This is a genomic window from Methylobacter sp. Wu1 (assembly GCF_036553575.1).
Classification (GTDB): Bacteria; Pseudomonadota; Gammaproteobacteria; order Methylococcales; family Methylomonadaceae; genus Methylobacter.
This window is the reverse complement of sequence record NZ_JAZHOC010000049.1, coordinates 1-93,323: the sequence shown is the minus strand read 5'-3', so window position 1 is coordinate 93,323 and position 93,323 is coordinate 1. Positions and strand designations below refer to the sequence as shown.

The 93,323-nt window shown below is 51.6% G+C and carries 92 protein-coding genes and 4 tRNA genes; 46 read left to right on the top strand and 50 right to left on the bottom strand.

Annotation, left to right across the window (positions count from 1 at the left end; translation table 11 throughout):
- Positions 1 to 279: 279 nt before the first annotated feature.
- From V2P20_RS08805 to V2P20_RS08790, 4 genes are read left to right on the top strand one after another with little or no spacing between them, the layout of a single operon-like run.
- A complete protein-coding gene (locus tag V2P20_RS08805; protein ID WP_331817832.1) occupies positions 280 to 798 on the top strand; it encodes an O-acetyl-ADP-ribose deacetylase in 519 nt (172 codons plus the stop codon).
- A complete protein-coding gene (gene msrB, locus V2P20_RS08800; RefSeq protein WP_194969266.1) occupies positions 791 to 1,186 on the top strand; it encodes a peptide-methionine (R)-S-oxide reductase MsrB in 396 nt (131 codons plus the stop codon). The genes V2P20_RS08805 and msrB overlap by 8 nt, the downstream gene beginning before the upstream one ends.
- The gene (locus tag V2P20_RS08795; RefSeq protein WP_331817831.1) at positions 1,183 to 2,481 is read left to right on the top strand and encodes a M18 family aminopeptidase; all 1,299 of its coding nucleotides are present in this window, start codon (positions 1,183 to 1,185) and stop codon (positions 2,479 to 2,481) included. Before msrB ends, V2P20_RS08795 begins: the two co-directional genes overlap by 4 nt.
- 3 nt (positions 2,482 to 2,484) lie before the next feature.
- Complete coding sequence (locus tag V2P20_RS08790) at positions 2,485 to 3,111, top strand: alpha-ketoglutarate-dependent dioxygenase AlkB (protein ID WP_331817830.1); 627 nt, start codon at positions 2,485 to 2,487, stop codon at positions 3,109 to 3,111.
- A 150-nt stretch (positions 3,112 to 3,261) separates the two neighbouring features.
- Here the strand turns inward: V2P20_RS08790 and purD are convergent, their stop codons facing one another.
- The 15 genes from purD to cutA all read right to left on the bottom strand — a co-directional run bounded on the left by purD (position 3,262) and on the right by cutA (position 17,012).
- Positions 3,262 to 4,536, bottom strand: coding sequence for a phosphoribosylamine--glycine ligase (gene purD / locus V2P20_RS08785; protein ID WP_331817829.1), 1,275 nt, complete (start codon positions 4,534 to 4,536; stop codon positions 3,262 to 3,264).
- A gap of 87 nt (positions 4,537 to 4,623) precedes the next feature.
- Positions 4,624 to 6,183, bottom strand: coding sequence for a bifunctional phosphoribosylaminoimidazolecarboxamide formyltransferase/IMP cyclohydrolase (gene purH, locus V2P20_RS08780; protein WP_331817828.1), 1,560 nt, complete (start codon positions 6,181 to 6,183; stop codon positions 4,624 to 4,626).
- Positions 6,184 to 6,240: 57 nt separating this feature from the next.
- On the bottom strand, positions 6,241 to 6,525 hold the full coding sequence (locus V2P20_RS08775) for a helix-turn-helix domain-containing protein (protein ID WP_331817827.1): 285 nt from the start codon (positions 6,523 to 6,525) through the stop codon (positions 6,241 to 6,243).
- A gap of 1 nt (position 6,526) precedes the next feature.
- Positions 6,527 to 7,510 (bottom strand): tRNA dihydrouridine synthase DusB, encoded by a 984-nt coding sequence (gene dusB / locus V2P20_RS08770; RefSeq protein WP_331817826.1) that lies wholly within the window; start codon positions 7,508 to 7,510, stop codon positions 6,527 to 6,529.
- 379 nt (positions 7,511 to 7,889) lie between these two features.
- Positions 7,890 to 8,486, bottom strand: a complete 597-nt coding sequence (locus tag V2P20_RS08765) for a hypothetical protein (RefSeq protein WP_331817825.1) — start codon at positions 8,484 to 8,486, stop codon at positions 7,890 to 7,892.
- The gene (locus V2P20_RS08760) at positions 8,483 to 8,683 is read right to left on the bottom strand and encodes a metal-binding protein (protein ID WP_331817824.1); all 201 of its coding nucleotides are present in this window, start codon (positions 8,681 to 8,683) and stop codon (positions 8,483 to 8,485) included. The genes V2P20_RS08765 and V2P20_RS08760 overlap by 4 nt, the downstream gene beginning before the upstream one ends.
- A gap of 17 nt (positions 8,684 to 8,700) precedes the next feature.
- Positions 8,701 to 9,894, bottom strand: coding sequence for a class I SAM-dependent rRNA methyltransferase (locus V2P20_RS08755; protein WP_331817823.1), 1,194 nt, complete (start codon positions 9,892 to 9,894; stop codon positions 8,701 to 8,703).
- A gap of 3 nt (positions 9,895 to 9,897) precedes the next feature.
- Positions 9,898 to 10,554 (bottom strand): zinc-ribbon and DUF3426 domain-containing protein, encoded by a 657-nt coding sequence (locus tag V2P20_RS08750; RefSeq protein WP_331817822.1) that lies wholly within the window; start codon positions 10,552 to 10,554, stop codon positions 9,898 to 9,900.
- 5 nt (positions 10,555 to 10,559) lie between these two features.
- The gene (gene prmA, locus V2P20_RS08745; protein ID WP_331817821.1) at positions 10,560 to 11,438 is read right to left on the bottom strand and encodes a 50S ribosomal protein L11 methyltransferase; all 879 of its coding nucleotides are present in this window, start codon (positions 11,436 to 11,438) and stop codon (positions 10,560 to 10,562) included.
- Between the two features lie 67 nt (positions 11,439 to 11,505).
- Positions 11,506 to 12,849 carry an acetyl-CoA carboxylase biotin carboxylase subunit gene (accC, locus tag V2P20_RS08740; protein WP_331817820.1) on the bottom strand — a complete coding sequence of 448 codons (1,344 nt, stop codon included), beginning with the start codon at positions 12,847 to 12,849 and terminating at the stop codon, positions 11,506 to 11,508.
- A 20-nt stretch (positions 12,850 to 12,869) separates the two neighbouring features.
- A complete protein-coding gene (accB, locus tag V2P20_RS08735) occupies positions 12,870 to 13,310 on the bottom strand; it encodes an acetyl-CoA carboxylase biotin carboxyl carrier protein (RefSeq protein WP_331817819.1) in 441 nt (146 codons plus the stop codon).
- Positions 13,311 to 13,314: 4 nt separating this feature from the next.
- On the bottom strand, positions 13,315 to 13,761 hold the full coding sequence (gene aroQ / locus V2P20_RS08730) for a type II 3-dehydroquinate dehydratase (protein WP_331817818.1): 447 nt from the start codon (positions 13,759 to 13,761) through the stop codon (positions 13,315 to 13,317).
- Positions 13,762 to 13,954: 193 nt separating this feature from the next.
- Positions 13,955 to 14,479, bottom strand: a complete 525-nt coding sequence (locus tag V2P20_RS08725; RefSeq protein ID WP_331817817.1) for a TlpA disulfide reductase family protein — start codon at positions 14,477 to 14,479, stop codon at positions 13,955 to 13,957.
- On the bottom strand, positions 14,479 to 16,725 hold the full coding sequence (gene dsbD, locus V2P20_RS08720) for a protein-disulfide reductase DsbD (protein ID WP_331817816.1): 2,247 nt from the start codon (positions 16,723 to 16,725) through the stop codon (positions 14,479 to 14,481). Before dsbD ends, V2P20_RS08725 begins: the two co-directional genes overlap by 1 nt.
- Complete coding sequence (cutA, locus tag V2P20_RS08715; protein WP_331817815.1) at positions 16,707 to 17,012, bottom strand: divalent-cation tolerance protein CutA; 306 nt, start codon at positions 17,010 to 17,012, stop codon at positions 16,707 to 16,709. Before cutA ends, dsbD begins: the two co-directional genes overlap by 19 nt.
- 294 nt (positions 17,013 to 17,306) lie before the next feature.
- Here cutA and V2P20_RS08710 point away from each other — a divergent pair, with 294 nt between their 5' ends.
- Positions 17,307 to 17,744 carry an FxsA family protein gene (locus V2P20_RS08710; protein WP_331817814.1) on the top strand — a complete coding sequence of 146 codons (438 nt, stop codon included), beginning with the start codon at positions 17,307 to 17,309 and terminating at the stop codon, positions 17,742 to 17,744.
- On the opposite strand, the gene V2P20_RS08705 is transcribed toward V2P20_RS08710, so the two are convergent.
- A complete protein-coding gene (locus V2P20_RS08705) occupies positions 17,741 to 19,045 on the bottom strand; it encodes a DUF3422 domain-containing protein (protein ID WP_331817813.1) in 1,305 nt (434 codons plus the stop codon). The two genes, V2P20_RS08710 and V2P20_RS08705, sit on opposite strands and share 4 nt — an antisense overlap.
- Before the next feature lie 256 nt (positions 19,046 to 19,301).
- A complete protein-coding gene (locus tag V2P20_RS08700) occupies positions 19,302 to 19,547 on the bottom strand; it encodes a DUF2892 domain-containing protein (protein WP_331817812.1) in 246 nt (81 codons plus the stop codon).
- Positions 19,548 to 19,659: 112 nt separating this feature from the next.
- Between V2P20_RS08700 and uvrD the strand changes: the two genes are divergently transcribed.
- Positions 19,660 to 21,825, top strand: a complete 2,166-nt coding sequence (uvrD, locus tag V2P20_RS08695) for a DNA helicase II (protein ID WP_331817811.1) — start codon at positions 19,660 to 19,662, stop codon at positions 21,823 to 21,825.
- Between the two features lie 128 nt (positions 21,826 to 21,953).
- On the opposite strand, the gene fbaA is transcribed toward uvrD, so the two are convergent.
- Positions 21,954 to 23,033: a class II fructose-bisphosphate aldolase gene (gene fbaA / locus V2P20_RS08690; RefSeq protein WP_331817810.1), complete on the bottom strand. Its 1,080-nt coding sequence runs from the start codon at positions 23,031 to 23,033 to the stop codon at positions 21,954 to 21,956.
- A 253-nt stretch (positions 23,034 to 23,286) separates the two neighbouring features.
- Between fbaA and V2P20_RS08685 the strand changes: the two genes are divergently transcribed.
- Positions 23,287 to 24,192: a LysR family transcriptional regulator gene (locus V2P20_RS08685; RefSeq protein ID WP_194969243.1), complete on the top strand. Its 906-nt coding sequence runs from the start codon at positions 23,287 to 23,289 to the stop codon at positions 24,190 to 24,192.
- A 40-nt stretch (positions 24,193 to 24,232) separates the two neighbouring features.
- Here the strand turns inward: V2P20_RS08685 and pyk are convergent, their stop codons facing one another.
- The 3 genes from pyk to argH form a co-directional block, all read right to left on the bottom strand.
- Positions 24,233 to 25,672, bottom strand: a complete 1,440-nt coding sequence (gene pyk / locus V2P20_RS08680) for a pyruvate kinase (RefSeq protein ID WP_194969242.1) — start codon at positions 25,670 to 25,672, stop codon at positions 24,233 to 24,235.
- A 4-nt stretch (positions 25,673 to 25,676) separates the two neighbouring features.
- Positions 25,677 to 26,690 (bottom strand): type I glyceraldehyde-3-phosphate dehydrogenase, encoded by a 1,014-nt coding sequence (gene gap / locus V2P20_RS08675; RefSeq protein ID WP_331817809.1) that lies wholly within the window; start codon positions 26,688 to 26,690, stop codon positions 25,677 to 25,679.
- A 565-nt stretch (positions 26,691 to 27,255) separates the two neighbouring features.
- A complete protein-coding gene (gene argH / locus V2P20_RS08670; RefSeq protein ID WP_331817808.1) occupies positions 27,256 to 28,650 on the bottom strand; it encodes an argininosuccinate lyase in 1,395 nt (464 codons plus the stop codon).
- A gap of 58 nt (positions 28,651 to 28,708) precedes the next feature.
- Between argH and V2P20_RS08665 the strand changes: the two genes are divergently transcribed.
- The 6 genes from V2P20_RS08665 to V2P20_RS08640 all read left to right on the top strand — a co-directional run bounded on the left by V2P20_RS08665 (position 28,709) and on the right by V2P20_RS08640 (position 34,752).
- A complete protein-coding gene (locus V2P20_RS08665; RefSeq protein WP_194969239.1) occupies positions 28,709 to 29,761 on the top strand; it encodes a histidine kinase in 1,053 nt (350 codons plus the stop codon).
- On the top strand, positions 29,758 to 30,519 hold the full coding sequence (locus V2P20_RS08660; RefSeq protein WP_331817807.1) for a LytTR family DNA-binding domain-containing protein: 762 nt from the start codon (positions 29,758 to 29,760) through the stop codon (positions 30,517 to 30,519). Before V2P20_RS08665 ends, V2P20_RS08660 begins: the two co-directional genes overlap by 4 nt.
- 46 nt (positions 30,520 to 30,565) lie before the next feature.
- Positions 30,566 to 31,492: a hydroxymethylbilane synthase gene (hemC, locus tag V2P20_RS08655; RefSeq protein WP_331817806.1), complete on the top strand. Its 927-nt coding sequence runs from the start codon at positions 30,566 to 30,568 to the stop codon at positions 31,490 to 31,492.
- 68 nt (positions 31,493 to 31,560) lie between these two features.
- Positions 31,561 to 32,262 carry a uroporphyrinogen-III synthase gene (locus V2P20_RS08650; protein ID WP_331817805.1) on the top strand — a complete coding sequence of 234 codons (702 nt, stop codon included), beginning with the start codon at positions 31,561 to 31,563 and terminating at the stop codon, positions 32,260 to 32,262.
- Between the two features lies 1 nt (position 32,263).
- Positions 32,264 to 33,505, top strand: a complete 1,242-nt coding sequence (locus V2P20_RS08645) for a uroporphyrinogen-III C-methyltransferase (RefSeq protein ID WP_331817804.1) — start codon at positions 32,264 to 32,266, stop codon at positions 33,503 to 33,505.
- A 14-nt stretch (positions 33,506 to 33,519) separates the two neighbouring features.
- Positions 33,520 to 34,752: a heme biosynthesis HemY N-terminal domain-containing protein gene (locus V2P20_RS08640; RefSeq protein ID WP_194969234.1), complete on the top strand. Its 1,233-nt coding sequence runs from the start codon at positions 33,520 to 33,522 to the stop codon at positions 34,750 to 34,752.
- Positions 34,753 to 34,897: 145 nt separating this feature from the next.
- Here the strand turns inward: V2P20_RS08640 and ubiD are convergent, their stop codons facing one another.
- The 4 genes from ubiD to V2P20_RS08620 form a co-directional block, all read right to left on the bottom strand.
- Positions 34,898 to 36,358 carry a 4-hydroxy-3-polyprenylbenzoate decarboxylase gene (gene ubiD / locus V2P20_RS08635; RefSeq protein WP_331817803.1) on the bottom strand — a complete coding sequence of 487 codons (1,461 nt, stop codon included), beginning with the start codon at positions 36,356 to 36,358 and terminating at the stop codon, positions 34,898 to 34,900.
- A complete protein-coding gene (gene prlC / locus V2P20_RS08630; protein WP_331817802.1) occupies positions 36,355 to 38,394 on the bottom strand; it encodes an oligopeptidase A in 2,040 nt (679 codons plus the stop codon). The genes ubiD and prlC overlap by 4 nt, the downstream gene beginning before the upstream one ends.
- A gap of 340 nt (positions 38,395 to 38,734) precedes the next feature.
- Entirely contained in the window at positions 38,735 to 39,205 is a 471-nt protein-coding gene (locus V2P20_RS08625) for an RDD family protein (protein ID WP_194969231.1), read from the bottom strand.
- Complete coding sequence (locus tag V2P20_RS08620; protein WP_228778958.1) at positions 39,206 to 39,385, bottom strand: hypothetical protein; 180 nt, start codon at positions 39,383 to 39,385, stop codon at positions 39,206 to 39,208.
- 263 nt (positions 39,386 to 39,648) lie between these two features.
- On the opposite strand from V2P20_RS08620, the gene pcnB reads away from it, so the two are divergent.
- From pcnB to pmbA, 13 genes are all read left to right on the top strand, one after another.
- Positions 39,649 to 41,007: a polynucleotide adenylyltransferase PcnB gene (pcnB, locus tag V2P20_RS08615; protein WP_331817836.1), complete on the top strand. Its 1,359-nt coding sequence runs from the start codon at positions 39,649 to 39,651 to the stop codon at positions 41,005 to 41,007.
- Positions 41,008 to 41,033: 26 nt separating this feature from the next.
- Positions 41,034 to 41,537, top strand: a complete 504-nt coding sequence (gene folK, locus V2P20_RS08610) for a 2-amino-4-hydroxy-6-hydroxymethyldihydropteridine diphosphokinase (protein ID WP_331817801.1) — start codon at positions 41,034 to 41,036, stop codon at positions 41,535 to 41,537.
- Between the two features lies 1 nt (position 41,538).
- Complete coding sequence (gene panB / locus V2P20_RS08605) at positions 41,539 to 42,354, top strand: 3-methyl-2-oxobutanoate hydroxymethyltransferase (RefSeq protein ID WP_331817800.1); 816 nt, start codon at positions 41,539 to 41,541, stop codon at positions 42,352 to 42,354.
- 3 nt (positions 42,355 to 42,357) lie between these two features.
- Positions 42,358 to 43,200 carry a pantoate--beta-alanine ligase gene (gene panC / locus V2P20_RS08600; RefSeq protein ID WP_331817799.1) on the top strand — a complete coding sequence of 281 codons (843 nt, stop codon included), beginning with the start codon at positions 42,358 to 42,360 and terminating at the stop codon, positions 43,198 to 43,200.
- Positions 43,201 to 43,392: 192 nt separating this feature from the next.
- The gene (panD, locus tag V2P20_RS08595; protein ID WP_331817798.1) at positions 43,393 to 43,773 is read left to right on the top strand and encodes an aspartate 1-decarboxylase; all 381 of its coding nucleotides are present in this window, start codon (positions 43,393 to 43,395) and stop codon (positions 43,771 to 43,773) included.
- A gap of 583 nt (positions 43,774 to 44,356) precedes the next feature.
- Complete coding sequence (rlmH, locus tag V2P20_RS08590) at positions 44,357 to 44,824, top strand: 23S rRNA (pseudouridine(1915)-N(3))-methyltransferase RlmH (protein ID WP_331817835.1); 468 nt, start codon at positions 44,357 to 44,359, stop codon at positions 44,822 to 44,824.
- On the top strand, positions 44,824 to 45,399 hold the full coding sequence (locus tag V2P20_RS08585; RefSeq protein WP_331817797.1) for a Maf family protein: 576 nt from the start codon (positions 44,824 to 44,826) through the stop codon (positions 45,397 to 45,399). Before rlmH ends, V2P20_RS08585 begins: the two co-directional genes overlap by 1 nt.
- Positions 45,396 to 46,850 carry a ribonuclease G gene (gene rng, locus V2P20_RS08580; protein ID WP_194969225.1) on the top strand — a complete coding sequence of 485 codons (1,455 nt, stop codon included), beginning with the start codon at positions 45,396 to 45,398 and terminating at the stop codon, positions 46,848 to 46,850. Before V2P20_RS08585 ends, rng begins: the two co-directional genes overlap by 4 nt.
- 80 nt (positions 46,851 to 46,930) lie before the next feature.
- Positions 46,931 to 50,794 carry a YhdP family protein gene (locus V2P20_RS08575; protein ID WP_331817796.1) on the top strand — a complete coding sequence of 1,288 codons (3,864 nt, stop codon included), beginning with the start codon at positions 46,931 to 46,933 and terminating at the stop codon, positions 50,792 to 50,794.
- The gene (locus V2P20_RS08570; RefSeq protein WP_331817795.1) at positions 50,787 to 51,599 is read left to right on the top strand and encodes a carbon-nitrogen hydrolase family protein; all 813 of its coding nucleotides are present in this window, start codon (positions 50,787 to 50,789) and stop codon (positions 51,597 to 51,599) included. Before V2P20_RS08575 ends, V2P20_RS08570 begins: the two co-directional genes overlap by 8 nt.
- Positions 51,600 to 51,611: 12 nt before the next feature.
- Complete coding sequence (gene bamC / locus V2P20_RS08565; RefSeq protein WP_331817794.1) at positions 51,612 to 52,217, top strand: outer membrane protein assembly factor BamC; 606 nt, start codon at positions 51,612 to 51,614, stop codon at positions 52,215 to 52,217.
- A gap of 47 nt (positions 52,218 to 52,264) precedes the next feature.
- Positions 52,265 to 53,704, top strand: a complete 1,440-nt coding sequence (gene tldD / locus V2P20_RS08560) for a metalloprotease TldD (RefSeq protein WP_331817793.1) — start codon at positions 52,265 to 52,267, stop codon at positions 53,702 to 53,704.
- Positions 53,705 to 53,822: 118 nt separating this feature from the next.
- Positions 53,823 to 55,157 (top strand): metalloprotease PmbA, encoded by a 1,335-nt coding sequence (gene pmbA, locus V2P20_RS08555; protein ID WP_331817792.1) that lies wholly within the window; start codon positions 53,823 to 53,825, stop codon positions 55,155 to 55,157.
- Positions 55,158 to 55,200: 43 nt separating this feature from the next.
- Here pmbA and V2P20_RS08550 read toward each other — a convergent pair whose 3' ends face one another.
- Together V2P20_RS08550 and thiO are read right to left on the bottom strand one after the other, a co-directional pair.
- Entirely contained in the window at positions 55,201 to 56,214 is a 1,014-nt protein-coding gene (locus V2P20_RS08550; protein ID WP_331817791.1) for a quinone-dependent dihydroorotate dehydrogenase, read from the bottom strand.
- Between the two features lie 60 nt (positions 56,215 to 56,274).
- Positions 56,275 to 57,372 (bottom strand): glycine oxidase ThiO, encoded by a 1,098-nt coding sequence (gene thiO, locus V2P20_RS08545; protein ID WP_331817790.1) that lies wholly within the window; start codon positions 57,370 to 57,372, stop codon positions 56,275 to 56,277.
- Positions 57,373 to 57,701: 329 nt separating this feature from the next.
- Between thiO and V2P20_RS08540 the strand changes: the two genes are divergently transcribed.
- From V2P20_RS08540 to V2P20_RS08530, 3 genes are all read left to right on the top strand, one after another.
- Complete coding sequence (locus tag V2P20_RS08540; RefSeq protein WP_331817789.1) at positions 57,702 to 58,598, top strand: porin family protein; 897 nt, start codon at positions 57,702 to 57,704, stop codon at positions 58,596 to 58,598.
- A 178-nt stretch (positions 58,599 to 58,776) separates the two neighbouring features.
- Positions 58,777 to 59,748, top strand: coding sequence for a prolyl aminopeptidase (pip, locus tag V2P20_RS08535; protein ID WP_331817788.1), 972 nt, complete (start codon positions 58,777 to 58,779; stop codon positions 59,746 to 59,748).
- Complete coding sequence (locus tag V2P20_RS08530; RefSeq protein WP_331817787.1) at positions 59,741 to 60,313, top strand: UbiX family flavin prenyltransferase; 573 nt, start codon at positions 59,741 to 59,743, stop codon at positions 60,311 to 60,313. The genes pip and V2P20_RS08530 overlap by 8 nt, the downstream gene beginning before the upstream one ends.
- An 82-nt stretch (positions 60,314 to 60,395) precedes the next feature.
- On the opposite strand, the gene pqqE is transcribed toward V2P20_RS08530, so the two are convergent.
- The 5 genes from pqqE to pqqA all read right to left on the bottom strand — a co-directional run bounded on the left by pqqE (position 60,396) and on the right by pqqA (position 63,759).
- The gene (gene pqqE / locus V2P20_RS08525) at positions 60,396 to 61,523 is read right to left on the bottom strand and encodes a pyrroloquinoline quinone biosynthesis protein PqqE (RefSeq protein WP_331817786.1); all 1,128 of its coding nucleotides are present in this window, start codon (positions 61,521 to 61,523) and stop codon (positions 60,396 to 60,398) included.
- The gene (gene pqqD / locus V2P20_RS08520; RefSeq protein ID WP_331817785.1) at positions 61,501 to 61,773 is read right to left on the bottom strand and encodes a pyrroloquinoline quinone biosynthesis peptide chaperone PqqD; all 273 of its coding nucleotides are present in this window, start codon (positions 61,771 to 61,773) and stop codon (positions 61,501 to 61,503) included. Before pqqD ends, pqqE begins: the two co-directional genes overlap by 23 nt.
- 143 nt (positions 61,774 to 61,916) lie before the next feature.
- A complete protein-coding gene (gene pqqC, locus V2P20_RS08515) occupies positions 61,917 to 62,648 on the bottom strand; it encodes a pyrroloquinoline-quinone synthase PqqC (RefSeq protein ID WP_331817784.1) in 732 nt (243 codons plus the stop codon).
- Between the two features lie 10 nt (positions 62,649 to 62,658).
- A complete protein-coding gene (pqqB, locus tag V2P20_RS08510; RefSeq protein WP_194969212.1) occupies positions 62,659 to 63,570 on the bottom strand; it encodes a pyrroloquinoline quinone biosynthesis protein PqqB in 912 nt (303 codons plus the stop codon).
- A gap of 114 nt (positions 63,571 to 63,684) precedes the next feature.
- Positions 63,685 to 63,759, bottom strand: coding sequence for a pyrroloquinoline quinone precursor peptide PqqA (gene pqqA, locus V2P20_RS08505; RefSeq protein ID WP_006892363.1), 75 nt, complete (start codon positions 63,757 to 63,759; stop codon positions 63,685 to 63,687).
- Positions 63,760 to 64,029: 270 nt separating this feature from the next.
- Here pqqA and V2P20_RS08500 point away from each other — a divergent pair, with 270 nt between their 5' ends.
- Positions 64,030 to 64,236, top strand: coding sequence for a hypothetical protein (locus V2P20_RS08500; RefSeq protein ID WP_331817783.1), 207 nt, complete (start codon positions 64,030 to 64,032; stop codon positions 64,234 to 64,236).
- Between the two features lie 64 nt (positions 64,237 to 64,300).
- Here V2P20_RS08500 and V2P20_RS08495 read toward each other — a convergent pair whose 3' ends face one another.
- A complete protein-coding gene (locus V2P20_RS08495) occupies positions 64,301 to 65,047 on the bottom strand; it encodes a molybdopterin-synthase adenylyltransferase MoeB (protein WP_331817834.1) in 747 nt (248 codons plus the stop codon).
- A gap of 142 nt (positions 65,048 to 65,189) precedes the next feature.
- Between V2P20_RS08495 and groES the strand changes: the two genes are divergently transcribed.
- On the top strand, positions 65,190 to 65,477 hold the full coding sequence (gene groES, locus V2P20_RS08490) for a co-chaperone GroES (RefSeq protein ID WP_268118373.1): 288 nt from the start codon (positions 65,190 to 65,192) through the stop codon (positions 65,475 to 65,477).
- A 55-nt stretch (positions 65,478 to 65,532) separates the two neighbouring features.
- Positions 65,533 to 67,182 carry a chaperonin GroEL gene (gene groL, locus V2P20_RS08485; RefSeq protein WP_194969209.1) on the top strand — a complete coding sequence of 550 codons (1,650 nt, stop codon included), beginning with the start codon at positions 65,533 to 65,535 and terminating at the stop codon, positions 67,180 to 67,182.
- A 70-nt stretch (positions 67,183 to 67,252) separates the two neighbouring features.
- Here the strand turns inward: groL and V2P20_RS08480 are convergent, their stop codons facing one another.
- The 13 genes from V2P20_RS08480 to V2P20_RS08420 all read right to left on the bottom strand — a co-directional run bounded on the left by V2P20_RS08480 (position 67,253) and on the right by V2P20_RS08420 (position 79,882).
- The gene (locus V2P20_RS08480) at positions 67,253 to 68,149 is read right to left on the bottom strand and encodes an alpha/beta fold hydrolase (RefSeq protein ID WP_331817782.1); all 897 of its coding nucleotides are present in this window, start codon (positions 68,147 to 68,149) and stop codon (positions 67,253 to 67,255) included.
- A 382-nt stretch (positions 68,150 to 68,531) separates the two neighbouring features.
- On the bottom strand, positions 68,532 to 69,503 hold the full coding sequence (lipA, locus tag V2P20_RS08475) for a lipoyl synthase (RefSeq protein WP_331817781.1): 972 nt from the start codon (positions 69,501 to 69,503) through the stop codon (positions 68,532 to 68,534).
- A complete protein-coding gene (lipB, locus tag V2P20_RS08470) occupies positions 69,500 to 70,108 on the bottom strand; it encodes a lipoyl(octanoyl) transferase LipB (protein ID WP_331817780.1) in 609 nt (202 codons plus the stop codon). Before lipB ends, lipA begins: the two co-directional genes overlap by 4 nt.
- Positions 70,109 to 70,246: 138 nt before the next feature.
- On the bottom strand, positions 70,247 to 70,513 hold the full coding sequence (locus V2P20_RS08465; protein ID WP_331817779.1) for a DUF493 domain-containing protein: 267 nt from the start codon (positions 70,511 to 70,513) through the stop codon (positions 70,247 to 70,249).
- A complete protein-coding gene (locus V2P20_RS08460; RefSeq protein ID WP_331817778.1) occupies positions 70,510 to 71,355 on the bottom strand; it encodes a D-amino acid aminotransferase in 846 nt (281 codons plus the stop codon). Before V2P20_RS08460 ends, V2P20_RS08465 begins: the two co-directional genes overlap by 4 nt.
- Positions 71,355 to 72,521, bottom strand: coding sequence for a D-alanyl-D-alanine carboxypeptidase family protein (locus V2P20_RS08455; protein ID WP_331817777.1), 1,167 nt, complete (start codon positions 72,519 to 72,521; stop codon positions 71,355 to 71,357). Before V2P20_RS08455 ends, V2P20_RS08460 begins: the two co-directional genes overlap by 1 nt.
- A 259-nt stretch (positions 72,522 to 72,780) precedes the next feature.
- Positions 72,781 to 73,365, bottom strand: a complete 585-nt coding sequence (locus tag V2P20_RS08450; protein ID WP_331817776.1) for a septal ring lytic transglycosylase RlpA family protein — start codon at positions 73,363 to 73,365, stop codon at positions 72,781 to 72,783.
- Positions 73,283 to 74,353 carry a lytic murein transglycosylase B gene (gene mltB / locus V2P20_RS08445; RefSeq protein WP_331817775.1) on the bottom strand — a complete coding sequence of 357 codons (1,071 nt, stop codon included), beginning with the start codon at positions 74,351 to 74,353 and terminating at the stop codon, positions 73,283 to 73,285. Before mltB ends, V2P20_RS08450 begins: the two co-directional genes overlap by 83 nt.
- Positions 74,353 to 75,483, bottom strand: coding sequence for a rod shape-determining protein RodA (gene rodA / locus V2P20_RS08440; protein ID WP_331817774.1), 1,131 nt, complete (start codon positions 75,481 to 75,483; stop codon positions 74,353 to 74,355). The genes mltB and rodA overlap by 1 nt, the downstream gene beginning before the upstream one ends.
- On the bottom strand, positions 75,473 to 77,317 hold the full coding sequence (mrdA, locus tag V2P20_RS08435; protein WP_331817773.1) for a penicillin-binding protein 2: 1,845 nt from the start codon (positions 77,315 to 77,317) through the stop codon (positions 75,473 to 75,475). Before mrdA ends, rodA begins: the two co-directional genes overlap by 11 nt.
- A 17-nt stretch (positions 77,318 to 77,334) precedes the next feature.
- Positions 77,335 to 77,817, bottom strand: a complete 483-nt coding sequence (mreD, locus tag V2P20_RS08430) for a rod shape-determining protein MreD (RefSeq protein WP_194969198.1) — start codon at positions 77,815 to 77,817, stop codon at positions 77,335 to 77,337.
- Complete coding sequence (gene mreC, locus V2P20_RS08425) at positions 77,810 to 78,697, bottom strand: rod shape-determining protein MreC (protein ID WP_194969268.1); 888 nt, start codon at positions 78,695 to 78,697, stop codon at positions 77,810 to 77,812. Before mreC ends, mreD begins: the two co-directional genes overlap by 8 nt.
- A gap of 138 nt (positions 78,698 to 78,835) precedes the next feature.
- Positions 78,836 to 79,882: a rod shape-determining protein gene (locus tag V2P20_RS08420; RefSeq protein ID WP_194969197.1), complete on the bottom strand. Its 1,047-nt coding sequence runs from the start codon at positions 79,880 to 79,882 to the stop codon at positions 78,836 to 78,838.
- Between the two features lie 126 nt (positions 79,883 to 80,008).
- On the opposite strand from V2P20_RS08420, the gene gatC reads away from it, so the two are divergent.
- The 3 genes from gatC to gatB are packed head-to-tail and all read left to right on the top strand — an operon-like array spanning position 80,009 to position 83,197.
- A complete protein-coding gene (gene gatC, locus V2P20_RS08415; protein WP_331817772.1) occupies positions 80,009 to 80,296 on the top strand; it encodes an Asp-tRNA(Asn)/Glu-tRNA(Gln) amidotransferase subunit GatC in 288 nt (95 codons plus the stop codon).
- A 10-nt stretch (positions 80,297 to 80,306) separates the two neighbouring features.
- Positions 80,307 to 81,755: an Asp-tRNA(Asn)/Glu-tRNA(Gln) amidotransferase subunit GatA gene (gene gatA, locus V2P20_RS08410; protein WP_331817771.1), complete on the top strand. Its 1,449-nt coding sequence runs from the start codon at positions 80,307 to 80,309 to the stop codon at positions 81,753 to 81,755.
- Positions 81,756 to 81,766: 11 nt separating this feature from the next.
- Complete coding sequence (gene gatB, locus V2P20_RS08405; protein ID WP_331817770.1) at positions 81,767 to 83,197, top strand: Asp-tRNA(Asn)/Glu-tRNA(Gln) amidotransferase subunit GatB; 1,431 nt, start codon at positions 81,767 to 81,769, stop codon at positions 83,195 to 83,197.
- A 167-nt stretch (positions 83,198 to 83,364) separates the two neighbouring features.
- On the opposite strand, the gene V2P20_RS08400 is transcribed toward gatB, so the two are convergent.
- From V2P20_RS08400 to hemA, 4 genes are read right to left on the bottom strand one after another with little or no spacing between them, the layout of a single operon-like run.
- On the bottom strand, positions 83,365 to 83,784 hold the full coding sequence (locus tag V2P20_RS08400; RefSeq protein ID WP_331817769.1) for a M67 family metallopeptidase: 420 nt from the start codon (positions 83,782 to 83,784) through the stop codon (positions 83,365 to 83,367).
- A gap of 34 nt (positions 83,785 to 83,818) precedes the next feature.
- Positions 83,819 to 84,661, bottom strand: coding sequence for a peptide chain release factor N(5)-glutamine methyltransferase (prmC, locus tag V2P20_RS08395; protein ID WP_331817768.1), 843 nt, complete (start codon positions 84,659 to 84,661; stop codon positions 83,819 to 83,821).
- A gap of 5 nt (positions 84,662 to 84,666) precedes the next feature.
- On the bottom strand, positions 84,667 to 85,752 hold the full coding sequence (gene prfA, locus V2P20_RS08390) for a peptide chain release factor 1 (protein WP_331817767.1): 1,086 nt from the start codon (positions 85,750 to 85,752) through the stop codon (positions 84,667 to 84,669).
- On the bottom strand, positions 85,749 to 87,008 hold the full coding sequence (hemA, locus tag V2P20_RS08385; protein ID WP_331817766.1) for a glutamyl-tRNA reductase: 1,260 nt from the start codon (positions 87,006 to 87,008) through the stop codon (positions 85,749 to 85,751). Before hemA ends, prfA begins: the two co-directional genes overlap by 4 nt.
- A gap of 298 nt (positions 87,009 to 87,306) precedes the next feature.
- Between hemA and V2P20_RS08380 the strand changes: the two genes are divergently transcribed.
- The 11 genes from V2P20_RS08380 to V2P20_RS08330 all read left to right on the top strand — a co-directional run.
- Positions 87,307 to 89,052, top strand: coding sequence for a tetratricopeptide repeat protein (locus V2P20_RS08380; RefSeq protein ID WP_331817765.1), 1,746 nt, complete (start codon positions 87,307 to 87,309; stop codon positions 89,050 to 89,052).
- 2 nt (positions 89,053 to 89,054) lie between these two features.
- Positions 89,055 to 89,648 (top strand): lipoprotein insertase outer membrane protein LolB, encoded by a 594-nt coding sequence (gene lolB, locus V2P20_RS08375; protein ID WP_194969188.1) that lies wholly within the window; start codon positions 89,055 to 89,057, stop codon positions 89,646 to 89,648.
- The gene (gene ispE / locus V2P20_RS08370) at positions 89,629 to 90,510 is read left to right on the top strand and encodes a 4-(cytidine 5'-diphospho)-2-C-methyl-D-erythritol kinase (protein ID WP_331817764.1); all 882 of its coding nucleotides are present in this window, start codon (positions 89,629 to 89,631) and stop codon (positions 90,508 to 90,510) included. The genes lolB and ispE overlap by 20 nt, the downstream gene beginning before the upstream one ends.
- A gap of 4 nt (positions 90,511 to 90,514) precedes the next feature.
- A tRNA-Gln gene (locus V2P20_RS08365) sits at positions 90,515 to 90,589 on the top strand.
- 55 nt (positions 90,590 to 90,644) lie between these two features.
- The gene (locus tag V2P20_RS08360; protein ID WP_348532246.1) at positions 90,645 to 91,583 is read left to right on the top strand and encodes a ribose-phosphate diphosphokinase; all 939 of its coding nucleotides are present in this window, start codon (positions 90,645 to 90,647) and stop codon (positions 91,581 to 91,583) included.
- Between the two features lie 45 nt (positions 91,584 to 91,628).
- Positions 91,629 to 92,234 (top strand): 50S ribosomal protein L25/general stress protein Ctc, encoded by a 606-nt coding sequence (locus tag V2P20_RS08355; protein WP_331817763.1) that lies wholly within the window; start codon positions 91,629 to 91,631, stop codon positions 92,232 to 92,234.
- A 9-nt stretch (positions 92,235 to 92,243) separates the two neighbouring features.
- Complete coding sequence (gene pth, locus V2P20_RS08350; RefSeq protein WP_331817762.1) at positions 92,244 to 92,810, top strand: aminoacyl-tRNA hydrolase; 567 nt, start codon at positions 92,244 to 92,246, stop codon at positions 92,808 to 92,810.
- 93 nt (positions 92,811 to 92,903) lie between these two features.
- Positions 92,904 to 92,988: transfer RNA gene (locus V2P20_RS08345), tRNA-Tyr, on the top strand.
- 20 nt (positions 92,989 to 93,008) lie between these two features.
- Positions 93,009 to 93,082 (top strand) — tRNA-Gly (locus tag V2P20_RS08340).
- 15 nt (positions 93,083 to 93,097) lie between these two features.
- Positions 93,098 to 93,173: transfer RNA gene (locus V2P20_RS08335), tRNA-Thr, on the top strand.
- A gap of 31 nt (positions 93,174 to 93,204) precedes the next feature.
- The coding region (locus V2P20_RS08330; protein WP_331817833.1) for a GTP-binding protein at positions 93,205 to 93,323 on the top strand (119 nt) is incomplete at its 3' end.

Here is a 93,323-nt window from a genome sequence, read left to right as displayed (position 1 = left end):
TCGGCAGCATGTCGTCGATGCGCAGGCGCGTGGCCAGCAGCGATTGGTGGGCGTCGCGCAGGACGACTTCGGTGATGCCTAACGGCTTAGGATTGTTGTTTTGTGCCATGCTTTAACCTGTTTGGGTTCAATTCGCGGACCTTTGGGGTCGGTTTTAAGTTGATGGAAAATCGGGCGCACGCAAGTTCCGTCCTTCCGTTAAAATTTTTGAAACTCGACATTGTATCATAGGCCTAAACAGGACAAATCGGCTTCTAATCACGCAAACAAGGCACGATTATGGCAAAAATCGAGATTATTGAGTCAGATATCACAAAGCTGGACGTTGACGCGATCGTCAATGCGGCCAATCCCTCATTGTTGGGCGGAGGCGGCGTCGATGGCGCGATCCACAGGGCGGCAGGACCTGAATTGCTGGCCGAATGCAGAACCTTGGGCGGCTGTGAGACGGGGCAGGCAAAAATCACCAAGGGCTATAACCTGCCCGCGCGCCATGTGATCCATACGGTGGGGCCGATCTGGTCCGACGGCAGACACGACGAGCCGGATCTGCTGGCCTCTTGTTACCGGGAATGCATGGCGCTGGCCAAGGTCTATCAACTTAAATCGATTGCCTTTCCGGCCATTTCCTGCGGCGTTTACGGGTTTCCGATTTCTCAGGCGGCGCATATCGCGATCAGGACCATCGACGAATGCCTGAAAGCCAATCCCTACCTGCAAAAAGTCTATTTAGTCTGCTTTGGCGATGCTGTTTTGAAAGCGTACAATGAGCAGTTTTACCAACTGATGCATGGCTGACAACATTATGAATGAAGAACAATGGCGTGAAAAACTGACGCCCGAACAATTCAATATCTGCCGTCATAAAGCCACCGAGCCGCCTTTTACCGGTAAATATACCGATTGTAAGAAAGACGGCATCTATCATTGCGTGTGCTGCGGCAATCCTCTGTTCGACTCCGAAACCAAATACAATTCAGGCTCGGGCTGGCCGAGCTTCTGGGATGTCATCTCCGAAGACAGCGTGGCTCGCCATACCGATTCCAGCCACGGCATGCGCCGAGTTGAAATAACCTGTAAAGCCTGCGATGCGCATCTGGGCCATGTGTTCGAAGACGGCCCGCCGCCGACCGGCCTGCGCTACTGCATCAATTCCGCAGCATTAGACTTGAAAGAACGATCATGAGCGCTCAGATACAGGTTCAAGACTTGCTGGATTTCATCGATGCCAGCCCCAGCCCCTGGCATGCTGTCAATAGCATGGTCGGCCGATTGGATGCAACCGGCTTTTCGAAGCTTGACGAAACCGAAAAATGGGCGCTGAAGCCCGGCGGGCGCTATTACGTCGTGCGCGGCGATTCGTCCATCATCGCGTTCGTGCACGGGCAAAAGCCGCTGGTTGAGACGGGTTTTAAAATCATCGGCGCCCATACCGACTCGCCGGGCCTGCGGATCAAGCCCAATGCGGCCGGCTGGGTCGATGGTCTGGTCAGGCTGGGCGTCGAAGTCTATGGCGGGCCGATATTGGCGACTTTTACCGATCGGGATTTGAGCCTGGCTGGCCGCATCGGCTATAAGGACGATCAGGGCCGGATTGCAAGCCGGCTGGTTAAATTCGATCAGGCCTTGCTGCGCCTGCCTAATCTGGCCATCCATATGAATCGCGGTGTCAACGAGGAAGGCTTGAAGCTGCACAAACAGCTGGAGTTGCCGCTGATCCTATCGGCCATCGCGCAGGAGCAGCTGCCGCAACCGTTTTTCCTGTCGCTGCTGGCGCAGGCCGCAAACATCGAAGCCGGGCGCATCCTGTCCTGGGACCTGAATGTCTACGATACGCAGAAAGGCGTAATCTGGGGCGCACAGCAGGAGTTTTACGCCGACAGCCAGCTCGACAATCTGGCATCGTGCCATGCCGGTTTGTCGGCCCTGCTTGATGAGGCTGTGTTGCAGGCCGACAGCACGTTGGTCTGCGCATTCTTCGATCACGAGGAAATCGGCAGCGAAAGCCACAAAGGCGCCGACGGCAGTTTCCTGCCCGATGTGCTGCAACGCATCGCCGCGGCCGCCGACCGGGATGATTATCAGCGGGCGCTGGCACGCAGTTTCATGGTCAGCGCCGACATGGCGCATGCCTATCAGCCCAATTTCCCGAACGCCTATGAACCTGACCATAAAGTCATAGTCAACAAGGGGCCGGTGATCAAGGTCAACGCCAATCAGCGCTACAGTACCGAGAGTGTTTCGGAGGCGATGTTCGCAGGCTGGTGCGAGCAGGCCGGCGTCCCGTATCAGAAATATTCGCATCGGACCGATCTGCCCTGCGGCAGCACGATAGGTCCTATGACATCAGCGCGGCTGGGCATTCGCACGGTCGATGTCGGCAATCCGATGTGGGCCATGCACAGCATCAGGGAGAGCGCCGGCGTATTCGACCATGACGCCATGATCCGCGTCATGAAGCGCTTTTTCCTCGACAGCTGAGCGATGGATACCGAAGCCGATGCATTGCGCGATAATGCTGTCGGCTTCGGCGGCAATCTGCTGCCGTTCGACGGCGAGCTGTATCTGATCCGGCAGTTTTACCGGCCGCCCGAGTCCGATCGGTTATTCACTATATTGATGGAAAAATTGACCTGGCAGGAAGAGGACATCTTCATTTTCGGCAAGTGGGTCAAAGTGCCGCGCCTAATGTGCTGGTACGGCGATGCCGATGCGCATTACCGTTATTCGGGCGTCGACCATGCGCCGTTGCCCTGGACGGCCGAACTGCAGGTTATCAGGGAAAAAGTGGAGCGGCAATGTCGGTTGCGCTTCAATAGCGTTCTGGCCAATCTGTACCGCGACGGCCGGGATTCGATGGGCTGTCATGCCGATAATGAAAAGGAGTTGGGGGCCAATCCGGTCATTGCTTCGTTAAGCTTGGGCGATGAGCGATTGTTCAAACTGCATCATAAGAAAAAGCGCGAGGCTTCGCTGGATATCATGCTGGGCCACGGCGACCTGCTGCTGATGGCGGGCGCGATGCAGCATTACTGGCTGCATGCGCTGCCGAAAACGAAGCAAGTGAAGAAGGAGCGGATCAATCTGACGTTCCGCAGGATTATCGTCTAAAAATATGTGGGGCGACTTTAGTCGCCCAGGTAGCAAAAGGGCGACTAAAGTCGCCCCCACAGGCTCATTACACAAGCTTTGTAGGGTACGCATCGCGTACCATTTTCAAGCCCAAAAGGTACGCAGTGCGTACCCTACTTCGAAATAACGCTATTTTATTGCCTTGAAACCAATATCGGTACGGTAGTAAACGTTATCCCAATCGATACCGCGAGTTAATTCATAAGCCTTGCTTTGCGCTTCCTGAATATCGCGGCCCAGGGCGCAGGCGCACAATACGCGGCCGCCGGCCGTGACGATCTTGCCATCAACCTGTTGCGTGCCGGCATGGAACACCTTGCGGTCTTCGCTTTCCTGAGCGGGCAGGCCCGAAATCACGTCGCCTTTGCGGTAGGCATCGGGGTAGCCGCCGGCCGCCAGCACGACGCCCAATGCCGCGCGCTCGTCCCAGTCCGTCTCCACTTTGTTCAATTCCCCAGCCAATGCAGCTTCACACAGCTCCACCAGGTCGCTTTTCAGGCGCATCATGATAGGCTGCGTTTCAGGATCGCCGAAGCGGCAGTTATATTCCAGCACTTTAACGGAACCGTCATGGCCAATCATCAGGCCGGCATACAGGAAGCCTGTATAAGGCTGCCCATCGGCTGTCATGCCTTTCAAGGTCGGCTCGATAACTTCGCGCATGACGCGCGCATGAATCTCGGACGTTACGACCGGCGCAGGCGAATAAGCGCCCATGCCGCCGGTATTGGGGCCTTTGTCGCCGTTGTCGCGGGCCTTGTGATCCTGAGAGGTTGCCATCGGTAGCGCGTGCTTGCCGTCGGCGATCACGATGAAGCTGGCTTCCTCGCCGGCCAGAAATTCTTCGATAACCACGCGATGGCCGGCCTCGCCGAAGACATTGCCGGACAGCATGTCTTCAACGGCTGCATTCGCTTCCTCTACCGTCTGGGCAACGATTACGCCTTTGCCGGCGGCCAGACCGTCGGCCTTGACCACGATGGGCGCGCCTTTTTCCTGAATGTAGGCCAGCGCCTGCGCCTTATCGGTAAAAGTCTGGTATTCGGCCGTCGGGATGCGGTGACGGGCCATGAAATCCTTACAGAACGATTTGGAGCCTTCCAGTTGCGCAGCCTTGGCCGTAGGGCCGAAGCATTTCAGGCCGGCTTCCTGAAAACGGTCCACAATGCCGGCTACGAGCGGCACTTCAGGTCCGATAATGGTCAGCCCGACCGCTTCTTTTTGGGCGAAATCAAGCAGGGCGGCAATATCGTCGACGGCGATCGCTATGTTCTCAATGCCCGGTTCCAGTGCTGTGCCGGCATTGCCCGGCGCGACAAAAACTTGCTCGACTTTGGTCGACTGTTTGGCTTTCCAGGCCAGCGCGTGTTCACGGCCGCCGCTGCCGACAATCAGTATCTTCATGGTGATTCTCGTATGTTTTGTGGGGGCGACTTCAGTCGCCGGTGTTTTAAAGGGCGGCTGAAGCCGCCCCCACCGTATGTCTCTTAATTAATGCCTGAAATGACGCATGCCGGTAAAAACCATGGCAATGTTGTGTTCATCGGCCGCCTCGATGACTTCCCCGTCGCGCATTGAGCCGCCCGGGTGGATGATGGCGGTGATGCCGGCTTCGGCGGCCGCATCGACAGTGTCGCGGAACGGGAAGAAGGCATCGGAGGCCATGACCGAGCCGGACACGACCAGCCCTTCGTCAGCGGCTTTGATGCCGGCGATGCGGGCCGAATAGACGCGGCTCATCTGTCCTGCGCCGACGCCGATCGTGCGGCCGTTCTTGCAGTAGACGATGGCGTTGGATTTGACGAATTTGGCGACTTTCCAGGCGAACAGCAAATCGGCCAGTTCCTGTTCCGTCGGCGCACGCTTGCTGACGACTTTCAGGTCGGCGGCGGTGATTTTGCCGGAGTCTCTGTCCTGAACCAGGAGGCCGCCGGCCACGCGCTTGAAATCCAGCGCGGCTTCATCTGCATGGGTCCAGCTGCCGCATTCCAGGGCGCGCACGTTTTGTTTCGCAGCCAGTACCGTCTGGGCATCGGCGCCGATGGATGGCGCGATGATGACTTCGACGAACTGGCGGCCGATGATTTCAGCGGCGGTCTGTTTATCGAGTTCGCGGTTAAACGCGATAATGCCGCCAAAAGCCGAGGTCGGGTCGGTGGCGTAGGCCAGTTCATAGGCGGCCAACAATGTGTCGGCTTCGGCGACGCCGCAGGGGTTGGCATGCTTGACGATTACGCAGGCGGGTTTGTCGGTGAATGACTTGACGCATTCGAGCGCGGCATCGGCATCGGCAATGTTGTTGTAGGACAGTTCCTTGCCCTGCAGTTGTCTCGCTGCGGCGATGGTGCCCGAGGCCGGCGCTTTCTCGCGGTAGAAAGCGGCCTGCTGATGCGGGTTTTCGCCGTAGCGCATGGACTGGCTTTTGTAAAACTGCAGGTTCAGCGTGTCCGGAAAGCGCTCGCCGTTCAGGTTGCCTAGATAGGCTGAGATGGCCGTGTCGTAGCGGGCGGTATGTTCGAAGCTTTTTAGCGCCAAATTGAAGCGGGTTTTGGCCGACAGGCTGCTGCCGCTGTTTTTCAGTTCGGCAAGGATGCCGGCATAATCGGCCGGATTGACGACGACCGCAACGTCGGCATGATTCTTGGCGGCCGCGCGGATCATGGTCGGGCCGCCGATATCGATGTTTTCGATCGCGGTTTCAAAATCGCAGTCCGGTCTGGCGATGGTTTGCTCGAACGGATACAGGTTGACGACCACCATGTCGATCGGCTTGATGCCGTTCTCGGCCATGACCGCATCGTCCACGCCGCGGCGGCCCAAGATGCCGCCATGCACCTTCGGGTGCAGGGTTTTGACGCGGCCGTCCATCATTTCCGGAAAGCCTGTGTAATCGGAGACTTCCGTAGCGGGAATCTGGTTGTCGGCCAGGGTTTTGGCCGTGCCGCCGGTGGACAGGATTTCTATGCCCAACTGGCTCAGTTCCCGGCAAAAATCGACGATGCCGGCTTTATCCGAAACGCTGACTAAAGCGCGGGTGATTTTTTTGTTCATGCAGACCTCTGATGCAAGAGTAGATTAGATAAATGAGGTTAGCCGGGCAGCGCGGCCTTAGGATAGTCCGTATTGGTCCAGTTTTTTGCGCAAGGTGCTGCGGCTTAGGCCCAGGGCCTTGGCGGCTTTGGTCTGGTTGTAGCCGGCATGCTCGAGCGCCGCTTCCAGTAAAGGCCGTTCGACTTCGCTGATGACCATCGCGTGCAGGCCGACTGCGTCATGGCCGTTTAATTGCGACAAATAAACCTCTACCGTTTTTTTGACGTAGGCGGATAAAGGGATAGAGGCGTTTTTTGAGCTATCCAAATCAATAATTTCAGCGCTTTTTTGAGATGCTTTCATATTATGCAGCATGATCGATAGTTAAAAGATTAAAAGCCGAATTAATCAGCGCTAATTGTTGCGATGGCACTTGAGCTTGATTGATCTTGTCTTGTATGGACGGATGCACCGTTCCGAGCTGCTTGAAGTACCAACCGATGTGTTTCCGCGCTATTCTAACACCGCTTGCATTTCCGTAGAAGCCGTACAGTTGTTCCAGATGACTCAGCATTGTGCTTTGTATATCGGCAACTGTCGGTTTTTCAAGATTTTTTCCATGATCAAGAAAATAATTGATCTGGCTGAACAACCACGGGTTGCCTTGAGCGGCCCGGCCGATCATCAGGCCGTCGGCGCCGGTTGAATGCAGCACGAACGCGGCCTTTTCGGGCGTATCGATATCGCCGTTGGCGATGACCGGAATGCCGACCGATTGCTTAACTTGTTTGATGGTTTCATATTCGGCCTGGCCGTTGAATTTACAGGCCCGGGTTCGCCCGTGCACGGTTAAAGCTGAAACGCCGGCGTTTTCCGCTATTTTCCCGATTTCGACCGCATTGCGGTTGAATATATCCCAACCTGTGCGGATTTTCAGCGTGACCGGCACTTCGACCGCGCTGACGACGGCTTCCAGGATTCGTTTGACCAGCGCTTCATCGCGCAGCAGCGCCGAGCCTGCCGCCACCGAACAGACTTTTTTGGCCGGGCAGCCCATGTTGATGTCAATGATCTGGGCGCCGCGTTCGACGTTGATTTTTGCGGCCTCGGCCATTTGCCTGGGATCGGTGCCCAAAATTTGCACCGCGCGCAGGCCCGTATCGCCGCTATGGTCGGTTTTCAGCAGGGTCCTTTTATGCAGTCTTAACGCCGGGTTTGAGGGGACCATTTCCGATACGGTCAGTGCGGTGCCGTGCTGGCGGCATAACTCCCTGAACGGACGATCACTGACGCCGGCCATGGGTGCGAGTATCAATTTGTTGGCAAGTTGATAAGGGCCGATTTGCATGAGGGGTGTTACATGTACGAAAAAAGGGCGCCTATCATAACCTAAAAAAGCGATTAGGTGAGCATGTCTATGAGCTTTTTTAACAAAAACTCATGGTCGGGAAGCAGATTTTATGGAAAGGGCCCGAAGAAAACCTAGGCTTCGGGCCCTTTTGGGTAAAAACTTACTTAACCTGAATATTTCACCACGAACGACTGCAGGGATGCAGGAGGTAGAGCAATGCAGGAGCAATTGCCGAGGCCACGAAGATCACGAAGGATTTGAAATTCAAATGTGTACCCCTATTTCCGAATGAATTAAGAAAATGACAGTACCTTGCTTTTCTTCGTGTGCTTCGTGTTCTCTGTGGTTTTATGAAATATCCGGGGTAATGACGGAATTAATTGGCCGCTTCGTCCAAGACCGGATCTTCGTGTTTTTCTTTTTCCTTCGAGGGCACGTCTTTGGGCTTTAAATCGGCCTCATCATTCCAGATCGGGTTGTCGCGGTCTTCTTTTTCGAGTTTGCACGTATCTTCCGGATATAAATGCCAGAATGATTTATCGATCATGGCGTTTTTATAACCTTCTTTTTTCTCATGGGTGAACGGACACCACCAGTTCTCGACGATCTTGACCATATAGGCATGCCATTCGAACAGCGCCACGCTGTAAGGGCAGTACCAAGTGCAGTTCAGAATCCAGAACAGTTTGGATTGCGCCATGCTGGTTTTAAAAGTGGGGTTCATCGTGATCTGGCTTTTCAGGTCGTAGCGGTGGCTGGCGCGATCAGGAATGAAGTCGGAATAGGTTTTGATGTTTTTACCGCCGACCATGCGCAAATGATAGTAAGTCAGATAAGCGCTGATAAAGACAAACGGAAAAGTCAAAATAGGCAGATAGATTAAAATCATGCCGATGCCGCGCTGCAGAACGGGGACTTTTCTATGATTCTTGCCGATTTCAACACGGCCGGCACAGGATTCACAAGCTTTCATTTTTTTATATCCTCTTTATTATTAAGCTGGGTGGTAGTTGTTGTTGTAGGTTTTTCTTTATTGACGAGCTGGTAAAGGCTCAGGCAGCCCGCGCAGCAAAAGCGCAGTCTGCCTGTTGCCGTATTCAGTATATAGCCCGGAATTTCTACCGGTTGATCGCAAAGGGTGCAATATTCTTTAGCTTCTGGATGGCTCATACCTAAGGCCTCAGTCATTACAAACTGGAGGATACCGAACAAAAGAATGTTTTTAAATACTCCGTTTCCGACGCGGCCGGATCGATCGGATGATCCGGCCCTTGGCCGCCGCCGGCAATAAAGACCAGGTGGCGATCGATATGGCGGCCCGATGAGCGCAGAATCTCCTGCAGATTGTCGCGGCTCAGATGGTGTGAGCAGGAGGCCGAGACCAGGATGCCGTTTTTGCTCAATACCTGCAGGGCCAGGTGATTCAGTCGGCGGTAGGCTTCATAGCCTTGCTTGAAGTCTTTTTTGCGCTTGATCAGGGCCGGCGGGTCCAGCACGACGATGTCGTAAAGCTGGTTGTCCTGGCGGGCCTGTTTCAGGAATTCAAACACATCGCTGCGGACGAATTGCATGCGCTCATCGACCTGATTGAGCCGGGCGTTTTCCTGGGCCAGCGCCAGCGCGCCTTCCGAAGCGTCAACGCAGGTGACCTCATTGGCGCCGGCCATGGCGGCCGGAACGCCCCAGGCGCCGGTATAGGAAAACAGATCCAGCACGCGCCGGCTTTTTGCCATGCCGGCCAGCAGGGCGCGGCTGCAGCGGTGGTCGTAAAACCAGCCGGTTTTCTGGCCGTCCAGAATATCGACTTTAAACTGCGCGCCGTTTTCCTCGATGATCAGCCGCTCAGGCAGCTTGCCGTAGGCGATTTCCGATTCCAGGCTCAGCCCTTCCAGTTGCCGCTGGCTGTTGTCGTTTTTCAGGACAATCGCTTCAGGGTTCAGCAGTTCAATCAGCGCCGAAAACAAAAATTCTTTGCGCCGCTCGATGCCGGCTGTGGTGATCTGGACCGACAGAACAGCGCCGAATCGGTCGATTACTAAACCGGGCAGGCCGTCGCTTTCGCCGAAAACCAGCCGGTAGTAGGGTTTGTCGAAAAGTTTTTCACGCAGAGCCAACGCCGTAGTCAAGCGTTCTTTAAAGAAATTGGCGCCGCATTTGATGGCTTTTCTGGACAACAGACGCGCGCAGATCAGCGCCTGCGGATTGATATAGGCCGTGCCCAGCGTCTTGCCGTCCTCGCTTTTGACCAGCACCAGATCACCCGGCGAGAACTGCTCGAGCGGCGAGCGCCTAGTGTCGATTTCATTGCTGAAAACCCATAAATGCCCTTTACGCAGGCGTTTGTCTTCGTTTTTCTTTAAATAAATTTCCGGGTGCGACATAACTTATATGAGTTTGAACGTATAACCGCCGACTTTGGTTGCAGGCGCGGCGATGGTAAGACTGATTTCCGTCGTCGCATCAGGGGCAATAACCGCTGTGCCATTGGCTGCGGGCAAATAATCCTGAGGATAAAAAACCCTGTGCGCGAAAGGTTTTTCATTATAATCCAACAGCGTCAGTTTGATAGCCGGATATGCCTGCGGATATTCTGCCTGATTGGTAATGACGGCATAGAAGGCGTAATTGTGGTCAGGCTGCAGCGCAAACGAGCCCTGCAGCACGCTGAAGTCGTCGAGGTTTTTATAAACAGGCAGCCGGCAGCCCAGGTTTGCGCAGATTTTCTCCAGATTGGGGCGGTAGGCCGGATTCTGGCTGAAGGCATAGCCTTCAAAGTACACGATTTGCGCAGCCAGCAGCAACAGGCTTGCGATCAGGCCGGCATGCCAATAAGCACGCCCTGCCGTTTTTGCCGGCTCCCAGGGCAGAGGTTGCGGCGGTTTCTCTCCCTTGGCAATACCGGTTGGCTTTGACTCGCTGATAAATTCCAGTACATCAAACAGGCTCGAGCAATTAGTGCAGCGCATCACGCCCCGGTCGCTGCGCAGCTGCTCCAGAGTCAGTGCATGGACTTTTTGGCAGTCAGGGCATACGGTGTACATGGCTTTCAATATTTGATGCCTTGCAACCGGATCCAGTCCTCCTGTTGTATGGGAGGATCGAAGTCGATATAAGGCTGATACGCCTGCATGACTGACTCGGCCTGTTCGTGCAGAATGCCCGACAGGACCAGCTGCCCGCCCGGCCTGACCAGGCCGGCTATCTGGCCGGCCATGTCGATGAGCGGTTTAGCCAGAATATTGGCCAGAACGACATCGGCCTGAAAAGGCGCAAACTGTTCGGGCAGATAGCTGTGGATATGATTCTGGACCTTGTTTTTCAAGGCGTTGTCCTGGGTTGCCGTGATAGCCTGCGGATCGATGTCGACGGCATGCGCTTCGCTGGCGCCGAGCAGGATTGCAGCAACGGCCAGTATGCCGGAGCCGCAGCCGTAATCGATGACGGTTTTGCCGGCCAAATCATGGCTGGCCAGCCATTCCAGGCATAAGGCCGTCGTCGGATGCGTGCCGGTGCCGAAGGCCAGACCGGGGTCCAGCGTCAGGCAGACTGTGCCGGGTTCGTGCTGTTCCTGGCCGGTCGGACAAACCCAGAGCTTATCGGCGAATTTCATCGGATGATAATAATCCATCCAGGCGCGTTCCCAGGGTTGATCTTCGATCTCTTCAACATGCCAGGCGCGGAGCTGTTCCTGTGGAAATTGCTTGTAGACCAAATCTTTGATCAATGCCGGATCGGCGTCGAGTTCATAGAGCGCAATGACTTGGGTATTGCTCCATATTTTCGTTTCCCCGATCCCCGGTTCGTAAACCGGCTCGTCTTCGGCATCCATGTAGGTGACAGAAACTGCGCCGAGATCGCTGAAGAAGTCGGCAAGCTGGGGGGCGGTGTTTTCGCTTGTGATAACGGAGATTTGATGCCAGGCCATAAAAAATCGGACTTGTGTAACGAGAAAAAAACACAGGGCGGCTGGCCGCCCTGTCATTTAGCCGGACTTAATAAAGGCCCAGCTTCTTTTCCAGATAATGGATATTCTGGCCGCCGGTCTGGAAAGCGCTGTCATTCATGATGTCGTGCTGCAGCGGAATATTGGTCTTGATGCCTTCAATGATGATTTCGCTTAAAGCCGTATTCATGCGTGCGATGGCGCTTTTGCGGTCTTCGCCGTGCGCGATCAGCTTGCCGATCATGGAGTCATAATACGGCGGCACTTTATAACCGTTGTAAATGTGCGTTTCACACCGGATGCCGGGGCCGCCCGGCATGTGGAACTGCTCTATCGTGCCGGGGCTGGGCATGAAGGATTTCGGGTCTTCGGCATTCAAGCGGCACTCGATGGCATGCCCTTGGAGCTTGACCTGATCCTGCGTGATCGACAGTTTTTCACCGGCCGCGATGCGCAGTTGTTCCTTGACGATATCGAAGCCCGTGACCATTTCGGTGACCGGATGTTCGACCTGCACGCGCGTGTTCATTTCGATGAAATAAAACTCGCCTTTCTCATACAGGAACTCGAAGGTGCCGGCGCCCAGGTAGCCGATATCGACGCAGGCTTTCGCGCAGCGCTCGCCGATGAATTTGCGCTGTTCCTCGGTAATGCCGGGGGCTGGCGCTTCTTCAACGACTTTCTGGTGGCGGCGCTGCATGGAGCAGTCGCGCTCGCCCAGGTGAATGGCATTGCCGTGCGAGTCGGCCATGACCTGGAACTCGATGTGGCGCGGGTCTTCGAGAAATTTTTCCATGTACACGGTTGAATTGCCGAAGGCGGTCGCAGCTTCGGCTTTGGTCATGGCGATCGCGTTCAACAGGGCCGCTTCGGTATGCACGGTGCGCATGCCGCGGCCGCCGCCGCCGCCGGCCGCCTTGATGATGACCGGGTAGCCGATTTCCTGGGCCAGCTTCAGATTCTTTTTGGGATCATCGGTCAGCGGGTCGCCATTGCCGGGCACGCATGGAATGCCGGCTTTCAGCATGGCTTTCTTGGCGGAAATCTTGTCGCCCATCAGGCGGATGGTATCGGCGTTGGGGCCGATAAAGACAAAGCCGCTCTGTTTTACTTTTTCGGAAAAATCGGCATTTTCGGCCAGAAAACCGTAGCCCGGATGGATGGCTTCGGCATCGGTCACTTCGGCGGCGCTGATGATGGCCGGGATATTCAAGTAGCTGTCCACGGAAGCGGCAGGGCCGATGCAGACAGATTCATCGGCCAGACGCACGTGCTTTAAATTGCGGTCCGCCTCGGAATGGACGGCTACCACCTTAACGCCTAATTCTCTGCACGCGCGTAGAATGCGCAGTGCGATTTCGCCGCGATTGGCGATCACTATTTTATCGAACATGAGTTTCCCACTTTTTTGTGTTATTCAATGATGAATAAAGGTTGGCCATATTCGACAGGTTGGGCGTTTTCAACCAGGATTTTTGTGACGGTGCCGCTTTTATCAGCTTCGATCTGGTTCAGGATTTTCATCGCCTCAATGATGCAGAGCGTATCGCCGATCTGTACGGACTGGCCGACATCGGTAAAAGGCTTTGAACCGGGCGAGGCGGCGCGATAAAAGGTGCCGACCATAGGCGATTTGACCACATGGCCGGTAACTTTTTCTTCAGCCGGCGCCGCGGCGGGAACTGCAGCCGGCGCCGGTGCGGCTGCAACGGCAGGCGCGGCATACGCTACCGGCGCAGGCGCGGAGGCGTAGCGGTTGATGCGAATCCATTCTTCCCCTTCTTTGATTTCCAGTTCAGCAATTTCGGATTCCTCAATGATCTCGATAAGTTTTTTTATTTTTCTAATATCCATTACTTTATAGTCTCTCGGCTAGTATTTGATGAGCGGCTGTTAAGGCCAGTTCGTACCCAGTTGCTCCCAATCCACAGATCACGCCCTCGGCAATATCTGAGAAATAGGAATGTCTTCTAAAAGGTTCCCGTGCATGAACATTGGATAGATGCACTTCTATAAACGGGATCTTGGTCGCCAGCAGCGCATCGCGAATGGCGACGCTGGTATGCGTAAAGGCTGCCGGATTGATAATGATGAAATCGACGTGGGTTGCATAGGCTTGATGAATCAATTCCACGATTTCATGTTCGGCATTGTTTTGATGAAAGCTAAGTTGATGCCCCAGGCCGGCCGCCGCCTGTTCAAGCGAATTCCGGATGTCGGCGAGCGTTTTGTTACCGTAATGGCCGGGTTCTCGTACGCCCAATAAGTTCAAATTGGGGCCATTTAATACGGTGATGTTCGCCATTAAAGTATTGTTTCAGTCAGGTTAAAAGGGCATTAAGAACCGCTAATTTTGCCCAATTTGCAGGGGTTTGTCTAGGTATTCTATTTTTCGTAACAATTAGCGACAAAAAGCGTAGATTTTGCCGCCATTACTTTCATGATCGGCTATTTTTATTCTGAAAACGGATGCTGGAAACCGGCATCGGTTGTACGCTTTAATTTATTAACGGCGCAATAATTTTCAGCATCTGTTCGTTGGAAAACGGCCCGGGCTGCTGATGAATAATCTGGCCTTCCCGATTGACGACTACCGTGAACGGAACCGCGCTGATGACGTTGCCCATTTGCTGTGACAGGGCGGTGGCGTCAATGCCGCCAATCAATATCGGGTAGTTGATGGCGATCGATTTGAGGTATTCGGCGACCGGTTCGCGCTCTTCTATGGCGATGCCGACAAACTGCACGCCTTTATCGCCGTATTGTTTCTGCATCCTGATGAATTCCGGGATTTCCTCGATACAGGGCGGGCACCAGGTCGCCCAGAAATTGATGATCCGGATCTTGCCTTGCCACTCGGCGCTATGATGGATTTTGCCAGACACATCGGGAAAGCTGAAATCGGGCGCAGGCGATGCGGTCTGACTGGGCTGGACGGTGGGCGACGATAGAAAATGCCGGGCGATGATGCCGCCGCCCAAGGCAACCAGGGCGGCAATGATGATTATAAAGACGGGTCTCATTATTTAATCCGTGTCAGTGTCTTAAGAAAAGTCTCGGCATCCTGATAACCGATGATGCGCAGTGAAGCGTGTTCCTGACCGTCAGCGCCGAAAAAAAGCACGCCGGGCGGGCCTATCAGGTTGAATTTCGCCAGCAGCGCCTTGTCGTCTTCCGAGTTTTGGGTGACATCGGCCTGCAGCAGCACAAAATTGGCCAGCGCCTGTTTCACCTTCGAATCGGTGAAGGTGTAAGCCTCCATTTCCTTGCACGAGGTGCACCAGTCGGCGTAAAAATCCAGCATGACCGGTTGATTGGTGGCCTGGGCCTGCCGGATTCTGGCTTCCAATTCCGTGACCGAGGCCACGCGTTCAAAGGCAATGCCCTCCTGGCTAGCCGCTTGCAATGTGTTCATGCCCAGGCCGTGCAACGGTTGCAGTGGATTGGTGTTGCCGATGCTGAAACCTATCAGAACCAGCACGCCATAGGAGAGCATGATCAGGCCGATTCCCTTCCATAGCTTGCGCCAGCCGCTGGCCTGTTCGGGCAGCGGATCGATGGCGCTCAGATAAATGGCCGGGATGATCAGGAGCATGGCCCAGAGCAGCATGGTGATCGGCGCCGGCAAAATGCGCCCCAGCATCCAGACCGCAACAGCCAGCATGATGACGCCGAATACGGCTTTCGTGGAATTCAGCCAGGCGCCGGCTTTCGGCAGCAGCTTGCCGGCCGAGGCGCCCAGCAGCAGCAACGGCATGCCCATGCCCAGGCCCATGGTGAACAAGGCGCTGCCGCCCAGCACGGCGTCGCCGGTCTGGCCGATATAGATCAAGGCGCCGGCTAACGGCGCGGCCACGCAGGGACCTACGACCAGCGACGACAGCGAGCCCATGATGGCCGCGCCCCAGAGTGAGCCGTCGCGGTGCCGCTCGCTGGAGTTGTGCAGCTTGACCTGTAGAGATTTCGGCAGTTCAAGGTGGTAAAAGTCGAACATTGACAAGGACAGCAGTACGAACACGGCGCTGAACAAAGCAATGATCCACGGCTGCTGGAAGGTCGCTTGCAAATTGCTGCCGAACAGCGCCGCCAGGACGCCGAATACCGTATACGTCGCGGCCGAGGCGATAACGTAGCTGAGCGACAGCAGGAACGCCCGCGTCGTCGTGATGCGGTGGCCGTGACCCACGATAATGCCCGACAGTATCGGAATCATCGGGAACACGCAGGGTGTGAACGCCAGCAGCAGGCCGAAGCCGAAAAAACTCAGCAGCGTCATCGACAAGGTATCCCGGCGCAGCGATTGCACGATGCGATCCTGTTCGGAAAGCACAGGCGCCGCAGCGGAGTAATTGGCCGGCGGAGCGCTCTTGACGAGGGCGGCATCTTGCAGCGCTACGGGCAGGTCAAGGCTGATTTCCTGATTCATGGGCGGATAGCAAACGCCGCGGTCTGCGCATCCTTGAAACTTCGCCCGCAGGGTAATGCCATGCGCCGACGGGTTTGAGCGGATCAGGGGCAGGTCAAAGCCGAGTTCGTTATGGAATATTTCCACCTGGCCGAAAGCCTCATCGTACTCAGGCATGCCCCTGGGGATATCATAAGCGCCCAGCTGGGCGCCGGCTGCGTCGATCAGTTCAAGCTGGATTTTTTCGCGGTAAAGGTAATAGCCGTCCGCGATCCGCCAATCGACGCGCAGTGTCTGGGCATCTTTGACCGAAGCCAGAAACTGGAAGGCCTGCTCGGGCGGCAGTAATTCATCCTGAAACAGGTTCCGTGCGATGTTGGGGTTGCTCTTGACCAGCTGCTGCATCGGATTGGCCTGAACTGCGGGCGCTGCCGCGGGCAATTCGATGTCCAGTATGGATTTCTGCGGCGGATAGCAAACGCCCTTATCCGAGCAGCCCTGATATTGCACCTGCAGTTGAAGGGATGTGGCGCCGTTGGATACGGTCAAGGGCACCGGGATGTTCACGGCGTGTCGATAAATTACCATCTCGCCGAAAAACTCATCATGTTTGGTTTCGCCGCCCGGCAAGGTTGGCGCGGCTGTCTGGATGGCTTCGGTCTTGGATTCGAAACGCATCTTGTCGCGGTACAGGTAGTAACCTTCTGCGATCTCCCACGAAACTTCAACCTGATCGGCAGAGGTTGCCTTGCCTGATAGCTTGAAGGCCTGCTCGGGCGGCAAAAGCTCGTCATTCCCCAGCGCCAGAACGGGCAGGTTGGCCAGCGATAAAAAGCAGAAAAAAATTAGCTTGAAGATAGGCATGAGTCAATCCAATTCAGGTATTCAGGTAAACCGGCTTCGACAGGGACGGCTATGATTTCGGGGATTTCATAGGGATGGTTGTCGCGTATCGCCTTTTCCAGCGATAGATAATGATCCTTGCGCGACTTAATCAGCAGCAGATGTTCCTGCGCTGACTCAACCTGTCCCTGCCAGGTATAAACAGACAAAATGCCGGGCAAAATGTTCACGCAAGCGGCTAGCTGGTCCATTACCAGCAGGCGGGCGATTTTTTCGGCCGTGTCTTTGTCAGGGCACGTGCAGAGCATTATTTGATGGCAAGTCGGCATATCGGCGAGTGACGCTACTGAAGTCGGGATATTGGTCTAATAATTAAAGTATGTATTGTATACGTGGAACCTATCAAGAGGATTTTTGCCGCCATAAAGTCAGCCCTGCTTTTAGCCATCGAAATTATCATCAGAAGGAGCCGGTGCATACGGGCTGTCCTTCGTCGACCGGCGAACGGCGCATTGATTGACGGCATGTCGAGATTATCCTAGAAATTAAGCGGCATTGCCCTTATATTGTAAGGTCAATGATTGTATTTCAAGAGTGTTTAGATGAAAGTTTTCCAAATTGCATTGCTGTTTTTAGTGGTCGTTCCATTTGTAGAAATTTATCTGCTGCTGCAGGTGGGCGGCATCATCGGTGCTGTTCCTACCATTTTTCTTGTGGTGCTGACGGCCGTATTGGGGGCCTGGCTGCTGAAGCAGCAGGGCCTGGCGACACTGCAACGGTTTCAGGCCAGTCTGGCGCAAGGCACGCTTCCGGCCTATGAGATGGTCGAAGGCCCGATACTGCTGGTCGGCGGCGCCTTATTGCTGACGCCGGGCTTTATCACCGATATCATGGGCTTTGCCTGCCTGATTCCACAGCTGCGCCGGAAAATAGCCCAATATGTGATTGAAAATCATCTGATCCAGGCCGGCGGGCCTTTTCAGCCGGCCAGACCTGCCGAGAAAGACGCGCTGGAGGGTGAATATCACAAGGAAGACTAAGTAGTCGTGGTCTTGATCATTCTATGGATGCGCCTGATAGCCAAGATAACGGCGACCATGATGAACGGCAGGGACAAACCGACAGTAAGCTCGGGATTGATCGGCCAGCCTGCGGCATAAACAGCTTTAGCGATGAGGCCGACCAGGCCGGCGCTGTAATAGGTAATGGCGACGACGGAAATGCCCTCGACCGTCTCCTGCAGGCGCAACTGCATTTTCGCGCGCAAATCCATCGAAGCCAGCAAATCCTGGTTCTGTCGCTCAATCATGATGTCCACGCGCGTACGCAGCAGTTGCCCGGCATTGCTGACCCTTTCCGATATTGACGTAAAGCGGTTCGCGGTCGACTGGCAGGTCTTGATGGCCGGCTCCATGCGCCGTCTTATGAATTCGCCCAGGGTCTGGATGCCCTGGATTCTGATTTCGCGCAAATCATCGAGGCGCTGTTCCACAAGCTGATAATAGGCATTGGCCGCGCCGAACCGGAAGTGGCTGCTCGATATGTGGTTTTCGACTTCGGCCGCCAAGTGCGTCAGTTCATCCAGCAGTTCCGCGTCATTGCTGTCCGGCTGCGCCATGGCGTTTGTGATCGTGTACAGCTGCCGGTCGGCTTTCTTCAACTCCGGCGCAAGCCGGCGCGCTATCGGAAACGCCAATAAGGCCATCACGCGATACACTTCAATTTCAAACAACCGTTGCAGCAGGCGGCCGGCCTGTTCGGTTCTGAGATAGTTATCGATGATCAGGAAACGGCTGAAGCCGTCCACATGGATGCGAAAGTCGGTAAACGCGAAAGCGGCACCTCCCGTGACTTCGGAGCCGACTACAGGATTGCCGTCAAAGTATGAGGCCACAATATGCAGGTCGGGTTCCTGATAGGCCTCTTCGTTTGGTTTGATTATGATGGCTGCATGCGCCGCCACCATAACTTTGCCGGGCAGCAGGGCCAGCCAGTCGACCGGCACTTTCGTCAAGGCCGGTTCTGAAAACGGATCCTCGGGGCTGTCCTGCACATAAAACGTATAGGTGCTGAATTCACCGTGCTGCCCCCAGCGAATCTGGAACGTGTCGAACGCCGCGCTGAAATGGTCGGCATCCTGTTTCGGCGGCGTGACGCCAAAACGCTCGCACAGCATAGCCAGGTGCTGGCGTTCCTGTATTTTCTCGGCAGTGGATAATAGCAGCGCCAGATGACTGGCCCTGACCGGCAGATCCAGAACCAGGGAGGCCCGGGCATGGACTTCGTTATGCAGGATGAAGCGTTGAGGATGATTTTCAGGAATAGGGAATAAAGTCGCCACTTGATTCTACCCTCTCATCGAATACTGCCCATACGATAGCAGGACATAGAGCGGGCGTTGGCTTTTTGATGGGTTTTAGAGATATCCCCGGCCGCTCCACGGCCGGTGGGCCGGAAATAACCGGATAACCCTATAGACCGCGATAGATTTGGCGGTCATAATGGCATGATTACTGCGTTTGTTTTTGAACTATGGCTGATGGTTGTGATCAGAGCACCAGCATTGGTAACTACGTCCTTGTAGTCAGGCGAATGAATCAGCCGGCTGCAGCGTCGGGGGTGTTGCTGCCGGTATCGCGGGTATTTCTATGAAAGCCTGAATAGACAGGGCACCAGCCTGAGTAGCCGGTGCCAACCAGCACCAGGCCCAGGACCAATAAAATGATTTTGGCCGTGAAAATTGAGATGAAAAGTAATACGGCGCCGGCCGCCATGCGGTAGTTTTTTTCCTTGTCGCCAATATTATATTCAAACTTAATCATGCGTTTATAATCGAAGCTCATCTTGAAAACCTTCTTTGTGATAGTAATTATTTGTAACAAGGCAATGGTTTTGCCCGTCTGACGAAATCCCAAACAATATACACAGCTCCAAAAAATGTGCAAGCGATAACACATGGATATTACCAGAATTATAGATCCTCTAAATGATGCCCAGCGCCAGGCTGTTTCGGCGCCATCCCAATCCATGCTGGTGCTGGCTGGCGCCGGCAGCGGCAAGACCCGGGTTCTGGTGCACCGCATCGCCTGGCAGATTCAGGTCGAAGGCCTGTCGCCGCACAGCATTCTGGCCGTCACGTTCACGAACAAAGCCGCCCGGGAGATGCGCGGCCGTATCGAAGACTTATTGGGCATATCGACGCACAGCATGTGGATAGGTACTTTTCACGGTCTTGCGCACCGGCTGTTAAGAAGGCACGCGCAGCAGGCCAGACTGCCGGAGACGTTTCAGGTCATGGATTCGTCCGATCAGTTAAGGCTCATCAAGCGCCTTTTGGCGACATTGAATCTCGACGAGAAGAAATGGCCGCCGAAGCAGATACAGTGGTATATCAACGCGCAGAAAGACGAAGGCATCAGGGCGCGGCACATTCTCGAGACCGGCGACCTGTATCAGCGCCAGATGCTGATCATCTACCGCGCCTACGAGGAGATCTGCGAGCGCTCCGGCCTGGTAGACTTTGCCGAACTGCTGCTGCGCGCGCATGAGCTGTTGCGCGACAATCAGGACGTGCTGGAGTTCTACCAGCAACGTTTCAGGCAGGTGCATGTCGACGAGTTTCAGGATACCAACACGATTCAGTATGCCTGGCTGAGATTGCTGACGCAGGATAAGGACAACCTGTTCGTGGTCGGCGACGACGACCAGTCCATCTACGGCTGGCGCGGCGCCAAGATCGAGAATATCTACAATTTCCAGAAGCATCACCCGAATCACCAGGTCATCAAGCTGGAGCAGAATTACCGCTCGACCGGCCATATCCTGAAAGCGGCCAATAAGGTCATCGCCAATAACGACGGCCGCATGGGCAAGGAACTGTGGACCGATACCGGTGACGGCGACCTGATCTCGCTGTACGCGGCCTTCAATGAACAGGACGAGGCTTATTTCGTCGTCGAACGCATCAGAGCCTGGATCAATGAGGGCGGTGCGCGCAGCGATGTAGCCATCCTTTACCGTTCCAACGCCCAATCCCGCCAGTTTGAGGAGCGCCTGATGGCAACCGGCACGCCGTACCGCGTCTATGGCGGCTTGCGGTTCTTCGACCGGGCCGAAATCAAGAACGCGCTGGCCTATCTGCGCCTGACCTCGAACCGGCATGACGATGCGTCGTTCGAGCGTGTCATCAACACGCCGACGCGCGGCATAGGCCCTAAAACGCTGGACGATCTGCGCAGTCTCGCGCGCAATCAGCGCATTTCCCTGTGGGCCGCGGCCGAGGAAATGCTCAGACCGGGGCGGCTGTCCGCGCGCGCTGCAAATGCCCTGGCCGGATTCATGCAGTTGATCGAACAGATGGCGGCGCAGGGCGAGGGCCTGGAGCTGTTTGAGAAAGTCAAGCTGGTGATTGAAAAAAGCGGCCTGATCATGCTGTATCAGAACGATAAGGCCGACAAAGGTGAAGAAAAGGTCGAAAACCTCGAGGAGCTGGTCAACGCGGCGCGCCTGTTCGATTTCGATGCCGGCAATGAGGAAAACCTCGGCGAACTGGATATGTTCCTGGCGCATGCGGCGCTGGAAGCCGGCGAAATGCAGGCCGATGATTTCGAAGACTGCGTGCAGCTGATGACGCTGCATTCGGCCAAAGGGCTGGAGTTCAAATTAGTATTTTTGGTCGGCATGGAGGAAGGATTGTTTCCATCCCTGCAGTCGGTCGACGATGCCGGTCGCCTGGAAGAGGAACGCCGGCTTTGCTATGTGGGCATGACGCGCGCCATGAAGCAGCTTTATCTGACTTATGCCGAATCGCGGCGTTTATACGGCCGTGAATCGTACCCGAGGCCGTCGCGTTTTCTGCGCGAGATTCCGCCCGAATTCATTCAGGAAGTCCGAATGCGCGCCAATGTCAGCCGTCCCGTAACGGCCGTGCAGCCCAAAGTGTCGGCGCCGATCATGGAAGGCAGATACAAACTGGGACAGCGCGTCAGCCATGAGAAATTCGGCGAAGGCGTGGTGCTGCAAATGGAAGGCGAGGGCGCGCATGAGCGCGTGCAGATCAATTTCAGGGCGGTCGGCATCAAATGGCTGATGCTGGCTTACGCCAAGCTGGAGGCTTTGTAGGGTATGCAACGCATACCTTCCAAAATCTGCCCGTTTGTACGAATTTAAAAAGGTACGCAGTGTGTACCCTACGATGTTGCAGGCTTCCGTAGGAGCGACCCAATCGAGTCGCTTCTACGGTTTAAGCATTATAGAGAATTGATAGAGTTCAATTCCTGGAAAGCCTGCTGCAGGCGCGCCGCCATGCTGAGCTGGGCAGCGCGGATCCAGACGCGCGGGTCGTAGTATTTCTTGTTGGGCTTGTCGTCGCCGTCGGGATTGCCGATCTGGCCTTGCAGATAGCCCTCGTTGCTGCGGTAGAATTCCCGGACGCCGCTCCAGTAAGCCCATTGCGTATCCGTGTCGATGTTCATCTTGATCACGCCGTAGCTGATCGATTCCCTGATTTCTTCAGCGGATGAGCCTGAACCGCCGTGGAACACGAAGTTCAAGCTGTTGTGCGGCACGCTGAATTTTTCCGAGACGTATTTTTGCGAGTTAGCCAGAATTTTCGGCGTCAGTTTGACGTTGCCGGGCTTGTAAACGCCGTGCACGTTGCCGAACGAGGCTGCGATGGTAAAATTCGGGCTGATTTTGATCAGCTCTTCATAGGCATAGGCCACATCTTCAGGCTGCGTGTACAGCGCCGAATGATCCATGTCGGTGTTGTCGACGCCGTCTTCCTCGCCGCCGGTGCAGCCCAGTTCGATTTCGAGCGTCATGCCCATCTTGGCCATGCGGGTCAGGTAGCGGGCGCTGATTTCGATGTTTTCTTTCAGGCTTTCTTCGGACAGGTCCAGCATATGGGAGCTGAACAGCGGCTTGCCGGTTTCGGCAAAATGCTTTTCGCCGGCATCGAGCAGGCCGTCGATCCACGGCAGCAGTTTCTTGGCGGCATGGTCGGTATGCAGAATGACCGGCACGCCGTAGTATTCGGCGACCGTATGCACATGTTGGGCGCCGGAAATCGCACCCAGAATGTGGGATTGCTGGCCTTCCAGCTTGAGGCCCTTGCCGGCCACGAACTGGGCGCCGCCGTTCGAGAACTGGATGATGACGGCTGATTTGGCCTGCGCCGCCGCTTCCAGCACCGCATTGATCGAATCTGTGCTGATGACGTTGACAGCCGGCAGCGCGAAGTTGTTTTCCTTGGCGATCGCGAAGATCTTCTGGACATCGGCGCCGGTTACAACGCCGGGTTTCACTACGTCTAAAATTTTCTGTGACATATCTTGATCCTGGTTTGGATTGTTGTTGTATTCCTACGCTGATGCGTGAGGATGATGGAGCCATTTAAGCTTACGGTTCTGCTGAAATGTATATAAACAAAATATTGTCCGGCTTACAAATGATTCTGCAGTTATTCGAATGGGGATTTCCTCAGAAAAAATATGGAGATTAAGATCATTAAGCGTTAAAGCTGGGGTATTATAATGAAAAGCGAGAAAATTCGGCTAAATGCATAAGGTTTAGGAGTAGTTTGTGAACGTAACGCTTAGGCAACTGAAAGTGTTTGAAATGGTGGCTCGGCATTTGAGCTTCACGCGTGCGGCGGAGGAGCTTTTCCTGACGCAGCCGGCGGTATCGATGCAAATCAAACAGTTCGAAGATGCGGCTGGGCTGGCCTTGTTCGAGCGGCTGGGGCGCAAGATCTATTTGACCGAAGCCGGCGAGGAGATGTATCGCCTGAGCAAGGATATCATCGCCAAGATGTCCGAAGCCGATCTGATTCTGGATGAAATCAAGGGCTCAGAAGGCGGCCGCCTGCTGGTTTCTGTCGCCAGTACGGTACAGTATTTTGCGATCCGCCTGCTGGCCGGTTTCTGCAAGCAGTATCCGAAGGTCAACGTCAATCTGAAAGTGACCAACCATAAGGGCCTGATTCAGCTGCTGGAAAATAATGAAACGGATATCGTGCTGATGGGCAAGCCGCCGGAAGGGCTGGATCTGGTGTCCGAGCCTTTGCTGGAAAATCCGCTGGTCGTGATTGCGCCGCCCAATCACCATTTAAAAGATAAAAAAGGCATTTCGCTGGCCGAGTTGAGAAACGAAACTTTTCTGATGCGCGAACAAGGTTCAGGCACCCGAACCTCAACGGAGCGGTTCTTTGCCGAAAACGGCATGAAGATTTCGGCCAATATGGAGCTGAACAATAATGGCGCCATCAAGCTCGGCGTAGAGGAAGGGCTGGGGTTGGGCGTTGTGTCTCAGCATACGATTGACAGCGAAGTCAGGGCAGGGCGGTTGATCATTCTGGACGTGCAGTTCTTTCCGCTGGTCAGAACCTGGTACATGGTGCGCCGCGAAGGCAAGCGGCTGTCGGCCGTCGGCACGGCCTTTGAAAATTTCGTGCGCCAGGAAAAGTTCCGTTTTGTAAGGCTTCCTTAAGGCCGTATTTGTGCCCGGACCTTCCGGGCACAAAGCTATTTTACGGGACCAGGCCCTGTCCGACCGTAACCACTTTCAAGGCGTTGGTACCGCCTTGCACGCCGGTCAGATCGCCTTTGGTAATGATGAACTTGTCGCCATCCTTGACGTTCAGGTATTTTCTCAATTGATCGACGATTTTGCGGTTTACCTCGGCATGATCCTGCGCTTCATGCGTGAAATAAACCGGAAAAACCCCACGGTACAGCGTTACCCGGCCCAGGGTTTTCTGGTAGCCGCTGAAGGCGAAAATAGGAATGCCCGAGCTGATCCTGGACATCCACAATGCCGTAGAGCCGGATTCTGTCAAGGCGGCGATGCCGGAGATCTTGGTATGATTGGCCATATACATGGCGGACATGGCGATCGCTTCATCGACGCGCTCAAACTGGATATTGACCCGGTGATCGGAGACACGGACGACGGGCTGTTTCTCCGCCTCTATGCAGATGCGATGCATCGCCTCGACGGCTTTGACCGGATATTTTCCGGAGGCGGTTTCGGCCGACAGCATGATCGCATCGGTGCCGTCATAAACGGCGTTGGCCACGTCGAAGACCTCGGCGCGCGTCGGGATCGGATTTTCTATCATCGACTCCATCATTTGAGTGGCCGTAATCGCGACGCGGTTCAGTTCCCTTGTGCGTTTGATCATGTGCTTCTGCACGGCGGGCAAATTGGCATCGCCTATTTCGACGCCGAGGTCGCCGCGGGCCACCATGATGGCATCGGAAGCCAGAATGATGGCATCGACTCCCTTCAGTGCTTCGGCGCGTTCGACCTTGGCCACGATGCCGGCTTCGCTGCCGGCTTCGCGCAACAAGCGGCGAGCTTCGTGCAGGTCATCGGCCGAGCGCGGGAACGAGATGGCGACATAGTCGGCACCTATCTCGGCAATCGTTTTGATGTCTTCCTTGTCCTTATCCGTCAAGGCCGCCGCCGAAAGCCCGCCGCCCTGCAGGTTGATGCCCTTGTTGTTGGACAGCACGCCGCCGACGACCACGGTGCAGTTGACGCGCATGTTTTCGACGTTGACCACATCCAGCACAATACGCCCGTCATCGAGCAGCAGCCGGCTGCCGGGCTTGACTTCCCGGGCCAGCGGTTCATAGGTAATGCCGACCTGGGCATGATCGCCCTCATTTTCATCCAGATTGATGTCCAGCGCGAAATTCTGGCCTTCATTCAGGAATACGCTGCGGTTTTTAAAGCGGGCGATGCGGATTTTCGGGCCCTGAAGATCAGCCAGAATGCCTACGAGCCTGCCGGTTCTCTGGCTGAGTTCGCGTACGGCATTGGCCCGGTTGATATGATCCTGAGCCGAGCCGTGCGAGAAGTTCAGGCGCACGACATCGACGCCGGCATGAAACAAGCCTTCCAGAACGCCGGGTTGATCGGTTGCAGGCCCCAGTGTGGCTAAAATCTTGGTTCGTCTCAGCATTTGTTTATTTTGCATTGAATAAAGCAATGGAAGTATCCAGCATGCGGTTTGAGAAGCCCCATTCGTTGTCGTACCAGGACAGAACTTTGACGAAATTGCCGTTCATGACCTTGGTTGAGGGTGCTTCATAAATCGAGGAAGCCGGGTTGTGGTTGAAATCGATCGACACCAGCGGTTTGGTGTTGATTTCCAGAATGCCTTTTAAAGGGCCGGCCGCGGCGGCTCTCAGAATGTCATCGATTTCTTCCTTGCTGGTGTTTCTGGAAGCCAGGAAGGTCAGGTCCACGACGGATACGTTAATGGTCGGCACGCGCATGGCGAAGCCGTCCAGCTTGCCGGCCAGTTCAGGCAGCACCAATCCTACGGCCGCGGCGGCGCCGGTCTTGGTCGGAATCATCGATTGCGTGGCAGAGCGGGCGCGGCGCAGATCGCTATGGTAAACGTCGGTCAGAACCTGGTCATTGGTATAGGAATGAATCGTGGTCATCAAGCCGCTTTGAATGCCTAAGGCATCATGCAAAGGCTTGACCAGCGGTGCCAGGCAGTTGGTGGTGCATGAGGCGTTGGAGATGACGGTATCCGATGCTTTCAGCACGTTATGGTTGACGCCATACACGACTGTGGCATCAACGTCATTACCGCCGGGCGCTGAAATGATGACTTTTTTGGCGCCGGCATTGATATGGGCTGAGGCTTTGGCTTTGCTGGTAAACAAACCGGTGCATTCGTGCACGACATCAATGCCCAGATCGCCCCACGGCAATTTTGACGGATCCCGTTCCGAGAATACTCTGATTTTGTCGCCGTTAATGACGATATAGTCGCCATCGACGGCGACTTCAAATGGAAATTTTCCATGCACCGAGTCGTATTGAGTCAGGTGCGCATTGGTTTCGCTGTCGCCCAAATCATTGATTGCAACAATTTGGATTTCGTCGGTACGGCCTGATTCGTATAAGGCGCGCACGACATTCCGGCCGATACGACCATAACCATTGATTGCGACTTTAATTGGCATAGAATTTCTCCATATAGATGTTTGAAAGGCTAATTGAAACGGATATGCCGAAGCCCCGTAGTTTCAGCGACTATACCAAAAGCCTAGGCGGTTAGTCCATTGATGCCGGTCTTAGGTTGCTGCGGTGTAAGACATCTGCATACCTGTCCGCAATCACTATGCATTAAAATCAGCCATTTAGGATCCGGTTAAAAATAGCTTTCTGATTTGCCGATGAAATCAGCACTTATGTAGAGGCGAATTCATCCGCCTGGGCGACCTTAAGTCCCCCCACTTTTAACTCAGATAATGAACAGTTTTAATTGTTCCAGACTGTCGATATGAAATTCGGAAGTCGGCCGAATCAATACCGATGATGATAAGTTCCAAGGTTTGGTCCGAGGAAAGGGCGTTGATTCAGCAGTCGCTGAAGGCGGACATTAATATGAAGCGCCTTTCAATAAGGATTGCCTCCGGACATCCGGTGAAAGCCGCGGAGAGGTGGGAGACAGGTCCAGGTTCTATATTGAGGCACAGCATAAGGTGTAAAGCCCGATAAGGCTTTACACCTTCGAGACGGACGTTATTAAGCTGCCGGCAGGTTTTGCCGCGCGGTTTGAATAGCCTGTTTGACGGTTTCAGGCGCTGTGCCGCCGATATGCTTGCGGGCCGCGACCGAGCCTTCCAGTGTCAGCACCTTAAACACATCGTCTGTAATCGCCGTTGAAAACTGTTGCAGTTCCGCCAGTGAAAGCTCAGACAGATCGCGGTTGCTGTCAAGGCCCAGCCGTACGGCTTGTCCTACCACTTCATGCGCATCGCGGAAAGCCATGCCTTTGCGGACCAGGTAATCGGCCAGATCGGTGGCCGTGGCAAAGCCGCGTTTGGCCGAATCGTACATGTTCTGCCGTTTGGCGATGATGTGCGGCACCATGTCGGCAAAGGCGCGCAGGCAGTTGATCAAGGTATCGACCGTATCGAACAGCGGTTCCTTGTCTTCCTGGTTGTCCTTGTTGTAAGCCAGCGGCTGGCTCTTCATCAGCATCAGCAGTGACATCAGATGACCGGTCACCCGTCCGGATTTGCCGCGCACCAGTTCGGGCACATCCGGGTTTTTCTTTTGCGGCATGATCGACGAACCGGTGCAGAAGGCATCGGGAATATCGATGAAGTTGAACTGCGCGCTGGACCACAGGATCAGTTCTTCGGAAAAACGCGACAAATGCATCATGATCAGGCTGCCGGCGGCCGTGAATTCGATGGCGAAATCGCGGTCGCTGACCGAATCGAGCGAATTGGCCGACGGACGGCTGAAGCCGAGCAGGTCGGACGTCATCTGCCGGTCGATCGGGTAACTGGTGCCGGCCAATGCGGCGGCGCCCAGGGGCATGATGTTGAGGCGTTTTTTGCAGTCCTGCAGCCTTTCGTAGTCACGGCTCAGCATTTCAAACCAGGCCATCAGGTGATGGCCGAACGTGACCGGCTGGGCGACCTGCAGGTGCGTGAAGCCGGGCATGATCGTGTCGGCTTCTTTTTCGGCCAGGTCGAGAATGGCCGTCTGCAGGCGTTTGAGCTGGCCGCTGATGCTGCCGATCTCGCTGCGCAGATACAGGCGAATATCGGTCGCCACCTGGTCGTTGCGCGAGCGGCCCGTATGCAGTTTCTTGCCGGCGATGCCGATCATGTCGGTCAGCCGCGCTTCGATGTTCATGTGCACATCTTCCTGCTTGATCGACCAGGCAAAATTGCCGTCCCTGATTTCCTGTCCGATTTGGGTCAGGCCGCCGATGATGTCGTCGCGTTCCTGCTCAGTCAGGATGCCGATCTTGCAGAGCATGGTGGCATGCGCGATGGAGCCTTGAATGTCCTGCTCCGCCATGCGCTTGTCAAAATCCACCGAAGCGGTGAATACCTCGACGAAGGCATCGGTCGCTTCGGCAAAGCGGGCACTGGAAAGTTTGTTGGAATTAACTGTGGTCATGGCGATTTTTTAATGCGATTAACGGAAAATCCCGAATTATACAACTAAACTGTGGGTTATGAATTTAAAAGCAGAGAAGATTTTTTTGCCGGATTTTTGCTCAGTCAGGATGCTGCTGGCCGTGTTTTTCCTGGCCGAGTTGCTGGCGTTTTTACTGACATTGGCAGCCGATACATCGGCATTGGGGTTTTTATCCGAATTCGGCATCCGATCGTTGCTCGCGCTGTGGATTGCCTTGATGAGCGCGGCCTGTTTGTGCCTATTAAGGAAAAAGCTGGCGCGCGGCAACGATTTCATCGCGGGATTGGCGGCATTTGGCATTATTCAGCTGATCAGCGTCCTGGTTTGCTGGCTGGTCGTGGAGGCGTTGCCGAATGCGGGCCTTTTATTGCCTTTGGTAGAGCCGGTGCAAAAGGCCGGGTTTTACTGGCGCACGCTAGGCATTAGCAGTCTGATGTCATTGGCGATCCTGCGCTATCTGTTTGTCCTGCATCAATGGCGGCAACAGGTCGAAGCACAGGCTACCGCCAGTCTGGATGCGCTGCAGTCAAGGATGAGGCCGCATTTCCTGTTCAACAGTTTGAACACCATTGCCAGTTTGACCCGGATCGATCCCAAATTGGCCGAGGAACTGGTGGAGGATCTTGCAGAGCTGATTCGCGCCAGCATGCTGGTCGACCATGCCCGTTTGGTGCGGCTGGACGAGGAAATCAAGCTGGTGAATCTGTATCTGGCGATCGAGTTTCATCGGCTGGACGAGCGCCTGAAAGTCAGCTGGGATATTGACGATGTGCCCCAAGACGCCCTGTTGCCGCCGCTGAGCCTGCAGCCGCTGGTTGAGAACGCGATTTATCATGGTGTGGAGCCCGATCCGAATGGCGGTGAAATCGTTATCAAGGGCACCAGAAGCATCGGCGGAATTGTGCTGTCGGTGAGCAACACGCTGCCGCCTGAGGGAAGCCATCGCCAGCGCAAAGGCAACCAGGTTGCGATGGCCAATCTGGCAGCCAGGATAGCAGGCTGTTTCGAGGGCAACGGCCGTCTCGACCGGTATATAAAAGAAGGTAATTATCACGTGGATATAATGATTCCTTATCAGGCCACATCATGAAAGTTTTAATCGCCGATGATGAAAAACTGGCCAGGTTGCGGTTGAAAAGTCTGCTCAATGAACTGAATGAGGATATTCAGATCGTTGCGGAGGCCGAAAACGGCCGTGTAGCCCTGCAAAAATGGCAGCAGACAGGGGCGGATATTTTGCTGCTGGATATCAGAATGCCGGACATGGACGGGCTGGACGTGGCGCGGGAGCTGGCAAGGACGCAATCGCCGCCGGCCATTATTTTCACGACCGCTTATGATGAGCATGCCTTGCAGGCTTTTGACGCGAATGCGGTCGATTATTTGTTGAAGCCGATACGCAAGGAGCGCTTGCTGAATGCGCTCCAAAAAGCGCAGGTGTTCAATCGTGCAAAATGGGACGGCCTGATGCAATGGCTGCCCGAGAGACCTGCACGCTCTCATCTCTGCGTGCAGGTGCAGGCAGATTTGCACCTGATTCCGGTTAAAGACATTGTGTTTTTTCAGGCCGATCAAAAATACGTCATCATCAAAACGCTACAGAAAGCCTATTTGCTCGACGAGTCGTTGAAAGCGCTGGAAGACGAGTTCAGCGGATTGTTTATCCGCATACACCGTAATGCGCTGGTTTCCTTGCTGCATATTGAAGAGCTGGAGAAAAAACCGGACGGGCAATTGCTGGTCAAATGTCAGGGCGCTGACGAGAGATTGGCAGTCAGCCGCAGGCTGGCTGCGAAAGTGCGCACTTGTCTTAAAGAATTTAAGCACAATAAGGCACCATTGCGTTAAATGGAGTTACAATGCGTTTTTTATATTCAAAATAGAAGGGTTTATTTTGGCTGAAAAAATTATTCGTATAGCCACGCGCAGAAGTCCTCTGGCGCTATGGCAGGCAGAACATGTCGCCGAACGCCTGGAGCGGGCTTTTCCTGGCTTGAAAACCGAACTGGTTAAAATGACTACGCGCGGCGATAAAATCCTGGATGCGCCTTTGGCCAAGGTGGGCGGCAAAGGGTTGTTCGTCAAGGAACTGGAACAGGGCATGCTGGAAGGGACGGCCGATATCGCCGTGCATTCGATGAAAGATGTGCCTGTGGAGTTTCCGGAAGGGTTGCATCTGGCCGCCATTTTAACGCGCGAAGATCCAACCGATGCCTTCGTATCGAACCGCTATGCATCATTAGAAGAATTGCCGCCCGATGCCCGGATCGGCACGTCCAGCTTGCGCCGGCAATGCCAGATAAAAGAAAGATTCCCCGAAGCGGAAATCCTGTCGCTGAGAGGCAACGTCAATACGCGATTGGCCAGGCTCGATGCCGATGAATTTGACGCCATTATTTTAGCTTCAGCAGGGCTGAAGCGATTGGGCATGGCCGGGCGTATTACAGAAAGCCTCGATCCCGGCATCAGCCTGCCGGCCATAGGTCAAGGCGCTATCGGCATAGAATGCCGGGTGGATGATGTTGAAGTCAATGCGATGCTGAGCGCCTTGCATGACCAGGCCACCAGTATTTGCGTCAGCGCCGAAAGAGCGATGAACGCGCGCTTGAATGGCGGGTGCCAGGTACCGATTGCCGGCTTTGCGCAATTGCAGGGCAATCAGCTGGTCATGCGCGGATTGGTCGGCAGCCCTGACGGCACGGTGATTTTTCGCACTGCGCAGTCAGGCACTCCTGACCAGGCCGAGGCAATTGGACGCTCGATCGCGGAAGATTTATTGGCCTGTGGCGCAGATAAAATTCTGCAAGCGTTGTTTCATTGAGCAGCGGTTTGAACGGTGCGCGGGTTCTAGTCACGCGGCCGGCGCATCAGGCAGAAAATCTAAGCCGCTTGATTCAGGCGCGCGGCGGCGAGGCCGTTCGGTTTCCCGTGCTCGATATTGTTGCGCGCGACAATATTGACGAGGTTCAGGATGCGCTGAAAAACCTCGACAAATTCCAATGGGTTGTTTTTATTAGCCCAAATGCAGTAAATTTTGCACTGAAAGCGAATAATGGCAAAATAGATCGATTAAAGGCTGTGCGATTTGCCGCAGTGGGGCGAGCAACCGCTCAGGCATTGGAAGCCGCCGGACTGACTGTCGATGCAGTGCCTGAACAGGGTTATACCAGTGAAGCATTGTTGGCCATGCCGCAAATACAACAGATAAAAGGGCAGTCCTGCTTGATCGTGCGAGGGGAAGGCGGACGAGAGGAACTGGCCAATACGCTGCGCAGTCGAGGGGCGGATGTTCAGTATCTGGAAGTGTACAAAAGGACAATTCCCAGCATTGACAACTCGCAAGTAGTCCAATTACTTACCCAGCACCGGTTGGATGTCATTACTGTAACCAGCGGTGAAGCGCTACAAAATTTATTGATCATGCTGGGCGAAGAAAATCATCGGCTGTTATTGCCTATACCCCTGGTGGTGGTGAGCGATAGGATCGGGCAATTAGCTGCCGGGATGGGTTTTAAGCGAATTGCCGTGACGGAAAGTCCTGCTGATACAGCAATTCTTGATACAGTAACAATAGTATGTAATGGGGAATAGTGTGGCCGAATTGAGTGAAAAACAGGAACAGAATGTGGGCGAGAGTAATAAAGTTCACCGGTCTCGTAGCGGGTTCTGGTTTGGCATCATTACTTTGCTCATTATTATCGCATTGGCAGGCGCTGGATTCTTCCTTTTTACCCAATTGCGCGAAGAACAGGCCAGCTTAGACAGTGAAGTCAACAAGGGTGACATGCAGTTGCTCGAATTATCGAAGCAGATCAGCGGTTATCAGTCGCAACTGGCCTCTGTGCAGTCGCAATTGGCCACTCTGGAAGCCAGTATTGCCGGCAAAGACACGCATTTTACCAAAACGCTCGAGGACTTTTCCCGTTTACATAATGAGAAACTCGACAGTACCCGCAAAGAGTTAAACACAGCCATACAGCAGGTGCAGCGGCAGCTCAGCAAGACGCGCGGCGACTGGCTGATTGCCGATGCCGAATATCTGCTCAGTACAGCCAACGAACGTTTGCATCTGATAGGCGATGTAAACACAGCGCGCCAGGCATTGGAGGCGGCTGACCAGCGCTTACGGGAGAGCGGCGATGCGGCAGTATTTAAAGTGCGTGAACAGATCGTCAAGGATATCGCTGCTCTCAACAGAGTCGAGGAGCCTGATATTGTCGGTATGTATTCCGCAATTCAGACGCAGGCCAGCCAGATTGACAATCTGACTTTATTTCTGCCGTATGCCGGAAAGACGCCGACACCGCCAAAAGCCCCTGAAAAGCCGGCGGGTGAATCCCAGGAAGGACTGGATCTGATTGATTCAGCGCTGAGCGGATTGGAAGAATATGTCACGATCCGGCATACCGAGCAGCCGATCAAGGCGACATTAACCCAGGAGGAAGCTCAATTTATTAAAGAGCAGTTGAGACTAAAGCTGGAATCGGCCAAAGTTGCACTGGTTCAGCGTAATGAAACGCTTTATCAGGCAGGTCTGGCGGATGCAAAAAAATGGGCCGAACAACATTTCATGCAGGATGCACAGACGAAAAGCTTTATTGCCGAGCTGGATAGAATGAAGAGTATCCAGATCCATAGCCAGTATCCAGACATCAGTCTGTCTTTGAAGATGCTCAGGGACATTGTCAAACTCAGGCTGGAAACAGATAAAGCCATGCCTTCGCCAGAGCCTGCAGCGGAGCCCAAGTCCAAGCAAGAGCCTCAGCCCAAGCAAGAGTCGGAACCGGCAGTAGCACCGGCTCCGACACCTGAATCTGCACCTGCTGCGCAATAACAAGAGAGTCTGCGATGAAGAAAACCATATTTTTCTTTTTAGGGGCTTTTTTACTTGCGATTGCGGCCGCTTTTTTAGTCAATCAATGGCTGAGCAGCTTTGAAAGTCCCGGTTATGTACTGATTGGCATTGGCCAGTGGTCCGTTGAGACTTCATTGGTTGTTTTTGCAGTCAGCCTGATCATGGGATTTTTTATCTTCTATCTGTTTTTCAGATTCCTGGGATGGCTGCTCAGATTGCCCGAGCAAATCAAAGCGCGCGGAAAAAGCGTTAAATTCAACCGTTCTCAGGAAGCTTTGATTGCAGGATTGGTGGATTCAGCCGAAGGCAATTGGGAAAGAGCCGAAAAAGTGCTGATTAAACACGCATCGCATAGCGGCGCGCCATTGCTGCACTACTTGACAGCTGCGAAGGCCGCTCAATCGCGCGGCGCGATTGATAAAAGAGACGAATACCTTAGAAAAGCTGCGGATCAGGCACCCGGTTCCGATATCGCGATCGGCTTGACTCAAGCGGAGCTGAACCTGTCAGGAAACCAGTTTGACCAAGCCCTGGAAACGCTGACTCGATTGCACTCCATAGATCCGACTCATGCCAGCGTGCTGAAATTACTGCACCAGACTTATCAGCATATCGGCGACTGGGAAGGGATACGAAAGCTGATTCCGTCATTGCACAATAATAAAATTCTGATGGAAGCCGAGATAAAATTGCTGGAAACAGAAGCATTCAGCAAACTGTTAAAGCAGGCGGCCGAAAATGGCAATATCAATGAAATTGAATCGCTCTGGTCGGAAATTCCGGGTTATATAAAAAGCGTGCATGGCGTCTCGGCCATTTATTTTGCCGCGATGATCGGGGCCGGTGTCGGCGCCAAGGTTGAAGATGAGCTGGCTAAGACTTTATCGGCAAACTGGGATCAGACTCTTTTGGTCCTGTTTGGCAGTATACAGTCGGCCGATCCCGCCAGGCAGCTTGAAACGGCTGAGCAATGGCTCACTTCGCATGCCGGCGATGCAGTGCTGCTGTCAATCATAGGTAAATTAAGCCTGAAATGCGGCGATGCCGGAAAAGCCGAAAGATATTTCAACCACAGCATTAGTGTCGAGCCGACTGTGCTGGCTTATCAGTTGCTGGGTGATTTGCTGTCTGCACGCGGCGATAAGGATAAAGCCAGTGAGTGCTATAAATCCGGACTGGAGCTGGCCTCCAGCGAAATCGTCAGCCGGATCGATACCATATCCTAATAAAAACATGGCAATCCGGGCGCCCATAATTCAGGAGCGCCGGATTGCCAATTCTTTCTCGGGAAAAGGCATTCTTCACCGCTAATTGCGGGCGCATTTTTTTACACTTCCAAGCTCTTTATCCGTTGAGCCAATGTCTACGGCTTTAAAACAAAGAGTCCCAGATCTTATCCACTTTTTTAATGATTTCCTCGGACATGGCGATAGGCCGGCCCCATTCCCTGTTGGTTTCCCCTGGCCACTTGTTGGTCGCATCAAATCCGACCTTGGAGCCTAGCCCTGAAACCGGCGAGGCGAAGTCAAGATAATCGATAGGCGTATTTTCCAGTATCGTCAGGTCTCGGGCCGGGTCCATGCGCGTGGTCATGGCCCAGATTACATCCTGCCAATTGCGCACGTCCACATCGTCATCGACGACGATGACGAACTTCGTGTACATGAACTGGCGCAGGAATGACCAGGTGCCGAGCATGACGCGTTTGGCATGGCCGGCATATTGTTTTTTCATGCTGATCACGGCCATGCGGTAGGAGCAACCTTCCGGCGGCAGGTAAAAGTCAACAATCTCCGGAAACTGCTTTTGCAGGATCGGCACGAAGACTTCATTCAGGGCCACGCCCAGGATGGCGGGCTCATCAGGCGGGCGGCCCGTATAGGTGCTGTGATAGATAGGCGCCTGGCGCTGGGTGATGCGTTCTATTGTGAATACCGGGAATTCATCGACCTCATTGTAATAACCGGTATGATCGCCGAACGGGCCTTCAGGCGCCGTTTCTCCGGGATAGATAAAGCCTTCCAGGACGATTTCGGCGCTGGCCGGAACCTGCAGGTCGTTACTCAGGCATTTCGCCACTTCCGTCTTGCTGCCTCGCAGCAGGCCTGCAAAAGCATATTCGGATAATGTATCGGGAATCGGCGTGACGGCGGCCAGAATTGTAGCCGGGTCTGCGCCCAAGGCTACGGCAACGGGGAAAGGCTTGCCAGGATGGGCCTGCTGCCATTCCCTGAAATCCAGGGCGCCGCCGCGATGCGCCAGCCAGCGCATGATGACCTTGTTTTTGCCGATGACCTGTTGTCGGTAAATGCCCAGGTTCTGCCGTTCTTTATTCGGGCCTTTGGTGATGACCAAAGGCCAGGTGATCAAAGGCCCCGCATCGTCAGGCCAGCAGGTTTGAATCGGATAATCGCCCAGATCGATTTCGTCGCCTTCGCGCACCAGTTCCTGGCAGGGCGGTTCCTTGATCAGCTTGGGCGCCATATTCAGCACCTGCTTGAAAACCGGAATTTTTTCCATGGCGTCTTTCATGCCTTTGGGCGGTTCCGGTTCTTTCAGATAGGCCAGCAATTCGCCGATGCCGCGCAGTTCCGTGACCGATTCGGCGCCCATGCCCATGGCGACGCGGCGCGGCGTGCCGAACAGGTTAGCCAGGACCGGGATGTTGGAGCCTGCCGGATATTCGAACAGTAGCGCTGGACCGCCTTGCTTCAAGGTGCGGTCGCAGATTTCGGTCATTTCCAGATAGGGATCGACAGGGATCTTGATCCGCTTCAGCTCGCCCTGTTTTTCCAGTTGCTTGATAAAGTCGCGCAGGTCCCTGTATTTCATGCCGCTATGCCGTTGTGCCGCAGTAACGCATCGATGGTCGGTTTGCGGCCGCGGAAGCGGACGAACAAGTCCATGGCATTTTCACTGCCGCCTTTTTCAAGAATGTTGGCCAGGAATGAGCGACCGGTTTCCTGATCAAAAATGCCTTTTTCTTCAAACAGAGAGAAGGCGTCGCTGGACAGCACCTCGGCCCATTTATAGCTGTAATAGCCGGCGGCATAACCGCCTGCGAAAATATGCGAGAAGCTGTGCGCAAACCGGTTGAATTTGGGCGGCTTGATGACGGCGACCATATCTCTGATCTGCTCCAGCGTCTGGTAAATGCGGTCGCCTTTTTTAGGATCGTAATCCCGGTGGATTCTGAAATCGAACAGGCTGAATTCGAGCTGTCTGACCATCATCATGCCGGACTGGAAATTTCTGGCTGCCAGCATTTTATTGAACAGTTCTTCGGGCAGCGGTTCCCTGGTTTGATAATGGCCGGAGATCAGCGCCAACGCTTCTTTTTCCCAGCACCAGTTTTCCATGAACTGGCTGGGCAGTTCAACAGCGTCCCACTCGACGCCGTTGATGCCCGATACGCCCAAATGATCGACCTGCGTGAGCATGTGGTGCAGGCCATGGCCGAATTCATGAAATAGCGTCGTGACTTCGTCATGGGTCAATAACGCCGGATCATTGCCGGCAGGCGGCGTAAAGTTGCAGGTTAAATACGCGACCGGCGTTTGAATGCGATCGCCGGATTTCTTGCGGCTTACGCAATCATCCATCCAGGCCCCGCCGCGTTTTTTCGGACGCGCATACAGATCGGTATAAAACTGGCCGCGCAGTTGGCCGTGCTGGTCGTGGATCTCGAAGAAGCGCACATCAGGATGCCAACTGTCGAAGCCGGTAATTTCGCTGATATTCAGGCCGAAAAGTTTTTCAACGACGGCAAACAGGCCCGGCAAGACGCGTGTGATGGGGAAGTAGGCTTTGACTTCTTCCTGGGACAGTTGGTAATAGTGCTGGCGCATTTTTTCCGAGTAATAGCCGATATCCCAAGGCTGCAGGTCACCGATGCCGTAGTGCTGCTTGGCGAACTGGCGCAATTCCACTAAATCCTTGCGCGCCTGGCGCCAGGATCGGTCGGCCAGGTCTTCCAGGAAGCCGATCACGTCGTCGGGTTTTTCGGCCATTTTCCTGGCCAGCGACAATTCGGCATAATTGTTAAAACCCAGCAATAGCGCTTTCTCATGACGCAAGGCCAGGGTTTTTTTCATGATTTCGCCGTTGTCGTAAAGGCCGGCATGCGGTCCCTGGTCCGAGGCGCGCGTAGCAAAGGCTTCATAGTGTTCACGGCGCAATTCCCGGTTGTCGGCATAAGTCATGACCGCGCTGTAGGAAGGAAACTGCAGCGTGATCATCCAGCCTTCTTCATTATGGCTTTCAGCGGTCTGCCGGGCCACCGCCAGTGCGGACTCCGGCAGTCCGGCCAGATCATCTGCATCTCTGATCAGCTTGGTCCAGGCATTAGTTGCGTCCATCAGGTTTTCTTCGTACTTGCTGGCAAGCTGCGATAATTCCTGACTGATTTCCTTATAACGCTGCTTTTTTTCGGCATCGAGATCGATACCGGACAACCTGAAGTCTCTTAACGCGTTCTGGATGATTTTTTGCTGCGCCGTATCCAACGCGGCATATGCATCGCTGGCGGCAATAAACTGATAGGCATTAAACAATCTTTCATTCTGGCCCATTTCGGTCGAATATTCGCTGAGCTTGGGCAGGCAGGCGTTATATGCCTCGCGCAGGGCGTCGCTGTTGACGACCGAGTTCATATGGCTGACCGGAGACCAGGCCTTGCCCAGGCGGTCTTCCGCATCTTCAATCGGTTCAACCAAATTTTCCCAAGTGTATTCGGCAGTGGCCTGAAGATGCTGTTCGACAACGGCTCGGGCTTCAGCCAACAGTTGATCGATGGCAGGCTCAACCTGTTCGGGTTTGATTTGTGAAAATAACGGTAATACTGAGTTTTGCAGTAATGGATTATTCATAGTTTTAAGCAAAGTAGGTTCGCGGTTGCATTGATGCGTTTTATGCGGTTCGTGCAGAGAAAAGTCAGGACTAATTCGTTACATCTCAATACGGCATAGGCGAGCATGGCTTTCTTGCTCTCTGAATCAAGACTGCTGATGAGGTCGGCCCATAGTAGCAAAGGTTGGTTTCGGTCTTCAGTGGGGCCAGGAGGCGTCCGGGATGCGGATAATTTATCTGCACTGGTGACGGATTGCCGCTCGATTTATCTATTGGATAAGCGTTTTTAGGGGCGGAAGAAAAATGTCGGATAAACCAATATAATGCCATCACGTCAATTCCTGATCTGATTGGCCTCAGTTAGCGCCGCATATCTTGAGAGTCAAAAAACAAGGCGGTTTTCGATAAATAGTCATGCCAGCCGCGACGGTTTTTATCGATAAGAATCCATAAAAAGCCCAATCCAAAAAAGGCCCAGGAGATTATAGCGCCTAAAAAGCGCAAAAAGGCTTGTTTCCAATTAATGGGTTCGCCGTTGAAGGTTAGTACTTTCAGTTTCCATGTCCGCAGTCCCAAGGTTTGTCCTCCATGGGTCCAGAACCAGGCATAAAAAAAGAAGCTGATAACGAGCAGATAAACGGGATAAAAAAATTGTTGGGAAGTGAAGGCCTCTCCGGCATTCAACGGCAGTAGCAGAGCTGTCGCGAAAAACAAAAGGGCGAGCAGCAGAAAAAGATCATAAATAATGGCCGCCAGACGGCGCAAAAAACCAGGTACTGGCGATGAGCCATTATCTGGTTTTAGCTGCTTTTTCCGGATCGAACGAGACAATTAGTCTTTAAATAAAGCCAGTTTTTGGCCGAAATACATGCACATAGTGACTAACGCTCCCAGCATCGCCAATGAGAACAGGAAAGGCGGTTTATGGAACAGAAGAATTAAGAAATCTGTTACAAAAAGGCTGGTTAGCAAAGGTTGGTCAATGAAGCCATTTATAATCTTTTTGAACATAACAATTCCGTCAAGCACGTTAATGATTTGTGCAGGTAGTTAAAAAAAGGGTTGCCTGATCTTTATAAACCGTTAAAAACAAAATGTCGAACCGATTGAGACTGCTATTAAAAATCAGGATTGCGATTTTACTATAATAAAAAGGGGAATGTAAAAGAAAAGAAAGTTGTCAATTGGGCTAGAATCATATGAAATGATATGATTACTAAATTTTAGAAAACAGACAGGGTATAAAGACTATTTTAAACTTCTTTAAAAAAATTATTAATCCAGCCAGAAATGAAGCTGAACCGGATGCTGTGCCAGCAGCAAATGCGCCAGCAGTGAGGGTATATGCGCGCGCCGAACATAATATTTCGCGGTCCCAGATCAGCGAAAATGCATTGAAGGTTTTATATCGATTGCAGAAGTCGGGATTCCAGGCCTATCTTGTCGGCGGCTGTGTGCGGGATTTATTGCTGGGGCGGGAGCCTAAGGATTTCGATGTCGTAACGGATGCGGATCCCGAGCAGATCAGAAAGATTTTTCGCAATTGCCGCATAATCGGTCGTAGATTTCGCCTTGCGCATGTGCATTTCGGCCGCGAAATTATTGAAGTGGCTACTTTCCGCGGCGCAGGAGATGCCCAGGATGATAAGCAGGTGCTTAGCAAGGAAGGGCGCCTGCTGCGGGACAATGTCTACGGCACGATCGAGGAAGATGTCTGGCGGCGCGATTTTACGGTCAATGCGCTCTATTACAACATCAAGGATTTTTCGGTAGTCGATTACACCGGCGGCATGGACGACCATAAGACCGGAACGCTCAGGCTGATCGGCGATCCTGAAACGCGCTTTCGTGAAGACCCCGTGCGCATGCTGAGGGCGGTGCGTTTTGCCGTGAAGCTCGGTTTTAATCTGGACCCTGCTTGCGAAAAGCCCATTCATGAGCTCGCCGAGTTGCTGTACGGCATACCGGCTGCCCGGCTTTACGATGAAGCCTTGAAGCTGTTTTTGTCGGGCTACGCATTGCAGACTTTTGAAATGCTCAGGCATTATGGGCTGTTCCAGATATTGTTTCCCGATACCGAAAGCAGTCTGGCGCTCGAGGAAGAAGGTTTCCCCAAATTGTTCCTGGTCAAGGCGCTGGAAAATTCCGATAACAGGATTGCCGAAGGCAAAACCGTTACGGCTTATTTTCTATGGTCTGCTTTTTTATGGGAGCCGGTAGCGATACGGGCCAAGGAAAAAATAGCGAGAGGCATGGCGGAATCCATGGCCTATCAGGAAGCCGCCAATGAAGTGGTCTCCAGGCAGAATAGCAGTACGTCCCTGCCTCGCCATATCACCATGTCAATGCGCGAAGTCTGGACGCTGCAGCCCAAATTCAATATGCGTATCGGTTCCAAGCCCAGCCGCTTGCTGACACACCCGCGCTTTAGGGCTGCCTATGATTTTCTGGTGCTGCGTGCAGAGACAGGCGGTGCCGATCCTGAGCTGCCGGCATGGTGGGCCCGGTATCAGGAGGCCGACGAAACCGAGCAAAGGAAGATGACCCGGCCTCCGCGCGGCGTTAAGACCGGCAAGGCAAAGCGGAAAAGAACTTACCGTAAAAAACCTGCCGCTCAGGATAAAAGTGTTTAAAGTGTTGGTTTGAAATGAGTTCAGCTATGAAAAACTCAGGCAAGGACCAGGTTATCGCTTACATAGGCTTGGGCAGCAACCTTGAAAACCCGGCAGGGCAAATTCAATCGGCGCACGCAGCAATTGCCGGCTTGTCAGGTGTTGAAGAGCTTGCCTTTTCGAGCCTGTACCATAGTCTGCCGATGGGGCCGCAGGACCAGCCTGATTATGTCAATGCCGTTATGGCCGTCACTACGGTCTTGCCGGCCATGGATTTGCTGAGAAACCTGCAGCGTATTGAGCATGAGCACGGCCGAGTGCGCAAAGGCGAGCGCTGGGGCGCCAGGACGCTGGATCTGGACTTGCTGGTTTATGGCCAGCAGCAAATTGATCTGCCTGAGTTGACCGTTCCGCATGTAGGCATCGCCGAGCGAGCCTTTGTGCTGTATCCCTTGTATGAAATTGCGCCGGAACTATTGGTGCCGGGCAAAGGCCATATCGCGGAGCTGGTTAAAAACTGTCCTTTAAATGGCCTGAAACGGTTGGCTTGAGATGACTCAATATTCCTCGTTATCCACGGTAAAGCCATTATCAATCAATGATCTGGTTGCGATGAAGCGATGTGGCGAAAAAATTAGTTGCCTGACTGCCTACGATGCCAGTTTCAGCATGCTGATCGACAGCATTGGCATTGATGTGATGCTGGTGGGGGACTCTTTGGGCATGGTTATCCAGGGGCGCAGTACTACTCTGCCGGTCACTATGGATGACATGGTTTACCATACCTTTTGCGTCAGTCATGTCAGGCGGCGGGCGTTTATTATCGCCGACCTGCCTTTTATGAGTTATGCCACGCCGCTTATGGCGGCCGAAAACGCCGCTCGTCTGATGCAAGCCGGCGGCGCGCAAATGGTCAAACTCGAAGGGGCGCGCATTGACTGTGTCCGTTTTCTGGTCGATCAGGGTATTCCGGTCTGTGGACATTTAGGCCTATTGCCGCAATCCATCAATCAATTAGGCGATTATAAAGTGCAGGGCAAAGAGCGCCTCGAGGCCGAAAAAATAATTGCCGATGCGCATCAGTTGGAGCAAGCGGGGGCGGGATTGCTGGTTCTGGAATGCGTACCTGCCGAGTTGGCCAGGGACGTCAGCTCTCAGCTTGCTATTCCCGTCATAGGCATCGGAGCCGGCATCGATTGCGACGGGCAGGTGCTGGTGCTTTATGACATGCTCAATATCGGCGTCAGCAAGCGGCCGCGATTTTCGAAGAATTTCATGCAGGATGCCGCTGATATCGGGCAGGCTATCGCCGCTTATCATTCAGCCGTCAAACAGTCGCAGTTTCCAACATCCGAACACAGTTTTTAAGTCATGCAGAAAGTCACTTCAGCATCTGAACTGCGCAATGTCATTGCTGGCTGGCGCTCGGCCGGTGAGCGCATCGCCTTTGTGCCGACCATGGGCAACCTGCATGTAGGTCACTTGAAATTGGTCAGCGAGGCCCGGCAAAAAGCCGATCGCGTGGTGGTCAGCATTTTCGTCAATCCCACTCAATTCGGCGCGGGTGAGGATTTTGAAACGTATCCGCGCACTGAACGGGAAGATCAGGAAAAACTCGAGACTGTCGGCGCAGATCTGCTGTTTCTGCCTCCTGTTTCGGAAATGTATATGTCTGATGCCAAAACGGTCGTATCGGTAGCGGGGCTTTCCGAACTGCATTGCGGAACGTCCAGGCCCGGGCATTTTAACGGCGTGGCGACAGTCGTCTGCAAGCTATTTAATTTGGTGCAGCCGGATATTGCCTTATTCGGGTTAAAGGACTTTCAGCAGTTGGCCGTAATACGGACCATGGTCAGGGATCTGAATTTTCCGGTAGAAATTATCGGCGTAGATACGGTGCGGGAGCCCAGCGGTTTGGCGATGAGTTCCAGAAACGGTTATTTATCCACAGAAGAAATAAAGGCGGCGCCTAAACTCTATGAATCCTTACGCATGGCGCGTGATGCCGTTTTATCCGGCAAGCAGGCTTATGCGGACATAGAGATTCGGGCGATGCTGTCTTTGCGCGAAGCCGGCTTCCAACCGGATTATTTTTCCATATGCCGCAGCAATGATCTAAAAAAAGCGGAAGCAGAGGACAAGGATTTGGTTATACTGGCAGCGGCAAAGCTGGGCAGAACCCGGTTGATCGATAATATCTATTTTTCCAGATAAAGTTAAAGGCGATAATTTCTTTGAACTGCTGTGTACTTGCTCGAATTTTTTATTTTTGGCGCAAATCGACAGGCCTTGTGCAATGATGGAAAATACTGGATGTCATTTTATTTTTGATATCTAAAAAGTTGAAGCCATTATGCAATTAATGCATAATGAGTAGTTCTTAAAAATATTTACATTGTTTTTAATATGCAACTTACAATGCTTAAAGCGAAATTACACAGAGCGACGGTAACCCATTCGGAATTGGGTTATGAAGGTTCCTGTGCAATCGATGGCAATATTCTTGATCTCGCAGGCATTCGGGAATACGAGCAGATACAGATTTACAATATTAATAACGGTGCCCGTTTTACTACCTATGCCATTCGCGCGGAAGAAGGTTCCGGATTGTTTTCCGTTAATGGGGCGGCGGCTCGAATGGCCTGTCCTGGCGATCTGATTATTGTTTGCGCTTATGCTGTTTTGGATCAAAAAGAGCTGGCAAATTACAAACCTACGCTGGTCTATTTCAATGAAAAGAACGAAGTTCTGCGTTCCTCTCATGCCATTCCCGTCCAGGCCGCTTGAGTTCTTGATATTTAGCATCGTATAGCAAATCAGCTAGATTTTTATTCTTATTCGGCTCAGAGTCTGAGCGCTTTTCATCTGAAGCCTGCCTGTCGTCGAATAGAGAGCAGGTTATATTCTTCAAATCATCTTGGCCGAAATTGCTTCGGTGTCCTGTTATTGGCAATGCGGCTATTCCGCTGTTTTTAGTCGTGGTCGCCAGTTTTTTTGATACCGTGAATAAAACTGTCGACGTCCGTTCTTATGCCGTAAGAAAACACTGGAAGAGGACTTGCTAAGGATTCGGTTGGAAATACTTCCCGACTTGTAGAATGCCCTGTAGGGGCGAATTCATTCGCCCAAGGCGATTAAAATCGCCTCTACAACTGTGCATCATCAGTTAAAAAAATTAAGCAAAAACGGAGCCATAAAGGCTACACTATGTATTTGCGCTAACAGTTGATGCGGCTGAGTAGTTAAGCTTCAGGCCGCATCATTTTTCGCCAGTATGCGCCTGATAGGCGACCAGCATTTTTATTGAATGGCTGAGTTTGTCCATCAGGCTGCATTGCATCAAAACTATGATCTCTGTATTCTGCACCGCATGCAAATAAATCTGATTTCAGTAGGAAACCGTATGCCCGGCTGGGTGCAGCAGGGATATGATGAGTATGCCAAGCGCCTGCCGCGTGAATGCGAGCTTGTGCTTAAAGAGATAGCGCCGGGCAAACGAGGGAAGAACAGCGATGTGGCCAGGATCGTCAAGGAAGAAGGTGAACGCATGCTGGCGGCCATCCCTCAAGGGGCGTATATCGTGACCCTGGATATTCCAGGCAAGCCCTGGACGACTCCCGAACTGGCGCAGGCCATGAAGCGCTGGCTGGAAGGCGGGCAGAACATTGCCTTGCTGGTCGGCGGGCCGGAAGGTCTGGCCGATGCGGCCAAGCAAATGGCCAGGGAATCCTGGAGTCTTTCAAAGCTGACATTTCCTCATCCCTTGGTGCGGATTATCGTGGCCGAGCAGATTTATCGCGCCTGGAGCATTCTTCACAATCACCCCTATCATCGATAATGACTGTACAGCTTATTCTTGCTTCCGCTTCGCCCCGCCGAAAGGAACTGCTGGATCAAATCAAGGTCACTTATGCGGTTAATCCGATCGACCTTGACGAGACGCCACGCATCAATGAATCGCCGCTGGATTATGTAAAGCGCGTGGCGGCGGAAAAGTCGGCTGCCTGTGTCGCGCAAGTGGGAGTCAGCGTGCCGGTTCTGGCGGCCGATACGGCTGTGGTGTTGGGTGATTTGATTATGGGAAAACCCAAGAATCAGCAGGATGCGATCGCCATGTTGACGCAGTTGTCGGGCAGAACCCATCAAGTCTATAGCGCAATTTCGCTCAGAGGGCACGAACACTGGCGGGCTGTCAGCATTACTGACGTCACTTTCAGACCGCTAACGGAGCAGGAAATGCTGGCCTATTGGCATAGCGGCGAGCCGGCCGATAAAGCCGGAAGCTATGCCATTCAAGGGGTGGGAGGAATATTTGTGGCATCTATAAAAGGAAGTTTTTCCGGTGTGGTCGGCTTGCCTTTGTTTGAAACGGCCGAATTATTAGCTAAACAAGGAATAGAGCTATTTAAATGAGCGAAGAAATTTTAATCAATGTTACACCGCCCGAGACACGCGTTGCCGTCATCGAAAATGGCGTTTTGCAGGAACTGATCATTGAAAGAAGTCGGCAGATAGGCCTGGTCGGCAATATTTATAAAGGCGAAGTGTGCAGGGTGCTGCCCGGCATGCAGGCGGCGTTTGTCGATATCGGCCTGCCTCGGGCCGCCTTTCTTCATATCTCCGATTTGTGCAGCAGGGAACTGGAAAAAAAACGTTCGGAAAATATCGAGCATTATCTGCACGAGGGCCAGCACATCGTCGTACAGGTCGTCAAAGATCCCATCGGCACCAAAGGCGCGCGCTTGACGACGGAGATATCAATTCCTTCGCGCTATCAGGTATACATGCCTTATGCCAACAATTCCGGCGTATCTCAGCGCATTGAGTGCGAAGCCGAACGGGCTCGGCTGCGCGCGTGCATTGATTCCTTTCGGCGGGAGCACGACTGCGGCGGTTTTATCGCCAGAACAGCGGCGGAGTGCGTGGAAGAGGCGATATTGTTTTCGGACATGACGTTTTTGCTGAAATTATGGGAATCGATTTTGGCCAAAATCGCCACGGCCAAACCCAAACAGTTCATTCACAAGGATTTGCCGCTCAGCGTCAGGACTTTAAGGGATTTATACAAAGAAGGCATTGAGCGGGTTCGCGTGGACTCCAAGGAAACCTACCATCGCTTGCTCGAATTCGCTGAAGTGTTCGTGCCGGAAATGGTGCCGGTCATCGAACATTACACGGGCGAGTGCCCGGTTTTCGATATTTACAGTGTCGAAGACGAAATTCAAAAGGCGCTGGAGCGCAAAGTCAAATTGAAATCGGGCGGACATCTGGTATTCGACCAGACTGAAGCGATGACGACGGTCGATGTCAATACCGGCGGTTATGTCGGCGGCCGCAATCTGGAAGAGACCATTTTCAAGACTAATCTGGAAGCGGCTCAGACGATTTCGCGCCAGCTCAGGCTGAGGAATCTGGGCGGGATCATTATTATCGATTTCATCGATATGCAAAGCGAAGATCATAAGAAACAGGTTTTGCAGGCACTGGAGCGTCATCTGGAAAAAGACCACGCCAAGACAAAGATCACCGAAGTCTCGGTGCTGGGCCTCGTGGAGATGACGCGTAAAAGAACCCGCGAAAGCCTCGAGCATGTGCTCTGTGAACCCTGCAAGGCCTGCGGCGGGCGCGGCGTTCTGAAAACGGCCGAATCCATGTGCCTGGAAATATTCCGGGAAATCATCCGCGAGGTCAGGCAGTATAAAGTCCAGCAGTTGCTGGTGCTGGCTTCCAATGAAGTTGTTGAAATGCTGCTCGATGAAGAAGCCGATATGCTGGCCGAACTGGAGGCGTTCCTGGGCGTGCAGATCAAATTCAGGGCGGAGGCGGAATACAATCAGGAGCAGTATGATGTGGTGTTGCTTTAAGATCCGGTTTCATTCACTTAAAAAAAGACTAACACCGCTTTTATAAAGCGCAGCATATCAATAGCAGAACTTTCAACATTGTGCCTGTTTTTGTAATTTACCATCTTACGCGGGCAACGCGGCATCTTATTTTCTGGTCCTTGATCGCTATAGCCGTGAGTTTGAGCGGCGTGCGTTTATTATTGTCCGGGATCGAAAGTTATAAATCCAATCTGGCAAGCAATATCGAAGAGCTCGTCGGCGCGCCGGTCGAAATAGGCCGATTAGGTGCAAAGATGCGCGGATTCAGCCCTGAATTGGTGCTCGAAGATATCACTATTCTGTCGCCGGGCACGCATAAGAAACCACCCATCCAATTTAACGAGATTCGCCTGGGCATCAATTTGCTCGATATGGTGATCAACAGGCAATTGCTGTCCTCTTCATGGGTTACACTGGTCGGCGCCAAGCTGACCGTTATACGTAAACCTGACGGGAGTTTTGCCATTGTCGGCCTGAAAGCCAGCGACGGGCAGCCGTTATGGCTGATGGAGGGCGGCAAATACGAGGTTTTACGCAGCGAAATCAGCTGGCAGGATGAAAAAAATCACAGCCAGCCTCTGATATTTAATGACGTGGATCTGGCGATCATCAATGCTGCTGATGCCAGACATCACCGCATTAACATGCTCATGAAGCTGCCGCCGCAGTATGGCGATGCGTTGAAAGTGTCGATGGATTTGGAAAGTAACGTTTTTGAATCTACCAATCTTCACGGCACGGCTTTTATTGAAGGCAGCCGGATAAAACTGGCCGAATGGGATAAATTCGGCCTGCCGTTGGATATGCAGATCGATTCCGGCATTGCCGATTTTAAGGCCTGGGCGAAATGGCAAAATTCCCTGCCTGTATCGGTTATCGGCGAGGCGCAAATTCAACAGGCGAAGCTTGCCCGCAAAGGCAAGGGCGCCTTTCCTGTCGATAGGCTGAGGACCCGGTTTCAATGGCAGGCCAAAGACAATCAGTGGCGTCTTGATGTCAAGGATTTCTGGCTGGAAACAGCCGATGCCCCTAATGGCGCCAGCAAAAAGTGGCCGGCCGCCGACTTCAGCGTATCCGGTGATTTTACTGAGGACAACTTATCACGAAAACTTGCCGTGTTTGTCGAACAGCTGGATTTGCACGAAGCGTCCGGCATTATCGGCTTTTTTGCGCCTTTATCGGATCAGCAGTCAAAGGCGCTGGTGCAAGCCCGGCCAAGAGGCTTGCTCGAGAACTTTTCCGCGTTTGCCGATCTGCAGGCGGGTCATTTTGCCGTTAACGGCCGCTTTGCCGGCATAAGCATGGCCCCGCAGCCATCGATTCCGGGGCTGGAGAATCTGGCCGGCCATATAAAAGGCACCGAGCAAGGCGGCATTGTGCGCCTGATGACTGAGCGGGCGTTGCTGACATCACCGGAGCTGTTCCGCAACGCGCTGTCTATCGATAGTCTGAGCGGGATTATAAATTGGCGGCAAACAGAATCCGACTGGACTTTGGCCAGTTCGATGGTCCGGCTCGATAATGCTGATTTTCAGAGCGAGAATCGATTGCGCATAGTCATTCCCAAAGCCGATGGACAGGTGTTCATGGATCTGCAAAGCGCATTTGTCGGGCATGACATCAGTCAGGCCAAGCATTATCTGCCGGTAGGTATTATGGGAAAGTCGGTCGTTGACTGGCTGGATCATGCCTTTATCGGCGGCCGCATAAAAAAAGGCGGCATGTTGTTTTACGGAAACCCCGGCGATTTCCCGTTCAAAGACGGCAGCGGCGTCTTTGAAACCCTGTTTGAGGCTGAGCAGGCGGAACTGGCTTACCACCCGGAATGGCCGCACATAACCGACATGGCTGCGGACGTGTTGTTTCTGAAAGACGGCCTGCTTGTCGACGTGAAGCAAGGGCGAAGCGATAAAGCCTCGATTAAACAGGCGCAAGTGGCAATTTCATCGATGCAGGAAATCGATTATTTACAGATCAAAGGGCAAGTGGCCGGTGAAATCGGCCAGATCCTGGGCTTTATGCAACAGACGCCGCTGCATTCGACGTTCGACGCCTTGCAGGATGTCATTACGCCGGCCGGACATACCGAGGTGGCGCTGGATTTGCAGATTCCTTTGATGGATACGGTTGATGCCAAAGTCGACGGAACGGCGCAGCTGAACAATGCCCAGCTGACCGTAAATTCGCTGGATCTGCCGGTAAAAGGCATTTCCGGCGCTCTGAAGTTCAATGAACAAGGGCTTTATAGCGATACGATCAACGCGGCGGCGTTAGGCCATGCTATTCGGATTAACATAAATAGCGATGACAGCCAGACTATGATCAATGTATCGGGACATGCCGGCGTGGATGATTTGCAAGCGCAATTCAAAATGCCCTGGTGGGATATTGCCGAAGGGGAGACCGATTATCAGCTGCAGCTGCGCTTGCCTTATAGCGGCAATAAGCCCGATTTGACGGTTCAATCCACATTGGCCGGGATAGTGCTGGATCTGCCTGATACTTTGGCTAAAAGCGTCGGACAGGAAAGGCCGTTACTGCTGAGGTTTGAGCTGACGGACGAAGCGTTATTGCCGATACAATTGAATTACGACAATAAATTGAAGGCGGCCATCAGCTTGAATGCGAAGCAGCAGCGTATCCATTCAGGCCATGTTCTGGTCGGAGCCGGCGAGGCAACTCTGCCTCGGGAAGCCGGACTTGAACTGGAAATCAACAGAGACCGGCTGGACTTGCCGGAATGGTTGAGCCTATCGACGGCAGCCGCTCAGGGCCAGGAGAATGACGCCGGTGCAACGAGCGATATCAGGGAAATAAAAATTCACAGCGATCGGGGCGTCTGGAAAAAAACCGAGCTGGGTGTTTTCGATCTGGCGCTAAAGCGTAATGGCGATTATTGGGCCGGCGATATCAGCAGCTCATTCGCTAGAGGAAACCTCCAGGTTCCCGTAAGTCCAAAAGGTGGTGACAGCATTAAGTTGAATATGGATGTGCTGGACATTTCGGCCCTAAGACAGCTCAGGCTCGAGGGGGCAGCCGTGCGGCCTGAACAAGTGCCTTTATTGAATATCACGAGCCGGGAAACGCTGTGGCATTCGACCAGTCTCGGGCAGTTGCTGCTGGAGACTGAACGGATACCGGAAGGCATCCGTTTTAAGCGCGCGGAACTGCTCGGGGCGGATGAAAAATTGACCCTGTCAGGCACTTGGAGCCAGCATGAGTCTCAGATAATAGGACGGCTGGAAACACCGCACTGGGGCCGGCTGCTCGCCAGACTCGGCGTTACGGACGACATGACCGAAACCAGCGGGGTCATGCATTATGACCTGCGTTGGCAGGGCGCGCCGTTTCAATTTTCGTTGGCGGGCCTTAATGGACAGGTTGATGTCAATTTAAAAAACGGACGGATTCTGAGTATAGAGCCGGGATTCGGCCGCGTGCTGGGTATGCTGGCTATGGCTCAATGGGTCAAGCGCATACAGCTTGATTTTAGTGATGTGTATGAGGAAGGGTTAACATTTAACAGCATCAAAGGCCACTTTGATTTACTGGACGGCTTGGCTAATACGCATGACCTGGTTGTCGACGCCGTGCCGGCAAAGATCACGATCCGCGGGGATACGGATCTAGTCAATGGAACCATTGACCACAATGTTAATGTAGTGCCTAAAAGTTCTGAGGCCGTGCCTATTGCTGGTACAATTGTGGGAAAAATAGCCGGCTTGGTCGCGCGCTCGCTGACCGGTGAAGACAAAGAAGGCTTCTTCTTCGGTTCGCAGTATCGCTTGAAAGGCGAATGGAGAAATGCGGAGATTATTCCGCTGCATGAAAACGATGGTCTGTTGCAGAAAACCTGGAACGGCATTACTGACTTTCCCTGGTTAGAGCAACGCGAGAATAATAAAGAGAATCAATATGAATAAATGTGCGGCCATACAAATGGCATCAAGTCCCAGCATCAGCGCTAATCTGCTGGAAGCCGACAAGCTGATTGGCGAGGCGGCAAAAGCCGGTGCAAAACTCGTTGTCCTGCCGGAAAATTTTGCCCTGATGGGGGAGCATGAATCAGATAAGCTCAACGCGAAAGAACCTGACGGTTCCGGTCCTATCCAGAATTTTTTATCTTCGGTCGCTAAAAAATACGGAGTATGGGTAATCGGCGGCACTATCCCACTGGCTGCCGACAATGAAAATAAAGTGCGGGCAGCCTGCCTTATTTATAATGACCAGGGCGAGCGAGTGGCGCGTTATGACAAGGTGCACCTGTTCGATGTGAATGTGCCGGGCACGAGCGAGGTTTACCGCGAATCGGATAGCATTGAATGCGGCTCCGAGCCTTTGGTCATCGATACGCCTTTCGGCAAGCTCGGCGTGGCGGTCTGTTATGATCTTCGCTTCCCTGAGTTTTTCCGCAAGATGGTTGAGCAAGGCATGGAAATACTGGCGATCCCCTCCGCGTTTACCGCTGAAACAGGCGCTGCGCATTGGGAAATATTGCTGCGCGCGCGGGCGATAGAAAACCTGTGTTATGTTATCGCACCGAACCAAGGCGGTTTTCATCTGAATGGCCGCAAGACCTTTGGGCACAGCATGATCATCGACCCATGGGGCGTTGTGCTGGATTGCTATAAAACCGGCGGCGGTTTCGTTTGCGCCGATATTGATCGGGGCCGCCTGGAAAGAGTCCGCAGTGCATTTCCGGCGCTGAGTCATCGTCGTTTCTTTTAAAAATACCCGTTTATGCGAATAATCTTCAAAAACTTTATTCCTGCTGTATTGCTGGCTGCAACCCTGGTTTCCTGCGGAACGACGGAAGAGGTTCGATACCGTGATACTTCCATGCTTGAAAAACCGCCGACGCTGATCAGCAACAGGCCCGCCGGGGAGCAAAAAGGAGACGATAGCAGCGCAGAGCCTGATAGCGCTGAATCGGAAGGAGAAGCCAAAACCGGCCTGGGAACTAAAGTCTATATGACCGATTCCAATTCACCGTTGTTGATCATCAAGCAGCCTTTCGACGAGGCCTGGAGCACGCTTGCTCAAGCCTTAAAACAACAGGATATTGAAGTTGCAGACCGTAACCGGGAGTTAAAGGCTTATTATCTCACCTTTGATCCTGACGATTATGATCCTGAAAGCACTTTCTCATTTTTCAAAGACGATTATGCCAAAGAAGATTATCTGCTAAAGCTGGAAGACAGGGGCGATGAAACGGCGATAAGTGCTGAAGCGGTAGATAAGCCCAAGCCCGACAGCGCACCGGATGAGGGCAGACCGACCGATGGCGCCGAGAGACTGCTGAAGTCATTGCATGAAACCCTGCGCGATGATCTGATAAAAGAATAGCGCCCGGAACTATCTGTTGCGCAATTAACACTAATTTAAATTTTTCTATGGAACTATTAAATCTTGCACGACAATCGATTCTGACGCCGGCCGGTATACAGGATGGCGATATCGAAAAAATCATGAGCCAGCTGCTCAGCGCGCCGGTTGATGCGGCGGACATTTATTTTCAGTCCAGCCATTTCGAATCCTGGATCATGGAAGGCGGCATTATTAAAGAAGGCAGCCATAACATTGCGCAGGGCGCCGGCGTGCGTGCCGTATCGGGTGAGAAAACCGGTTTTGCCTACAGTGACCGGATTGAGTTGCCGGTACTGCTCGAGGCGGCCAACAACGTTAAAGCCATCGTCCGGCAGGGACAGGAAGCGAAAGTCGGCATCGTGAAAGCGGCTGAATGGCCGCTCTACTATGCGCCGCTGAACCCGTTAAAATCCCTGGCTGATCAGCAAAAGATCGATTTGCTGCGCAGAGTCGACATTGAAACCCGCAAGCTGGACAGCCGCATTGAAGAAGTCATCGTCAGCCTGGTCGGCGTCCATGACAGTATTCTGGTCGCCAATCAGGACGGTTCGCTGGCGGCCGATGTCCGGCCGTTGGTGCGTATGAATGTCACCGTGATCGTACAGGTAGGCGGCCGCCGCGAACAGGGCAGCATGGGCGGCGGCGCGCGCAGCGATTACAGCGGATTCATCGACCAAGACAAGGCGCTCGAATACGGCAGGGAGGCGGTCAGACAGGCGCTGGTCAATCTGGATGCGGTCGAGGCGCCGGCCGGGAACATGACTGTTGTGCTGGGGCCGGGCTGGCCCGGCATTCTGCTTCATGAAGCGATAGGGCACGGCCTAGAAGGCGATTTCAATCGTAAAGGCACCTCCGCATTCAGTGGCCGGGTCGGCCAGCGCGTTGCCTCCGATTTATGCACCGTCGTCGATGACGGCACGCTGCCAAACCGGCGAGGCTCATTGAGCATCGATGATGAAGGTACGCCGACCGAAAAAACCGTATTGATTGAAAACGGCATTCTGAAAGGCTATATGCAGGATAAGCTCAACGCCCGCCTGATGGGCGTCAAGCCAACCGGCAACGGCCGCCGTGAGTCCTACGCGAATCTGCCGATGCCGCGCATGACCAATACCTATATGCTGCCAGGACCCCATGATCCCGAAGAAATCATACGATCGGTCAAAAAAGGCCTCTACGCGAAGAATTTCGGCGGTGGCCAGGTCGACATCACGTCCGGCAAGTTCGTATTTTCAGCCAGCGAAGCCTATCTGATCGAGGATGGAAAAATCATGCAGGCCGTCAAAGGCGCGACCCTGATCGGCAACGGCCCCGATGTGCTGACCAAGGTATCCATGGTCGGCACCGATCTGGAACTGGACAGCGGCGTCGGCACCTGCGGCAAGGACGGCCAGAGCGTACCGGTCGGCGTCGGCCAGCCTACGCTGAAAATCGACGGGTTGACTGTCGGCGGCACCAACGTTTAGATAAACGATTTGAATTTATAGCGGCCGCGAAGGTCATGAAAGCATCTCGTATTCTTTGCGGTGAATACAGATGGTACTTTTAGGCGCTTAAACCTAAACAACAATAGCTTAAGAGAATATGTTGCAGACCCAGGAAGAAATCAGCCGATTAAAAACGATTGTTCAGTCCATACTGGATGAGGCTAAAAATCAGGGAGCCAGCGCGGCCGAGGCGGGCTTGAGCCAGGAAAGCGGCTTATCCGTAACGGCTCGCCTTGGCGATGTCGAAACGATAGAGCATCATCGCGACCAGGGGCTTGGCGTAACCGTCTACTTCGGTCAGCGAAAAGGTTCTGCCAGCTCGTCGGATCTGTCGCCGGCATCGATCAGGGAAACCGTCAGCGCGGCTTGCAGTATTGCCCGCTATACCAGCGAAGACGAATATGCCGGCTTGCCCGAGAAAGAACAGTTGGCGATTGACTTTCCGGATCTGGATCTTAATCATCCGTGGGATTTGCGCGCCGATGAAGCCATCGCGCTGGCTATCGAGTGCGAAAATGCCGCCCGCGGCTATCATGCGGAAATCAGCAATTCCGAAGGTGCCTCGGTCAATACCCATCAAGGCATCCGGGTCATGGGCAATACGCTGGGCTTTCTGCAAGGTTATGCCTCGACCCGCCACTCGTTGAGCTGTTCGGTATTGGCGCAGCGCGGCGACAGCATGCAGCGCGATTACTGGTATACGGTAGCCAGGGATGCGCAAAATCTCGAACCGGCCGTGGCTGTCGGCAGAAAATCCGCCGAACGGGCTTTGCGGCGCTTGCAGGCGCGCAGTCTGAGCACCCGGCAATGCCCGGTCATGTATGCGGCCGAGGTGGCTTCAGGCCTTCTGGGCTCGTTTATGAGTGCGATCAGCGGCGGCAATTTGTACCGCAAATCATCATTCCTGCTGGATGCGCTTGACGCGCAGGTTTTTCCCGAATTTATCCGTATTCACGAGCAGCCGCATTTAAAAGGCGCTCTGGGCAGCGCCAACTATGATGGCGAAGGCGTCGCTACTCAAACGCGTGATATTGTCAGCGGAGGCATTCTGCGCGGCTATGTGCTAAGCACTTATTCGGCCCGCAAGCTTGGCATGCGCAGTACCGGCAATGCCGGCGGCGTGCACAATTTGACGATAGACCCCGGCGAACACGATTATCAGGGTATGCTGAAGCAACTGCATACCGGCTTGCTGGTGACCGAGCTGATGGGGCAGGGCGTCAATATGGTAACAGGCGATTACTCGCGCGGCGCCGCCGGGTTCTGGGTCGAAAACGGCGAAATACAATATCCGGTCGAGGAAATCACGATCGCCGGAAATCTGAAAGACATGTACAAGAATATTGTAGCTATCGGCAACGATGTCGATTACCGCGGCAATATCCGTACCGGTTCAATACTGGTTGAACGGCTATCTATTGCCGGGCAATAAACCATTGGACTGACAGGGCGATGTACTTATCGCCCTGTTCGGATCAAAGGCTTTTTACAATATCTTCTATCAGCTGCGGTCCTTTATAGATAAGACCGCTGTATATCTGCACCAGACTCGCGCCTGCTGCTATTTTCTCCTGGGCGTCGGCCGCGCTCAAAATGCCCCCGGCCGCTATAATCGGGCAGCGGCCGTTCAGTTCGGCGGCCAGTTCGCGCACGACTGCAGTTGATTTGCCCTTGACCGGCGCGCCGCTCAATCCGCCAGTCTCATGCGCCAACGGATGGCCTGCAATCGCATCGCGCGCAATAGTGGTATTGGTGGCGATGACGCCATCGATTGCAAATTCCAGCAACAGCCGGGCAATATGGCCGATTTCATCGGTCGTCAGGTCCGGCGCGATTTTCAGCACCAACGGCACGTATTTTCCGTGTTCCTGTTGCAGCTTGATCTGTTCTTCCTTTAACGCGGAAATTAGACTTTTGATCTCATCACCTTGCTGCAATTGGCGCAGATTCTTCGTGTTTGGAGATGAAATATTGATCGTGATGTAACTGGCCGAGCTATAGGCTTTGCGCAAGCCGATTAGATAATCGTCGACGGCGTTCTCGATCGGCGTGTCGAAATTCTTGCCGATATTAATGCCCAATATGCCGGTATAACGGCTTTGTTTCACCTGCGCCAGCAAATGCTCGATGCCATGATTGTTAAAGCCCATGCGGTTTATGATGGCCTGGTGTTCGGGCAATCTGAACAGCCGCGGCTTCGGATTGCCGGGTTGCGGCCTCGGCGTCACGGTGCCTATTTCCACAAAGCCGAAGCCTAAAGCGACCAAACTGTCCAGATAGTCGCCATTCTTGTCCAGGCCTGCCGCCAGACCGACAGGATTTTTGAATTCCAGTCCCATAACCGTGACCGGCTTATCTTCGATAGACGGATAGATCAGTTTCGATAAACCGGATGCATATGCCGTATTTAACAGTTTCAGTGTGACTTCATGAGCGGTTTCCGGATCAAGCGAAAATAACAGAGGGCGGAGCAGGGGGTAAAGATTCATAGGATGTGTTAGCGCTTCGGGCAAATAGGTTTAATAAAAATCCGTAGAATGATCGGTTGGTTAATGCGGGCTCGATAATTTGTAAGGCCCTGGCGATACGGCTGCAGGCCGATCCAGGATCAGGTCGACCATCAGTTGCGCCGATGCCGGCCCCATCGCCAGTCCGTTCCTGAAATGGCCGGCATTCAGGCTTAAATTGACGATTTCAGGGTGTTTATCGATATAGGGTATGCCATGCTCAGTGCCCGGCCTTAAGCCGGCCCAATGGTTTATCACTGGATACTTTTCAAGTGCGGGTAGCAAGTTTATTGCGAAGCTTTCCAACCGATTTCTGGCTTCCATCGTCGTGGTTTTGTTGAAGTCATCCTGTTCCACGGTGCTGCCCGCCAGGATTTTTCCGTCCAGGCGCGGAATCAGGTATTGGTCTTCGTCCAGCACCATATAGGGTAGCGTGTCCGGCTTGGCGTCGAACAGCAGCATTTGGCCTTTGACAGGCGCGATTTTAGGCGCATGGCCAATAGACGGAAAAAACTGCCGAAACAGTTGTCCGGTCCAGGCGCCTGCGCAAATAATCAATTGATTGACGGCGAACTGGCCGGCGCTGGTGGCGATGGCGGTAATGCGGTTTTGTTCCAGGGTAACGTTTTTCAGCTCGCACTGCTCAATCAGGCGGACGCCTTTGTTGATCAGATCCTGTCTTAATGATTTGACCAGACGGGGGTTGCGTGCCTGCGCAATATCAGGCAGCCAGAGCGGATTCTCAGGCTGCGTATTGATCAGATTAAAAAAATCGGCGCTGGCTGGTTCAAAACGGACGCTATTAGTGCGGCACCAGTCGGTGGCGGCTGTAATATCAGGATTTTTTGTCATCAGCAGCCCGCATGGATTCCATTCCGGGTCTATCTGGGTTTCGGCTTTCAGTTGCGAAGCCAGCACAGGATACAAGCTCAGGCTTTGTATGATCAGGCGCGTAATCGCATCCGACTGGCGCCATGGATAAAGCGGCAGCAAAATTCCTCCGCCAGCCCATGAGGATTCCTGACCGATCCGGTTTTTTTCGATAACGGTCACTGTAGCGCCGGCGTGGAAAAACTCGCGAGCTGTTAAAAGGCCGATAACACCGCCGCCTATAATAGTAATATCCGTGATTTTGTTCATAAGGTAAAAGTATATAGAGAAGCAAAAATGCTTCTGACGAGAAATGTTTGCATTATAACTTACCCAAAAAATTGCGCAGCACAGTAGAAAATTAACTCGAACTTAAGAGGATACATTTGGACAAATCTGTTGCTTTTTACAGACAAAACAATAAATAAAATAAATTTTTTTTTATTAGTTTTTGATTTTTAAGGATTTTTATTTATTAAAAAAATGACGTTAAAACTTGTAGGGAATCAGTTTTACTGCTATATTTAGGCTGTGAAAAAGGCTTTGTTGTAAGAAGGCAAATTTAATAAGAAATAACAACCACCTCACGAGGGGGAACAATGACATTTACAAAAACTAAATTAGCGCTGGGTATTGCTACAGCAACTTTAACTATGGCGGGTGCTCTGGTTTCTCCACAGGCAGCCGCTCACTCTAAAGCTCAGCGTGTTGCTGAGAGCGCCAACAGCAGAACTGAGGCGTTAGAGGCCCAAATGAACCAGATGCAACAGATGATGCAGTCCATGCAGGCTGAACTGGATCGCGTCAGATCTGAAGCAGCCCGTCCTTCTGAAGATTCAGCAAAGGTTCAGGAACTGGATCAATGGATGGCATCTCAGAAAGCTCTGCCGGCAGAAAAAGAACACCACGATAACACTTTGTTCTTCCGTGGCGGTTTTGCTCACTCTGATCAAGCCAGAAACGGTGTTTCCATTCAAAGCAATGTAGTGCCTATTGTTGCACAAGATCAGGCTGACACCGATGCATGGTATATCGGCGCCGGTTTTGACTTCAGCTTGACTGACGATGTCTGGGGTATGATGGACAATACTCAAGTGCTGGCTGAGTTGATGTTCGAATACAAAGAGTTTGGTGGTCATGTTGCTGGCAACGGTATAGCTCAGAACCCAACTGCTTTAGTTGCAGCTGGTACACCTCGTAGCGTTACAGTTAACCAGTTGACATTGACAGCGGCGCCTAAAATCAAATTCATGAAAGATAGTGCTTTCAGACCTTGGATAATTCCTATCGGTTTAGGCCTGCACGTTGTGAGCCCACCATCTGAGTCTATTACCGTACTGAACCCAGGCTTGATGTTCGGCGGTGGTGCGGATTACAAAATCTGGAAAGACATTTATATCGGTGCTGATGCCCGCTATCACTTAACTGGTGGCGCTGCTGACGGCGTAAATACAGATGGTTATACCGCCGGCGGTTACATTGGCCTGGGCTTCTAAGCTAGACGCTTAAAAGTTAGTCTGATAAAAGCATCCGGAAGGGTTAAAGGGAGGGGAATTACCCCTCCCTTTTTTTATGCATGGATAAAAATAAGCGCAAGATGAAGCGCTCAAGGTAAAATAGCATTTTTTCCGGTTTCTGCACTGCAGAAGCCGAGCCAAGTTAATGCTATATGCCATGAAATTTCTTTATCCTGAAATCCTGCCTTACCAAACATTTTTTTTGGACACAGGCGGTAAGCATTCCATTTATGTAGAACAATCCGGCAATCCAGACGGTCTGCCCGTGATTTTTTTGCATGGTGGACCGTGTTCGGGCACCAAACCCGATCACCGGCGTTTTTTTAATCCTGAAAAATACCGCATTATCCTTTTTGACCAACGCGGCTGCGGCCAGTCTTTGCCGTTCGGCGAACTGGAAGGCAATACTACACAGGATTTAATCGATGACATGGAGCGTATCCGCAAACGGCTTAGCATTGATCAATGGCTGTTGTTTGGCGGTTCCTGGGGCGGCGCGCTGGCATTGCTGTATGCCCAGCAGCATGTCGATAAAGTGATGGGCATGATAATCCGCGGCGTGTTTCTGGCAAGACAGCAAGATCTGGATTGGTTCGCCAAATCAGGCGCAGGGTTGATTTATCCCGAGCAATGGCAGCATCTGCTTGAAAGTATCCCCGAGCCGAGCCTTACAAATCCGATACAAGGGATATGCGATGCATTATGGGGTGATGATGAGGTAGCAAAACGCCGTGTCACAAAGGAATGGATGGCCTGGAGCGGGCAGGTGGCGCTAGGCGCGGATTATCGACCTAATCATGAAACCGATCATGTTACGGAAAAAATGGTCAAACAGGTGAGCATGGAAATGCATTATGCTCATAACCGCTATTTTATTCGCGAGAACCAGATTCTGGAAAACTGTGACAGGTTGCACCCGATTCCAACCGTGATCATTCATGGCCGTAATGACTTGGTATGCCCTATGGAGGCCGGCATGAGGCTGCATCAGGCATTGCCTGAGGCTGAATATATCGTCCTGCCCAATGCCGGGCATGTCGCTCAGGGCGAAGAAATGATCGATGCGCTGGTTTCCGCGACCGATAAGTTTGCTGAGAAGCAGGTCTTTAAACTGAACGGACATGAATAAAAAACGTTTGATTATCGCCATGACCGGCGCCACCGGCGCGATCTACGGCGTAAGAATGCTGCAGGTATTGCAGCAACAGGAAGATTGGGAAACACATCTGGTGATTTCATCAGCCGGTCTCGTGAATCTGAAGCACGAGCTGGATATGGGACGATCGGAATTGTATGAGCTGGCCGATGTGACGCATGGCATCGATGATATTGCCGCCAGTATCGCCAGCGGCGGCTTTAAAACGGAAGGCATGGTTATTGCGCCCTGTTCGATGAAAACGCTGGCTGCGGTCGCGCATGGTTTTGGCGACAACCTGATCTCGCGCGGGGCCGATGTGGTATTAAAAGAGCGGCGGCGGCTTGTGGTCATGCCCAGGGAAACACCGCTGAATCTGGTGCATATACGCAATATGGCTGTTGTGACCGAAATGGGTGGCATTATCTTTCCGCCGATGCCGGCTTTTTATAGCAAAACGGATTCGATGGCGGCGATGGTTGATGAAGCCGTGGGCCGGGTGCTGGATATGTTTGGCGTCAATGTGGAGGGATTGTATGAGCCCTGGCAGGGGCTGTAGCTTTAAAGCAGATTAATAGTCAGGACTTATGCAAGCCTGTGGGGGCGTCTTCGCCTAAAGCGCCCCTACAATGTGCAGTTTTTTACGACAAGATCCGCGAGTTTTTGCTGTTACGGAAAATCAGCGGTTTCTCATCAGCGGATAAGGCGCTGACTCTGGCCGAATCGATTGCCTTTTGAATGACGGCATGGTCCGGCGATTTGCTGCAGACCGGATCGGCATTGTACATGTCGCCCGATAACAGATAGGCCTGACAGCGACAGCCGCCGAAGTCTTTTTCTTTCTCATCGCAACTGCGGCAGGGCTCTTTCATCCATTCAAAGCCGCGGAAGAAATTGAACGCTTTCGATTCGTTCCAGATCTGCTCGATGCTGTGCTCTTTGACATTAGGGCAATCAAGGCCCGGCAGTTCGCGCGCGGAATGGCAAGGCAGCGCGACGCCATCCGGGGCGATAGTCAGGAATGTCGTGCCCCAGCCATTCATGCAGGCTTTGGGGCGATCTTCGTAAAAATCCGGTACCACATAGTAGATTTTCATTTTGCCGGCGACTTTTTCTTTAAAAGCCTGGGCGATTTGTTCGGCCTGCTCGAACTGTTCTTTGGTAGGCAACAGTAAGTCACGGTTGACATGCGCCCAGCCGTAATATTGTGTATTGGCCAGTTCCAGGTAGTCAGCGCCGAGTTCTTCGGCCATCTCCAGTATCTGCGGCATTTGATGGATATTTTCACGATGGATGACCACGCACAGCACCATCGGATAGCCGTGCTTCTTGACCAGGCGCGCGACTTCTCTCTTATGCTGATAGGACTCCGTGCCGGCCAGATGGTCGCTCAATTCCTGCGTACTGGCCTGAATGCTGACCTGGATATGATCGAGCCCCGCTTCCTTAAGCTGGATGATTTTTTCTTCGGACAATCCGTAGCCGGAAGTGATCAAGTTGGAATAATAGCCCAGTTCCCGCGCATGCCTGACCAGTTCGGTAAGGTCTTTGCGAGTCAGCGGTTCGCCGCCCGAAAAGCCCAACTGCACCGCGCCCATTTTGCGAGCCTGCGTCAGTACGCGTTTCCAGTCTTCCGTCGCCAGTTCGGACTGATGCTTCGCGTAATCGATCGGATTGGAGCAGTAAGGGCATTGCAGCGGACAGGCATAAGTGAGTTCCGCCAGCAGCCAGCGGGGCGGCGTAATCTTAGTTTTGTTGAATCCAGCCATTTTTTAAAGCGACTTCCAGAAAAGTAGTGATATCTTTGGTAAGACCCGTCGTGGCGAATTTCTGTTCCAGTTCGGCTACGATTTGGGTGAGATTGCGCGTGCCGTCGCACAATTTCAGTATTTCCGCAGAACTCTGGTTAAGTTCCACCATGCCTTCCGGATAGAGAATAACATCTTTCTGCTGAGCTTCTTCCCATTGCAATCTGTGCAGGGGCGAAAACTTGAAAAGGAGATCGGGATTGATAGTCATTATGATCGTTCGGTAGCGATGGGTCACGAGAAGGAGAATGGGAAATTATCTCGTCATTACCCTGAAAGAGCCGCAGAGGACACAGAATTTTCAACATTAAGTGCTTTTTCTGTGCCTCTGCGGTGAAAATAAGTTAATAGCTCTTATGCTTCAATATTATAGTATGGCGGCATATTATTAATGTAGGCCATATACATCGCATCGGCCATGGTCCAGAGCACATCCAGTTTAAACTTCAGGATTTGGATCATGCGTTCTTGTTGCTCGCGGGTTTTATACCAGTCCAACGTGATTGCCAAACCATGCTCGACATCGCGCCGCGCTTCTGTCAGGCGCTTGCGGAAATAGGTATAACCTTCTTTTTCTACCCAGGGATAATGCTCAGGCCAGTTGTCGAGGCGTTGCTGATGAATTTTGGGCGCAAACAGCTCAGTCAGCGATGAGCTGGCCGCTTCATGCCATTCAGCTCTGCGTGCAAAGTTCACATAGGCATCGACAGCAAAACGAACTCCCGGCAGGACATATTTTTGCGAGGTGATTTCTTCGCGCGTCAAGCCGACCGCTATGCCCAGTTGTACCCAAGCCTCGATGCCGCCTGGATCGCCAGGGTGGCCGTCATGGTCCAGAATGCGCTGAACCCAGAGTGCGCGTGTCTCGCGGTCCGGGCAGTTTGCTAAAATATTGGCGTCTTTAATGGGAATGCAGACCTGGTAATAATAACGGTTGGCAACCCAGCCTTGCAGTTGTTCTTTAGTGAGTTTGCCTTCATTCATCAGGGTGTGATAAGGGTGATGAATGTGGTAATACCTTTCCATGCCCCGCAGTTGGGCTTCAAACTCTTCTTTGGTCCACGCTTGATTGTCAGAGCAGCTCATAATGTACCTTCTATAAATCAATTTCTAATCCGTCGTAAGCGACCTCAATGCCGGCCGCATCGAGCATTTTGCGAGGCTCGGAATCTTCGTCCAGTATCGGATTCGTGTTGTTGATATGGATCAATATTTTGCGGGCTTTTTTGACGCCGCTTAACACTTCTATCATGCCGCCCGGGCCGGATTGAGGCAAGTGGCCGATTTCACGCGCTTTTTTAAGGCTGATATTTTGCGTGCACATTTCGTCCTCTGTCCAGAATGTGCCGTCCACCATCAGGCAGTCCGCAGCTTGCATGGCGGCCATGACATGCGGTTCGATTTCGCCCAAGCCTGGAGAATAAAATAATTTTTTGCCAGTGGAGATCTGCTCGACAATAACGCCGATATTGTCGCCTTCGTGCGGGTCATGCCGATGCGGCGAGTAAGGGGGTGCTTTGCTTTTTAAAGCCTGAGTGTAAAAACGTAAGTCATCAATGCCCGGAATGGTGAAGCTGCTGCCGTCGACGGGAACCGGATGATGATTGACGGTGCAGTAATCAGCCAACATGTTGAACAAAGGAAAGCCTGTGGTCAGGTCCTGTTTGACCATATCGGTACAATAGACTTCCAGCGGCTTGCCTTCTCTAAGCATGAGCAGGCCAGTGGTGTGATCAATCTGGCTGTCGATCAGCATAATAGCTTTGATGCCGGTATCGCGGATGCCTTCTTTAGGCTGGATGGCAGGGAAGGCTTCCAATTGCGCGCGAATATCGGGCGAGGTATTGAACAGTAGCCAGTTTCTGTTATCGGTGCTTACGGCAATGGATGATTGGGTGCGGGCTTTGCCGTTCATTTGATTGTGGCGCAAGCGGTGACAATTATGGCAATTGCAGTTCCATTGAGGAAAACCGCCGCCAGCGCCTGAACCTAAAACTCTGATTTTCATAGTTTGGACGGTATTTGAAAAAAGCTGTGAAGAAACGAATGATACGGGAATAAAGACAAGCAGGCAAAAAAAAGGGGCTCATGCGAAGCCCCTTTTTACTCTGAACCGAATGGATTAACGGTTATAGATATACATTGTTACTTCGAAACCGAAACGCAGGTCTGTGTAACTTGGTGTTTCCCATTTCATCGTATTAACCTCCAGAAGTTTTTTATGTTATAGGCTAGCTTGATCAAGTAAGCTGGCCCGAAGTATACGATGAACCGTTTTTTTACGCAACTTTTGGCGGGAGGCGTTTGTCTCCTACGGAATTCAATCATTGGTTGAAACCGATAAAAAACAATTAAATTCGTCAGATTTTTAATTGATTTGTTCGGGGTGTTTTTTTCTTGTAAGAGAGTATTATCCAATTTCACCTAAAAATAATAATAGATATTGATAAAATCATGAGGAGGTGTTATGAGTGGAGTCATTGTGCTGTTTTTGGGCATGATTATTCTTGCGGCGTTTTCTTTTGCGCCATTGGGTTATTTCATTTACAAGTTTTCGCAGAAAAACGCCAAGCCTTTCGGTGAAACCGAACCGCATGGCGACAGCCCGTCTGTGATAAATGATCTAGCGGAGAGAGCAATTAGTTTAGCTAAGGGGTTGCTTAGCAAAAAATAATATTTCATTTTGGACTTTCCGGATGCTCCTGGAGGTCCGGAAAGTCCTTCTCCAGCCATAAAATTCAGACAGCACTGCAGGTCGGGCAGTTAGGGTTTTTTCGCAATTTCATGGTGTTAAATTCCATTGTATAGCCGTCGACCAACAGTAACCGGCCGGTCAGCGTTTCCCCGATATTCATAATCAGCTTCATGGCTTCCAGCGCTTGAATGCTGCCGATAATGCCCGTAATAGGCGCTATCACGCCATTGGTTGAGCAGGTCTGTTGCTCCTCACCGTCGTTACGATACAGACAGTTGTAGCAAGGGCTGTCATTCTTGCCCGGCGTAAATGCGGCTACTTGGCCTTCAAAGCGTATGGCTGCACCTGATACCAGCGGGGTTTTGTGTTTGACGCAGGCGTTGTTAATGGCAAAACGCGTTGAGAAATTATCAGAGCAATCCAGTACTACATCGGCCGACACCACAGCTTTTTCGAGCTGATCACCTTCCAGCCGCTTTTTAATAGCCTGCACGTTTATTTCCGGATTTAGATTTTTAAGTGTCCGCTGGGTTGAAATTACTTTATCAATCCCTATATCGCTGGTGTGATGAGCAATTTGCCTTTGTAGATTGGACAAGTCTACTTCATCATCATCATAAATTGTGATGCTACCGACACCGGCAGCGGCAAGATAGATTGACGCGGGAGATCCAAGGCCTCCGGCGCCAATAATCAGTATCCTGGCTTCCAGGAGTTTTTGCTGCCCTTCAATATCAATTTGAGGCAGCATGATTTGACGGCTATAGCGTAATAGTTGGTTGTCATTCATTAGTCGTGTGGTTTCCGTATAAGGATAAGAGATGATGCCAAAGAACTTGACAGTCTGCAAAAGCTGATTATTATTAGCACTCATTGCCAGAGAGTGCTAACAACTGGATTAACCTTTTATATTTAACTGTTAGGAGACATTAATGAAAATACGTCCGTTACACGATAGAGTGATTGTTAAACGTGTTGAAGAGGAAACAACCACCGCAGGTGGTATTGTTCTGCCTGGCTCTGCGGCAGAAAAACCAAGCCAAGGCGTGGTTTTGGCCGTAGGTAACGGTAAAGTGCTGGATAACGGCGATGTTCGTCCATTGGATGTTAAAGTCGGCGATAAAGTACTGTTTGGCAAATATGCCGGCAACGAAGTTAAAGTTGACGGTGAAGAGCTTATCGTTATGCGTGAAGAAGACATCATGGGCGTTTTAGCTTAAGCCCGAGTCTTACTTAATCACAATCATTTTTAACATAACAAATTAAGGAATAAAAATGGCAGCAAAAGACGTATTATTTGGCGATGACGCGCGTAGCCGCATGGTGAGAGGCGTTAACATTTTAGCAAACGCAGTAAAAGTAACATTGGGCCCTAAAGGCCGCAATGCGGTACTGGACAAAAGCTTCGGTGCACCGACCATTACTAAAGACGGTGTATCGGTTGCGAAAGAAATCGAGTTGAAAGACAAATTCGAAAACATGGGCGCGCAAATGGTTAAGGAAGTAGCTTCAAAAACTTCCGATGTAGCCGGCGACGGTACAACCACTGCGACTGTATTGGCCCAAGCTATCGTTAATGAAGGTCTGAAAGCTGTTGCCGCCGGCATGAATCCAATGGATCTGAAACGCGGTATCGATTTGGCTGTATCTAAAGCAGTTGAGTCTATAGTAGCTTCAGCTGCGCCTTGCACAGATAACAAAGCCATTGCGCAAGTGGGTACTATCTCTGCAAACTCTGACGAGTCTGTAGGCCAGATCATTGCTGAAGCGATGGAAAAAGTCGGCAAAGAAGGCGTAATCACTGTTGAAGAAGGTTCAGGTCTGGACAACCAGCTGGATGTCGTAGAAGGCATGCAGTTCGACCGCGGTTACCTGTCTCCTTACTTCATCAACAACCAGGACAGCATGAGCGCTGAACTGGACAATCCGTTCATCCTGCTGTACGACAAAAAAATCTCCAACATCCGCGACATGTTACCGGTACTGGAAGGCGTTGCGAAATCCGGCCGTCCATTATTGATCATCGCTGAAGATGTGGAAGGCGAAGCGTTGGCGACTCTGGTGGTCAACACGATTCGTGGCATCGTTAAAGTTGCTGCGGTTAAAGCGCCGGGCTTCGGTGATCGTCGTAAAGCCATGTTGGAAGATATTGCTGTTCTGACAGGTGGTACTGTGATTTCTGAAGAAGTCGGTCTGTCTCTGGAAAAAGCGGAACTCGACTTGTTAGGTACTGCTAAAAAAGTACAAGTCGGCAAAGAAAACACCACGGTTATTGATGGCGCGGGTTCTGAAGAAAGCATCAAAGGCCGAATTGCGCAAATTCGCAAACAGGCTGAAGAAGCCACTTCCGATTATGATAGAGAAAAATTGCAAGAGCGTCTGGCTAAATTAGCCGGTGGCGTTGCTGTTATTAAAGTCGGTGCGGCGACTGAAGTTGAAATGAAAGAGAAAAAAGCACGCGTTGAAGATGCGCTGCACTCTACCCGTGCAGCGGTTGAAGAAGGCGTCGTTGCAGGCGGCGGTACCGCTCTGGTTCGCGCATTGAAAGCCCTGGAAGGTCTGAAAGGCGTCAACCACGATCAGGACGTTGGCATCAACATTCTGCGCCGTGCAATGGAAGAGCCGTTACGTCAAATCGTTGCCAACGCCGGTGATGAATCGTCTGTGGTGCTGAACGAGGTTGCTAAAGGCACAGGTAACTACGGTTATAACGCAGCAACTGCCCAGTACGGCGATATGATCGAAATGGGTATTCTGGACCCGGCTAAAGTAACCCGTTTTGCGCTGCAAAATGCTGCTTCTATTGCAAGTCTGATTATTACTACGGAAGTCATGGTTGCTGATGCGCCGGTTGAAGAAAAAGGCCATGGCATGCCGGATATGGGCGGCATGGGTGGCATGGGCGGTATGGGCGGCATGATGTAATCATGCTGTCTTAAAGCCTGTCGCTTTAAGCAAGCCCCGGCTGTTTTTAATAGCCGGGGCTTTTTTATAACTAGAGTTTTCGCGAAAGGTCGGCTTCAGGCTCTGCGATCGGGTTAGGAAGTCCTTTCTGAGCTAAATGATGTTGTTGTAGAAAATTCAATAAGCTCAAGCGATTATTTTGAAGATGAAAAGTCTGGTCATGACCGGCTTCCGATTGGACCATTATTTTGGGCTGTCTTGCTGCCTGATAAAGTTTTTGTCCTTGCGAAAAAGGCACGATTGAATCTTGGCTGCCATGAGCCAGCAATAATGGAACGGGCGCGATATCGGCAATGACATCAATCGGGTTATAGGGATAGTCCATCATGGCCGCTGCAGGATACTGGAATGGCCAGCTGAGCCAGTTTGAGGCGGACACATGACGAACGATTTCAAAATAACTGCTGAATGCCGAATCACTGACAATACCGGCAAGATGCCGTTTAGCTTTTGGATTGGTTGCAGCAAAGTAGATGCCCAGGCTGGCGCCTATGCTTTGGCCCAGCAAAAAAATGGGTTTATGGTCGGCATGATCCAGCAGCCAATTGAAGCCCGCTTCAATATCCCAAAAAACTTCCGGCAGACGAGGGGCGCCATCCGATCGGCCAAAGCCTCTGTAATCAATTAGGAAAACCTGATAACCATGCTGCGGCAGCCACGCTACGTTCTGCACATGGGTGCTGATGTTTTGGGCATTGCCGTGCAGAAAATAGATACTGCCTTTCAACTCGCCTTGCGCAGGTAAAAGCCAGCCGTATATTTTCAGGCCGTCCTTGGCTTCCAACTGAACATCCTGATAGGCGAGCCCTAGCTTTGCAGGCGTTCTGACTAATGCTTTATCCGGGTAAAACATCAGGCCGGAACAAGCTTGCAGCGTGTATGAGAAAATAATGAGGCTGATGATTTTAGATACTCTTTTGATAGCCATCAGAAGCAATACCTGTAGGATTACTGGGCCTGAAGCTTTCATAGCGAAATTATGATCCAGACCCAATTGAGAAAGAGAGAAGCCGTCTACATTTTTCGATTCAAAGGCAAGCTAACTGGTTCCCAATAATGAGCAAAATAGTCGGCTGAGTGTGATTTCCAGACTTGGGTCTATCTCAGCAAAAAAATTGCTATGATCCAGATGAGTATCAATGAGCAATAGCTCAAGCTGTTGTTGAATAAGACGCGAGATAGGCTGGTTTCAGCGCTATCTGTGGAGTGGAAAATTTACCCAGGCAGCGCCAGGAAGTGGTTTGACAGGCCGCTCTGTGGCCGGGAGTCACTATTGTGAGTACAGATGATGAAGCGATTATGCGGGACAGTTAGTCAGTTGGCACATTTATAATAGCCTTGGCTTGCGCGTCAGCGTGATAAGACGACCTGACTAATGGTGCGCTGGCAACTTGTTTAAAGCCCAATGCCTTTGCCATAACGGCATATTCCTCAAATTGTTCCGGAGTAATATAGCGCTTGACCGGCAAATGGGCTTTGCTGGGCTGCAGGTATTGGCCCAGGGTCAGCATGGAGCAGCCGTGATCCAGTAAATCTTTCATGACCTGATGGACTTCATGAGGCTCCTCTCCAAGGCCGAGCATCAGTCCGGATTTGGTAGGGGTCTGAGGCTGAGCATCGCTATATTTTTGAAGCAATTGCAATGAACCTGAATAGTCGGCGCCGGGGCGAGCCTGCTGGTACAGCCTGGGAACCGTTTCCAGGTTATGGTTGAAGACATCACAGGGCTGTCCGGCCAATATTTCAACGGCTTTATCCATGCGGCCGCGAAAGTCAGGCACCAGAATTTCGATTTTGGTTGTGGGAATCAATTGCCGAATCGCGCCAATACAGTCAGCAAAGTGGCCAGCGCCGCCGTCTTTCAGATCGTCCCGATTTACCGAAGTGATGACGACATATTTCAAGGCCAATGCCTGAACCGCCTGAGCCAGATGTTGGGGCTCTTCTTTGTCGAGCGCCAATGGTTTGCCGTGGGCAACATCGCAGAACGGGCAGCGGCGCGTGCATAAATCACCCATGATCATGAAGGTCGCTGTACCGTGCTGAAAGCACTCGGAGAGATTGGGGCAGGCGGCTTCCTCGCAGACCGTATGCAGCTGGTTCTGGCGCAATAGCTGTTTTACCCGGCTGACTTCCTCGCTGGCCGATATTTTCATGCGTATCCATTCGGGTTTGCGCAGAGGAGTCTGGACCGGCTCGACTTTGATCGGAATCCTTGCCAGTTTTTCAGCATTGCGTTGGTGCGATTCGGGCGTGGAGCGGGAAGGCGCTTGATGAGTCATTTTTGTATAGCCGTGGTTATAGCCTGAATAACAGGGATGGCGAGTTCGGAATTGTTGACGGTGACGCCCAGATCAGCCAATTGGGTCACTTCCAGTTCAGGATAGCCGCAAGTATTGATGGAGTCAAAAGGACTCAAATCCATCTGGTTATTGAAGCTTAGGCCGTGATAGCTGCAGTTTTTCTTGATCCGTATGCCGAGCGAACCGATTTTTTTGCCGTCCACGTAGACGCCGGGCGCATCGGCTCTGGCAAACGCAGTAATGCCATAGCCCGCCAAAGTATCGATTATGGCTTGCTCCAGAATCGTCACCAATTGCCGGACGCCTATTTTTAGCCGTTTAATGTCCAGCAATGTATAAACGACCAATTGCCCTGGGCCGTGATAAGTAATTTGACCGCCCCGGTCGGAATGAATGACGGGGATGGTGCCTGCATCGAGCAGGTGCTCGGGCTTGCCGTTTATGCCCAGTGTATAAACGGGAAAATGCTCCACGACCCATATCTCATCGATCGTTTCCTCGGTACGATCCAGCGTGAACTGCTGCATAGCCTGCCACGTCGTCTCGTAATGTTGCAACCCCAGGTTTCGTATCGTTATCTGCATGGCGCTAAGTTAGGCTTTCGCCAGAGAGGCAGAGAATCCCGTATAGTAGAGTGCCAACCGTTTTTCTCTGCGTCTTTGTGGCTAAAAGTGTTGCCTGGACGGAGTTGTGAGCAAAGCATTGAGCCATGCTATGCCAGCTTACAATGCCATCAAAACATGCGGGCTGGCCGTCAAATCCTGATAGATGGCATCCAGCTGTTCCCGGCTGAACGCCTCTACCGTTACAGTGATGGCGGTGTAATTGCCGCCCTTGCTGGGACGCGATGTCACTGCGCCTTCTCTGAGGTCAGGACTGTGGCGACGGATAATTTCCACGATCAGCACATCAAGCTCGGGGCTGGTTCTGCCCATTACTTTGATAGCAAATTGGCAGGGAAATTCTAAAAGGGATTGTTCTTCGCTCATGACAGGGACTGCTTATAAGCTTGGAAAAGCCGATTCATGTTCTGCCATACCGGACCGGGCCTGCCGTCTGCCACTTTATGGGAGTCAAACTCTACAACCGGTATGATTTCACGCGTGGAACTGGTTAACCAGATCTCGCTGGCATTTTTTAAAGCTTCCAAGGCAATAATTTCCTCTCTGAAAGGAATGTTGTTTTGCTGTGCGATTTCCAGAATGACATCGCGGGTAATTCCCGGCAATATTTCGCAGCTTTTGGGCGGAGTAATCAGGATGCCATCGATCACCGCGAAAATATTGCTTGCCGCGCCTTCGGTCACATAGCCGTCTTTATTGACTAAGACAGCCTCGGCGCAGCCTTGTTCAACAGCCTGTTGCCTAAGAAGGATGTTAGCCAGCAGCGTGGTCGCTTTGACATGACACAGCTCCCAACGGCTGTCATCCAGGCTGATTGCCTTGACGCCGGTCTCCCGCCCTTCAAACGGCACTATATTTGAACACATGGCGAAAACGGTAGGCTCGGCCTTTTCCGGAAACGCATGGTCTCTTTTAGGCGCAACGCCGCGCGTAACCTGCAGATAAATATATTGATCCCCGCTAGGGCTCAGCAGTTCTGTCAGAATCTTCAGCCACTGCTCGCGGCTGTGAGGATTGGGCAGGCGGATATTGCTAAGGCTGTTTTCCAGTCGTTCCATGTGCTCCTGGAAGCGGAATAACTGGCCGTGATAGGCCGGGATGACTTCGTAGATGCCGTCGCCGAACAAAAAACCACGGTCCATAACCGATATTTTTGCTTCACTGAGAGGCAGGTATTGGCCGTTTAAATAAACCGTTTTATTTTCCATTATTTTTCCATTAACAGTAGAGCTTGATCGTAGATTCTTTGAAGAATATTGCCCTTCTCCACGGCTTTAAGCACTACCAGATCTTTAGTGGTAATCACTTCATTTGCCAGCGAGACTGTTACAGTGCCGAATTTTTCGCCTTCTTTTACTGGCGCGGTAATGTTTTTATCGACATTCATGACCGCTTTCAGGTCTTTATAGTGATGGCGTGGAACCGTAGCAAAAAGATCTTCTGTCAGACCGAGGGACACATTTTTGCTGTCGCCTCTCCATATTCTCGCTTCGGTTATAGGCGTTTTGGCCTGATAGAGCCGGTGCGATTCAAAAAAGCGGAATCCGTAATTAAGCAGGTTTTGATTTTCGTTAGCTCTGACATTAGAACTCGACGTCCCCATCACGACAGAGATCAATCGCATATTATCCCTTAATGCAGAAGCGACGAGGCAATAGCCGGCATCATCGGTAAAGCCGGTTTTAACACCATCCACTGTTGCATCGCGCCAGAGCAATTTATTGCGATTTTGCTGCGTGATCTTGTTATAAGTAAATTCCTTCTGTGAAAACCAGCGGTAGTACTCGGGAAATTCCTTGATTAGAGCGCGGGTCAGCGTCGCAAGATCGCGTGCCGTTGTGTAATGATCCGGGGCAGGCAGTCCGTCGCTGTTGACGAAATGGGTATTGACCATGCCCAGGCGTGCCGCATGCTGATTCATCATGTCGGCGAATGTCGTCTCATTGCCGCCTATATGTTCGGCTAAAGCGACGCTGGCATCATTGCCTGATTGAATGATTATGCCATGCAGCAAGTCTTCAATAGATACCTGATTATTGACTTCAAGAAACATGCGCGAGCCGGAAGTCTGCCAGGCTTTTTGGCTGATAGTGGCTTTGTCGTCGAGATGCAGGTGGCCGTTGCTGAGTTCCCGGAAGGCCACATAGACGGTCATGATTTTGGTGAGACTGGCCGGGGCTACCTTGGCGTCAGCGTTGCTTTCCGCCAGTACTCTGCCCGTGGCAAAATCCTGCAAAATATAAGCGCTTGCAGCAACAGTAGGCGCAGCCGGGGTTGCAATGTCCTCATCGGCTGAATTTGCCTGGAAAGCGGCAAGCAGTAAACCCAAAAATATAACAAAGTAGAAGCGGAAATAACTTTTTAAAAACATCATGATAAGTAAGGGCTAGGGCTGGCTAAATCGTAGCCTTATTGTACCATGTGATTTTTTAATTTTGTCTGGTTTCTGTGACAAATTTGAGTATCTTTTACGCCAATTTTTTGCCAATTGCCCATTCAGCTTGTTCACACTCATAGCTGAGTTTATAGGGCCATCTAAACTTTATAAAGAATGGATTTTTTATAGGGTAGAGAACAAAATTTTAGGCTGAAGCAAGCTATGAGCAGTAATTTTTTATAACTTCTTCGCTTTTTTAAGGGTTATCTAAAGCACCTACTTGCAAATAGGCCTGATCTTTCTGCTTTGTTGCAGCGGCTCGCTGTTGTGACAACGCCTGTTCAGGCGCTAACGGCTTGATTTCAACCATCCCGGTTCCAGTTTTATGAATTCCCAATTTTTTGGCTGCTATATAGGACAGATCCAATACTCTGTTGCCGTGATAAGGTCCCCGATCATTAATGCGGACAATGACGCTGCGCTTGTTTTCCAGGTTGGTGACGCGGGCATACGATGGAATCGGCAGTGTTTTCGAGGCAGCAGTCATGGCGTACATGTCGAATATTTCACCGTTAGCGGTTTTTTTGCCATGAAAGCGGGGGCCATACCATGAAGCAACGCCTTTTTTCAGATAATGGGTAATCCCGGATGATAGATTTTCTTGTTGGGATGTCCGCTTTGAAGCGGCGCTCTTTTGCTCATCCTTTGATAAGGGATTAAACCATGAGTCAGTGATAGATCTAGAAGCCAACTCGACTTTAGAGATCTGGATTTTTTCTATCTGTTCCGTAGCGCAGCTGGTCAGAATGAAAAAGGAAACGGGGATTATGATTTTCTTCATATATTGAAGCCTTTTTGTTTGAAATGGCCTGGCTTAACTGGTAAACCGCCATTGCATATAAAGGGCTGTGATTGTAACGCGTGATCACATAAAAATTGTCTAAAGCAGCCCAGAGTTCTTTATTTTGTTCTTGTTCAAAGGCAAGAAGTTTTATCTTGCTGTTTATAGGTAATGATGCTGATATATCAACGTCAAAGGATTGTAACTCTGCAATAGTTAAATCGGGCTTAAGGTCGGGCTTGAGGATGGCCTTATACTTTTCGCCTTTGGCTTTAACCGGAAAAGCGATTGCCTGGCCCGGCTGCCATTGATGCCGGGCAAAATAATTGGCGATACTGGCGATGACATCGTTGTTGTTATGCCAGATATCGCGGCGATTATCGTGATCAAAATCGACGGCATAGGTTCTGAAACTGCTGGGCATAAACTGCGGTATGCCCATGGCGCCGGCATAAGAGCCGGTTGGCTCAAGAGGATTCATATGTTCATCGCGGCACAGCAGCAGAAAGTTTTCCAGTTCGCCGAGAAAGAATTGGCTGCGCGGCGGATAGGCAAACGCCAGGGTAGATAGCGCGTCGATGACGCGGTGGTTGCCGGTATTTTGCCCATACAGGGTTTCAACCCCTATGATGGCGACAATAACTGCCGCCGGAACGCCATATTGCTGTTCGGCGGCGGCCAGGGCTTGTGTATTTTCCCGCCAGAATTTCACTCCGCCGTTGATGCGGGATTCGGTCAGAAATATGTTGCGATATTTATGCCAGGGCAACCCTTCGGCCGGCTTCGAAATGGTTTTAAGTATGTTTTCCTTTATCTGGACTGACCGAAACAGCTCATTAAGTTCGGATTCGTCGAATTGATGCGTTGCGACCATCTGCTGGATGAAGGCATCCATGCGGTCCGTTTCCTTAATATTGGAGGTGCATGAGACGGCAGTTAAACAGAGGCCGCTTAGCAGAATGCGGCCTAACATGGTTTTTAATTTCATCAGTTCGGCAAAAGTTTTCTATGCGTATGAATGGACATCAGGATACCGAATCCGGCCAGCAAGGTCACTATCGAGGTGCCGCCGTAACTGATTAACGGTAACGGAACGCCTACGACAGGCAGAATACCTATGACCATGCCGATGTTGACGAACACGTACACGAAAAAAGTGAAGGACAGGCTGCCGGCCAGTAATCGGCTGTAGGTATCTTGGGCCTGCGAGGCGATATACAGGCAGCGGCCAATAATGAGCAGGTACAAAATCAATAGACCCACGCAGCCGAAAAGGCCGAATTCCTCGGCAAATACGGCAAAAATAAAGTCAGTCGAACTTTCCGGCAGGAAATCCAGTTCCGACTGCGTACTGCCCAGCCAACCCTTGCCGTAGATGCCGCCCGAGCCGATAGCTATTTTCGATTGAATAATATGATAGCCTCTGCCCATCGGATCGGCTTCGGGATTTAGGAAAGTCAGCACCCGGTCGCGTTGATAGTCGTGCATCAGGTGCCAGACGATAGGCGCCAGAGAAGCTAGTATAGCAATAATAGCCAGGATGAAAAGCCAGGAAAGACCGGCAAAAAACAGCACGCCGGCGCCAGAACTGGCTACCAGCAGAGCCGTCCCCAGATCCGGCTGTTTGGCGATCAATAAGGTCGGAACTACGATCAGAACGGCGGCTATGCAGAGTTGTTTCCATTTGGGAGGCAGCGAGTGTTCGGACAGATACCAGGCAATCATCATGGGCGTCGTGATTTTGATCATTTCCGACGGCTGGAAGCGAAAAAAGCCCAGGTCCAGCCAGCGTTGCGCGCCTTTACCGATCTGTCCCATGATCAGTACGGCGATGAGCAGCAAGATGCCCAGGCTAAACAGCACGGCCGAATAGCGTTTAAACTGATAAGGATTGACATGAGCCAGCAATGTCATCAAGCCAAAGGCCAGCCCGACCCGAGCCGCTTGGCGTATCAGTACTCCCATATCCTGGCTGCCGGCGCTGTAAAGAATCACGAAACTGACCATTGCCGCGAGGAAAAGCGTGATAAACAAGGGCACATCGATGTGCAGTTTTCTGAGCAGATTGCCTAAAGCTGAAGGCGGTTCGAATTGTTCTCTGCGGGTTTCAGTTCTCATTGTCGCTCTCTAAATATTGCTTAATGACTTTTCCGGCGATAGGCGCTGCGACCGAGCCGCCATGACCGCCGTTTTCAGCAATGACCGCCACTGCAATTTTGGGATCATCGGCCGGTGCAAAAGCAATAAACAACGCGTGATCGCGCAGTTTGAATTCGATTTCATTTTCGTTGTATTTGGCGTCCTGTTTAATGTTGAAAACCTGCGCGGTCCCCGTTTTTCCGCCAATTTGATAATTAATGTTCCTGCCGATGATCTTGGCGGTCCCGCGTTCGCCATGGACCACGTTGACCATGGCGGTGAGAATACTATTGATGTTTTCCTGCTTAACCGGCAGGGTGCCTTTATGGACTTCGGGGCCATGCGTCGTGCTATCGGCATTGACGATTTTGTCCACCAGAAACGGTGTGACAATATTGCCTTTATTGGCCAGTGTCGCCATGGCTCTGGCAAGCTGCAATGGCGTTACCTGGGTAAAACCCTGGCCGATGCCGGTGATTATCGTCTCCCCAGGATACCAGGACTGATTTCTTTGTCGGCGTTTCCAGTCACGGGACGGCATCAAGCCCGCTTTTTCCCCGACCAGATCGATGCCGGTTTTCTCGCCAAAGCCGAACTGCTGCAAAAAGTCATGCATGTTATCTATGCCTAAAGCAGAGGCCAGGCTATAAAAATAGACGTCGCAGGACTGCATGATAGCATCGTTTAAATTAACCGAGCCGTGGCCCCACTTTTTCCAGTCCCGGTAGCGGTGGCTGACGCCAGGCAGTTGATAAAATCCAGGACAGAAAATTCTGTGCTGTGTGCCTATTGCGTTATATTCAAGTCCTGCCAGGCCAACAAATGGCTTCAGTGTCGAGCCGGGCGGATACAGGCCGCGCAGTGCACGATTGTAGAGCGGTCGACTGTCGGATGAATTCAGCGCCTGGTAGGCGTCATTGCTGATGCCGACAACAAACGGATTGGGGTCGAAGCCGGGACGGCTGGCGAATACCAGCACGCCGCCCGTTTTGACATCAATCGCAACAACGGCGCCGTTATAGATGTCCAGTGCGTCGTAGGCGGTTTTCTGGAGATCAATATCCAGCGTAAGGTAGAGATTGGCGCCAGGTGTCGGCTCCACGGCATTGACCGTTCGGATGGCGCGTGCCTGGGCGTTGGTTTCGATTTCCGCATACCCTGTTTTGCCATGAAGTTGCGTTTCATAGCTGCTTTCTATGCCTATTTTGCCGATATGGCTTGAGCCCTGATATTCAGCCATCGGCAATGTCTTGAGTTCGGTTTCGTTGATGCGTCCCACATAGCCGACAACATGAGAGGCCAACTCGGCATAGGGATAATGTCGGGCCAGATGAACCTGAATGTCAACGCCGGGGAAAAAAGGCCGGGCGACGGCAAACTTGGCAAGTTCTTCTTCGGTCATGTTCATCAGCAGCGGGGTGCTGGCGAAGCGTTTTTCCCGTTTACGCTGTTTATGGTACTGCTGGACTTTTTCGTCGGGGATATTGAGCAGTTTTTGTAAGCGCTTCAATGTGTCATCGAGGTCTTTGATCTGTTCAGGGATTAGCTCAAGGCTATAAGAAGGCATGTTCTCGGCCAGAATCTTTCCATTGCGATCATAAATCATGCCTCGAGTCGGTACTAAGGGCTTGATTTTAATGCTGTTGTCTTTTGCCAGGCTTGAATAATGCTCATGGCCGACAATTTGCAGATAGACCAAACGGACAATCAGGGCGGAAGTTAATAGTAAGATGATAACGAATGCGACGATGATGCGGTTGAGGAACAGGCGATTTTCTACTGAGTTATCTTTAATAATATATGTACGGGACATGACAGCAGCGAATTGTTTTACTTAGCGCGTCGTGACAGACGGATAAAGCGTAGCATCGTATAAACCAAAGGCCAGCATAATGTGCCAGTAATAACGGGAAGCCAGAAGGATGGATGAAGCTGGGAAGGGTGCTGGAGATTTTTTATCCAGAACAGCAGCAACTGGGATAACAGCAGGCAGAAAAAGATAAACAGCCCCTGTTGAATCAAAGGGTATTGGCGCAGCCGCTTATGAAGCTTGAGGCAAAGATAAATAACGAGCGAATAAGCCAATGCATATTGGCCGAATAACTTGCCCATCAACACATCGGTAAGCAAACCAAAAGCCCAGGCATGGAATATGCCAACTCGCTCCGGCACGGCAAGCGACCAATAGATGAGAGACAGCAGCACCCAGTCGGGATTAATGGCCGCCATCATGTCCGGCATGGGGGCAATTCTTAAGCACATCGCCAAGACTATGGTCAAAATAATTCGGCCAAAGCCATAGTAGTTATTCATCGGCAGGTGTCTCGGTTTTCTTGTCGTTCGCTTTTTGTGGTGAGGTTAAAGGAATGGGCGTGGTATTGCTCCAGACAATCATCAGTTCCCTGTTCCGGTTCAGCATGGCTTTAGGTGTTGCGGTAATGCTGGCGAAAGGTTTATTGGGCTCCGGTGTAAATTCATCCACAACCGCGACAGGATAGCCTTGCGGAAAAGTGCCGCCCAAGCCGGATGTGATCAATAAGTCGCCAGGTTGGATATCGGCATTGTTCGGCAAGTAGGGCAGGTTAAGCCGGTTCATTTGGCCGCTGCCGACTGCAATGGTCAGCAAGCCGTTTCGATTTACCTGAACCGGAATGGCATGATTCGGATCGGTAATCAACATGATCTCAGAGCTGAGCGGCAGGCTCCGAATGACCTGTCCGACAACGCCGTTGGCGTCAAGCACGGGCTGCTGAGGATGAACGCCGAAGCGAGTCCCTTTGTTGACCTGCACGATGTGTTCATAAGGATCCATGTTGATCGACAGCAATTCTGCAACCAGCACCTGTTCGCCGAGTTTGAATGAGTTCTCCAGCAATGCGCGTAGCCGGATATTTTCTTTTTCCAGCGCGGCAAATTTCAGTAGCCGTGTTTGTTGGATAAGTTGCTCTTCGCGCAATCTTTCATTTTCTTTTTTTAAGGCGGTGTAAGAGCTGATGGAGTCGGAAGTCTGCTCGATCAGCGTGGAAGGCAAATTGACCAGATATTTTATTGGGTCGATAAAAAACGATAATGTGGCGCGAAGCGGGTCCAGTCGGATGCTGGTCTGTTCCGTCGCTAGCAGGGCGATAGAGGCGATTACTGCCACTAGCAGGCGGGTATTAATCGATGGACCGGTGGCAAATAAAAGTTTGATGGCGGATTTCCTCGGCAATTGCTCCTAGCGCTGCTCTACCTCCTGCATCCGTGCAGTCATCTTATCAGTTAAAAAGAAGCGGCCGGGCGGCGTGCGTCCCGGCATCTGCCAGAATAAGCGATTAAAGGCTATGCATCATTATTCTAATGAAAAGGTTGAGACTCCTTTTTTATCCAGCATTTCCAGAACCATGCCGCCGCCTCTGGCAACACAAGTCAACGGGTCGTCGGCAATAAACACAGGCAAGCCTGTTTCTTCGGCCAGTAGCCGATCAATGTCCTTTAGCAAGGCGCCGCCCCCGGTCAAATAAATGCCGCGGTTGGCGACATCGGCTCCCAATTCGGGCGGAGTCTGCTCCAAGGCCACTTTGACCGCTCCGACGATGCCCGACAGCGGTTCCTGCAGTGCTTCCAGTATTTCGTTGCTGTTCAGGGCGAAACTGCGCGGCACGCCTTCTGCCAGATTGCGCCCCTTTACTTCTATTTCCTTGACTTCACTGCCGGGATAAGCCGTGCCGATTTCAAATTTTATTCTCTCTGCTGTGGATTCGCCGATTAGCGTGCCGTAGTTCCTGCGCACATAATTGATGATGGCTTCATCAAAACGGTCGCCCCCGATGCGGACAGAGTTGGAATAGACGATACCGTTTATGGAGATGACTGCCACCTCGGAAGTGCCGCCGCCGATATCGAGAACCATCGATCCTGATGCCTCGTCGACCGGGAGGCCTGCACCGATCGCAGCAGACATGGGTTCTTCTATCAAGTAAACCTCACGCGCACCGGCCATGGCCGCAGATTCCCGAATGGCGCGGCGTTCAACCTGGGTTGACCCACAAGGCACGCAGATCAAAATGCGCGGACTAGGACGCAACAGTTTGCTTTGGTGGACTTTTTCGATAAAAAATCTGAGCATTCTTTCCGTGACGGCAAAATCGGCGATGACGCCGTCTTTCAAAGGACGGATGGCCGTGATATTGCCGGGGGTGCGTCCTAGCATGCGTTTTGCGTCAGCGCCAACCGCTGCGATGGTTTTAGAGCCACGGACTTTGTCTTCTTTGATGGCGACAACTGACGGTTCATTAAGCACAATCCCCTGGCCGGGAATATAAATCAATGTGTTGGCGGTACCCAAGTCAATCGAAAGGTCATTAGAAAAAAGGCCGCGAATTCTTTTGAAGAACATTTTTTACCTGTGTCCTTTGTGGGGAATAAAATTGTACTACTTTATCAATCAAGCGGGTATTTGAGCAAGATATAAAGTATCATATTTATAATAATACAAAATCTCTGAAATTTTGAGGAGTTGATAGTGTCTTTGACGACTGATGATGTGAAGAAAATTGCGCATTTAGCGCGCTTGGGTATTGATGAGTCAGATATTGAATCCTACGCGAAGGACTTATCCCGCATGCTGGATTTAATGACGCAGATGAGCGAACTGAATACCGATGACGTCATTCCAATGGCTCATCCGATGGATCAGGTGCAAAGATTAAGGCCGGATACCGTTACGGAACGGAACAACCGCGAGCAATTCCAGTCCATTGCGCCGCAAGTTGAAGCGGGACTTTATCTAGTGCCGAAAGTCATTGAATAAGGGAATAGTCATGCACAATAAGTCAATCACAGATTTAGCTAAAGGCCTGCGTTCAGGCGAATTTTCAAGTGTCGAACTGACACAGGCGTTTCTGGACAGAATCAAGCGGCACAACTCGCTTAATTGCTATATTACGGTCACCGAAGATTTAGCCCTCCAGGAGGCTAAGGCTGCCGATGACAGAATCGCCAAAGGCGATGCGACACTGTTGACCGGCATACCGATCGCACAGAAAGACATTTTTTGCACGCAAGGTGTGAAGACCACTTGCGGTTCTAAAATGCTCGACAATTTCATCGCACCTTATAACGCTACCGTCGTGGAGAAATTCAACCAGGCCGGGTCCGTGATGCTGGGCAAGCTCAATATGGACGAATTCGCCATGGGCTCGTCAAACGAAACCAGTTATTACGGCGCGGTCAGAAACCCTTGGGATCTCAATGCCATTCCAGGCGGTTCATCAGGCGGTTCGGCCGCGGCCGTAGCGGCCGGATTGGCCGTCTGTGCGACTGGGACGGATACAGGCGGCTCGATCCGCCAGCCGGCTTCACATTGCGGCATTACGGGATTGAAGCCGACTTACGGGCGCGTGTCGCGTTACGGCATGATCGCTTATGCGTCCAGCCTGGATCAAGGCGGCCCCATGGCGCGTAGCGCCGAAGATGCGGCTATCATGCTGCAGGTGATGGCAGGGTTCGATGAGCGGGATTCAACCAGTGTCGATTTGCCGGTGCCTGATTATCGGGCGGAGCTGAATAATTCTATCGAAGGACTCAAAATCGGGCTGCCGAAAGAGTTTTTCGGCGCCGGGCTCAACAGTGACGTTGCCGCCGTTATCGAAGCCACCGTCAATGAATACCGGAAACTGGGCGCGCATATCAAGGAAGTTTCGATGCCTAATCTGAAGCTGGCCATTCCGGCTTATTACGTTATCGCGTCGGCCGAATGTTCAGCCAACCTTTCCCGCTTTGACGGTGTACGCTACGGCTACCGTTGCGCCAATCCGGAAGATCTAATGGATCTCTATACGCGCTCGCGCGGCGAAGGCTTCGGCAAGGAAGTCAAGCGCAGGATTCTGATGGGAACCTATGCGCTATCGGCCGGCTATTATGATGCCTACTATATCAAGGCTCAGAAGGTTCGCCGCTTAATCAGTGATGACTTTAAAAAGGCCTTGTCGGAAGTCGATGTGATCATGGGGCCGGTGGCGCCGTCTGCCGCTTTCGGCATAGGCGAGAAAATCGGCAATCCAATCGAGATGTATTTATCCGATATCTATACCATTGCCATCAACCTCGCCGGATTGCCGGCCATGTCCATACCAGTCGGCGTCGTCGGTAAACCGGTGGGCCTGCAGATCATCGGCAATTATTTCGAGGAACACCGGTTGTTGAATATTGCCCATCAATATCAGCAGGTTACCGATTGGCATCAACAAAGTCCTAAAGGTTTTGAGTAAAGGGGAAAATCATGGAATGGGAAGCAGTGATCGGGTTGGAAATTCATACGCAACTCGCCACAAAATCTAAAATTTTTTCCGGCGCCTCGACAGCTTACGGCGCAGAGCCTAATACACAGGCTTGCGCGGTCGATCTGGGTCTGCCCGGTGTTTTGCCGGTTCTGAACGAAGAAGCCGTACGCATGGCGGTACTGTTCGGCCTGGCTATTGAAGCGGAAGTTGCACCGTATTCGGTTTTCGCCAGAAAAAACTATTTTTATCCGGACTTGCCTAAGGGCTATCAAATCAGCCAGTTTGAGTTGCCTATCGTAGGTCTTGGGCATCTGGATATTGACGTGGATGGCGTCAAAAAACGCGTCGGTGTGACGCGCGCGCATCTTGAAGAAGATGCCGGTAAATCGCTGCACGAGGATTTTCATGGCTTGACCGGTATCGACTTAAACCGTGCCGGCATGCCATTGCTGGAGATCGTGTCCGAGCCGGATATGCGCTCGGCGAAAGAAGCGGTCGCCTACATGAGAAAACTGCATGAGCTGGTGCGCTACCTGGGCATTTGCGACGGCAATATGCAGGAGGGTTCATTCCGTTGTGATGCCAACGTGTCGGTGCGGCCCAAAGGCCAGCAAGCGTTCGGCACGCGTGCCGAAATCAAGAATATCAACTCGTTCAGGTTTGTCGAGAAGGCCATCAATTACGAAATTGAGCGCCAGATCGATCTGATCGAGAGCGGCGGCGAGGTAGTCCAGGAAACACGGCTTTATGATGCAGACAAGGATCAGACCCGCTCCATGCGCAGCAAGGAAGAGGCCAACGATTACCGGTATTTCCCCGATCCGGACCTGTTGCCCGTGGTTGTCGATGAGGCGTTTAAAGCGCAAGTCAAAGCGACAATGCCCGAATTGCCGGATGCGAAAAAGCAGCGCTTCAAGGATCAATACGGCTTGGATGACGAAAGCACCGCAATACTGACTTCCTCGCGTCCGTTGGCCGATTATTTTGAGGCTGTGGTGAAAGAATCGGCCTGTGAAGCAAGAATTTGTGCCAATTGGGTAACGGGCGATCTCTCGGCCGCGCTTAACCGGTCTGGATTGGAAATCACTGATTCGCCGGTCAGCCACGAACGTTTGGCCGGATTGCTGGCGCGTATCAGCGACAACACGATTTCGGGAAAAATCGCCAAGCAGGTGTTTGAGGAGATGTGGCAAGGCACGGCTTCAGCCGATGAGATTATCGAAGCCAAAGGCTTAAAGCAGATTACCGATACCGGCGCGATAGAAGCCATTATCGACAAGGTCATCGCCAATAACCCGGAGCAGGTTGAGCAATATCGTAGCGGTAAAGACAAAGTGTTCGGCTTTTTTGTCGGTCAGGTCATGAAAGAGATGCAGGGCAAGGCCAATCCCGGCGAAGTGAATAAAATGCTGAAGGATAAGTTGAAATAAGCTCTGTCTTATGAAATGTGCCGGGCATCTGTGCTTTAACAGTCATGTCCGGCACATTTCGGCATCGGTTCAATTGGCCGGAAGCCGGTCAACAGCTTTTGGATCTCGGCATGAAAGGCTACTGCTGCCCGTATCAACGGCAAAACCGGGATTGAACAAGACAAGGTTTAGTCTTCGCTCAACGCCAGCGCGATTTCTCTGGCAGATTGCTGTTCTATCCTGAAGCCGCGCATTTCCAGAATGCCTTTCGTGTTTAATGAAATAATCAGATACAGCGCGTCCGGGTAAGCCGCCCATTCCAGGTCAATAGCTGACGGTTGGGCCGGCGCGCTTGGGTGCGAATGATAGATGGCGAAAAGCGCTTCGCCCTGATCGCGCATAGCGGCCATGGCGGCGATTTGTTGCGATGGATCCAGTTGAAAACGCTGTCCAGACTGTTCTGCAATGTTGTTGATCGGATAGCAGTGAATCGGCAGGCCATTTTTACTGCCGATAAGACCGCAGACTTCCTGGTCGGGGGATTGCTGCGCGAGATGCAGTAACTGGTTGGTGATTTTGCGTGGAATATGGATTTCTTCTTGCATCATAAGATGAGTAAAGTAAAAGTTAAAATCGGCGGGCTTATTTATTCCATTGGCCGTAGGTGACGCGCGGTTGCCCTGACAAATCCTGATAGGTTTGCACCTTATCATAGCCCAAGCCTTTAAAGATTGTTTGTATCTGATGTTGCTGGTTGTAGCCATGTTCGATCAGTAAATGCCCTTGAGGTTTCAAGCGGCCACGCGCCCCGTCCGCTATAATCTCTATATCTCTGAGTCCTTGCTGGGCGGCGATTAGGGCGGTTTGCGGCTCAAACCGGACATCACCTTCCTGTAGATGGCTATCGTCTTCGGCAATATAAGGTGGATTGCTGATCACCAGATCGAATTGGATGTTGGGCACATTGTCAAACCAGTCGCTCTGGTAAAAGCGAATGTTGGCGATGTGGTGTTGTTGGGCATTATGCTCGGCTATTTTTAGCGCTGCCGGACTGAAATCGGTTGCTATGACTTGAGCATGAGGACGCTCGGCGGCCAGTGTGACGGCGATAATGCCGGAGCCGGTTCCCAGGTCTATAAGATTGAAGGGTTTATCAGGTGGTATGAGCTCCAATCCAAGCTCTACGAGCAGTTCGGTGTCCGGGCGCGGGATCAGCACGTCCGGCGAGACGTGGAAATCGCGCGACCAGAATTCACGATGGCCGATAAGATAAGCAACAGGCATGCCTTTTCGTCGTTTTTCAATCGATGTCCAGAATTGTTCCAGCTGTTCAGGTTCTAACAGTTTATCGGGCCAGGTTCGCAGATAAGAGCGTTCTTTTTGAAGGACATGACACAGTAAAACCTCAGCATCCAGCAACGCGGAGTCGGAGATGGATGCCAGCGCGTCGACTGCATCAGCCAGCGCGGATTTGATGCTGTGCATCCGGCCTACTCTTCGCCCAGTTGAGTCAGTAATTCCGCCTGGTGTTCACTGATCAGCGGCTGGATGACCTGCTCAAGGCCTCCTTCCATGATGTCTTCAAGTTTATAGAGGGTCAGATTGATCCTGTGGTCAGTTAGCCGGCCTTGCGGATAGTTATAAGTGCGGATACGCTCGGAGCGGTCGCCGCTGCCGACTTGCAGTTTTCGAGTCGCTGCCTGTTCGGCGTGGTGTTTTTCCTGTTCGGCGGCTAAAAGACGCGATTGCAGCAAAGACATGGCTCGGGCGCGGTTTTTGTGTTGTGAACGTTCGTCCTGGCATTCGACTACGACACCGGTTGGGATGTGGGTGATACGAATTGCTGATTCGGTACGGTTAACGTGCTGACCGCCGGCGCCTGATGCACGATACGTGTCGACTCGCAGGTCGGCCGGATTGATATCAAAAGCATCAATTTCTTCGACTTCGGGCATGACAGCGATAGTGCAGGCGGAGGTATGAATACGGCCTTGCGATTCGGTTTCAGGCACCCGTTGTACACGGTGCGCGCCGGATTCGAATTTTAGCTGGGAGTAAACGTCCTGCCCGGAAACGCGCAGAATGACTTCCTTGTAGCCGCCGTGATCGCCGGGACTCTCGCTGATGATTTCGGTTCTCCAGCCTTTCCTTTCAGCAAAGCGTTGGTACATGCGCGCCAGATCGCCCGAGAAAATGGCCGCTTCATCACCACCGGTTCCTGCCCGGACTTCCAGAAAAATGTTGCGGTTATCGTTGGGGTCTTTAGGCAGCAATAGAATTTGCAGTTCATGTTCCAGCGCTTCTATCTGATTTTCCGCTTCAATAACCTCTTCCTTGGCCATTTCGCGCAGTTCCGGATCAATGTCGTTGGCCATTTCCTTGGCGGAAGCCAGCGCGTCCAGCGCTTTTTGATAGCGCTTGTAGCAATCAACGATCGGGTTGATTTGGGCATACTCCTGGCTCAGTGAACGAAATTTATTTTGATTGCCTTGAACTTCCGGGTCGGAGAGCAGCGCCGCGATTTCATCGTAGCGTTCGCACAAATTTTCGAGTTTATGTTGTATGGATGGTTTCATTGAGTCTGTTTTAATTTAAAAATTTCGCGGGCAGCGGCAACCAGATCATGTCTTTCGTTCTCGCCGGCTTCTCTGATTTGAATGCTGGGCGTATGTATCAGTTTATTGGTCAGGCTGTAAGCGAGCCGGCTCAAAGTTTCTTCAGGTGAAGTGCCGTTCTTTAACAATGCCAATGCTTTTTGCAGAGCTTCATCACGCATTTGTTCAGCTTGATGACGATAATCGCGGATAGTTGATTGCGCGCCTTGTGAGCGTAACCAGGCTAAAAAATAGCCCACTTGTGTGTCAATAATTTCTTCGGCCTGTTCCGCGGCCTGGCGGCGCGAGTTCATGTTCTGGTCTATAGTGTTCTGCAGATCGTCAATCGTATAAAGATAGACATCTCTGAGCTGCTCTACTTCAGCTTCGATATCGCGCGGAACGGCCAGATCTACCATGAAAACGGGCTTATGTTTGCGTTTCTTGATCGCGCTTTCGACACTGCCTTTGCCAAGGATCGGCAGCTGGCTGGCCGTTGATGAGATGACAATGTCAGCTTCAGCCAGATGAGTGGGCAGTTCGGATAAGGCGATAGCATAACCGTTGAACTGGGAAGCTAAAGTATGGGCTTTATCGTATGTGCGATTAGCGACAATAATGCGGCCTATGCCCTGTTGTGACAGATGGCGGGCTGCCAATTCGATGGTTTCGCCGGCACCAATCAGCAAGGCAGTTTGTTCGCTGAGTTTGTCAAAGATTTGCTGTGCCAGCTGGACAGCTGCAAAAGCCACCGATACCGGGCTGGAGCCGATAGCCGTATCTGTGCGGACTTTCTTGGCTGCTGAAAATGTGTATTGAAAAAGCTTACCTAGCTGTTTTCCTAAAGTTCCAGCTTCATAGGCTGCCTGATAAGCTGTTTTCATCTGCCCGAGAATTTGCGGTTCGCCTAGTATCATTGAATCTAGGCCGCATGCGACCCGAAACATATGGCGGATCAGTTGGCTGTCAGTATGGCAATACAGGTAAGGCGTAAGCTCTGCCGGGTCGATATTTCTGCTTTCGGCAACCCAATCAATCAGAATCTGCTTGTTTGCCGTGGATGATTTGCAGTAAAACTCGGTCCGGTTACAGGTTGAAAGAATCGCGGCTTCACTGATTTCTTTCAGGTGCCATAATTCCTGTAGCGATGATTCCAGAATTTCGGCAGGGAATGCCAGGCGCTCCCGGATGGAAACCGGGGCGGTATTGTAATTAATCCCTACTGCAAGAAGTGTCATGGTATCGATGGTTAAGAGTTTATGTGTTCTAGAGTACTATAATAATATTTTTATACAGTGATTTTTATCTTGCCATCGACACAGTCGATCAGGAACTTTGCTGTAGCCAACACGTCCACAGCTATACACAATTACTGAGACCGGATGGCTTTCAGGTAAATTCAAAGTATATTATGAGGGCTTATTCTAAAGAAATATAACGGCTTTATCCAAATCGAATAAATCAACTGTCTGAATCAGCTGATTTTTCTGATAATCTATTAACTTATATCTACTGAGTGATAAATAGGACGATTGCGTGGTGATTTTTAGATTGTTTTCAGTGCTAACTCTGGTCTTGCTTAATGGCTGTGCTGGTTCGCAGGATAAGCTTAATTCGCAGGAGGAGTCTGTTGAGCCTGTCAAAATATCCCAAACAAAGGGAGAAGCTCAGCCCGGCAGTACAAAAACGGAGATCGATCCTGATGTGATGTATATGTTATTGGCGGCAGAACTTGCTGGGCAAAGAGGACAATATGAGATTGCGCTGGAAGGTTATATGGAGGCTGCCAAGCGTACCAACGACCCGCGATTTGCTGAGAGAGCTGCAAAAATCGCTATGTATATGAAAGACAGCAATAAGACAAACGAGGCTGTTTCCTTATGGTTGTCTCAAGATCCCAATAATATAACAGCCAGAAAAATTGCTGCATTATCGGCTTTAAGAGCGGGTGATAAACAAGTTGCCGTTGAGCATGTGGATAAATTGCTGATAATTGATCCTGCCGGTTTTGAGAATTCAATGCTGGAATTGGCGGTTGCGCTGGAAAAGGAAAATAAGGTCTCTTTCTTGTATGATGTGTTGGATGCGTTATCTCTGCGTCATCAAAATCAGGCTGAAGTCTATTTTGTACAGTCATTGTTGGCCATGCAGATGAAAAATACTGATTTGGCTAAAACGAAAATACAGCAAGCTTTGGATGTGCAGCCTGATTGGGATAAAGCGCAGATTTTTCAGGCTCAGATCTCGGCCTCTTCAGGCGATCTGAATACTGCGGCAAAATTGCTGGAGAAGGCGGTCGCCAAGTATCCGGAAAATGATAAAATCAAAAAATTATTGGCGCAGGTTTTAATAAAAGCAGAAAAATATGAAGAGGCCGGTGAAGTTTATCAAGGCATAATTTCTGCTAATCCAAATGATGCTGAAAGCCAGTTCGCCTTGGCATTGGTGCATTTGCAGTTAAGTAGAGATAATAAGGCTGAGGATATTTTAAAAAAATTGCTGGAGCAGCCGGAGTGGCAATCCCAAGCCAGCTTTTATCTGGGTAAAATAGAAGAAAAACGCAAGAACACGAAAAAGGCTATGGCTTGGTTTGATAAGGTAAAGGATGGGCCTTTTGTTCTCGATGCAGAGATTTCCGCGATTTCATTGCTTGCAAAAGATAATCAATTTGATGAAGCTAATTCCAGGCTCAACAGTTTGCGGAGTCAGTTTCCAAAACAGAAGCTGCGGCTCATTCTGATTCAGGCCGAGCTTTATAATCAACAAAAGCAATATGAGCAAGCGTTTAATCTATTAACAAATGCGTTGGCCGATATGCCTGGGCAGAAAGAATTGTTATATACCCGGGCATTGATGGCTGAGCGCCTCAACAGATTGGATATATTGGAAGTCGATCTAAAAAAAATACTGGCTGAAGATCCTGATAATGCCGAAGCGCTAAATGCTTTAGGATATACCTTGGCGGAAAAAACTGATCGTTACGCTGAAGCTGAAAAATATCTGGAGAAAGCGCTTAGGCTGCAGCCGGACGAGGCAGTTATTATGGATAGTTATGGATGGTTGCAATTTAAGCTAGGAAATACTGAGCAAGCCTTGTTTTACCTTCAGAAGGCCTATGCAAAAAGGCAGGAAGGTGAAATAGCGGCGCATCTTGCCGAGGTTTTGTGGGCTTTAAATAGAAAATCTGAAGCGAGAAAAATATTTACTAAAGCCATTAAAGATGCCCCGGAAGATGAAGATCTATTGGATTTTCAACAAAGAGTACTAAACACTGCGGAATAGTTGTGTCACGTTTTAAAGCAAAGCTTTTTATTTGTGGTTGTTTGTCCCTATTAATGTCGGCCTGTTCCGTTGTTCCAGTTGAGCCTGGCGGGTATTACTCGAAGGCTGGAAGAGCTCATCTTTATAAGTTGAAACAGTGGGCTTTTGATGGGCGTTTGGCTGTCTCAGGGCATAACGATTCCTGGACCGCAAATATAAGTTGGGAGCATGAGCCTGGCGAAGAAAAAATAAAACTATCTGGACCGTTGGGGCAGGGCGCCATGCTTATCCGGCTGGTGAACGATTTTGTGACTGTTGATCGCGGAGATGGAAAAGTAGAGTCTTCAGCAAGGTCGGAAGAATTTATTAATCAACAGTTAGGTATCTTTGTGCCTGTGCATTCGCTTCGGTACTGGGTTGTGGGGTTGCCCGAGCCTTCCCGGGAATTTGAAGAAGTTGGTGACGGTTTCAGGCAGGCGGGATGGCATAGCGAATACAAAGAAATGCAGCGCGCAGAAGGTGAGATTATGCCGCGTAAAATCACAGTAACAAATGATCAAGTCAAATTAAAGTTAATCGTAGATCGTTGGGATTTAGATGTCGCAAAAGCAAAATAAGCAGTCCGCATGGATGGAGAAATGGCCGGCGCCGGCAAAATTAAATTTGATGTTACGCATTACTGGTCAAAGAGAAGATGGCTATCATCTGTTACAAACTGTATTTCAATTTGTGGATCTATGCGATTGGATAACCTTTCGCCCGGTTGAGGATGGGCGAGTCAGTTTGCATAAAGCTATTCCCGGTGTTCCCGAGTTAGATGATTTAACCATTAAAGCAGCAAATTTATTGAAGGCAGAGACCGGATGCACTCATGGAGTGTGCATTGAGGTGGAGAAGAACTTGCCTATGGGTGGTGGTTTGGGTGGAGGAAGCTCTGATGCTGCTACTACTTTAGTGGTGCTGAATGAATTGTGGAGCCTAGGTTTGACAACTGATAAGTTGATGACGTTAGGTCTGGCTTTGGGGGCTGATGTTCCGATATTTGTGTATGGCTATTCCTCCTGGGCAGAAGGTGTCGGTGAAAAACTTGAAAAAATAGATATTCCAGAACAATGGGTTGTGATTATTAAGCCTGATTGTCATGTGAATACAAAAGAAATATTTTCAGCAAAAGATTTGACAAGAAATAGTAAATCAATCACAATAGGCGACTTTATAGCGGGCCAGCATCAAAATGATTGTCTTGGTGTGGTTCGTGAGCGTTACCAGTCTGTTAAAGATGCTTTGGTTGATTTGTCTGGTTTTTCTGAGGCAAGGCTGACCGGAACAGGTGCTTGTATTTTTGCGCAATTTGATTCGGAAGATGCTGCAGTTGATGCCTATAAGTCGCTTAAAGATAAGTGGCAGGTTTATCTGGCTAAGGGAGTTAATGAGTCGCCACTGTTTTCAAAGCTGAAGTTTGGTAAGTATACATCTTGATTATTGGGCCGTCGCCAAGCGGTAAGGCACGGGGTTTTGATCCCCGCATACCAAGGTTCGAATCCTTGCGGCCCAGCCATTTACCTCCACTAAGTTAAATTCAGTTTGGGAGTGCTTGAATGAGTGACACCTCTATGATGGTGTTTTCTGGAAATGCTAACCTGGCTTTGTCTGAAGGTATAGTAAGAAAGCTCAATATGCGCCTTGGTATGGCGACTGTCGGTAGATTTAGCGATGGTGAGGTTGCGGTAGAAATAGAGGAGAACGTCCGGGGTAAGGATGTTTTTGTTATTCAGCCGACCTGTTCGCCTACAAATGAAAACTTAATGGAATTGCTTGTGATGATTGATGCGCTTAAGAGGGCGTCAGCGTCACGGATTACTGCTGTCATGCCATATTATGGTTATGCCAGGCAGGATAGAAGATCGCGATCGGCTCGGGTGCCTATCAGTGCGAAGTTGGTTGCCAGGATGATCGAACAGGCGGGCGCCAACAGGGTTCTGACTGTTGATTTGCATGCTGATCAGATCCAGGGTTTTTTTGATATACCAGTTGATAATGTGTATTCGTCGCCAATTCTTCTCGGTGATGTGTGGCGGCAGAAATATAAAGATCTGATTGTTGTCTCGCCGGATGTGGGGGGTGTAGTTAGGGCGCGTGCCCTTGCTAAACGATTGGACGATGCTGATCTTGCAATCATTGATAAGCGCAGGCCAAAGGCTAACGTTGCAGAGGTTATGCATATTATTGGTGATGTTAATGGGCGCACCTGTGTATTGATTGATGACTTGGTTGATACTGCGGGCACTTTATGTCATGCAGCGGATGCGCTAAAAAAGCATGGGGCGATAAAGGTGGTTGCTTACTGCACGCATGCTGTGCTTTCAGGTAAGGCCATGAAAAACCTCTATGGTTCGGAACTTGATGAGCTGGTTGTTACCGATACTATACCATTAAGTCAAGAAGCGATCAGCTTGGGTAAGATAAGGCAATTGAGTGTTGCTGAAATGTTGGCTGAGACTATAAGGCGTATAGCAGTAGGTGAATCGGTTAGTTCACTTTATGTCGATTGATATAATTTAATGTGTGTGCTTGAAGGCACGGAGTTGAGAGGAAAGATGTCTAACGTATTTGAGTTTGTTGCCGAAAGTCGTGGGCAATCAGGTAAAAGCGCAGCAAGAAGCGTGCGTCGTCAAGGTAAGGTTCCTGCGGTGATATACGGTGGGCATGGTGAGCCTCAAATGCTGTTGTTGAGTCACAACGAAGTTGTTAAGCATTTGGCGCATGAGGCGGTTTACTCTCATGTTCTTGATGTTACTGTTGATGGAAAAACAGAAAAAGCCATTTTGAAAGGTGTTCAGCGTCATCCTGCTAAGGTTCAGGTTCTCCACTTGGATTTTCAGCGTGTGAGTATGTCAGAGGTTCTTAAGGTGCATGTGCCTTTGCATTTTATCAATGAAGATACTTCGATAGGCGGCAAAAAGGGTGGGGTTGCTACTCACTCTATGGTTGATGTGGAGGTTACATGCTTACCTTCTGCTTTGCCAGAATATATTGAAGTGAATTTGGCTAATCTGGATATTGGTGAGTCGATTCATCTCTCTGACTTAGTTCTGCCGGCTGGAGTGGAAATTGTGGCGTTATCGCACGGGCCTGAGCATGATTTGCCTGTGGTGTCTATGATGGCTTCGAGAAGTAGTGCTGAAGAATCATCAGAAGCTTAAAAACAGCGGGTGATTAAACTTGTAGTTGGGCTGGGTAATCCTGGGCGACAATATGAAAAAACCCGGCATAATGCCGGGTTTTTGTTTTTGGATGAACTGGCATCTAAATTCGGCTGTGTTTGGGTGAGTGAGCCCAGATTTCAAGGGCTGCTCTCTGAGTATAATGCTTCGATGGGGAAGGTGGTGCTTTTAAAGCCTGAAACCTTCATGAATCGTAGTGGGCAATCTGTCGGTAAGATTGTGCGTTATTATAAAATAATGCCGGAAGAGATTTTGGTTGTTCATGATGAACTGGATCTTGATGCGGGTATCGTCAAGCTGAAAAAGGGCGGCGGACATGCAGGGCATAATGGTTTAAAAGATATTATTGCTCATCTGGGCTCAAGAGAGTTTTGTAGGTTAAGGATAGGTATTGGTCGGCCGAGTGTAGGGAAGGTTGTTGCTGACTATGTGCTGGGATCTCCTTCAAAGAGTGAGTGGGAGTTAATTAATTCAGCCATTGATGCAGGGATTGCGTGTATGGATAAGTTAGTGGCTGGTGACGTCGCGGCTGTGATGAATAAATTGCACGCCTAATATGCTGGGTGTGTCAGTGAAAAATAAAATTTCCAAATAAAAAAGTTGACAAGTTGTCATTGTTCCAAGATAATAGTTGACTTATCCGATATCGGAGGGGTTCCCGAGCGGCCAAAGGGATCAGACTGTAAATCTGCCGGTTCTACCTTCGGAGGTTCGAATCCTCCCCCCTCCACCATCATCAATTAAAAGAAATCTGCGGGTGTAGTTCAATGGTAGAACTCCAGCCTTCCAAGCTGATCACGTGGGTTCGATTCCCATCACCCGCTCCAAATTTTCTGTATTAGGCCCATATAGCTCAGGAGGTAGAGCACTTCCTTGGTAAGGAAGAGGTCACCGGTTCAAATCCGGTTATGGGCTCCAGTTGTGATATTGATTGTTAAAGGCGTATTAAATGGCCAAAGAAAAATTTACACGTACTAAGCCACACGTAAACGTAGGCACCATCGGTCACGTTGACCATGGCAAAACGACTCTGACAGCCGCATTGACGAAAGTCATGGCTGAGCTGCA

What these genes read in the sequence shown, in the direction of transcription:
- dsbD (WP_331817816.1), bottom strand. Translation starts at nt 16,725, where the DNA reads ATGCCTATCTTCAAGCTAATTTTTTTCTGCTTTTTATCGCTGGCCAAC.
- V2P20_RS08460 (WP_331817778.1), bottom strand. Translation starts at nt 71,355, where the DNA reads ATGGAAAATAAAACGGTTTATTTAAACGGCCAATACCTGCCTCTCAGT.
- V2P20_RS08450 (WP_331817776.1), bottom strand. Translation starts at nt 73,365, where the DNA reads ATGAAGAAAATCATAATCCCCGTTTCCTTTTTCATTCTGACCAGCTGC.
- V2P20_RS08750 (WP_331817822.1), bottom strand. Translation starts at nt 10,554, where the DNA reads ATGTACACCGTATGCCCTGACTGCCAAAAAGTCCATGCACTGACTCTG.
- V2P20_RS08775 (WP_331817827.1), bottom strand. Translation starts at nt 6,525, where the DNA reads ATGAAAGCATCTCAAAAAAGCGCTGAAATTATTGATTTGGATAGCTCA.
- pqqC (WP_331817784.1), bottom strand. Translation starts at nt 62,648, where the DNA reads ATGAGCTGCTCTGACAATCAAGCGTGGACCAAAGAAGAGTTTGAAGCC.
- pqqD (WP_331817785.1), bottom strand. Translation starts at nt 61,773, where the DNA reads ATGACTATCAATCCCGATCTCCTTTTCAAGTTTTCGCCCCTGCACAGA.
- V2P20_RS08550 (WP_331817791.1), bottom strand. Translation starts at nt 56,214, where the DNA reads ATGAATCTTTACCCCCTGCTCCGCCCTCTGTTATTTTCGCTTGATCCG.
- purD (WP_331817829.1), bottom strand. Translation starts at nt 4,536, where the DNA reads ATGAAGATACTGATTGTCGGCAGCGGCGGCCGTGAACACGCGCTGGCC.
- groL (WP_194969209.1), top strand. Translation starts at nt 65,533, where the DNA reads ATGGCAGCAAAAGACGTATTATTTGGCGATGACGCGCGTAGCCGCATG.
- lipB (WP_331817780.1), bottom strand. Translation starts at nt 70,108, where the DNA reads ATGCAGATAACGATACGAAACCTGGGGTTGCAACATTACGAGACGACG.
- V2P20_RS08540 (WP_331817789.1), top strand. Translation starts at nt 57,702, where the DNA reads ATGACATTTACAAAAACTAAATTAGCGCTGGGTATTGCTACAGCAACT.
- V2P20_RS08640 (WP_194969234.1), top strand. Translation starts at nt 33,520, where the DNA reads ATGAAGAAAACCATATTTTTCTTTTTAGGGGCTTTTTTACTTGCGATT.
- thiO (WP_331817790.1), bottom strand. Translation starts at nt 57,372, where the DNA reads ATGAACAAAATCACGGATATTACTATTATAGGCGGCGGTGTTATCGGC.
- prmC (WP_331817768.1), bottom strand. Translation starts at nt 84,661, where the DNA reads ATGCACAGCATCAAATCCGCGCTGGCTGATGCAGTCGACGCGCTGGCA.
- V2P20_RS08710 (WP_331817814.1), top strand. Translation starts at nt 17,307, where the DNA reads ATGAAAGTTTTCCAAATTGCATTGCTGTTTTTAGTGGTCGTTCCATTT.
- cutA (WP_331817815.1), bottom strand. Translation starts at nt 17,012, where the DNA reads ATGCTCTGCACGTGCCCTGACAAAGACACGGCCGAAAAAATCGCCCGC.
- hemA (WP_331817766.1), bottom strand. Translation starts at nt 87,008, where the DNA reads ATGACACTTCTTGCAGTAGGGATTAATTACAATACCGCCCCGGTTTCC.
- msrB (WP_194969266.1), top strand. Translation starts at nt 791, where the DNA reads ATGGCTGACAACATTATGAATGAAGAACAATGGCGTGAAAAACTGACG.
- accB (WP_331817819.1), bottom strand. Translation starts at nt 13,310, where the DNA reads ATGGATATTAGAAAAATAAAAAAACTTATCGAGATCATTGAGGAATCC.
- V2P20_RS08465 (WP_331817779.1), bottom strand. Translation starts at nt 70,513, where the DNA reads ATGAGCGAAGAACAATCCCTTTTAGAATTTCCCTGCCAATTTGCTATC.
- ispE (WP_331817764.1), top strand. Translation starts at nt 89,629, where the DNA reads ATGTCGCAAAAGCAAAATAAGCAGTCCGCATGGATGGAGAAATGGCCG.
- V2P20_RS08725 (WP_331817817.1), bottom strand. Translation starts at nt 14,479, where the DNA reads ATGAGACCCGTCTTTATAATCATCATTGCCGCCCTGGTTGCCTTGGGC.
- rlmH (WP_331817835.1), top strand. Translation starts at nt 44,357, where the DNA reads ATGCAAATAAATCTGATTTCAGTAGGAAACCGTATGCCCGGCTGGGTG.
- V2P20_RS08570 (WP_331817795.1), top strand. Translation starts at nt 50,787, where the DNA reads ATGAATAAATGTGCGGCCATACAAATGGCATCAAGTCCCAGCATCAGC.
- V2P20_RS08620 (WP_228778958.1), bottom strand. Translation starts at nt 39,385, where the DNA reads ATGTTCAAAAAGATTATAAATGGCTTCATTGACCAACCTTTGCTAACC.
- gatB (WP_331817770.1), top strand. Translation starts at nt 81,767, where the DNA reads ATGGAATGGGAAGCAGTGATCGGGTTGGAAATTCATACGCAACTCGCC.
- dusB (WP_331817826.1), bottom strand. Translation starts at nt 7,510, where the DNA reads ATGCAAATCGGCCCTTATCAACTTGCCAACAAATTGATACTCGCACCC.
- rng (WP_194969225.1), top strand. Translation starts at nt 45,396, where the DNA reads ATGAGCGAAGAAATTTTAATCAATGTTACACCGCCCGAGACACGCGTT.
- groES (WP_268118373.1), top strand. Translation starts at nt 65,190, where the DNA reads ATGAAAATACGTCCGTTACACGATAGAGTGATTGTTAAACGTGTTGAA.
- V2P20_RS08795 (WP_331817831.1), top strand. Translation starts at nt 1,183, where the DNA reads ATGAGCGCTCAGATACAGGTTCAAGACTTGCTGGATTTCATCGATGCC.
- V2P20_RS08765 (WP_331817825.1), bottom strand. Translation starts at nt 8,486, where the DNA reads ATGAAAGCTTGTGAATCCTGTGCCGGCCGTGTTGAAATCGGCAAGAAT.
- prmA (WP_331817821.1), bottom strand. Translation starts at nt 11,438, where the DNA reads ATGGCCTGGCATCAAATCTCCGTTATCACAAGCGAAAACACCGCCCCC.
- argH (WP_331817808.1), bottom strand. Translation starts at nt 28,650, where the DNA reads ATGACCACAGTTAATTCCAACAAACTTTCCAGTGCCCGCTTTGCCGAA.
- V2P20_RS08530 (WP_331817787.1), top strand. Translation starts at nt 59,741, where the DNA reads ATGAATAAAAAACGTTTGATTATCGCCATGACCGGCGCCACCGGCGCG.
- V2P20_RS08500 (WP_331817783.1), top strand. Translation starts at nt 64,030, where the DNA reads ATGAGTGGAGTCATTGTGCTGTTTTTGGGCATGATTATTCTTGCGGCG.
- V2P20_RS08790 (WP_331817830.1), top strand. Translation starts at nt 2,485, where the DNA reads ATGGATACCGAAGCCGATGCATTGCGCGATAATGCTGTCGGCTTCGGC.
- V2P20_RS08700 (WP_331817812.1), bottom strand. Translation starts at nt 19,547, where the DNA reads ATGAGCTTCGATTATAAACGCATGATTAAGTTTGAATATAATATTGGC.
- V2P20_RS08760 (WP_331817824.1), bottom strand. Translation starts at nt 8,683, where the DNA reads ATGAGCCATCCAGAAGCTAAAGAATATTGCACCCTTTGCGATCAACCG.
- tldD (WP_331817793.1), top strand. Translation starts at nt 52,265, where the DNA reads ATGGAACTATTAAATCTTGCACGACAATCGATTCTGACGCCGGCCGGT.
- V2P20_RS08585 (WP_331817797.1), top strand. Translation starts at nt 44,824, where the DNA reads ATGACTGTACAGCTTATTCTTGCTTCCGCTTCGCCCCGCCGAAAGGAA.
- accC (WP_331817820.1), bottom strand. Translation starts at nt 12,849, where the DNA reads ATGTTCGATAAAATAGTGATCGCCAATCGCGGCGAAATCGCACTGCGC.
- uvrD (WP_331817811.1), top strand. Translation starts at nt 19,660, where the DNA reads ATGGATATTACCAGAATTATAGATCCTCTAAATGATGCCCAGCGCCAG.
- V2P20_RS08805 (WP_331817832.1), top strand. Translation starts at nt 280, where the DNA reads ATGGCAAAAATCGAGATTATTGAGTCAGATATCACAAAGCTGGACGTT.
- gatA (WP_331817771.1), top strand. Translation starts at nt 80,307, where the DNA reads ATGCACAATAAGTCAATCACAGATTTAGCTAAAGGCCTGCGTTCAGGC.
- V2P20_RS08495 (WP_331817834.1), bottom strand. Translation starts at nt 65,047, where the DNA reads ATGAATGACAACCAACTATTACGCTATAGCCGTCAAATCATGCTGCCT.
- rodA (WP_331817774.1), bottom strand. Translation starts at nt 75,483, where the DNA reads ATGAGAACTGAAACCCGCAGAGAACAATTCGAACCGCCTTCAGCTTTA.
- V2P20_RS08360 (WP_348532246.1), top strand. Translation starts at nt 90,645, where the DNA reads ATGATGGTGTTTTCTGGAAATGCTAACCTGGCTTTGTCTGAAGGTATA.
- V2P20_RS08355 (WP_331817763.1), top strand. Translation starts at nt 91,629, where the DNA reads ATGTCTAACGTATTTGAGTTTGTTGCCGAAAGTCGTGGGCAATCAGGT.
- V2P20_RS08660 (WP_331817807.1), top strand. Translation starts at nt 29,758, where the DNA reads ATGAAAGTTTTAATCGCCGATGATGAAAAACTGGCCAGGTTGCGGTTG.
- panD (WP_331817798.1), top strand. Translation starts at nt 43,393, where the DNA reads ATGCAACTTACAATGCTTAAAGCGAAATTACACAGAGCGACGGTAACC.
- gap (WP_331817809.1), bottom strand. Translation starts at nt 26,690, where the DNA reads ATGCCAATTAAAGTCGCAATCAATGGTTATGGTCGTATCGGCCGGAAT.
- aroQ (WP_331817818.1), bottom strand. Translation starts at nt 13,761, where the DNA reads ATGGCGAACATCACCGTATTAAATGGCCCCAATTTGAACTTATTGGGC.
- pyk (WP_194969242.1), bottom strand. Translation starts at nt 25,672, where the DNA reads ATGCTGAGACGAACCAAGATTTTAGCCACACTGGGGCCTGCAACCGAT.
- V2P20_RS08480 (WP_331817782.1), bottom strand. Translation starts at nt 68,149, where the DNA reads ATGGCTATCAAAAGAGTATCTAAAATCATCAGCCTCATTATTTTCTCA.
- pqqB (WP_194969212.1), bottom strand. Translation starts at nt 63,570, where the DNA reads ATGAAAATCAGAGTTTTAGGTTCAGGCGCTGGCGGCGGTTTTCCTCAA.
- mreD (WP_194969198.1), bottom strand. Translation starts at nt 77,817, where the DNA reads ATGAATAACTACTATGGCTTTGGCCGAATTATTTTGACCATAGTCTTG.
- prfA (WP_331817767.1), bottom strand. Translation starts at nt 85,752, where the DNA reads ATGAAACCATCCATACAACATAAACTCGAAAATTTGTGCGAACGCTAC.
- prlC (WP_331817802.1), bottom strand. Translation starts at nt 38,394, where the DNA reads ATGAATAATCCATTACTGCAAAACTCAGTATTACCGTTATTTTCACAA.
- mltB (WP_331817775.1), bottom strand. Translation starts at nt 74,353, where the DNA reads ATGAAATTAAAAACCATGTTAGGCCGCATTCTGCTAAGCGGCCTCTGT.
- fbaA (WP_331817810.1), bottom strand. Translation starts at nt 23,033, where the DNA reads ATGTCACAGAAAATTTTAGACGTAGTGAAACCCGGCGTTGTAACCGGC.
- mrdA (WP_331817773.1), bottom strand. Translation starts at nt 77,317, where the DNA reads ATGTCCCGTACATATATTATTAAAGATAACTCAGTAGAAAATCGCCTG.
- pqqE (WP_331817786.1), bottom strand. Translation starts at nt 61,523, where the DNA reads ATGGCTGGATTCAACAAAACTAAGATTACGCCGCCCCGCTGGCTGCTG.
- V2P20_RS08455 (WP_331817777.1), bottom strand. Translation starts at nt 72,521, where the DNA reads ATGATGTTTTTAAAAAGTTATTTCCGCTTCTACTTTGTTATATTTTTG.
- V2P20_RS08420 (WP_194969197.1), bottom strand. Translation starts at nt 79,882, where the DNA reads ATGTTCTTCAAAAGAATTCGCGGCCTTTTTTCTAATGACCTTTCGATT.
- purH (WP_331817828.1), bottom strand. Translation starts at nt 6,183, where the DNA reads ATGAACAAAAAAATCACCCGCGCTTTAGTCAGCGTTTCGGATAAAGCC.
- V2P20_RS08400 (WP_331817769.1), bottom strand. Translation starts at nt 83,784, where the DNA reads ATGATGCAAGAAGAAATCCATATTCCACGCAAAATCACCAACCAGTTA.
- panC (WP_331817799.1), top strand. Translation starts at nt 42,358, where the DNA reads ATGCAGAAAGTCACTTCAGCATCTGAACTGCGCAATGTCATTGCTGGC.
- pmbA (WP_331817792.1), top strand. Translation starts at nt 53,823, where the DNA reads ATGTTGCAGACCCAGGAAGAAATCAGCCGATTAAAAACGATTGTTCAG.
- V2P20_RS08665 (WP_194969239.1), top strand. Translation starts at nt 28,709, where the DNA reads ATGAATTTAAAAGCAGAGAAGATTTTTTTGCCGGATTTTTGCTCAGTC.
- lipA (WP_331817781.1), bottom strand. Translation starts at nt 69,503, where the DNA reads ATGACTCATCAAGCGCCTTCCCGCTCCACGCCCGAATCGCACCAACGC.
- panB (WP_331817800.1), top strand. Translation starts at nt 41,539, where the DNA reads ATGACTCAATATTCCTCGTTATCCACGGTAAAGCCATTATCAATCAAT.
- folK (WP_331817801.1), top strand. Translation starts at nt 41,034, where the DNA reads ATGAAAAACTCAGGCAAGGACCAGGTTATCGCTTACATAGGCTTGGGC.
- pip (WP_331817788.1), top strand. Translation starts at nt 58,777, where the DNA reads ATGAAATTTCTTTATCCTGAAATCCTGCCTTACCAAACATTTTTTTTG.
- V2P20_RS08755 (WP_331817823.1), bottom strand. Translation starts at nt 9,894, where the DNA reads ATGTCGCACCCGGAAATTTATTTAAAGAAAAACGAAGACAAACGCCTG.
- bamC (WP_331817794.1), top strand. Translation starts at nt 51,612, where the DNA reads ATGCGAATAATCTTCAAAAACTTTATTCCTGCTGTATTGCTGGCTGCA.
- ubiD (WP_331817803.1), bottom strand. Translation starts at nt 36,358, where the DNA reads ATGAAATACAGGGACCTGCGCGACTTTATCAAGCAACTGGAAAAACAG.